Source organism: Methyloglobulus sp. (genome assembly GCF_964779595.1).
Genome location: NZ_CBAROL010000005.1, coordinates 1 through 99,116 on the forward strand (window position 1 = coordinate 1; position 99,116 = coordinate 99,116).

At 46.1% G+C, this 99,116-nt stretch carries 70 protein-coding genes; 50 read left to right on the plus strand and 20 right to left on the minus strand.

Going from position 1 to position 99,116, the window contains the following annotated elements; genetic code table 11:
- Positions 1–268: 268 nt before the first annotated feature.
- The 12 genes from AC1YY3_RS03425 to AC1YY3_RS03480 all read left to right on the plus strand — a co-directional run bounded on the left by AC1YY3_RS03425 (position 269) and on the right by AC1YY3_RS03480 (position 23,966).
- Positions 269–3,991 (plus strand): pyridine nucleotide-disulfide oxidoreductase, encoded by a 3,723-nt coding sequence (locus tag AC1YY3_RS03425; protein WP_481825157.1) that lies wholly within the window; start codon positions 269–271, stop codon positions 3,989–3,991.
- Positions 3,992–4,849: 858 nt separating this feature from the next.
- Positions 4,850–10,321 (plus strand): SdrD B-like domain-containing protein, encoded by a 5,472-nt coding sequence (locus AC1YY3_RS03430; RefSeq protein WP_482194318.1) that lies wholly within the window; start codon positions 4,850–4,852, stop codon positions 10,319–10,321.
- 96 nt (positions 10,322–10,417) lie between these two features.
- Entirely contained in the window at positions 10,418–11,734 is a 1,317-nt protein-coding gene (locus AC1YY3_RS03435; RefSeq protein ID WP_481824019.1) for a multicopper oxidase domain-containing protein, read from the plus strand.
- Positions 11,735–11,764: 30 nt separating this feature from the next.
- Positions 11,765–13,108, plus strand: coding sequence for a multicopper oxidase domain-containing protein (locus AC1YY3_RS03440; protein ID WP_481824018.1), 1,344 nt, complete (start codon positions 11,765–11,767; stop codon positions 13,106–13,108).
- A gap of 115 nt (positions 13,109–13,223) precedes the next feature.
- Positions 13,224–13,766, plus strand: coding sequence for a hypothetical protein (locus AC1YY3_RS03445; protein ID WP_481824017.1), 543 nt, complete (start codon positions 13,224–13,226; stop codon positions 13,764–13,766).
- A gap of 29 nt (positions 13,767–13,795) precedes the next feature.
- Entirely contained in the window at positions 13,796–15,856 is a 2,061-nt protein-coding gene (locus tag AC1YY3_RS03450) for a putative Ig domain-containing protein (protein ID WP_481824016.1), read from the plus strand.
- Between the two features lie 290 nt (positions 15,857–16,146).
- Entirely contained in the window at positions 16,147–19,398 is a 3,252-nt protein-coding gene (locus AC1YY3_RS03455) for an Ig-like domain-containing protein (protein WP_482194319.1), read from the plus strand.
- Positions 19,399–19,459: 61 nt separating this feature from the next.
- Positions 19,460–20,020: a hypothetical protein gene (locus AC1YY3_RS03460; protein WP_481824014.1), complete on the plus strand. Its 561-nt coding sequence runs from the start codon at positions 19,460–19,462 to the stop codon at positions 20,018–20,020.
- Between the two features lie 2 nt (positions 20,021–20,022).
- Positions 20,023–21,714, plus strand: coding sequence for a c-type cytochrome (locus tag AC1YY3_RS03465; RefSeq protein ID WP_481824013.1), 1,692 nt, complete (start codon positions 20,023–20,025; stop codon positions 21,712–21,714).
- A 110-nt stretch (positions 21,715–21,824) separates the two neighbouring features.
- The gene (locus tag AC1YY3_RS03470; protein ID WP_482194320.1) at positions 21,825–22,355 is read left to right on the plus strand and encodes an SCO family protein; all 531 of its coding nucleotides are present in this window, start codon (positions 21,825–21,827) and stop codon (positions 22,353–22,355) included.
- A 325-nt stretch (positions 22,356–22,680) separates the two neighbouring features.
- Positions 22,681–23,232: a peptide-methionine (R)-S-oxide reductase MsrB gene (msrB, locus tag AC1YY3_RS03475; protein ID WP_481824012.1), complete on the plus strand. Its 552-nt coding sequence runs from the start codon at positions 22,681–22,683 to the stop codon at positions 23,230–23,232.
- Between the two features lie 188 nt (positions 23,233–23,420).
- Positions 23,421–23,966, plus strand: a complete 546-nt coding sequence (locus tag AC1YY3_RS03480; protein WP_481824011.1) for a hypothetical protein — start codon at positions 23,421–23,423, stop codon at positions 23,964–23,966.
- 5 nt (positions 23,967–23,971) lie between these two features.
- Here the strand turns inward: AC1YY3_RS03480 and AC1YY3_RS03485 are convergent, their stop codons facing one another.
- The gene (locus tag AC1YY3_RS03485; RefSeq protein ID WP_481824010.1) at positions 23,972–24,931 is read right to left on the minus strand and encodes a GNAT family N-acetyltransferase; all 960 of its coding nucleotides are present in this window, start codon (positions 24,929–24,931) and stop codon (positions 23,972–23,974) included.
- A 308-nt stretch (positions 24,932–25,239) separates the two neighbouring features.
- Between AC1YY3_RS03485 and AC1YY3_RS03490 the strand changes: the two genes are divergently transcribed.
- Together AC1YY3_RS03490 and fdhF are read left to right on the plus strand one after the other, a co-directional pair.
- Entirely contained in the window at positions 25,240–26,934 is a 1,695-nt protein-coding gene (locus AC1YY3_RS03490) for an NAD(P)H-dependent oxidoreductase subunit E (protein ID WP_481824009.1), read from the plus strand.
- A gap of 30 nt (positions 26,935–26,964) precedes the next feature.
- A complete protein-coding gene (gene fdhF, locus AC1YY3_RS03495) occupies positions 26,965–29,739 on the plus strand; it encodes a formate dehydrogenase subunit alpha (RefSeq protein WP_481824008.1) in 2,775 nt (924 codons plus the stop codon).
- Positions 29,740–29,881: 142 nt separating this feature from the next.
- Here fdhF and def read toward each other — a convergent pair whose 3' ends face one another.
- Genes def through folP form a run of 5 tightly spaced genes read right to left on the minus strand, consistent with a single transcriptional unit; the run spans position 29,882 to position 34,941 of the window.
- Positions 29,882–30,412 (minus strand): peptide deformylase, encoded by a 531-nt coding sequence (gene def, locus AC1YY3_RS03500; RefSeq protein ID WP_481824007.1) that lies wholly within the window; start codon positions 30,410–30,412, stop codon positions 29,882–29,884.
- On the minus strand, positions 30,413–32,518 hold the full coding sequence (gene ppk1 / locus AC1YY3_RS03505) for a polyphosphate kinase 1 (protein ID WP_481824006.1): 2,106 nt from the start codon (positions 32,516–32,518) through the stop codon (positions 30,413–30,415).
- Between the two features lie 16 nt (positions 32,519–32,534).
- On the minus strand, positions 32,535–33,194 hold the full coding sequence (locus AC1YY3_RS03510) for a class I SAM-dependent methyltransferase (protein WP_481824005.1): 660 nt from the start codon (positions 33,192–33,194) through the stop codon (positions 32,535–32,537).
- Entirely contained in the window at positions 33,194–34,129 is a 936-nt protein-coding gene (locus AC1YY3_RS03515; RefSeq protein WP_481824004.1) for a 1-aminocyclopropane-1-carboxylate deaminase/D-cysteine desulfhydrase, read from the minus strand. Before AC1YY3_RS03515 ends, AC1YY3_RS03510 begins: the two co-directional genes overlap by 1 nt.
- Positions 34,108–34,941, minus strand: coding sequence for a dihydropteroate synthase (gene folP, locus AC1YY3_RS03520; protein WP_481824021.1), 834 nt, complete (start codon positions 34,939–34,941; stop codon positions 34,108–34,110). Before folP ends, AC1YY3_RS03515 begins: the two co-directional genes overlap by 22 nt.
- Positions 34,942–35,015: 74 nt before the next feature.
- Between folP and AC1YY3_RS03525 the strand changes: the two genes are divergently transcribed.
- From AC1YY3_RS03525 to AC1YY3_RS03570, 10 genes are all read left to right on the plus strand, one after another.
- Positions 35,016–35,552, plus strand: coding sequence for a flavoprotein (locus AC1YY3_RS03525; protein ID WP_481824003.1), 537 nt, complete (start codon positions 35,016–35,018; stop codon positions 35,550–35,552).
- Positions 35,549–36,937: a DUF6513 domain-containing protein gene (locus AC1YY3_RS03530; RefSeq protein ID WP_481824002.1), complete on the plus strand. Its 1,389-nt coding sequence runs from the start codon at positions 35,549–35,551 to the stop codon at positions 36,935–36,937. The genes AC1YY3_RS03525 and AC1YY3_RS03530 overlap by 4 nt, the downstream gene beginning before the upstream one ends.
- On the plus strand, positions 36,934–37,497 hold the full coding sequence (locus AC1YY3_RS03535; RefSeq protein ID WP_481824001.1) for a DUF447 domain-containing protein: 564 nt from the start codon (positions 36,934–36,936) through the stop codon (positions 37,495–37,497). The genes AC1YY3_RS03530 and AC1YY3_RS03535 overlap by 4 nt, the downstream gene beginning before the upstream one ends.
- Entirely contained in the window at positions 37,494–38,171 is a 678-nt protein-coding gene (locus tag AC1YY3_RS03540; RefSeq protein ID WP_481824000.1) for a (5-formylfuran-3-yl)methyl phosphate synthase, read from the plus strand. Before AC1YY3_RS03535 ends, AC1YY3_RS03540 begins: the two co-directional genes overlap by 4 nt.
- Before the next feature lie 2 nt (positions 38,172–38,173).
- Positions 38,174–40,747 carry a response regulator gene (locus AC1YY3_RS03545; RefSeq protein ID WP_481823999.1) on the plus strand — a complete coding sequence of 858 codons (2,574 nt, stop codon included), beginning with the start codon at positions 38,174–38,176 and terminating at the stop codon, positions 40,745–40,747.
- 966 nt (positions 40,748–41,713) lie between these two features.
- Entirely contained in the window at positions 41,714–44,215 is a 2,502-nt protein-coding gene (locus tag AC1YY3_RS03550) for a hypothetical protein (protein WP_481823998.1), read from the plus strand.
- 478 nt (positions 44,216–44,693) lie between these two features.
- On the plus strand, positions 44,694–45,434 hold the full coding sequence (locus tag AC1YY3_RS03555; RefSeq protein ID WP_481823997.1) for a hypothetical protein: 741 nt from the start codon (positions 44,694–44,696) through the stop codon (positions 45,432–45,434).
- An 11-nt stretch (positions 45,435–45,445) separates the two neighbouring features.
- Positions 45,446–48,754: an HYR domain-containing protein gene (locus tag AC1YY3_RS03560; protein ID WP_481823996.1), complete on the plus strand. Its 3,309-nt coding sequence runs from the start codon at positions 45,446–45,448 to the stop codon at positions 48,752–48,754.
- A gap of 801 nt (positions 48,755–49,555) precedes the next feature.
- Positions 49,556–52,180: a multicopper oxidase domain-containing protein gene (locus AC1YY3_RS03565; protein WP_482194321.1), complete on the plus strand. Its 2,625-nt coding sequence runs from the start codon at positions 49,556–49,558 to the stop codon at positions 52,178–52,180.
- Positions 52,181–52,266: 86 nt separating this feature from the next.
- Entirely contained in the window at positions 52,267–53,154 is an 888-nt protein-coding gene (locus AC1YY3_RS03570; protein WP_482194322.1) for an SCO family protein, read from the plus strand.
- Between the two features lie 69 nt (positions 53,155–53,223).
- Here AC1YY3_RS03570 and AC1YY3_RS03575 read toward each other — a convergent pair whose 3' ends face one another.
- The 5 genes from AC1YY3_RS03575 to epmB all read right to left on the minus strand — a co-directional run bounded on the left by AC1YY3_RS03575 (position 53,224) and on the right by epmB (position 62,789).
- Positions 53,224–55,968: a glycosyltransferase gene (locus AC1YY3_RS03575; protein WP_481823993.1), complete on the minus strand. Its 2,745-nt coding sequence runs from the start codon at positions 55,966–55,968 to the stop codon at positions 53,224–53,226.
- A gap of 42 nt (positions 55,969–56,010) precedes the next feature.
- Positions 56,011–57,444 (minus strand): dihydrolipoyl dehydrogenase, encoded by a 1,434-nt coding sequence (gene lpdA / locus AC1YY3_RS03580; RefSeq protein WP_481823992.1) that lies wholly within the window; start codon positions 57,442–57,444, stop codon positions 56,011–56,013.
- Positions 57,445–57,458: 14 nt separating this feature from the next.
- On the minus strand, positions 57,459–58,763 hold the full coding sequence (gene aceF, locus AC1YY3_RS03585) for a dihydrolipoyllysine-residue acetyltransferase (RefSeq protein ID WP_481823991.1): 1,305 nt from the start codon (positions 58,761–58,763) through the stop codon (positions 57,459–57,461).
- A 59-nt stretch (positions 58,764–58,822) separates the two neighbouring features.
- Entirely contained in the window at positions 58,823–61,501 is a 2,679-nt protein-coding gene (gene aceE, locus AC1YY3_RS03590) for a pyruvate dehydrogenase (acetyl-transferring), homodimeric type (RefSeq protein WP_481823990.1), read from the minus strand.
- A 277-nt stretch (positions 61,502–61,778) separates the two neighbouring features.
- Positions 61,779–62,789, minus strand: a complete 1,011-nt coding sequence (gene epmB, locus AC1YY3_RS03595) for an EF-P beta-lysylation protein EpmB (RefSeq protein WP_481823989.1) — start codon at positions 62,787–62,789, stop codon at positions 61,779–61,781.
- Between the two features lie 83 nt (positions 62,790–62,872).
- On the opposite strand from epmB, the gene efp reads away from it, so the two are divergent.
- From efp to rnhB, 7 genes are all read left to right on the plus strand, one after another.
- Positions 62,873–63,439 (plus strand): elongation factor P, encoded by a 567-nt coding sequence (gene efp, locus AC1YY3_RS03600; protein ID WP_349027713.1) that lies wholly within the window; start codon positions 62,873–62,875, stop codon positions 63,437–63,439.
- Positions 63,440–63,478: 39 nt separating this feature from the next.
- A complete protein-coding gene (gene epmA, locus AC1YY3_RS03605) occupies positions 63,479–64,453 on the plus strand; it encodes an EF-P lysine aminoacylase EpmA (RefSeq protein WP_481823988.1) in 975 nt (324 codons plus the stop codon).
- Between the two features lie 73 nt (positions 64,454–64,526).
- Positions 64,527–66,920 (plus strand): outer membrane protein assembly factor BamA, encoded by a 2,394-nt coding sequence (gene bamA, locus AC1YY3_RS03610; protein WP_481823786.1) that lies wholly within the window; start codon positions 64,527–64,529, stop codon positions 66,918–66,920.
- A 452-nt stretch (positions 66,921–67,372) separates the two neighbouring features.
- A complete protein-coding gene (locus AC1YY3_RS03615) occupies positions 67,373–67,873 on the plus strand; it encodes an OmpH/Skp family outer membrane protein (RefSeq protein WP_481823785.1) in 501 nt (166 codons plus the stop codon).
- 54 nt (positions 67,874–67,927) lie between these two features.
- Positions 67,928–68,368 (plus strand): 3-hydroxyacyl-ACP dehydratase FabZ, encoded by a 441-nt coding sequence (gene fabZ, locus AC1YY3_RS03620; RefSeq protein WP_481823784.1) that lies wholly within the window; start codon positions 67,928–67,930, stop codon positions 68,366–68,368.
- Positions 68,369–68,370: 2 nt separating this feature from the next.
- On the plus strand, positions 68,371–69,141 hold the full coding sequence (lpxA, locus tag AC1YY3_RS03625; RefSeq protein WP_481823789.1) for an acyl-ACP--UDP-N-acetylglucosamine O-acyltransferase: 771 nt from the start codon (positions 68,371–68,373) through the stop codon (positions 69,139–69,141).
- Positions 69,142–69,173: 32 nt separating this feature from the next.
- Positions 69,174–69,776 (plus strand): ribonuclease HII, encoded by a 603-nt coding sequence (gene rnhB / locus AC1YY3_RS03630; protein ID WP_481823783.1) that lies wholly within the window; start codon positions 69,174–69,176, stop codon positions 69,774–69,776.
- Between the two features lie 47 nt (positions 69,777–69,823).
- On the opposite strand, the gene phoR is transcribed toward rnhB, so the two are convergent.
- Positions 69,824–71,098 carry a phosphate regulon sensor histidine kinase PhoR gene (phoR, locus tag AC1YY3_RS03635; protein ID WP_482194323.1) on the minus strand — a complete coding sequence of 425 codons (1,275 nt, stop codon included), beginning with the start codon at positions 71,096–71,098 and terminating at the stop codon, positions 69,824–69,826.
- Between the two features lie 5 nt (positions 71,099–71,103).
- Positions 71,104–71,796 (minus strand): phosphate regulon transcriptional regulator PhoB, encoded by a 693-nt coding sequence (gene phoB / locus AC1YY3_RS03640; protein WP_481823781.1) that lies wholly within the window; start codon positions 71,794–71,796, stop codon positions 71,104–71,106.
- Between the two features lie 222 nt (positions 71,797–72,018).
- On the opposite strand from phoB, the gene mscL reads away from it, so the two are divergent.
- On the plus strand, positions 72,019–72,426 hold the full coding sequence (mscL, locus tag AC1YY3_RS03645) for a large-conductance mechanosensitive channel protein MscL (RefSeq protein WP_481823780.1): 408 nt from the start codon (positions 72,019–72,021) through the stop codon (positions 72,424–72,426).
- A gap of 102 nt (positions 72,427–72,528) precedes the next feature.
- On the opposite strand, the gene AC1YY3_RS03650 is transcribed toward mscL, so the two are convergent.
- From AC1YY3_RS03650 to AC1YY3_RS03660, 3 genes are all read right to left on the minus strand, one after another.
- On the minus strand, positions 72,529–73,530 hold the full coding sequence (locus AC1YY3_RS03650; protein WP_481823779.1) for an NAD(P)H-dependent glycerol-3-phosphate dehydrogenase: 1,002 nt from the start codon (positions 73,528–73,530) through the stop codon (positions 72,529–72,531).
- 17 nt (positions 73,531–73,547) lie between these two features.
- Positions 73,548–74,018, minus strand: coding sequence for a protein-export chaperone SecB (gene secB / locus AC1YY3_RS03655; protein ID WP_481823778.1), 471 nt, complete (start codon positions 74,016–74,018; stop codon positions 73,548–73,550).
- A gap of 61 nt (positions 74,019–74,079) precedes the next feature.
- On the minus strand, positions 74,080–74,541 hold the full coding sequence (locus AC1YY3_RS03660) for a rhodanese-like domain-containing protein (RefSeq protein ID WP_481823777.1): 462 nt from the start codon (positions 74,539–74,541) through the stop codon (positions 74,080–74,082).
- A gap of 270 nt (positions 74,542–74,811) precedes the next feature.
- Here AC1YY3_RS03660 and gpmI point away from each other — a divergent pair, with 270 nt between their 5' ends.
- From gpmI to AC1YY3_RS03675, 3 genes are all read left to right on the plus strand, one after another.
- Complete coding sequence (gene gpmI, locus AC1YY3_RS03665) at positions 74,812–76,353, plus strand: 2,3-bisphosphoglycerate-independent phosphoglycerate mutase (protein ID WP_481823776.1); 1,542 nt, start codon at positions 74,812–74,814, stop codon at positions 76,351–76,353.
- Positions 76,340–77,539, plus strand: coding sequence for a murein hydrolase activator EnvC family protein (locus AC1YY3_RS03670; RefSeq protein ID WP_481823775.1), 1,200 nt, complete (start codon positions 76,340–76,342; stop codon positions 77,537–77,539). Before gpmI ends, AC1YY3_RS03670 begins: the two co-directional genes overlap by 14 nt.
- Before the next feature lie 131 nt (positions 77,540–77,670).
- Entirely contained in the window at positions 77,671–78,987 is a 1,317-nt protein-coding gene (locus AC1YY3_RS03675) for a S41 family peptidase (RefSeq protein ID WP_481823774.1), read from the plus strand.
- 129 nt (positions 78,988–79,116) lie between these two features.
- Here AC1YY3_RS03675 and AC1YY3_RS03680 read toward each other — a convergent pair whose 3' ends face one another.
- Both AC1YY3_RS03680 and AC1YY3_RS03685 read right to left on the minus strand, forming a co-directional pair.
- Positions 79,117–79,569 carry a DUF934 domain-containing protein gene (locus tag AC1YY3_RS03680; protein ID WP_481823773.1) on the minus strand — a complete coding sequence of 151 codons (453 nt, stop codon included), beginning with the start codon at positions 79,567–79,569 and terminating at the stop codon, positions 79,117–79,119.
- Positions 79,556–81,208, minus strand: coding sequence for a nitrite/sulfite reductase (locus AC1YY3_RS03685; RefSeq protein ID WP_481823788.1), 1,653 nt, complete (start codon positions 81,206–81,208; stop codon positions 79,556–79,558). The genes AC1YY3_RS03680 and AC1YY3_RS03685 overlap by 14 nt, the downstream gene beginning before the upstream one ends.
- Positions 81,209–81,409: 201 nt before the next feature.
- Between AC1YY3_RS03685 and nhaD the strand changes: the two genes are divergently transcribed.
- Entirely contained in the window at positions 81,410–82,717 is a 1,308-nt protein-coding gene (gene nhaD / locus AC1YY3_RS03690) for a sodium:proton antiporter NhaD (RefSeq protein ID WP_481823787.1), read from the plus strand.
- A gap of 208 nt (positions 82,718–82,925) precedes the next feature.
- Positions 82,926–84,155: an AmpG family muropeptide MFS transporter gene (locus tag AC1YY3_RS03695; RefSeq protein WP_481823772.1), complete on the plus strand. Its 1,230-nt coding sequence runs from the start codon at positions 82,926–82,928 to the stop codon at positions 84,153–84,155.
- A gap of 26 nt (positions 84,156–84,181) precedes the next feature.
- Here the strand turns inward: AC1YY3_RS03695 and AC1YY3_RS03700 are convergent, their stop codons facing one another.
- The gene (locus tag AC1YY3_RS03700) at positions 84,182–84,949 is read right to left on the minus strand and encodes an exodeoxyribonuclease III (protein ID WP_481823771.1); all 768 of its coding nucleotides are present in this window, start codon (positions 84,947–84,949) and stop codon (positions 84,182–84,184) included.
- Positions 84,950–85,038: 89 nt separating this feature from the next.
- Here AC1YY3_RS03700 and rpmE point away from each other — a divergent pair, with 89 nt between their 5' ends.
- A complete protein-coding gene (gene rpmE, locus AC1YY3_RS03705) occupies positions 85,039–85,239 on the plus strand; it encodes a 50S ribosomal protein L31 (protein ID WP_481823770.1) in 201 nt (66 codons plus the stop codon).
- Between the two features lie 143 nt (positions 85,240–85,382).
- On the opposite strand, the gene AC1YY3_RS03710 is transcribed toward rpmE, so the two are convergent.
- Positions 85,383–87,680, minus strand: a complete 2,298-nt coding sequence (locus AC1YY3_RS03710; protein WP_481823769.1) for a penicillin-binding protein 1A — start codon at positions 87,678–87,680, stop codon at positions 85,383–85,385.
- A gap of 262 nt (positions 87,681–87,942) precedes the next feature.
- Between AC1YY3_RS03710 and AC1YY3_RS03715 the strand changes: the two genes are divergently transcribed.
- The 12 genes from AC1YY3_RS03715 to glk all read left to right on the plus strand — a co-directional run bounded on the left by AC1YY3_RS03715 (position 87,943) and on the right by glk (position 98,884).
- A complete protein-coding gene (locus tag AC1YY3_RS03715) occupies positions 87,943–89,004 on the plus strand; it encodes a pilus assembly protein PilM (protein ID WP_481823768.1) in 1,062 nt (353 codons plus the stop codon).
- Positions 89,004–89,579: a PilN domain-containing protein gene (locus AC1YY3_RS03720; protein ID WP_481823767.1), complete on the plus strand. Its 576-nt coding sequence runs from the start codon at positions 89,004–89,006 to the stop codon at positions 89,577–89,579. The genes AC1YY3_RS03715 and AC1YY3_RS03720 overlap by 1 nt, the downstream gene beginning before the upstream one ends.
- The gene (locus AC1YY3_RS03725) at positions 89,576–90,229 is read left to right on the plus strand and encodes a type IV pilus inner membrane component PilO (RefSeq protein ID WP_481823766.1); all 654 of its coding nucleotides are present in this window, start codon (positions 89,576–89,578) and stop codon (positions 90,227–90,229) included. The genes AC1YY3_RS03720 and AC1YY3_RS03725 overlap by 4 nt, the downstream gene beginning before the upstream one ends.
- Positions 90,230–90,790 (plus strand): pilus assembly protein PilP, encoded by a 561-nt coding sequence (locus AC1YY3_RS03730; protein ID WP_481823765.1) that lies wholly within the window; start codon positions 90,230–90,232, stop codon positions 90,788–90,790. It abuts the gene before it with no gap.
- A gap of 15 nt (positions 90,791–90,805) precedes the next feature.
- A complete protein-coding gene (locus AC1YY3_RS03735; protein WP_481823764.1) occupies positions 90,806–92,476 on the plus strand; it encodes a type IV pilus secretin family protein in 1,671 nt (556 codons plus the stop codon).
- Positions 92,466–93,131, plus strand: coding sequence for a type IV pilus secretin PilQ (locus tag AC1YY3_RS03740; RefSeq protein ID WP_481823763.1), 666 nt, complete (start codon positions 92,466–92,468; stop codon positions 93,129–93,131). The genes AC1YY3_RS03735 and AC1YY3_RS03740 overlap by 11 nt, the downstream gene beginning before the upstream one ends.
- Before the next feature lie 67 nt (positions 93,132–93,198).
- A complete protein-coding gene (gene aroK / locus AC1YY3_RS03745; protein WP_481823762.1) occupies positions 93,199–93,729 on the plus strand; it encodes a shikimate kinase AroK in 531 nt (176 codons plus the stop codon).
- Positions 93,730–93,732: 3 nt separating this feature from the next.
- Positions 93,733–94,812: a 3-dehydroquinate synthase gene (aroB, locus tag AC1YY3_RS03750; protein WP_481823761.1), complete on the plus strand. Its 1,080-nt coding sequence runs from the start codon at positions 93,733–93,735 to the stop codon at positions 94,810–94,812.
- 25 nt (positions 94,813–94,837) lie between these two features.
- The gene (locus AC1YY3_RS03755) at positions 94,838–96,331 is read left to right on the plus strand and encodes an AAA family ATPase (protein WP_482194324.1); all 1,494 of its coding nucleotides are present in this window, start codon (positions 94,838–94,840) and stop codon (positions 96,329–96,331) included.
- A gap of 2 nt (positions 96,332–96,333) precedes the next feature.
- Positions 96,334–97,401 carry a uroporphyrinogen decarboxylase gene (gene hemE, locus AC1YY3_RS03760; protein WP_481823759.1) on the plus strand — a complete coding sequence of 356 codons (1,068 nt, stop codon included), beginning with the start codon at positions 96,334–96,336 and terminating at the stop codon, positions 97,399–97,401.
- 32 nt (positions 97,402–97,433) lie between these two features.
- Positions 97,434–97,898 carry a DUF411 domain-containing protein gene (locus AC1YY3_RS03765; RefSeq protein WP_481823758.1) on the plus strand — a complete coding sequence of 155 codons (465 nt, stop codon included), beginning with the start codon at positions 97,434–97,436 and terminating at the stop codon, positions 97,896–97,898.
- Positions 97,898–98,884, plus strand: coding sequence for a glucokinase (gene glk / locus AC1YY3_RS03770; protein WP_481823757.1), 987 nt, complete (start codon positions 97,898–97,900; stop codon positions 98,882–98,884). Before AC1YY3_RS03765 ends, glk begins: the two co-directional genes overlap by 1 nt.
- Positions 98,885–99,116: the final 232 nt, after the last annotated feature.

A 99,116-nucleotide genomic window follows, 5' to 3' on the forward strand; every position in this document is an offset into this window, starting at 1 on the left:
CACGCATGTGCTGAACAAAGGCGGCAGGGGTGTGTCCAGTCCATTGGATCAATTTTGAGGGTCAATGTAGACTATTTGGCTAAATAATTAGATTCAAGATTTTCGTATAACAACTAACTTAGCTACCACTTTGATTAACATTGGCAAATAAAGCCGCGTTTACTTACAATATTCCGTTTAATCAATCTTTTCATCCGGTCTCAAGGGATTGGAATCATCTTGTCTTGCACTTAATCTGATTAGTGTTGGCATTGCGACTTTAGGAATTATGGAACAAAACAACCTCACGCTTGGTATCCCTGGTTTTAATTACCCCGATCTTTATGATTCTAACCGCCTTAAAGACTTGTTGGCTGTATTTGATGCGTCGGTAAAAAAGCATGATGCCGAACTGTTCGACAAATTCGCCGCTTATCGACAAAATCAAGGGGAAGGCCTTGCGCCTGAAGCAATATCCGATTTATTGGTTGGTATGGGGCCTTATGTTGGGCAGTTTGTGGCGACGTTGTTTAACGTGACCCAGCAGCATCAAGTGCAAGCTGAAAAAATCAAGGACGAGTTTGCGACTATTTTTGCTTATAAGAATGAAGTCGTTGGTAAGCTGAATCTGGCTTTTAAGGATCAAGATGTCAGTACTTGGGATAAGGTTGCCATCAATACACGTTTTGATTTGTTGGTTGCGGCGGCTTTTCCAGAAGCGAATAAGGACGACGATGCCGAACATCGCGTGGCACAAGTCGGCGCGGCGATTGGATTGCTTTCAGCGCATTATAAGCTGGTAGCTAAAGGCAAAGAGAGTGATTATGCGAATGCTGATGAGGCTGTTAAGGCGCTACATAACAAGCTCACCGCACATCAGCAAGCAGCTGCCGAATTCAAAGACATCATTGCCCTTGAAACACCTGCTGAATTTGCCCAAGGCTTAATGGAAGTAGTCCAACGCTGGAGCTTTGTCGCACAACAGGATCCAGCCATTGCGAATAATTGGTTGAGTTTTAAATTCCCAGAAAAACGCGATTTTAGCCACTTAGTCGAACATGACGTGGTTAACAAAGGTGAATTCACCGCCTGGATGGGCGAGCTGAAACATCGCCGCCGCCGCGATGGCTTTAAATTGACCGATCCGCGATATAACCAGCGCGAGGTGTTGTCGGAAGTCGATCATTGCATTTATTGCCATGAGCGCGATACCGATTCTTGCTCCAAGGGCATGATTAACAAGAAAACTAATCTTTTCAAAGTCGATCCGTTAGGTGTCACCACTACGGGTTGTCCGCTGGATGAGAAGATTTCCGAGATGCACTTGGTCAAGCGCAATGGTGACAACATCGGTGCGTTGGCAATTATCGTTATCGACAACCCGATGTGCCCGGGTACTGGGCATCGTATCTGTAATGATTGCATGAAGGGCTGCATCTACCAAAAAACCGATCCGGTCAACATTCCGCAAATCGAAACCAATGTGCTGACGGATGTATTGTTTATGCCTTATGGGTTCGAGATTTATAGCTTGTTGACGCGCTGGAATCCGTTAAACGTCAAACGCCCGTATATGTTGCCTTACAATGGCAAGAACGCGTTGGTGGTGGGCTTGGGGCCTGCGGGTTACACCATGAGCCATTATTTGCTGAATGAGGGTTTTGGTGTTGCCGGAATTGATGCCTTAAAACTTGAGCCGTTGCCTATCAATCTGACTGGCGATAGTAATACGTTGCCCCAGCCGATTGTTGATTTCAAGGAACTCTACGAGCAACTCGATGAACGTATCTTGGCTGGCTTTGGTGGCGTGGCAGAATACGGTATCACCGTGCGCTGGGACAAAAATTTCCTGAAAGTCATCTACCTGACCTTGCTCAGACGTCAAGCCTTTCGTGCTTACGGCGGTGTACGCTTTGGCGGCACGATCACCATTGATGATGCTTGGGAGATGGGTTTCCACCATATATGCCTCGCTTCCGGCGCAGGTAAACCAACGATTATCGGCCTGAAAAACAACTTGATACGCGGTATCCGTAAAGCCTCAGATTTTTTGATGGCATTGCAATTGACTGGCGCAGCGAAAGCGTCTTCTTTGGCTAACCTGCAAGTACGCCTACCTGCTGGTGTTATCGGTGGCGGTTTGACTGCTATAGATACCGCCACCGAACTGATGGCGTATTATCCTGTTCAGGTCGAAAAGATGCTTAACCGTTATGAAGCATTGGTCAAACTTTACGGTGAAAACACCGTTAGAGGTCGTTACGATAAAGAAGAGACGTTGATTCTCGATGAGTTTTTGCTGCATGGTAAGGCAATCAAAGCAGAACGCCAACGCGCTGAAGCAGCGGGAGAACTGCCGAACTTTCAGCCTTTGGTAGAAAAGTGGGGCGGAGTAACTCTGTTTTACCGCAAAGGCATGAAAGATGCCCCCGCTTACCGCCAAAACCATGAAGAAATTGCCGAAGCCCTGGAAGAAGGCATTGCGCTCGCCGAAGGCATGAGTCCGCTGACTGCTTTGCAAGATGAATACGGTCACCTTAATGCCGTCGAATTTGAAAAGCTGGTGCAGGAAGAAGGCCGTTGGAACAATTCTGGTCAAATCATAACCGTTCCGTTGCGCGGTCTTTATGTTGCGGCGGGTACGTCACCCAACACGATTTACCAAAGTGAATATCCTGATACTTTCGTTATGGATAAGCATTTCTTCCAACGCTTTGAACCAGAGTGGACGAACGATGAAATGACCTTAGTGCCGATGCACGATGAGGAAGCACCTAAGCTAGGCAAACCTGCGCCGCTGACTTCGTACCAAAAAGACGGCAAATTCATCAGCTTTTACGGCGACAATCACCCTGTGTACGCGGGAAATGTCGTGAAGGCGATGGCGAGTGCGAAAAATGGTTATCCGTATATCGTCAAGCTGTTTGAAAAAGAACTGGCATTGTTGAATCCGGCGCAACAAGCCGAACGTAATGCCGCGCTTACGAAGCTATTTGCCAGATTGGATGAGGCATTTACGGCAACTATCGTCGCAATTAACCGCTTAACGCCGACAATTATTGAAGTTATCGTGAAAGCGCCGATGGCGGCAGAAAAATTCTATCCTGGTCAATTTTACCGGGTGCAAAATTTTGAAGCCCATGCGCCCATCGTTGAAAACACCGTGTTAACCTCAGAAGGCTTGGCATTGACAGGCGCAGATGTTGATAAAGAAAAAGGGACGATCTCCCTGATTGCGCTGGAAATGGGTTCCTCATCACGGCTTTGCGCCAGTTGGAAAGTCGGCGATCCACTGGTCATCATGGGCGTGACCGGAACACCAACCGACATCCCGACCGGGCAAACCGTGCTGTTAATCGGCGGTGGTTTGGGTAATGCGGTGTTGTTTTCCATCGGCAAAGCCTTACGGGCGGCGGGCAATAAGGTAATTTACTTTGCGGGTTATAAATTTGGCCAGGATCGTTTCAAAATTGAAGATGTGGAAGAGGCGGCGGATCTTGTGATTTGGTCTGTCGATAAGGGTGAAAATGTGCAAGCCATTTCACCAAACCGTCCGCAGGATAAGACTTTTATTGGCAACATTCTGGAATGTATGGTGGCTTACGCCAAAGGCGAACTAGGCGAGCAGCCGATTTCCCTGGCGGATGTCGATCATCTGATCGTCATTGGCTCAGACCGCATGATGGCGGCGGTAAAAACTGCCCGTTATGATGTATTGAAACCGTACCTCAAAAAAGCCCACCACGCCATCGGCTCTATCAACTCGCCCATGCAGTGCATGATGAAAGGCATCTGCGCCCAATGTTTATGCAAGCATGTCGAGCCGGACACCGGTAAGGAATACTTTGTGTACTCATGTTACAACCAGGATCAGGATTTGGATCGCGTTGATTTTCCTCACTTGAATGCGCGGCTACGTCAGAACACCGTGCAGGAAAAGTTGTCGAATTTGTGGTTGGATTATTTGCTGTCAGTTGAAAACGGTAAGGATTCAAACCAAAGTGCTGGATAGGTTTTTGCGTATAATCCCCTCTCTTAACCTTCTCGGCAACTGCGGAAGTACAGGACGTACTGAATGCAGCAAACGCAGGAGCATTTGTCGTGAAGTACAGGACGTACTGAATGCAGCAAACGCAGGAGCAGTTTGTCGTCCTGCGTTGCTAAAGTGGTGAATATGGTTGTGCAGTAACACAACTTGTCCAGGGCTTCCCTAAAAACAGCAGTTGCTGCTTGTTATAGGCGGCTCATGTTTCACTTCTCCATTCCCCTCTTCCATTCTCCACTAAAAGGGATTTGCCTTTAGGCATTTTCAAAATATATCTACAAATCTTCACTGTCCTCATCGATATTCCTCACAAAACCCGCATCTGTTTTGCTCAATTTGAAGGTCATTTATTTGGCTGTGTAGGTATTTATACCTATAGATTCGTCCTCAATAATGTGCCAGGCAATTTCTAATCTGTCCACAAGGTTTAGACAAGCCGTTCAATATATAGCACAAGTCTTTAATATAAAGATAATTAATTCAGCTAGTTATTTATTTTTTCTAAGGCATTCTGTTAGATTTTAATAAAGCTCATTAGTGTATATTCCAAAAAATCACCCAATAGTTCATTTTGGTATGCGTATAGGTAATCATACGTATATAAAAATAAATGCTGTTCAAATAAAGTATTCACCCAAGGGTTATTCAGACTCTTAGGTCTTGTCAGGAAGCATTCATTCAATTCCAAAACAGGGCTACGGAAGAATTTGAACCATTGTAGTGAAGTGTAAAAAGCAACTTGGCTCGACATCGGATGTCAGGCAAACAGGGTTTTAAACAACACTATTGGTGGAAATATAAACAAAAGAATGGGGTGAAAAAACCATGAAAAAAATACAATATAAACCGAATCGGCTTAGAGACGGCATCAGGCTGGCTCTGGCCTTACCGTTGCTCGGTGCGTTGGCTTTGACAGAAGCGCAAGCAGCAATCAATTTAACGGTGGTTGACCACGCGGGGACAGCGGTTCCAGGATTCCGCTATCTGGTGGAAACCGATAGTACCCACACTACAACGCCGGGCGTACGCGATGTCAATGCTTTGTCGTTGAGCTTTAATAACAGTGATGCACCGGTATTGGCAGAAGGCCAAAGTGCCGCAGATACTGCATCAATTGTCAGTGATCGCCTTAATCCAGGCGACCGTGTGTTTGTTTCGGTATTGCCTTATGAAGGTCATTCCATCGGCGGTGCTATGGCAACGCTGGATGCAAATGGTGATGCCACCGTTGAAGTGACTACCGAAAACAATCCCATTCCGACGGCGCAAATGTCGGTTTACGTATTTCACGATAAATTTCCAATCAATAACGCGCCTGATGGCGTTAACGAACAAGGTAGCGCAACAAGTTGCAGTGGTGTCGAGCAATTCTGCCCAGAACAATTCACGGTTCAAATTCTCGATGGTGGCGGCGGATACGGTGTAGCCGGTCCAGGACCTTTACTTACCGATGCGTTTGGCAATCCGCTAGGCACTACCTACACTGGCTCAATCACCGTTGATGGCCCTGAAGTTGACACGCTTGGCAGTGGCATTATCCATCCAGACGCGAACGGCTTGGTGGTCGTCAAAAACCTGGTTCCCGGTAAATATGGCATCAACATCATCCCTCCAGCCGGACAAGGTTGGGTGCAAACTTCCACTATTGAAGGCACTAAAACGATTGATGCTTGGATACAAGCCGCTAACCCCGCTTTTATGACGGAATGGGGTCCTTCTTTTTACAATATCAACACGGGCTTTGTTAAAGAATTTACCGATAATACTGTGTTGGCCGGTGGGGCTACTATTGAAGGCACTATCGTTAACAGCCACTTGACTGCACCGCCTTTACTGGCAAATGCCATGGGCGCACCCTTCCCAAATTGCCGTATCGGGCTTAACACGATAGCGGGTGTCGGTGTTTATAGTGGACGTTGCGATTCTAACAGCCATTTCAGCATTCCGAATGTTCCTAATGGTAGCTATCAACTGGTTGCCTGGGATGACAACTTGGACATGATTATTTCTTTTTATAACGTTGATGTCGTGGGCGGCGTGGCCACGATTGCCTTGGCTGATGCTGCCGGCAATATTCCTGCGCCAGGCTGGTTCCATACCTCCAAACATACAATATTCAACGATACCAATGAAAATGGTTTCCAGGATCCAGGCGAAGCCGGACTGCCTAACAAGACAGTCAACCTGCGTTTTCGTGATGGCCGGGTTTACCAAACCTCTCCCACCGACAGTAGCGGCGAGGCAGATTTCAACGAAGTATTCCCATTTTTCCATTGGCTAGTTGCGGAAAGTGATTTTGCGCGCGACAAAGCAACGGGCGTAACCGTAGTGTCTGATGCGGGTGGCGAACTGCCTGCCGTTTCTACGGGCGGGTTTCCTGACTTTGGCGTGTTAACGCCGCAAGCGCAAATCTGTACGCCTGTTGATGCGCTGCTTACCAACTGTGCCTTGGGAGATGACCTCATCAACCCTAATACGGGCAACAACCTTTCCCGCACCGAAACTGGGCCGGTACTGCTCCAGGCATTTGATGGCTTTCTGGGACAAACCAATGCCTATCAATGGGGACGTAAACCCTATGTCGGTAACGAAAATGGCGGTATTATCGGTATCGTATTCTACTCCAGCACCCGTGCTGAAAGTGACCCAAGCTATGGGGTTGGTGACCCTTGGGAACCTGGCGTAGCCCGTGTTCAGGTGGCACTTTATGCTGATGGCGATAAAAACAACCTCCCAATCGCTGGTGGTTTTCCAGGTGCTGGCGGTGAAGATGTTGACTGGAATTCTAACAATGTAGCCGATGCCGCTGATGGCGTTATTGATGACCTTAACGGCAATAGCGTTATAGACCGCGCCGACGTGGACAACTATCCGTTCGGTTGGGCTGATGGCGGTACTATGGGGCCGGAAGACGTGGATGTTGCCAATGACGGTGCAGCTGGTGTCTTCAGTAAGGGTGATGCCATCAATATTGTACATACCGATGCTTGGGATGACAGTAAACCAACTGGCTGCCAAGGCCCCGTTTTCACTGTTGATCCATTAGACGGTAATGCACCCGTAGCAAAAGATTGTTACGACGGTTTGCGTAATTACAACCAATCTCGTCCAGGTGTTTTTGATGGCGGTTATGCTATAACTGAAGATGGTAATGGCAACCCCTTAAAACCAGCAAAGTATATTGTCGAGGCATCGCCGCCCAAAGGCTTTGAAATCGTCAAGGAAGAAGATGTTAACGTTACACTGGGTGATGGATTTGAACCTAGTCCAAATCTTTTACCGCCTGTCTGTGTGGGTGATGCACATACCGTTCCAGCTTTTTTGAGCTTACAAACTGATGCTAACGGTGCAGCCGTCGTGGCTAACCCAGAAGCAGCGCCCCATGCTGGAGAATCACGATCTCTGTGTGATCTAAAACAAGTCGATTTAAAAGCCAAAATAAACGCTGTTGCTGAATTCCATGTCTTTACCAAAGTGCCTCGGTCATCACGGGTAGCTGGTAATGTATTCAACGACGTGTTGGCAACTATTGACAACAACTCACCGAATGCCGGTGAAAAAGCCAATCCAGCGTGGATTCCGGTGTCTTTCCGTGACCATACAGGTAAAGAAGTCGTGCGGGTAAATACCGACGAATGGGGCGCGTTTAACGCACAATTGCCATCGACATGGACAGCTAACGCACCATTGCCTTCAGGCTTTTCACCAATGATGTTGAATGCCTGTGTCAATGATTCCGGTATTGTGCCTAATCCCAGTTATAGCCCTGGTACAGGTAATAACCTGCCGTTCTTGCAAGATCCTAACTACGATCCATCGCTTGCGACCGTATGTTGGACCTTCCAATACATGCCAGGCACTACCACCTATCTGGATACCCCAACCGTGTCTAAAGGTGCATTTGCAGCCACCCGGAATTTTCCGATTGACTGTGAACAACCCACAACGACTCCTGAGATAGCCAAGGCTGAGGGTGTTGATGGTGGGCCTTATGTACAAGTAGGTGCAGGAAGAACTGCGGCACAAAGAACCCTGACAGTAACGGCGGTAGGTACTGCTCCTGTTCCTAACCCACTTTATGATGGTGATGGTACCCCACCTAAATTTGTAAATAGAAATTACGGTTTAGGCGTTGTTTCAAGTGGTGCAAACGCTGCTCAAGTCAAATTGACTAACAGTGCTGGCGTTGCCACTACAATTAACTGTGCAACTTCACCTCTAGCACCAGGATCAACAAGTTTCAACTGTGCTTGGAGTTCGACTGCGAATACTGTGAGAGTTCAATTTGGTGCCAACTTTGCCGTAGGTGCTTATGACCTCATGCTGCACAGCCAAGGCGGTGCCGCCAATGGTAAGTGGTCACCATCCGGTGTCAAGGTAACGGTGGGCAATATCGCAACACCTGTTCCTGGCGGTGGTGCAATCCACCATGTCATCAATGGCGATAAGATTCAGCCTGTTATTGATGCGGCAGCAGCAAATGACCTGATCCTGGTTGGCCCTGGCATGTATAACGAACAGTTGATTATAGATAAACCGCTACGTTTACAAGGTTCTGGTGCGATGAGCACTATGGTTTTTGCCCAACGGACGGATGCCAATATGATCAATAACTGGCGTGTACGGATGCAAGATGCGATTGATAACGGCAGAGTTTCCATATTGCCACCATTAACTGGCAATGTTGCTACTGACTTCCTCAACGAAGAAATGGCCGGTATTTCTGTATTTGGCTTAGACACCACGCCAGCCAACGGTGGTTTTGGCAACACAGCCAATGCTCGCATTGATGGCTTTACCGTCACCGGTGCGGATAACGGCGGCGGTATCAATGTGCATGGTTATGCCGATTACTTGGAAATCTCCAACAATATCGTCAAAGCCAATTCAGGCAATGCGGCAGGTGGCATACAAATTGGGCGTAACGGTTTGCTTAATGGCAACGCCTACACAGATGCCAGCAATGACAACTTACGTATCCACAATAACCAAATCAGCCAAAACGGTGCTTTGGGGACAGGCACAATAGCGGCAGGCGGCGGTATTGGCCTTTATAACGGCACAGATGGCTATCAAGTGAAGGAAAACTTCATCTGCGGCAACTTTGCTCAAGGCGACGGTGCGGGTATCTCTCATGACGGTCGAAATCTGGGTACACCTCAGAATGCAACTAACGTGATCGAAAAGAACACGGTGGTATTCAACCAAAGCCTTTATTTCCTGGGTGCTTATGGCGGCGGTATCTCTGTGTCAGGTGCTGATGGCGTTGCTGGTGGATTGACACAAGGCTCAGGCCCTGTGGTCATCAATGCCAACCGTATTGAAAGCAACCAAGCCGGCAGCGGCGACGGTGGCGGTATCAGCTTGCGCTTCATTAACGGGCAAGATGTCAATGTTAACGTCAACAATGGCTACAAAGTCAGCCTGACTAACAATATCATCGCTAACAATATGGCAGCGTTGGCGGGTGGTGGTATTGCCATGCAGGATGCGGTGCAAGTCGGGATTGCTCACAACACTGTGGTCAATAACGATAGCACGTCTTCAGTGCCTGGTGCATTTGGTGCTGACTCCAACCTGAGCAACCAACAACCGGCAGGTATTGCGTCAAGATTGCATAGCCCAGGTTTGGATACCCTGGCTAGTGTGGCTACGACGTTCTCAAATCCGTTGACGCTGGTTAACAATATTGTCTGGCATAACCGTTCGTTCCAATGGACGGCTGACCAAGACGAGAATGGCATAGCTAACGATCCTGGTTTACTGCCCAATATCGGCGCGGGTGATCTGGCGTACTATGATGACTTTGGTGTGCTACCCGAAGGTTCCGGCAACCTAAGCCCAACCTGGAGCATTGTGTCAGACCCATTGATGGATGCCGGTTTGCAAAATACAGCAGCCGCAGATGGCAGCCTGTTTATCAGTGAAAACGTCAATGGACATCGTTCAGGCACACCAGGCACCAGCATTACTACTGCCTCGGTGTTTGATGAAGCAGGTGCGGCATCTATTACCGTGGACTTTGGCCCGCTGAAACTAGGCAATCGCGACTACCACTTGAAGGCGGGTGTGAATCCTGCAATCAATACCGGTAACCCGTTAAGCAATGTACCTGATGTCAGTATACCTGGCGGCGTAATCGATGTTCTAACTGCCGATTACGACGCACAAGGTCGTCCAGATGTTGGCACGTTAATCTGCGGTTTAATTCCCACATTATGCCCAGATAAGGGTGCGGACGAGCGGTATTTAACGGGTGCCACTGTAAATAAAGGTACTGTGCGGATATTGCCATAAAGACCTGACGGATAGAGGGAGCAGTAATGTTCCCTCTGTTCCAATTCAGCTAATAGAACCAAGTCATTAATCACTAAGAAAACAGAGGTTGCAATCATGAACAAAAGCAAACTACTTTTACTCAGTACGCCGCTCGCTTTGGCGATCAGCGGCATACTGAATCCTGCCCAGGCGGCAGTCAATATACAATGCCCAGGGGACAAAGATGCCTTAAACACGCCGTCCTCAATAGATGCCACACCAACTCTTGGCAACCCAGGTTATGATCCTAAGGTCAAATGTAAACACCTTGCCGCTGGCGATGGTTTTATCACTATGGCTGATAGCACGGTAACAACGCCAAACGAAATGTACATTTTAGGTTTCAGTGACCTTACCGGCGTACCACAAAACAAGGCAGCAAACCACGGGCTATTGGCGGCAACCAGCACTGCGCCAACCATTGAGTTAAACGAAGGTGATAAATTCTACCTGTCATTGACCAACGTCGGTATGCTGAAAAGGCCAGACTTGTTTGACCCACACTCGGTGCATTTTCACGGTTTCCCGAATGCTGCCAGTATTTTCGACGGTGAACCAGAAGCCTCCGCAACCATCGGTATGGGTTCAACCTTCACCTATTTCTACGACATCAAGGAACCTGGCACTTATATGTACCACTGCCACGTAGAAGCTTCTGAACACATGCAAATGGGTATGTTGGGCAATCTTTATGTGCATCCTGCCCAGGATGGAAGTTCCTACGATGATGATACCGATGTCGAGGTCAAAGACTACACTAAATTTGCCTACAATGATGTCGATGGCTCGACTGGCTATGATGTGGAATATCCGATCCAGATAGGGTCTTTTGATTCGGTCTTCCATGCTGAACATATTGCCGTACAGCCTTTGCCGTTCGCCGATATGAAGGATGATTATGCGGTACTTAATGGCCGTGGCTATCCTGATACGGCGAATGATACCACTCCACCTGCTGTGCCAAGTGAAGTGGCTGCGCTGCACAATACCAATGTTGACACGACCGATGATATAGCAACGACCCAGCCTTTAAGTTCCAAGATTACCGCTACTGTAGGGCAACGGGTTTTATTGCGTATATCTAATCTTAACGTAACCAGAAACTACACGCTAGCAGCTATGGGACTACCCATGAAAGTGGTGGGCAGAGATGCTCGCATCTTGCGTGCAATGGATGTAAACAATCCCTTGCAATCTCTCACCCAAACCGGAACTGATCTTTACTATGAGACCAATTCTGTCACCTTGGGTAGCGGTGAAACTGCCGATGTGTTGATTGACACTACGGACGTAGCACCAGGCAAATACTTTATCTATACAACCAACCTCAACTATCTCAGTAATGGCGCAGAAGATTTCGGCGGCATGATGACTGAATTTCAGGTTATCTAAACCAAGTTTGCGAGCTTTTAGGAGATTAGCATGAAAAATAGATTCAAATTAATAAAGGTCGGTCAACTTGCCGCACCTTTGGCACTGGCCTTGTCGGTCTTCGCCAGTCCATCATTGCAAGCAGGCGCGACGATACCCGGCATTAATGGGCCCAGTTTTAACCTGACAGCGGCGGAAGATTACCTTACCACGCCCGATGGTGGTAGTGTCTATGTCTGGGGCTATGGCGATGGCAATAATGCCGCTATGCAATACCCTGGGCCTACCTTAATTGTAAATCAAGGCGAACAGGTCACTGTTTCCTTGACAAACAACTTATGGAAGAACACCTCGATTGTTTTTCCTGGACAAGAAGGGGTAACGGCTAGCTGTAATATATCAAATTGCCAAGATGGTCTGTTGACCAAAGAAGCAGTGCCCCTCGGTACGGTGACATATACTTTCACTGCCAGCAAACCAGGGACTTACTTGTATCACAGCGGTACACGTCCTGACTTGCAAACCGAAATGGGTCTGGTTGGCGCACTGATCGTACGTCCAACAGGCTATAGTGCAAATGCGCCTAAAGCCTATAACCATGCAGGTTCTGCTTATGACCACGAATATCTGTCGCTGTTGACAGAAATGGACGTGCGTATCCACGAAGAGGTTGAAACCGGTGCTTATGATGCCGTCGATACCCGTGAATACAAGCCAGTCTGGTGGTTTATCAATGGACGTAACGGCGTAGATACGGTATCGGCTGATAATAATCCGCTACTGCCTAACCAACCTTACGGTTCTATCATTCGCACCACACCTGGCGAGAAGGTCTTGCTGAGATTGATCGGTGCAGGCCGCGACCCGCATCCTTACCATACCCACGGCAACCACTTCACCTTATTGGCGAAAGATGCTCGGATGTTTGAGAGCAACCCTGGTGTTTCTGGGCCGGATCGCACAACGCCAGGTTTCACCAACGAAACCTTTCCAGGTGAAACTTACGACCTGTTGTTTAGCTGGACAGGTGCTGGTTTAGGCTGGGATATGTATGGTTATACACAGACAACGCAGCCTACTTATTGCGATGCCAATGGTGCGACCGCGCTTTATCCATCAGATAAGATGACGCAATCGGCATCTGACCGCTGTAAAGCATTGCCAGTCGTTTTACCTGGCTTGCAGGAACTCACCTTTGGCCCTTTTTATAGCGGCAGCCCTTATTTAGGTAACGCAGGTCAATTACCCCCGGGTGAAGGTGGATTCAATGCCAACAACGGTTACTTCTTTATGTGGCATTCACACAGTGAACGCGAACTGGTCAACTTTAATATTTTCCCAGGCGGTATGCTCACTTTCCTGATTATTGAGCCACCCGGAACGGTTATCCCATAACGATTTAGAGAACGGTTTAGGAATCTAGCGCTGCCCGTAGCTTATTAATAGAGCGGCAAAAGAATCCGATTGACCAAACGATTAAATAACAGATTATTTGATGAGGTTATCACCTATGAAAACGAAGATAAAACGTAGTCTCTTGGCGGGTGCTGTGGCTTTGGCCTGCGGCAATGCGCTGGGAGCAGAATACTGGCTTTGCGCGGGTACTTTCGACAAGAATATGCCTGACGGCAGTGTCGTTAAGATGTGGGGTTATGCGGATGTAAGCAATACCACCACTTATCCTGCTAATGCCTGCCCAGCCAGCGGAGATGCAGCTTATACAGCACCTGGCCCGCAATTAAACGTAGCGGATGCCAGTTTGACAGTCCATCTCCAGAACACTTTGACTGAACCGACTTCTCTGGTGATCCCAGGGCAAACAGAAGCCGACATGGTTCCTGTTATGATCGGCAATCGAGTACGTTCTTTTACCCATGAAGTTGCACCTGCTTCGTCCGGTGATTACATCTGGAATAACTTGAGATCCGGTAGCTATGCCTATCAAACAGGAACCCATCCTGCTAAACAAGTGCAGATGGGCTTTATGGCGCGATGGTTAAGGATGAAGCCGCTAACACAGCCTATCCTGGTGTTAACTATGATACACAGGTAGTCGAATTTCTAAGTGAAATTGACCCTGTTATGCACGACCGAGTTGCTGGCAATACTTATGGCGCACCTTGTGCAACGCCAGCAGAACAAAAAGCGAATCCTTGTACTAGCACCATCGGTTACAACCCGAAATGGTTTTTGGTGAATGGCGAGGTTTTTGTCGATCCAACGCCTGCTGCCCAGCCAACGACGGTGTCTGCTGGCAGTCCAGGGGGAACTACCCTGATCCGTTTTATCAATATGGGTTTACGCAGCCATAGCATGATCCTTCAAGGCGCGAGCATGAAAGTGGTTGCTGAAGACGGTCATGTATTGCCTGCTCCGCACGATCAGTATTCCTTGATGATTCCCGCTGGCAAGACGCATGATGCCTTGTTTACCCCAGCGGCAGAAGGCGTTTATCCACTTTATGAGCGTATGCATAATCTCTCAACGAAGGACGGCACGGGCATTAAAGCAGGCGGCTTGATGAGCTTTCTCGAAGTAGGGGCTAGTACAGCCACTTTGACGGCAGTCAATGATGCGTTTTCCGGTAATGAGGATACGGTCATAGCGGGTAATGTATTGGGCAATGATACGTTTCCACCCAGCTCGATTGCGGTAGTTGACGCACCAGTAGGTTTCCCGCTAAATCCCGACGGTAGCTTTAGTTACACGCCAGCACAAGACTTCAATGGGCACATTAGCTTTACCTACCACGTTGATGATGGGGCAACTCCTCCTGATAATCTCTTGAGTAATGTTGCTACGGTAGACCTCAATATAGTTGCGGTCAACGATGCACCTGTCATCACTTCAACGGCTGTAACCACGGCTGATGAAGATGTAGCTTATACCGACACAGTGACGGCTACAGATGTGGATGCTGGTCAAACGTTAAGCTACTCGTTGGTCTCAGCTCCTGCTGGCATGATTATCAATGCCACTTCTGGTGCAATTAGTTGGGTGCCGACTAATGCTCAGGTTGGGGACAATAATGTGACTGTCAAGGCGACTGATTCATCGGGTGCAGCTAATAATTTTGCAAGCCAAAGCTTTATTGTCACACTAAGCAATGTTAATGATGCACCAACCTTGAATACAATCCCAACACAAAACGCAGTAGTGGGTACGCTTTTCAATCATGCCACAGTTGGTAACGATATTGATGCAGGTGACACACTCACTTACTCATTGTCAGGTAACCCTGTGTGGTTGAGTATTGACTCAAATACCGGTGTCCTGTCAGGAACACCAGACGCTACGGGTTCTTCTACAGTAACTGTCACAGTGACGGATGCGTTGGGCGTATTTGCAAGCCAACCCTTTACACTTAATGCTACTACGGTAGCTGCAACACCAGTGGTTTATTTCTCGACTTTTGGCAGCACCAACCCAACAGGCTTGGGTGGTACGGCTGATGATGCCGATATTTATTCCTGGAATGGAGTGGCGTTTACTAGGGTTGTTGATGCTACCACTAAAGGCGTACCTTCTGCCGCCAACGTGGATGAGTTGAAGATTGTGGATGCCACCCATTTCTACTTGTCATTCGTTACAGACACGAACTTGCCTGGTATTGGTACAGTCCAGGATGAGGACATCGTGTATAACAACAACGGTACTTGGTCGGTATTTTTCGATGGCACTGCTAAAGGCCTTACGAATACAAACCATGATGTCGATGCCTTCGATATCGCTGGCAACACGGTGTACTTTTCCACATCAGGTAGCACAAACACACCTGGCGCAAGCAATCCGCCTAGCGTGACTGGCACGGCTGACAATGCCGACATCTACTTATGGAATGGAACAGCGTTTAGCCGGGTGGTTGATCTCTCGACAATCGGTGTACCAGCAGCCAATACGTCTGCCTCCGCTTCCAACGTGGATGGCCTGAAGTTCGTGGACAGTGTTCACTTCTATGTGTCGTTCGCTGGTAACGTAACGCTGACTCAACAAGCGGGTGGAACATTAGCCGTGCAGGATGAAGACATTGTGTACTACAACAACGGTGTTTGGTCGGTCTATTTCGATGGAACAGCGGTGCCTAAAAGCCTAACTAACGGTAATCAAGATATCGATGGATTCGACATCAAGCCTTTACCTTAAGTAGTCAAATAGGGTGGGCAAACGGTGTCATCGTTTGCCCACAATTGGATAATACAAAGGTGGGCAGAAAAACGCTGCCCATCCCACCTTGCTCCAACTTAATGATCTCTCGTGTAGGTATTATTACGTATTGTTTAAACCTTGTAATTTGAATAACCTAGCTCTAATTATTTTGTGTTTAATTAATATTTAATTGTATCCGTCGGTTAATCCTGTCAGCGCATTTAGCTCATCAGATTACTGGCATTAATCCCCAGAATATGGGGTTTCTATTTAATGGATGTTGCGCTATGAAACAACTTATTGCTCGTTTTATTATTGGTACAGTATTGAGCCTTTCTTTTAACATTCCCCTGCAAGCCGGGGTTGTTGATTCCGAACTGGAAGCGCAATTAGAAACTATTGCCCCTAACCAGTTAGTCTCAGTCATTGTCACCCTGAAAACCCGCGCTAACACGAATGCCTTTAAACATAGGGACAAAGCGCAGCGCAGGGCAAAAATCGTTCAAGCAATGCACGACCATGCCAACCTGAAACAGCCTGCCTTATTGGCTTTTTTAAAAGCCAATGGCGCGACTGACATCAAACCGTTATGGATCATTAATAGCGTAGCGGCGAAAATACCAGCGAGCATGATCCGTAAACTGGCTAAACGGCCAGGTGTTGCCAGAGTGTATATGGATGCCACTTTGAGTGTGCCTGTTTCCGGCGCGACATCTTTAGCAATACCGGAATGGAACCTGTCTGCGGTTCATGCGCCAGAAGTTTGGGATCTGGGGCATACCGCTCAAAGCGTCGTCGTAGCCAATATGGATACTGGCGTAGACGTAGTGCATCCTGATCTTGCCACAAGATGGCGGGGAGGCACTAATAGCTGGTACGATCCGCACGGGCAACATACAACACCTACGGATTACGCAGGCGCGGTGAGTGGTCATGGCACCCAGACTATGGGGCTGATACTAGGCGGCGATACAGGCGGTACAACCATTGGTGTTGCACCTGGGGCAAAATGGATTGCCGCCAAGATTTTTAATAACCAGGGAACAGCCCTTGAGAGCCATTTCCACCAAAGTTTTCAGTGGCTGCTAGACCCGGACAATAATCCACTGACTGACGATGCACCCGACGTGGTCAACGGTTCTTTTCAAACCGCGCTATCCGGTATTTGCGATACTCGTTTTCAGGCGGATATACAGGCACTGAAAACGGCTGGGATTGCGGTGGTATTTGCCGCAGGCAATAGTGGTCCTGCAATATCATCAAGCAGCAGTCCTGCCAATAATCCAGGAAGCTTTGCAACCGGAGCGGTCGATTATTACTCCACCATTGCTACGTTTAGCGCACGAGGCCCAACACCGGCTGCGTGTAGTGCCGCACTTTTCCCAAATATTGTCGCGCCTGGGGTTGATGTCGTTACAGCAGACCTTACTTTTGCCGGACAGGCTTCTTATACAGTTGTTAGCGGTACTTCATTTGCTGCTCCCCATGTCACGGGTGGCATGGCGCTGTTGCTTGATTCTTTCCCCAATATTGATGTCACAGCCCTAGAGTCTGCCTTGACCGATTCAGCCACCGATTTGGGCGCGCCTGGGCCAGACAACGAATACGGGTACGGGATGCTTAATGTCTTGGGGGCATACAATCTCTTAGCCAATAGCGGACAAAATCCAGTGGGCGTGGATGATAGCTATATGCTTGATGAAGAAGCGACTTTAACGGCGGCAGCACCTGGTGTTCTTGGTAACGATACCGACCCGCAAAATAATCCACTATCAGTTATTCTTGATACGGATGTCAGCCACGGTTCGCTTGCCTTGAATACAAACGGCTCTTTTTCCTACACACCTACCAGCAACTATAACGGCACGGACAGCTTTACTTATAAGCTGAGTGATGGGTTACACGAAAGCGGTGTAGTAACTGTTGTTATGACTATCAACCCTATCAACGATGCGCCTGTAGCTCAGGCTGATACTGCTATAGCTAGCAGTGGCGGATCACTTACGATACCCGTGCTGGCGAATGATTCCGATCTGGAAAACTCACCGCTGACTCCGGTTATCGACACTAATCCAGTCAATGGCACAGTAACCGTCAATTCAGAAGGCGTTGTCGCCTATACCCATAACGGCAGCCAAACGTCGGTCGATAGTTTTACGTATCATGTCACCGATGGTGATTTGAGCAGCAACACAGTCACCGTAAATATCACCGTCAGTGCAACTAATGTTACGACCACCCCTGACAGCTACGGCATTGCCGAAGACAACCCGCTGACTGTTGCTGCCCCTGGTGTGTTGGGCAACGATAGTCCAAGCAATGGACTCACCGTGCAGCTGGTATCGGCCCCTGCCCACGCTGCTTCATTCATCATCAATCCCAACGGCAGTTTTAGCTATATACCCGTTTCTGATTTCAGCGGCTCTGACAGTTTTGTTTACAAAGCTTCAAATGTTAATACGCAGAGCAATAACACTCTGGTCACTATTGTCGTCAACCCAGTCAACGATCCACCGATTGCTGCCAATGATGGCGTATATACTATTATCTCTGGACAGGTATTGAATGTTTCAGCCGCTTCTGGTGTGCTTATTAATGATAGCGATACTGAAAGCAATACGCTATCTGCAATGCTTGTGTCATCGCCATCCGCAGGTGCGCTGATGCTTAATGCAGACGGGTCTTTTAGTTTCAATACCAATGGTGTGGTGGCAGGTACTTACACCTTCAATTATCTCGCCAATGATGGGATGACGGTCAATAACCAGAGCAATGTAGCAGCGGCAACCATCAATGTAATGCCGAACACTGCTCCAACAGCAAACAGCGATACCTTCCTTTACCGTCCTAATGTGGTACGTTCAGTTAATGTCGCGGGGTCTCTGGGTTTGGGTGTATTGATGAATGATACCGATGCGGAAAATAACGCCTTATCTGCACAGTACGTTGCAAACAGCCTGTCAGGTGGCGGTACGTTAAACTTGAATGCCAATGGTTCTTTTACGTATATTAAGGCTACGTCGGCAAACACCAGTTTTCGGTACCGCGCTAATGATGGAATTCTCCTGAGCCTTCCCACGACAGGTACGACTGTTAACCTGCGTACCGATGCGCCGCCTACAACTGTGGCTGATAACTGTGTGTACGACATCAGCGACAATGGGGCAACTGCGCCAGATAGATGTGCTGTCCTCACTAACAGGACGATAAGGATGGCGGTTACGCTTAATGACACCGATTCCAACAAAGTGACTAACATACCTACAGATGGTATAGGAAGTAATGTTGTCCCTAACTCAACAATTGTCGCATCGGTAGGAGCAGGCGTTAACGTACTCGCCAACACACAATGTGGTCAACCTGCACTTGGCACTGTCCCTGCCGCTAGAGGCACCATCACCAACAATTGCGATGGTACGGTAACGGTTACAGTGGCTAATGGCAATAATTTGAGCGGTATCGGGTACGGCTATCGCGTGAGTGACGATTTGGGTGCGCAATCAAGTCTTCGTGTGGTCACCCTGAGTGTGAAGCCTTAATCAAATGACCAAAGTACGCAAAATCATCTATGATTCTATATTCAATAATCAAGGAGTAACGATGTCTCACATTGCAGTTAAACATCCTCGTGCTGGACGCTTGATCTTGTGCGTAGGGATTCTAATTGTTTCAGGCTTGTCAGTAAGTTCATATCTTGCTGCTAATAAGGATATTCAAATAACAATGCCCACATTTAGCAATGAAGATAAAAATATTGACACCAAGCCACTGGCTGCAAGTGACGCTGCGGCAATTGAAGAACGCTGGGGTGTGAAGCTGCAAGGCATCCATATCACCGCTGCGGGACACATGCTGGATTTTCGTTTTCAGGTCACTGATACGGGTAAAGCCGCACCTTTGATAGACACCAAAAACAAACCGACTGTAACCATTGAAGCAAGTGGCATAAAACTTGAAGTACCCAATACGCCTCGCATTGGCTCGTTACGGCAAACTTCAAAACAGGTTAAGTTAGGCATGATTTTCACCATTTTATTTGCAAACCCAGGGAAAATGGTGGCAACAGGGCAAAAACTGGCTGTACGTATTGGTGATTTCTTCGTAGAACATATCACGGTCGGCGAGATCCTGAATATGCCAGCAAAGACCGGAAACAGTTGAGAATGCTTAGTTTCCTTCGTAAATCGGGCATTAATTGGGGCAAAGCCTGTCTGATCGCCGCTATCGGGCTTAATTGCTCTATAGCAGCAGCGGATCAATCGACTGAGATTGAAAATAAAAGTGCCAATGCCAAAATGCAGGACATCGGCAAGCAAATCTATCTTACCGGACATACAGCTTCAGGCGATCCCATTCAAGCTATTGTCGGCGGTGATGCACCCATCAGCGGAGACCAGTTCAGTTGCGTCAGTTGCCATCGCAGGAGTCGGCTAGGTTCTAGCGAAGGTGGAAAACAAGTGCCGTCGTTAACGGCAACCGCATTGTTCAAGCCAGCCGAGATGTCAACTACACGAGGGGTATTGCCAAAAGCGTTTAAGCATACGGGAAGCTCCCGAATTCCTTACACGGATGAGACCCTCGCTAAAGCGATCAGGGAAGGCGTTGATCCATCGGGACGCAAACTTGACCCACTCATGCCGCGTTATGCTTTGGATGCTGATACTATCGCTGCGCTGACCGCTTACCTAAAATCTGAACCCTCCTCAAATCCCAGCGTAGACGATGTTTCCCTGCACTTTGCCACAGTGGTCACCGAAGGGGTCGATCCGGCAAAACGTAAGACCATGCTGGACATCTTGACGGGCTATTTTCAGGACAAGAACGCCGACACGCGGCACAACACCAAACGGGCTAAATTCAGCGCTTATAAAATGTACCAGGTCTACCGCAAATGGGATTTGCATGTCTGGGAGTTAAAATGGGAAGAATCTACCTGGCCCGCACAATTGGAAAAATACTATAAGACCCAGCCCGTCTTGGCTATGGTCGGCGGACTCAGTGCCTCAAGCTGGCAGCCCATCCACCAATTTTGCGAACGGTTTGAAGTGGCTTGTCTTTTCCCTAATACGGATGTTCCCGTCATATCGGAAAGTGATTTTTATACCACTTATTTTTCCAAAGGCTTGACCTTGGAAGCTGAGGTTTTGGCAAATCACCTAAAAACCACACAAACCAAAGTAAAAAATGTTCCTATCATCCAGGTATTTAGGGAGAACGGGCAAGGTGTAATGGCAGCAAAAGCTTTACATGATGCGCTACAAAAAAGCGATGATATGCGCTTGCAGGATATTGTCGTACCAGGCTCCAAAGAACTTACACCTGCATTTTGGAATGATTTGTTCAAGAAACTTGATACTGGAATCTTAGTGTTATGGCTTAACAAAGAAGATTTTGAAACCTTGGGAGAAATTAAAGAACTTCCACCTGGAATCACCGCTGTTTATGGGTCAGCAAACCTTATGGGCGAAGTTGTGTCCAAGCTCACTGATGCCACAAAAGCAAAGTTATACTTGACATATCCTTGGGAATTGCCTGATGTCAGGGAAGCACAGCTTATGCGCGTCAAATCCTGGCTGAAAGCAAAACAAATTCCCTTTGAGGACGAACGTCTACAAGCCAATACATTTTTTTCCGCACAAGTATTAGCCGAAGTTATCATGCACCTGCTCGACAATTTTTCCTCGGCGTATATCATCGAACGGATTGAAGGCATGTTAGCCACGCTCTCCTCCAACAGTATTTACCCACATCTTAGCTTGGGGGCAGGGCAACGGTTTGCATCGAAAGGCAGTTATATTGTCAAAATATCTCCTGATGGGCATTTGTCGCCTGTGGATGGATGGATAGTTCCATAAGGTTTGTTATCCTTGTTTAACATAAAAAGGGGAGTTGATTGCCAATGTACATCGTTTATAGGGCTTACTTAAGTCCATTTACAATAACTGTCGTGTTATTAATGCTTGTGATGAGCGCGCCCATCAAAGCAAAATCCACGCCTCAACCGAGTTATTCCCGTTCCATTCACAGTTACAAGGTTCCGAATGCTGATGTAATTACACAAGACGGGCAAAAAACCCAGCTTTCAGCCGTCCTGGATCATGGTGGGCCAGTTATTGTGAATTTTATTTTCACGACCTGCAATGCCATCTGTCCAATCATGACGGCAATATTGTCCAAAGTCCACGCGACTATAGGCCCATCCTCACCAAACCTGCGGTTTGTATCGATCTCCATTGACCCCGAACACGATACCCCGGCAATGTTGGCTGAATACGCCAAAAAATTTAAAGCTGGATCAAATTGGCAATTCCTGACCGGGGAACTTGCCGAATTGCAACTTATTCAAAGAGCTTTTGATGCTTATCGTGGCGACAAAATGAACCACACCTCATTGACCCTAATGCGGGCCGCCAAATCAAGTTCTTGGGTACGAATTGAAGGAATCGCCAATGCCCACGATCTAATAGATGAATACAACTTGCTCAAGCCTGAATAAGCATAAGTTTTGTTTGGGCTATCGATTCTGGATAAAAACTGGACATGATGTTGACCGAAGCATTATCTGAGTAAATTTGATTTTGGTTTTGTTATAAGCGCTAATGTTACGCACGACCAATATCCACGAAAAGCACGAAAGACACGAAAAATCTTCAAAAGAGTTGTCGGTCTGTAGATCGTTACCAAATGAGGGATTCCCATAACGCTGCAAAATATTGAATTATTCCGTACTTTTCGTGGACGGTGCGTAACATCAGATAAGCGTTTAAACTAATCCCTGTGTTGTTGGTCTTTACTTTGACAAACAAATAAAGGTATAAGCGATGAAAATAATTTTTTCTTTAGTGCTGATAGCGGTATTCTTGTCGGGATTGAATAGCAATGCAGAACAGACATTGGGCGCGGACATGCACACAGAAAATCCACCGAACAAAAGTTATAGCAAACCTGCGGATGATGTCTTACAAAAAACGTTGACACCGCTGCAATATAAGGTGACACAAGAAGAAGGCACGGAACCTCCTTTCAAGAATACCTACTGGGACGAAAAAAGGGCAGGAATCTATGTTGATGTAGTCACTGGTGAACCGCTATTTTCATCCATAGATAAATTCGATTCCGGCACAGGTTGGCCGAGTTTTTCCAAACCTTTAATGGCAGAACATATCACCGAAAAGAATGATTTTTCGTTGTTTTCGCGGCGTACAGAAGTCCGTAGCCGTTATGGGGATTCGCATTTGGGACATGTGTTTGATGACGGCCCGAAACCGACAGGATTACGCTATTGCATGAATTCTGCGGCATTGCGGTTTATTCCCGTAGAAGACTTGGTGAAATCAGGTTATGGGAAGTTTTTGCCGCTTTTCAGTAAGTAGCCCGTATGAAGTGCAGTGTAATACGGGAAATCGGAGCCGCGAAATCCTGGATTCCGCAAGTTCCATCCAGACGACTCCTAACCATTGCTTGAGTCGGTTAGTGCAAAGGCGCACAATGATATTGCGATAATTGACACAATCAAGTAAAGAGATATACCAAAAGATTAGCTTGCAGCAGGAGATGGTTCATGAAGCGAGAACAACATTATTTGATGGGTAAATCTGATTGTACTGCCGCCGCTGTCGTCAAAGGCATAGACCGCGATGTGGAGTGGGGAGAAGATATTCTCATGTTGGGCTTGGGTATCGTCATGTTATCTTCCACATTCGCACCTGTCGCCCCGCCAACGGTTATTTTGCCGCTCGTTGCCCTTACGTTTGCCATTACTTCAAGCCTGGCTCGTATGAATTATCATAATATGGAGCGCAAATTGTTGGAATCATTGGAACTGTTGAATAGCTCCGAGCAGACCAAATTGAATCCTATTTGCAGGGTTTTTGTTGAGCAGCCCATGTGTGTGCTGTCCGAATCGTATAACCCGATAAAAAACTGGAGACGATTCGCTAAAAGCGCGATAGGTGGGGCGTTAATCAATCCGTTTTGGCTGCCTATTTTTTATACGATGGGTATACAGATCGTTGAAGAAAACAACCTTGTGGTGTTGAACAGGGCGGTTATTCGCGTTGAACAAAGGCTTTCGCCAATATCACGGGCTAATCAAGAAGAATCGTAAGTCTGCTACAAACCTAACGCCCTAAATTCAGCGCATGGTCGTGAGCGTTGCCAAACGCGCTCGAATTCTTCAGAGAGTTGACGGTTACGGGAAGGCATGATCAGACTCCAAACCCCTCGATAAAGGCTGCTTTGCTGGCGGAACAGATAACCTTCGCGGTCGTTAATCAAATAAGCCGATGGATATTGCAGGTCGTCAGGTTCTACAGGCGTACGCAGTGAAAATGCAGAAGGCAGCCGTTGCGCCAGGTCAATCAAAGGATGCGGCTGGCTGCGTGCCGACAACGTATCTTGCACAATAATCAATACATTACCGCCTTGACTATGGATAGCAAATTGCTTGAGGGCTTCGACAATCTCTGCCCGGCCATACAAAACGTGTTCCAGGTCTGGGCTGTAGATGCAGATTTGCCGCCGGGTCTTGCCAATTAATTGAAGGGTTGCGGACACAGCATCTTCCAAGCTCTGGAATTCAGTAATTTCAACTAAGGCATCACTTAGTTTCGGGGCAGGGCGGCTGGATATGGTTACGGGTTCTAACTGCAAGCGCATGATCTGATGAGGGATATTGGCTTCTATAAACGCATCGCCTTCTTTGGCAAAGCCAAATTTCTCGTAAAATCCCAACACATTGGTTTGGGCGTTGAGTTTCACCTCTGTCCAGCCTAATTTACGTGCCTTATCAATCAGGGCGAGCATTAATGCCTTGCCGACCTCTTGCCCCCTCCACGTTTGCAACACAGCCATTCGCCCAATTTTACCGTCGGGTGCAAGCCTGCCTGTGCCAATGGCTTGATGTTGGTTATCACGAGCGACGAAGTGGTGGCAGTCTGGATCAATCCCGTCAAATTCCACTTCTTCCGGTATGTTTTGCTCGTCAATAAACACGGCTATACGCACGGCGCGGAGATCGTCAAAATCGGCATGATAGTCAGCGGGTTCAACACGAAATTCAGAGATATTCATAACTTAATTTGATGGCTATTGGGCGTTTGTCAAAGCTTCATTGTTTCCTGGTGTCAAAAACTGTCAATCACTACTGATTACAATCAATAGAAATATAGACTGTTTATGTGGTTTTTATGAATTATTCTAAGCATGTTGAGCCATAAGCTGTTCTTGTGTTGCCTATAAGCCGTTATAATGACAGTTTGAAACGACTATTGTCATTGCTATAAAGTGTCCAAAGATTGCTCTTTATCTGATTCCTGTCGGTAAGGCGTGATGGATTGGCGGTATGTTGGTAAAAATCTACAACTTAGAGGAAGCGGCGCGTGGCAGTTATAAAGATCACCCCTGAACAGATTACCCTGAAAAAACGTAAGGGCCCAAAAGGCCATGCCATCGACTTGGGTTCTGTGCAGGAGGTTAGGACGCTGCTGGGTTCGGAATCTCGGCAAAAAGATTTGTTGATCGAGCATTTGCATAAAATTCAGGATAAGTACCTGCATCTTTCAACCAAACATCTGGTTGCGTTGGCCCATGAGATGAATCTAGCTACCGCAGAGGTATTTGAAGTTGCGTCGTTTTATCATCATTTTGATGTTGTCAAAGAAGGGCAGCAAGTGCCTCCTGCACTGACTGTCAGGGTGTGTGAGTCTTTAGCCTGTGAAATGTCAGGCGCTCATGATTTGATTCATGGCTTGGAAAACGACCTCGGTGATGGGGTCAGGGTACAAAAAGTGCCGTGCGTAGGGCGTTGCCAACATGCACCGGTTGCAGTTGTCGGGCAAAATCCTATCGACCATGCAACCGCAGAATCTGTCAAAACTGCCGTAAATAACAACGATACAGCAGCCAAGATCACGCAATACATCGACTTGACCCAGTATAAAGCTGACGGTGGTTATCAAACACTTAAAAGCCTGCTGGAAGGGCAGGTTGACTCCGAAAGCATCCTGCAAAAAATGGAAAGTTCCGGTTTGCGCGGCTTGGGTGGGGCGGGTTTTCCGGCAGGAAAAAAATGGCGTATCGTTAAAGGTTTTGCTGGCCCACGGCTGATGGCTGTCAACATAGACGAAGGTGAACCAGGTACATTTAAAGACCGGCATTATCTTGAACAAGATCCGCACCGTTTCCTCGAAGGCATGATAATCGCCGCATTAACGGTAGGTTGCGACGAAATTTATGTGTACCTGCGCGATGAATACGCAGGTTGCAGGGAAATCCTGACCAAAGAAATCGCCGCATTACAGGCCAATCCCCCTTCGTCCGAACATAAACTACAGCCGATACATCTACGTCGAGGTGCAGGCGCTTATATCTGCGGTGAGGAATCGGCAATGGTTGAGTCCATCGAAGGTAAGCGCGGTATGCCCCGTTTGAGACCGCCTTTCCTTGCCCAAGTTGGGCTGTTTGGCAGGCCAACGCTGGAACACAATATGGAAACCTGTTATTGGGTCAGGGATATTGTTGAAAAAGGCCCAGAATGGTTTGCATCACACGGCAGGAACGAACGTAAAGGTTTGCGGTCTTTTTCTGTATCCGGTCGCGTCAACAAGCCCGGCGTTCATCTGGCTCCGGCGGGTATCACGGTACGGGAACTGATCGCCGAATATTGCGGGGGTATGTTGGAAGGCCACGAGTTTTATGGCTATTTCCCAGGTGGTGCGTCTGGCGGGATTTTGCCAGCGTCTATGGGCGATATTCCCCTGGATTTCGATACCTTGAACAAATACGGTTGTTTCATCGGTTCTGCCGCCGTGGTTATTTTTTCCAAGCACGATAGTGCCAGACAACTGGCCTTGAATGCGATGAAGTTTTTTGAGGAAGAGTCCTGTGGACAATGCACTCCGTGTCGAGTAGGTACGGCGAAAGCGGCTGCTTTAATGGAACAGACCGTTTGGGATAAGGATTTGTTGGAGGAACTGTCATCCGTGATGGTCGATGCCTCAATCTGCGGATTAGGACAAGCTGCACCCAATCCATTACGCTGCGTAATCAAATACTTCCCCGACGAATTGCAATAAATCCTCAGCATTAAGTATAGAGAATAAGCTATGGCTGCTAACCCAGAATTCATCAACAAGCCCGAAATCAACTTTACGCTCGATGGCGAAAGTATGTCAGGGTATCAAGGCGAAACCATTTTGCAGATTGCCAAGCGTCACGGCAAGGAAATCCCTCATCTTTGTTATACGGAAAGTTTACGCCCAGACGGTAATTGCCGTGCCTGTGTGGTGGAGATCGACGGCGAACGGGTGCTTGCGCCTTCCTGTTGCCGCACCCCAACGGAAGGCATGAAGATCCAAGCACAAAGTGAACGGGCGTTACGGTCGCAAAAAATGGTGCTGGAATTGCTTAAGTCAGATATGCCTGAACAGGGAAAATCACCTTATAGGCTGGATTCTGAACTGGACTTGTGGGCTGATAAGTTGAACGTCGGTGTGCCGCGCTTTAAAAGCCGCGCCCAGCCTGTTGCCGACTTATCTCACCCTGCGATTGCAGTTAACCTCGATGCTTGCATCCAATGCACACGCTGCGTCAGGGCATGCCGCGAATCACAAATGAATGATGTCATCGGTTACGCAAACCGTGGCGCTCATTCCGAAATCGTCTTCGATATTGCCGACCCGATGGGCGCAAGCAGTTGCGTAGGTTGCGGCGAGTGCGTACAAGCCTGTCCGACGGGCGCACTCATGCCAGCCAATAACGTAGGTTTGCAAGTGCCTGACAAGACAGTCGATTCCACGTGTCCTTATTGCGGTGTAGGTTGCCTCATCAAGTACCATATCAAGGATAACAAAATACTCTACACCGAGGGCAGGGATGGGTTTACCAATCATCTGCGCCTTTGTGTAAAAGGTCGCTACGGGTTTAACTATATTGACAACCCATTACGTTTGACCAAGCCTTTAATCAGGCGTGAGGGCGTAGCTAAGACTACGGAATTACTTGATCCCAAAGATCTGGACAGCGTTTTCAGGGAAGCAAGCTGGGAAGAAGCCCTGGATTTTGCCGCTAATGGCTTGAAGAAAATCCGTGATGAAAAAGGCAAAAAAGCCTTGGCTGGATTGGGTTCGGCTAAAGGTAGCAATGAAGAAGCGTACCTGTTTCAAAAGCTGGTACGCACTGGATTTGGATCTAATAACGTCGATCATTGCACTCGGCTTTGTCACGCCTCATCCGTGGTCGCATTGCTGGAATGTATCGGTTCCGGCGCGGTATCCAATCCAGTTGCTGATGTTGCCAAGGCTGAAGTCATTATCATCATTGGCTCAAACCCTACGGTAAATCATCCTGTCGGCGCGACCTTCATGAAGAATGCCGCTGCAAAAGGCGCGAAGATCATCCTGATTGACCCTATTAGGACATCCATAGCCAAATACGCCACGCACGTTTTGCAGTTCCGTCCCGATACTGATGTCGCGTTGCTCAACAGCCTGATGCACGTCATTCTCGAGGAAGGGCTACAGAATGATGCATATATCGCCAAATATACCGAAGGTTTTGAGGCTATGCGTGGTCATCTCAAGCACTATTCGCCTGAACACGTTGCGCCGATTTGCGGCATAGATGCCAATACCCTACGTGAAGTAGCTAGGCTTTATGCCACCTCAAAAGGTTCCATGATCCTTTGGGGCATGGGCATATCCCAGCATATACATGGTACGGATAACGCCCGTTGCTTGATTGCCCTAGCCTTGATGACGGGGCAAATTGGTAGACCAGGTTCTGGCTTGCACCCATTGCGCGGACAAAACAATGTGCAGGGTGCGTCTGATGTGGGCTTGATTCCTATGGTTTATCCTGATTATGAGCCTGTTGATAATCCGGCTAATCAAGCTAAATTTGAGAAGTTGTGGGGCGTTAAGCTGGATCCAAAACGCGGTTTGACCACAGTGGAAATGATCCATGCAATCCTGCATGGGGAAGTCTTCGGCATGTATATTGAGGGTGAAAACCCCGCTATGTCTGATCCCAACCAAAACCATGTCCGTGAAGCCTTTGCTGCCCTGGAACATTTAGTGATTCAGGATATTTTTCTCACAGAAACGGCTGGTTTTGCTGATGTGATTTTACCTGCTTCAGCCTTCTACGAAAAAACAGGGACTTTTTCTAACACCGACAGACGGGTACAAATGGGGCGGCAAGCCGTTAATCCGCCGGGCCAGGCAAAGCAAGATCTTTGGATTATTCAGGAAATAGGCAAACGTCTGGGTTGCGATTGGAATTACAACGGGCCTGAAGATGTCTTCAATGAAATGAGACTGGCGATGACCAGTATTGCTGGGATGACTTGGGAACGTCTTGAAAATGAAGATTCCTTAACTTACCCGCTTGAAAACATCGGTGACCATGGTCAGCCGATTATCTTTACCGACGGCTTCCCAACGCCATCGGGCAGAGGTAAATTTGTTCCAGCCGAATATATTCATGCGGACGAATTACCGGATGATGAATATCCACTGGTGTTCATTACGGGTCGCCAGCTCGAACACTGGCATACTGGCAGCATGACGCGGCATTCTGCTACTTTGGATGCGATTGAACCTGATCCAGTGGTCAGTCTTAACCCAGAAGATCTGAAAAATCTGGGTGTTACAGCCGGAGACCTGATTACCATAGCGTCACGTCGAGGCAAGATTACCGCTTATGCACGATCAGATAATGCGATGCAAAAAGGCAATGTGTTCATGGCGTTCTGCTACAACGAAGCCAATGCTAACTTGCTGACCAACGATGCGTTAGATCCTTCTGCAAAAATACCGGAATTCAAATTTTGTGCGGTTAATGCAACGGCGGGTGGAACGTTGGCTAGGCGGGTTAGTTAATTTCTGTATTGATTGGGGCGCATAAGTAAAGCTTTGTGCGTCCTACCGAATCACTTAATGCGTGAATAATACCAATCCCAAAAAGTTATTATATGAATCCCCTCAACCTAGCCTTCTCCCTTTGGAGAAGGTAACAAGGACATTATTGGGATTGGAATAACTTAAAATATTCACTTTCCGAAATAATATCTGCGCTACTTTCCACTCTGTCCAGATAGACTTTGCCGTCAAGATGGTCGGCTTCGTGCTGAAAAACTCTGGCGACAAAACCTTCCAGTTTCTGCTCGATAGCACAACCTTGTTCATTGTTATATTGTACTTGAATAGCTTTATAACGCGGCACCAAGGCACGTATTCCTGGAATACTCAGACAACCTTCCCAGTCTTTTTCTTTCTCGTTAGATAAAGCCTCAAATACGGGGTTTATCATTATAGTTGGCGACATTAACGGCGCATTTGGATAGCGCGATGAAGGTCGTGAGGCGACGATGATAATCCGCTTAAGCTGGCTAATTTGCGGAGCAGCAAGACCGACACCTTCAGTTGCCGCTAATGCGGTCTGCATAGCATTAATGATTTGCCGGATGTCTGGGCTATCAACCTGATCGACAAGTTCCGCATGTTGCCTTAGTACCTTTGCTCCAAGTTGGGCGATTTCACAGGGATTAGCCATTTAATTTTGTAATTCCTCTAATAGTACAGTTTGTGCTTGTATAACAGGATCATTTTTTTTACGACGGATTTGCTCATAACTACCATCAGATTGTAGCAGCCAGGATTGGCTGTTATCGTTCAGATAAGCATCCAGATCATGCAGAATACGATTGTGTAAGCGTTTGCTTTCAATAGGAAAGCAGGCTTCTACGCGTTGGAACATGTTACGGTTCATCAAATCCCCGCTGGACGCATAAACTTCCCAGCTACCATTATTGGCAAAGGCATAAATCCGCGCATGTTCCAGAAAACGACCGATGATAGAACGCACTTCGATATGTTCTGAAACCCCTGGAATCCCTGGACGTAAGCAGCAAATACCTCGAACGATAAGTTTAATCTTAACTCCCGCCTGTGATGCGCGGTACAGTGCTTGAATGATTTGTTCTTCAACAACCGCGTTTACCTTGATGATGATTTTGGCAGTTTTGCCTTCCTGGGCATGCAGAATTTCACGGTCAATTTTTGCAATAATGCCATTGTGTAGCGTAAAAGGTGATTGCAGCAATTTATTGAGTTTGCTGACTTTTCCTAAACTGGTCAGTTGTGCAAATATTCTTCTGACATCTTCGCCTAAATCCTTGTCGCAGGAAAACAAACCGTAATCTGTGTACAATAACGCGGTCTTTGGATGGTAATTGCCGGTACCTAAATGCACATAATTACATAATTCTTTACCTTCCCGTTTCAACACCAGACACATTTTGGCATGGGTTTTATAGCCTACCACGCCATATACAACGTGGACGGCAGCTTCCTGTAATTTGGCTGCCAAGCTGATATTGTCCTTCTCGTCAAACCTTGCTCGTAGTTCGATGACAACTGTTACTTCCTTGCCTGCCCGTGCCGCTTTGATTAAGGCCGCGACGATGGGCGAATCTGCTCCAGTACGGTAAAGGGTTTGTTTGATTGCCAGCACATCAGGTGCAACGGCGGCTTGACGCAGGAATTCAACGACGGGTGTAAACGATTCAAATGGATGATGCAGCAATATATCATGACGCTTGATAGCCGCGAAAATGTCCTTATTTCGCGCCAATTGTGCAGGGACAACAGGCTTGAATGGGGAAAAAGCGAGGTCAGGGCGATTAACTAATACGATTATTTCCTGCAATCTGTTGAGATTGACCGGACCATCGACAAGAAATAGGCGATCTCGTGTCATTTCAAAGCGGTCTAGCAAAAAGCTGACGGTTTCATCAGGGCAGTTGGCATCAATTTCCAAACGCACTTCATCCCCGTAATTCCGCATCGCCAATTCGCCTTGTACGGCAAGCAGCAAGTCATCGATAGCATCATCATCGACAAAAAAGTCGCTGTTGCGCGTTACTCGGAATTGGTAACAACCCTTGACGGTCATGCCATTGAACAAATCACCCACAAACGCATGAATAATCGACGATAAAAATACAAAATCGCAAGATCCACTTTGGGTTACTTCTGCCGGAAACTGGATAATCCGTGGCAAGGATCTAGGTGCTTGCAAAATGGCGCGACCACTGTTGCGCCCAAAGGCATCCTTGCCAGTCAGGGAAATAATGAAGTTTAAACTTTTGTTTAATATACGTGGAAAAGGGTGGGCAGAATCGAGACCGACGGGGGATAAGATCGGTAATAATTGATCGTTAAAGTAGGTTTGTAGCCACTGTTGCTGCGCTTCCGTCCAGTCATTACGACGGATAAAATTGATATTTTCCTGCTGAAGTTTCGGGATCAATACGTCATTTAGTACGCGGTATTGTTCATAGACTAATTCATGAGCATTAACGGCAATGAGTGCCAGTTGCTCGTTGGGATTTAAGCCATCTTGACCGATTGCTTTTGGATCAATCACTGCCATCTGGATCACGCCAGCAACCCGAACCTCGTAGAATTCATCGAGATTGGAACATGAAATACACAGATAATTAAGCCGTTCCAGCAATGGCACGTTTTCATCTTTGGCTTGTGCCAACACCCGCTTATTGAACTCCAGCAGGCTGAGTTCGCGGTTAATATAGTATTCCGGCTTTTGTAAGTCGATAGCTTCCAACGGTTCTTTTAATGCTATGTGGAGGTTTGTCATAGGTAGTCCATTCGTGTCAGCTTGCTATTCCAGAAATAAAAACATGGCGGTCACTGATTTGTTCGACTGTTAGCGATAGTCTAGCTTGAATTATTTGCGCTTCAATTTCTACCATCGTAAACGCCGCCAATAAGGAGTTGTAAAAATCCTGTTGCAATATTTTGGGCTCGGTTGACGCATACATAGCTACCAGCGATTCAGCCATATATAGTCTACGGGGTCGCAATAAATCCATTATGGCTATACGTGTACCTGTGCTGGAATGTTGTTTTATGGTTTGCCAAAGCACTTGTGGGTTCGGCAAGTGGTGTAGCAGGCTGTTGCTGAAAATAATATCGTAATGCAACTCTGGCAGCTCAACATCGGGTAACTTTCCGTGAATGAAATGTAGACGTGCTTGCAAATCAGCAGAAATAGTGTTCAAAGCGTAATCTATCATGGGCTTAGAACCATCAACAGCATCAACTTTGCACAGCGGAAATGCCTTTGCAAAGCGGCGGCTAATATCGCCTGGGCCGCAGCCCAAATCCAGTGCTTTGCCGCTAAAGCTGGAGTCTTTCACCAGCGTTTTGATGCGCTGTACAAATTTTTTATGCGGCTGTTCAAAATCCGCTTTTGCATAAGCGAAAACTTGTTCCAGGTCTTCCATTAACTCAGGTTCTAGTACTCTTTCCATTAGGGGTAACCTCTTTTGCCATGTAAGCCACCAGTGTGTAAAGCAATAATACGCTCTCCGAGACCAAAATGCCCTTTAGCGATTAAATCGTAGATGCCGTACAGCATTTTTCCGGTATACACGGTTTCCAATGGGATTGATGTTATTTGCTCAAATTGGCTCATAAATAACGCTAATTCTGGCTTAAGTTTAGCAAATCCACCGAAATGGTAATCATGAAATATTTCCCAGTGATGAAATTCTCCAGATAGCAATGATTGCACATCTGATGTTAAAAAACTGGCCTTTTTTAAGGCGGCAAAACCCAATACGGATTGTTGCTTAGGAACGGCATTGATAAGACCGGCTAAAGTCGCGCCCGTTCCACATGCCACACTTAAGCTATCGTATTTAATATCGATTTCACTGACCAATTCTGCAATGCCTTTTAACGCGAGCTTATTTGCCCCGCCTTCTGGCAACCAGTATTGCTTGGGTTTGATGCCAGGCAAATCGTGCCAATGTTTATAGCTTCTGTATTGTCGATATTCTGAGCGTGAGATATATCTTAATTCCATGCCCCAGCTTTCCATATCCAGCAGGGTAGGGCTTAAAGGTTCGGGTCGCTCACCGCGAATAATGCCGATGGTTTTCAGTCCAAGCATTTTGCCTGTATACGCCAAAGCATGTAGGTGATTGGAGTAAGTGCCGCCCATGCTGATGAGGGTATCCGCACCTAGCGATAAGGCATGATCCAGATTATATTTGAGCTTGCGCCATTTGTTGCCGGATATGATGGGATGTAGGAGGTCATCGCGTTTTATCCATAGCTTGATCTGATGATTTTCGAGAAACGGATCATCAATTTTATTGAGGACTGATTTCCCGAAGGATTTTTCCAGCTTAATCAGTTCTGGATGAATAAGCTGAGGAGTTACTTGGTTTGTTGATAACATTGTTTAATCGCCCAAGCCACATCGGCCGCCTGCCTGTTCTCTTTAACATCATGCACTCGAAACACTGTCACCCCCGCCATTACACCCAGGGCAGTTGTTACGGCTGTGGCAGTGACCAGCTCCGAAGGTTCGGTGACATTGCAGATTGCTCCCATAAACCGCTTGCGGCTTGTACCTAAAAGCACCGGAAAACCTAATGCAACAAGCTTATCTAAATTAGCCAATAAATCGAGATTATCTTGTTTGCGTTTACCGAAGCCGATACCTGGATCAATCAGGATATTGTCTTCTTTTATGCCAGCCTGCAATGCTACAGCTATCCTTGATTTAAGAAAATCAATGGTTTCCGTAACGACATCTACGTAATAAGGGTCATCCTGCATTGTTTTCGGTGTGCCTAGCTTGTGCATAAGGATGATTGGTGCTGATCTTTTGGCAGCTAAGGCTAGAATATCCGGGTCATCTTGCCCCGCTGAAACATCGTTGATAAGGTTTGCGCCCGCATCTAATGCCGCTTCGGCAACCGTGCTTAAGGTGGTATCAATGCTAATCATAAATTCATTAGCAAACTGCTTGCGGATCTCTTGAATCACAGGAATGACGCGTTGAATCTGTTCATCCGAACTAACGGGATCAGAGCCAGGGCGTGTGGATTCACCGCCGATGTCGATAATATCAGCGCCTTCTGCCAGCATCTGCCCAACTTGCCGTACTGCCGCATCGACGTGGTTAAACTTGCCGCCATCGGAGAAGCTGTCGGGGGTCACGTTCAAAATGCCCATAATTAGCGGTTTTATGCTGTCGTTAAAGATCACTGTGTTCCTGTGTGCGTTGCCCATGCTACCTTAAGGTATAATGCAAAGTTTATCTCTAAGCTATTGTTGTCATGAATAAACCCCGTTTGGCCTGGGCGATTACCGGATCAGGTCATTATATAGAAGAATGCCTGGAATTTTTGCTGACCTTGGAAGATGTGGATGTCTATATCAGTCCGGCAGGTGAAGAAGTGCTGAAAATGTATGGCATTAGCCTGGATGATGTGCGGGCAAAGCATCCGGTTTTTCGTGACAAAACCGCCTCGTCGCCGCCCGTCGGCCTGTTTTATAAAGGCCATTACCATACGTTCGTGATGGCACCTGCCACGTCGAATACGATTGCCAAGTGCGTGTTAGGCATTGCCGATAATCTGGTGACCAACCTCTATTCCCAAGCCGGGAAGTGCAAAGTGCCGTGTATTGTCTATCCCTGCGACATTGCCCCAGAGATGGAAACGACCGCACCCGGCGGCAAAGTGATGGTTTATCCGCGCAAAATCGACCTGGAAGGCACTGACAAAATCCGCACTTTTGAATATACAACCGTTGTCGAAAGTGTTGAGGAATTGATCGTTACCGTTAATCAGCGGCTAGCGTCTTTGTCATGAGCGAGCATTTACTTTTTCTCACCGGAAAGTTGGCGGAAAAGCAACTGCGCGGCATCCTGGAAAAAATGCAGCCGGAATTCACCTACACCGTGCATCAGCTTGGGGTAAAGGTTGCCGCCTTGATGACGACCGATATGATACTGCGGCGGTTAAAAGACACTTTTGGTGCCAACCGCATCATTATCCCAGGCCGTTGCCGGGGTGATGTTGAGTCTTTGGCTAAAGAACTTGAGATCACTGTTGAAAGGGGGCCAGAAGAACTCAAGGATTTGCCGATGTATTTCGGCAAAGAGGCGCATAAATATGATTTAAGCCGCTACAGCGTCAAAATTTTTGCCGAAATTGTCGATGCGCCTAATATCACTGTCGAAGAAATCGTTAATCGCGCCCACTATTATAAAAACAATGGCGCAGACGTTATCGACATCGGTTGCTTACCCAGCACGGATTTTCCGCACATGGAAGAAGCAATTCAGGCACTAAAACAGCAAGGTTTCACCGTCAGTATTGATTCCTTAAACAACGAAGACCTGCTTCGTGGCGGCAAGGCAGGCGCGGATTATTTGCTCAGTCTGCATGAAAACACGCTTTGGATTGCCGATGAAGTTGCTGCAACGCCTATCTTGATTCCAGAAACGCATGAAGATTTGGCTTCATTAGATAGGGCGATTGCCCTCATGCAAGCCAAAAACCGCCCGTTTATCGTCGATCCCATCCTCGATCCTATCCATTTCGGCTTTACCCAATCAATCGTGCGCTATTACGAAGTCAGGAAAAATCATCCCGACATCGAAATCATGATGGGCGTGGGCAATATCACCGAATTGACCCATGCTGACACGGCGGGGATGAATGCCCTGCTGCTGGGAATTTGCTCGGAACTCAACATCAACCAAATTCTTGCCACCGAAGTTAGCCGACATGCCTGCCGTTCAGTTAAAGAAGCGGATAAGGCTCGGCGCATTATGTTTGCTGCAAAAGAACAGGACACATTACCTAAGCATATTGATTCAGGTTTGATGGCTTTGCATGAGACCTCGCCTTTCCCTTATTCACAAGATGAGATCAAGGAACTGGCAAGCCAGATCACCGATCCAAGCTACCGCATCCAAACCAGTGCAGAAGGTGTGCATATTTTTAATCGTGACGGTTTGTATACCGCGACCGACCCTTTTGATCTTTATCCCAAGCTAGCGGTAAAAGATGATGTAGGTCATGCGTTTTATTTAGGCGTGGAATTGGCTAGGGCTGAAATTGCCTGGCAATTAGGTAAGCGGTTCAACCAAGACCAGCCGCTGGATTGGGGTTGTGCAACTGATGTTGCAGAGCAAGCCATTGATCTTCATAGTTTTAAATCCGCCGGAACTACCCTAGCAAAAAAATGATACAAGAAACGATAGTCACTACCCAGAATAGTGAAGGCATTACACACATCGCCCCGATGGGCATCCATGTGGAAGGCGATAGCTTTATTATCCTGCCATTTCGTCCATCGACTACGCTGAACAATTTTTTAGAAACGAAAGTTGGCGTAATCAACTATTGCGATGATGTGCGCGTATTTGCAGGATGCTTGACCGGACGTAAAGATTGGTCGCTAAAACCAGCACAAGAGATCTCAGGTAAAGTATTGGAATGTGCATTAGCGCATTCGGAAATAATGGTTGAAAGGATTGCGGATAATGCCACCCGACCTAAATTATTTTGCAAAACCTTACACACCGCAAATCACCAGCCTTTTAGGGGGTTCAATCGCGCCCAGTTTGCAGTATTGGAAGCGGCGATTTTAATCAGCCGACTGGATATATTGCCGTTGCAAAAAATAGAATCAGAAATTGAATACTTACGCATCGGCCTGGAAAAAACCGCAGGAGAACGTGAGTTGGAAGCCTGGGGATGGATAATGGCAGTCGTTGATAATCATAAAATGAATGTCAACACATGACCGGAATGCTCGCCAGCGTTAACAGTGTGGAAGAAGCTAGACTGGTTTTGGCTGAAAATGTCGATATTATCGACTTGAAGAATCCTGCATTGGGTTCTTTGGGTGGATTGGAGATTGAGCTGGTTAGGAAAATCGTCACCATTATCAATGGTGCATGTCCCGTCAGCGCAACAATCGGCGATTTGCCCATGCAGCCGGAGCTGATTTTTAATGCCGTAAAAGCGATGGCCGAAACGGGCGTTAATTACATCAAAATCGGATTTTTCCCAGACGAAAACCAAGATCAGGTGATTGAAAAATTAGCCCAATTGGCTTCAAACATTAACCTGATCGCCGTCTTATTCGCAGATACTAATCCCGATTTCAGCTTAATAGATAGGCTTATAGTGGCAGGATTCAAAGGAATCATGCTGGATACTCAAGATAAAACCAGAGGTTCATTGACCGAAGCGATGTCTAAAACCCAGATTGAACGTTTTGTAAACCACGTAAAATCCACAAGCGCAATCTGTGGACTTGCCGGTTCATTGACGTTAGACGACATCCCTATGTTGCTAGCTTATCAGCCCGACTACCTGGGTTTCAGGGGCGCATTGTGTGATAAGCACCAAAGGGCTGGACGGTTAAATGTGCAGTCCGTCCAAGCCATCAAACAAGCTATCTTGCTTTCGTAAAGATGCCAAGCCGCTCCTTACTTAGTCAATTTGGAAAAACCCTCGCCCATATTGTGTTGGTAGCGATTGCGGTTTTTAGTTTTGGCTTATTGGGTTTGCTGCTCAGAATACCTAACGATCCGATAGGAATCCTTATGCCAGCAACAGGCGTAGGATTGGCGGCGACTTTGCTGCTTGGTAAGCGAATCTTACTGGGAGTTGCCATTGGCAGTTTCGGTGTCAATGCCTGGGCTTTTGATGTTAATCCGGAATTTTTACCCGTCTATTTTACTGGCGCGATAGGCGCAGCCTTATCGGCTCTTATTGGAGCCAGCTTAATTCGCAGAATAAATGGCTTTCCAAGTCCGCTCGTGCAAGGTAGATGCATTATCCAATTTATGTTGCTGGGTGGGCCGATAGGCTGTCTGTTATCAGCGACTATCAGCATTATCGTAATTCGCAGTTTGGGTATTATTACCTTGGCGGATGTGCCGCTGGCTTGGCTAAATTGGTGGGTGGGTGACATCTTAGGCGTGTTAATTTTCACGCCGCTGATCCTGATATTTTTTTCCAATTCGCAAGACATTTGGTATCGTCGTCGAGCAACAGTTGGTTTGCCGATTATGCTGACATTCGCTTTAGTGTGTATCCTATTTTTTTATCTGGGTAATGTTGATCGCCAGCAACACATTAAGCAATTACAAGATAAAACCATTACTTTATCTCAAGCATTAAAAAACAGAATCCAATTGGATTTGAATTCATTACATGCGCTTAAGGGTTTTTTGTTAGCGTCACCATTAATAAAACCTCAAGAAGTGTTGCTTTTAACTAATCAATTGCTCTTTGCTTATAAAGAAATAAAATTAATTAGTTGGATTAATGTTGAGGAGAAAACAGGGGGAACTAGGCAATTTATTTCGGCGTTTAACGATAGCCAACACAATAAATCGGAGACTTTGCGATTGTTGCCTTCTGAACTCAGAAAGAAAATACTGAGGAGTTCTCTCTATACCGAGACAGAATTCCTGGTGTCAGAAAAAAACGGGTTTAAATTGGTCGTTCCTGTCGTCAAAGGGATTAACCAGAGCAAGAAGACCTTAGGCATAATTGTAGCTGCTATTTCTATGCAGGATTTGATTGATCATGCACTAGATGGGCTTAATACCGCCAATTGTTCAATGACCATCATTGCAAACGATCAGGCAGCTTCCGATGCAAAAATCATTTACACCAATATTGGCAGCTCTGATTATGAACCGTATCAAACAAACCCCATCCATGTAGCAGACCAAACTTGGCTATTGAGCTTTTACCATAATTGGGGCAGAGAAAAAACCGCATCACATAAGTCTATTGAATGGATTACGTTATGTGGGTTTTGGTTTGCCGGCATACTCGGCATTGTCCTCTTGCATCTGACTGGACGCTATTTTGATACTGAAGCCATAATTGAAGAACGCACTAAAATACTAACACAAACAAAAATCTCCGCTGAACAAGCCAATGAAACCAAGAATCAATTCCTGGCTAAGATCAGTCATGAGCTAAGGACACCACTAAACGGTATTTCTGGCTTTACTCAGCTACTGGAAAAGAAGCCATCGCTAACCGCTGAAGATAAAAAACAGGTTGCGATTATCAAGCAATGCAGTGATAACCTGCTAAAGCTTATTAACGAAATTCTCGATATTTCGGCGATAGAATCCCAACAAGTTAGCGTAGAAGTCAGTAACTTTAACTTTGCACAATTGTTTACCGATTGCATTCAAATTTGTAAATTCAAGGCGGATGAAAAAGGTCTCAAGCTCATTACAAAAAACACCTGTATGGTGCAGCATTTTCTTGGCGACGAAAAGCGTATCCGGCAGATACTGGTTAATTTAATTGATAACGCTATTAAATATACCAACAGCGGTAGCGTAGAGGTGGCTGCATTTTATGATGACGACACGCTTAAAATGACTATTACCGATACTGGTTGTGGAATTGCCGAAAACGATTTGGAGCGTATTTTTACACCATTCGTGCAGATCAGCGTCAACAACTTTACCCGTGAGGGGATAGGCTTAGGTCTGTCCATTACCAAAGAACTGGTGAATTTGATGGCTGGCGAATTGACCGTTAACAGTCAACTGGGCATTGGCAGTGTTTTTTCAGTTGCTCTGCCCTTGCCGCTTAGTGCAAAAAAACAAACGAAAACCATGCCTTATTCGAGCAATGCCGATGCCGAATTTAATGAAGTCAATGTCTTGGTTGTCGATGATAGCGAAATCAATCTGCTGTTTTTGGTCAGTATGTTGGAGCAAATAGGTTGCAAAGTACACTCTGCAATGGACGGGCAAGAAGCCTTGGCATTAATTCAGAGAAATCATTACCATCTAGCTTTGATAGACATCAACATGCCAGTCATGAATGGCTTAGAATTGGTAAAAGAGATTCGTAAACTGCGCTTAAAATTTAAGGTGGTCGCCGTCAGTGCCTACGCAGATAACGAGAAAATAAACGAAGCCCTTAATGCGGGATTTGACACCTACCTAACCAAACCCATCGAAGAATATCAGTTAGTAGAATTGATACAAACAAGCTTAAAGTAAATTTTTAACTCCCCACCTTTTGTGTTCTAGTAGTCGTCTCTTGGGATAAGGGATAGGAGCGTCGTTGCTTGGAAGCACTGAAAAATCACTTAAATTAGGTGTATTTGTCACAGCCGTTTTCCACTGTGCCATAACCTACTCCAAGGATCTCCAAAGCCAATCTACATAAATCAACTCCTTCAAGAAGCTAGACCTTAGTTTCACCTACAGTATTTACCTGAGACAGTTTCAGGTGTTTACCTGAGGCATTTTCAGGTGTTTACCGTAGATTAATTACTTGTAATTTCGGATAACCTAATCACAAGACAAATGTAAGGGGCGTTTGTGAGATTTTGCAACGGTTTATAGTTGCTTATGCAAGGTTTTAAGCTTCAGTCTATAGGTAATCATACGCATATACCCAGATTTTAAACTGAGTAGAGTAGCACGCGGCGACCATGCCTATAAAAAGCAAACAATTGCGGCTGCTCGCTGTATTTGGGTGCGTTGCTTTAACGCTGTAGTCGGAAAGTGTAGCGTATTTTAGATTTTTTGCCTCAGCACGGAAAGTAATACCGATTTTTCTGACACTGAACAGGTTGCCTCACCTCTGTGAGGATAACAACTCTTTCGTTACGTGAAAAATCAAAACTTGTATTCACTAAACACAGTTTAATTATCAAAGGAAATTAGTGAAAAGTCAAGAAATAAATAATCAGTGATTAATTTAATTTTTGACCAACGACCAATATGGATAAGGTGGGTCACTTTTTAAGATAGGGATTTTGGGGATGAAGCGGAAAAACCGCTCGAAAGGATGGGAGTGATAAGCCACTTCTGAATTTGTTGCAGTGAAAATAGTTTTACCAACTTTTACTAAAGGAGAATCTTAGTGAAAAAAACTTTAACAAGGAGTTTACGGGATTGGCTTGTGCCAGCGACGTTGCCACCTTTGCACAACTTAACAACACAAAAATGGAGTCTGACATGAAGATAAACGAACAAACCCTAAAGACTGGCAAAGGCAAGCTGCGTAATGTAATACGTACCGCTTTGGTCGGTACAATTTTAGTAAGCGGCATGGCAAACGCCGTGCTTCGTGACCACGGTCCTGTTAGCAGTACCGACTTCTTCCCAGATTGGTACCGCGAAACTGCGGACGCTGGCGGCATGGCGCTCGCCCAGTGTATCTTTCCTGATGATGGTGGCAACGGTCCATTGTGCTTAACCAGTACCGCTGATGCCACGCCTGGTCGTTTTGCAGGCAATATTGGTCCAGAAGCGTTCTACGCTGCTGCTGACATAGAGGTTCCAATTAACGGTGGTAGTATGTCTTGGATAGGTCATTTGGAAATGGCTTATCTGACTGCCGATGGTGAGCCGCCAGCCGTACATCTTGCGAACGATCCGCAAGAAGTCGTGTTTTCTCGTGAACGTATCCGTATAGACTTGCAAACACAGGGTGGTGCCTGTACAGGTACGTACACCATTCGTACGCCATTTTCTGTCCGCGACTATGAGATGGAAGAAGGTGCTCGTGCTTTGTTCTTCACAGACGATAAGACTGCCATCCCTGGTGATTTTACCGCTGCCTTGGCAGGTCACACCGGACCCTTCCTGAAATGGAATGTAGGTCAGGATGGTCTGTCACCAGTGAGTGTTACCAACCCAGCCGTAACCATTAACCCTGTCGGTGGTGGTGCGCCGCGCAAATACATTGGCGATCCCAACACGCCTCACTTATTCACTGGCAGCACCATTCCCGCAGGCCCAGGGCATGAAGAATTGGGTTTCAATAATTATGTGGAAATTACACCGCCTCTTGGCTGCGACCTGATAGGGGACGGTAGCATTGGTACTCCGGTTTTTGAAGAGTTGGCCGCAATTTCAGGTCGTATCTGGGATCTTCCCATTCAAGATCCGGTTGCTGTTACCAAGGCTACTTATGTCCGTAACAATGCTACAGCTGCGGTAGACGTTTGGGCTGAAGCTAATAAAGCACAAAACATGGTTCTGACCGCCTCTTCGGATGCATCTCAGCACCTTCCTAGTGTCACTATGCAGGAAGAAGAAATTGGTGGCAACCCTACCGGTCGTTATCATGCTCACCTAGAGTTCGATCCGTTGCAAACGATTCCCGCTTCGGTGACAGTCACCAACTTGACCAGTAATCCTGCTTCACGCGCATCTTCTGGTATTGTTGATGCTGTGGTCATTACCAAGTCAACTTTCAACCCAGTAACGAAGACGCTTTGTATCGCCGCCCACTCCGGTGACGAGAATGGCGCGACGTTGCCATTGAATCTGCAAGCCCCAAGTTACGGCGCATTTAGCGCACCGACTGAGAATTGCCCTGGTATGGTCAGCAATGACATGGTATTGGAGAAGGATCTGACCACGTTTGGTGGAGACTTCCGCATTCCGCCTGAAGGAATTCTCGTACAGTCTAACTCGGGCGGCAGTGAAACCAGTCATCCGATCAGTCTCACCGGTAACAGCGACGCAGCTTTGCTTGTGGGTGCTGTCAGTGATGATTTTGACAATGTTCCTGGTACAGGTGCAACCCTCTTAGATCTAGTCTCAGCAAGTTATGGCGCAGACCCAGACCTGGAAAAGACGACTGCAAGCATCGATACTACTCCTGCGAACTTCCGTATCGTAGTAATCAGTCAGCCAGAAGTCGGTACGATTACTGCACCGGCAGCAGGTGGCATTGTGACTTTCACTGCTGTAGAAGGTATGGAAGCGATCAGCCAGAACTTCTATTACGCTATCCAAAACACCACCGACAACACAGTGACTAATGTTGCTAGAGTGGATTTGAGCGTAGATAAGGTCATTCCGCCGCCAGTTGGTGTAGCGGATAACTTTGTAGTCTTCCGCACCGGCGGTGCCCGTACCGTGAATGTATTGAGGAACGATGTGACGGGTTTGAGCAACACCGCGATAGATCCTGCATCAGTTCTGCTAGTGGCAGGTGCTGGTCAAACCTTATCGGGTGATGCCAAGAGCCTTACCACAGTGCGTGGAACAGTAAGCGTAAATGCCAACGGCACTCTCGTTTACACACCGGTGGGTCAGACTATAACTGTTAACAACGTTGTAGAAAGCTTCAGTTACACGGTAGCTAATACAGCGAATTCACGTTCTGTGCCTATCCAAACCAACATTGTTTTCCGTACTGCATTAGAAACACCCACCTTTAATAGGGTTCGTTTCCAAGGCGGCGTATGGTCGATCCGTTTCACAACCACCTATGCAGGTATCAATGTTGGCGCTCCGGTAGGAACGACAGCACCAAGCGGCACTTGCAGGCTGACCAGAAACAATAACGTGAATGGTGAGTTTGGACAGATAGGTGTCACCACTAACTGGACTCAGGCGGCAGGTTTTATCGTCATCGGTAACCCAGGTCCAGCGGCTACAGGTAACTGGCAGGTTACTTGTACCACCAGTAACGGTAACTCGTTCGTTAGTGGACCAGTATAAAGCTGAGTAAAATCCCATACCGAATCACTTTTAGCGGGTCGGTATGAGAGAGAGAAATAAAGGACACGGCGATCACCCCAGGGTGTTCGCCGTGAGTCCCAAAGAACGCAGGAGTTGAGGTCATATATGTACGGTAATGGTTTCAACTCATTTTAGTAAGTGGATGAATCACAAAAGTCAGGGTTCATCACTTTAGTTTTTGAAAATGACAGTCGGAGTAAGGAAAGTTTGCCATGCAAGATGATTTGAGAGCCGTATGACAGAGTCAAGGCTAACAATTCAAGGCTAACAAAAGGTAAAGTATTTTTACAGATTTGAACTTTTGCATTGTTTTATGGGATTCACCATTGGCGTGTCGATTACAACAAATGGTGAAATGGTTCGAACACCCTAATGATTATGGCTTGTCATTAATAGTATTAACTGACTGCTAAATTATATTTATGCAGTTTTTCTGAACTTTAACTAAGGATTAACAATGTATTTAAAGGTAATCACAATAAATATTGCGCTAGTGCTGTGTACGGCTATGGCTCTGCCAGCCGCAGCTGCACCGCGACTGATCGGTGCTGATGCCATCAGGCCGCAAAGTACGACTTTCTCGTTGTTCTTTGTCGATCTGGTCAAAGTGGGTATGACCAGCACAACTGCCCAAGCTACCCTAAATGCGCGTTTGGCTGCCGCCGGCGAGGGCCTTACTTCCTGTTTACTGACGGGAGATGTCAACGCAAACAACATCAACTGTGGCAACGGGTTGATGCGTTTGGGACCTGACTTCTTCTCCACGACTATCGGTAACAACCATGTAGCACCAACAATCAACTGGCTACCTGAAGATAATGTTTCTAATTTGGACAAGACCACCATCGAATACGCGGTCAACGGGCGGTCTACTCTTGTAAATACGCCAATGGATGCTTCTAGGCCATTCAAAATCAGATTTAACAAACGCATCGCCCAGTTTGGCTTTGTGGTTGACCCCTTCCTGTTTCTCGACCCAACTGCCCCCCTAGATGAGGGGCGGATGTTGGACGGGTTACAGTTCATTGTTAACGGACAGGCTACACCTGTTAGAGATTTCACTAATGAACAGCGTGGTAATGTGCACTTTACCGGCGTGGAAGATCCTCATGGCTTTACCGAAGTTACCGTTATCGGCACCGGACTTGGAACCATCAAGTTGGATCGATACACCATCGTTCCTTTAAACAATTTCTGAGAGTACGGACCATGAAGAACTTACGAAATATTATTAAAGCTCTGTTAGCGGCTCCGCTTGCCATAGGCTTGCCAATTGGAACAGCCCATGCCGTGCCGCAATACACCTTGACCGATTTAGGCACCCTCGGTGGTTCCTACAGCAACGGCGCAGCATTGAACGAGGCAGGACAGGTAGTTGGTTATTCCCATCTGCCATCTAATTCTGCTCTACACCCATTCCTTTGGCAGGATGGTATCGGTTTGGAAGATCTTAACACCCTCGGCGGCACTTATGCTTTAGCCGCTGGCATTAATAACGTAGGAAAAGTCGTTGGCAATTCCAGTATCGTCAGTGACGTTGACACCCACGGCTTTGTCTGGACACTTGGGGCGCTTGGCTTGATGCAGGGTCTACCGACCTTGGGCGGAGAGTTCAGCCGTGCCACAGCCATAAACGATAACGACTTGATAACCGGTTCCGCCAGCATCGCTGGCAATGTCGCCGAGCGAGGTGTTGTCTGGTTTAATTCTGTTGCCTCGCCTACTGACCTTGGTACGCTTGGTGGTAGTAATAGCCAGGGTAACGACATCAATTTTATCGGTCAGGTTGTCGGTTATGCCGAAGATGCTAATCGTGTCACCCACGCTACTCTTTGGACACCGCCTTATAACAACCCAGCTCAGGACTTGGGAACCTTGGGTGGCACTTATAGTGAGGCGATGGCTATTAATGCCCAAGGTCAAGTCACTGGGATTTCCAGTAATACTGGCGATACAGTGTTCCAAGGTTTTATCTGGCAGGCTGGACAAGGCATGGTAAATCTTGGCGCTTTGACAACCACTAGCAGCCATACTGCCGGTATCGACATTAATGCAAATGGCGATGTAGTCGGTTATTCCACCACGGCGGGCGGCGCAGCAAAACGCGCTATCGTCCGTAAGGCTGGAGCCACCGCATTAGCCGATCTCAACGGGTTGATTTTGCCCAACACTGGCTGGGTGTTGTCCGAAGCCAATGCTATCAACGATGGTGGCCAGATTGTCGGTATTGGCACTTTGACAAAAGTTGACACGGTTAACAATCTCAATAAGGTAGAACCCCACGCTTTCCTGTTGACACCAGACAGGGAGAAGCCGACTGTAACTTGCCCCACAACGGTCACTACGACTGGTACTCAGCCTGCTAGTATCGGTACAGCGGCCGCCCAGGATAATCTGGACACAGCGCCCGTTATCACAAACAATCGACCAGTGACATTCCCTAATGGCGACACTACCGTAGTTTGGACAGCAACCGATGCCAACGGCAACGCGGCGACCTGCTCGCAAATAGTGACAGTTGGCGGAGACAGAACGGCACCAATAGTCAGCGTCGCGGTAAGCCCAGCGACACCGAATGCATCCGGTTGGTATTTGGTATCGCCAAGCATAACCTGGACGGTAACGGATGCCGAATCGGCTATTTCGTCAAGAGCAGGCTGTACCAATGTACCCGCAGTGGCTAATACGTCACCTGCCGGGCAACCGCCACTTTCATGTACCGCGACGAGTGCAGGCGGAACGTCTCTACCCGTGACCACGGCAATCATTAAAGTCGATACCGTTGCGCCCGTTCTTGCGGATGTGCCAGCCGCGTTCACGCAACAAGCAAGCAGCCCGACTGGTGCAGTGGTCAATTATACAAACCCGACGGCTACCGATACTTTTTCTGGTGTTAGTGCAACGGGCGTAAGTTGTCTACCAGCGTCTGGTGTGGCTTTCCCTATGGGATCTACTACAGTCAACTGTTCGGTTAGTGATGTTGCAGGCAATAGCAGCAGCACCAGCTTTGTAGTGACCGTGGCAGACCAAACGCCGCCCGTGGTCGTCTTCAACACTGTGCCAGCAGCACCTGCTGCATCGGGTTGGTTTTTAGCGCCTGTAGCTACATCTTGGTCAGTCACTGATGCCGAGTCAGCTGTTACCAGTCCAGCTTGTACACCAGCAACAAGATCAACCTCGACGGCATCAGCAGGTGTAAACATGACCTGTAGTGCAACTAGTGCAGGTGGTTCAACCGGAACGATAACTCGGACTGTAAAGGTAGATATTGGTTTGCCTACTTTCACTGCACCTGCCAACATCACACGTAACCCAACTGGATCAAATGGTGCTGTGGTGACCTATGCTACGCCGACCGCGACTGATCCGACCCCAGGGTCTGGCCTGAATGGTGGGGTAAGTTGTACACCAGCATCGGGTTCAACCTTCCCTATGGGTACTACAGTGGTTACTTGTTCAGCAAGGGATGTGGCGGGCAATACGGCCAACCGTACTTTTAACGTAACTGTTGCAGACAATACCGCTCCGCTAGTCAGCTTTGTTGTTGCCCCTGCGGTTGATGGTTTGGCTGGCTGGTATAAGACATCGCCTAGTGTAACGTGGACAGTGACTGATCCTCATACACCAATTACGGCTAGAGTTGGTTGTGTTGATCAAGCTGCGGTAGGAAATACAGTAGGTCAATCGTTCTCATGTAATGCAACCAGTGGTGGTGGCACATCGGCGACAGTGGCTACTCCCACATTAAGGGTAGACACAATTGCACCTACCTTTACGGGTACACCAGCATCGTTTACAAGAGCAGCGACCAGTGCGGCGGGAGCAGTAGTTACTTATACTGCGCCAACTGCAACTGATACTTTCTCTGGGGTCAGTGCCGCAGGTGTAAGTTGTTTGCCAGCTTCTGGCGCTACGATGCCACTTGGTGCAAACGCGGTAACTTGTAGTGCAAGTGACGTTGCGGGAAATGCTAATTCCGTTAGCTTCGTTGTTACCGTAGTGGAAGCGACGGATCAAGTTCCCCCAGTTTTCACAAACTGCCCAGCAACCGTGACTTTAACACAAGGCGAAGCGTTGCCGCTGTTGGTTGCGACTGACAACGTGTCTACGCCTGTCGTTACCCGTACACCAGCCGGTGATCTTTCGCTCGGACTGACAACGGTAACCTGGACAGCCACGGATGCAGCAGGGTTGAGTGCAAACTGCGTACAGCAAGTGACGGTCAATGCGGTTGTTTCTGAAACGATAACTGTCAATACGCCTCAATGCAAAAGGAGAAATAACGGTGGTGAATGGTCGGTTCGCGGTACAAACTCAACAACCAACAGCATTCAATTGTATACCTCAGCGACAGTGCCTTCTGACTCGAACACATTATTGAATTTGGGTACGCCACGTACTGTAAACAACGGTAGTTGGTCATATTCAACCCAAAATGGATTGGCCTGCACGACACGGATTAGCTTACGCTCCTCAGCGGGTACAGTTCAGGAGAATATAAGCGTAAGAATTCGGTAGTCCGAAGTCGTATCTCAATGTCGTTAAGTTAGGTCGTCATACCGGCTGATGGGTTAGGGGAGGGGATGCCATTATCCTCTCCGCACTTCCTCCATTCATAGAGGTTGCTGGTATTCAGTAACAGAGATGGTACGTAGAGACGCAAAAATTTGCGTCTCTACTTTAACCAACCTTGAATTCTGGACTTGGGTACTAGCACTGCCGAAACGATGAGTTTTAATCTATAGATTCGACCTTGTGATGTTTTAATTACTGTTCGTCTTGAGCCTGTCGGAAGGTGTGTGAGCTTCGAATCGCTCAGCACGAACGGTTCAAACATTAAAAGACCGAATCAATAATGGTCTTGGGTTGTATTTAGGGAGTTTCATTAGGAAGTCACTAAAAATAGCTATTCCCTCTGGAAGAAGGCGGATTTTGAATTTTTAGAGATTTCTTACTGCAACAGGTAGTTGCACGAAAACGGTCTGCTCTGGTAGCAAAAATCCTAATGCAGGCTTAATAGTAAATGTTGGGAGGAAAATCAGCTCTGCAAGGATTTGATATTTCCCAGCAAGTTGTAAGCTATCGGTACGGTGTTCTGCTAGTCGATTAATTGACAAGTGCCGATGACTTTTTAGAACTAGGCTCACCAATGCTAAGGCAAGGCGACTTCTTGGTGAAAGTTTAAAAATAACAATAGGAGTTTCGGCTTGTTTTGGGAAAGCTTCATACCTAACTAATCTAAGCTGAATTGATATGAAACATTTGCATTTGACGACAAGTTTGTGCAAATCCTCATACCGTCAATAAGAGGAATTTACCATGAAAAAAACGAACAATCTCAGCGTGAAGGAAAACGTTGATAAACAATACACGGATAAGGGCGAAATACTTTCTTCCAAAACCAATAAACCTATCGGTTTGGCTGTGGCTATAGCGGCGTTGTCTGGCTGTTTAGCGTTTACGCTGCCTGTCCATGCGGAATTCAACATCCCAACCGAAAATGGTCTTAATCCCGTACCTGTACCCAGCCCGCTGTGTATTGGTGATAAGTGCGCTTATGAATTTGAAGACAAGTTATTGTTGTTTGAAGAATTTGGGCTTGAGAATATATCTAGCTCTGACACGTCTTCATCATCCATACCGCTGACGTTTCCCGTGCCTGCGGATTGTGATGGGATTCCAAATGGTGATGACCTTGATGATTTTCTGAGGGAAGATCTTCATTCAATTCCCACTCGAAAATCGGACGAGACAGATGCACATGAACTAATTACAGCAACTAATCCTTGGGAAGCTAAAGTAAAGGATTGTCTTGGTTTACCGACAGATATGGCAATGCCCGCTGATGGTCGCCCGACTGGTGAATGGTTTGCCCATCAACGTTGGGATGAGTTTCCTGCACAAGCTTACTTTCAATCTGCCCAGACGGGTGCTCGCGTCAATGGTGGTCTGCGTGACAAGAAACAGCTTCATGAATACAAGGTGGGGGAATTTCGCGCCCCTGATCCTGATCATGGTGATCCGGGTGGACTGTACTATGTCGATGCTGATGGCGATGGAAAGCCGGGTAATGAAGGTTTATCAATAAAGCTAAACCATAATTTACCTACCCAAGATCCTCAGCATGTGTGGACGTTTGATGGTACTTTACCGCCAAAATTACTGATGGCACGTTATGGCGAAGCCATTTTGTTCCGTCACTACGATGCACTGCCTATCGATCCCGGCGCAAATGGTGGTTTTGGTAAGAATACCATCAGTACTCACGAACATAACGGTCATAATCCGGCTGAAAGTGACGGCTTTATGCACGCCTACTTTTATCCGGGGCAGTTTTATGATTACCATTGGCCGATGGTTCTGGCCGGACATGACAGCATCAATACCGGAGCAACTGATCTCAAAACGGGTGCGCCTGATGGTAACGGAGGCATAACGCGAGTTCAAGGCGACTGGCATGAAACCATGAGTACCCATTGGTTTCATGACCACATGCTGGATTACACCGCGCAGAATGTATACAAAGGCAATGCTGCGATGATGAATTACTACAGTGCCATTGATCGCGGACGGGAGCCTGTCGATTTGACAGAGGCCAGTACAGGTATTTCAGGAAGTTCAGGAAGGTTGAACCCTGGCTACGGCTGTCATTATATGAACGCCAACAATGCCAACTTATGCTTACCGAGTGGTTCTGGTCTGGATTGGGGCAACCGCGATTATGACATGAATCTGGTGGTTGCCGACAAGGCCTGGGATAGTGAAGGCCAGCTTAAATTCAATATCTTCAACACCGATGGTTATCTGGGTGACCGTATTGCCGTCAACTGGGGCTACAAACCTTATGTCGATGTTCGGGCACGCCGCTACCGTTTTCGTGTTCTGAATGGTAGTGTCTCGCGTTACTATAAGATAGCTGTTGTGGATCAAGCCGGAAAAGTAGTGCCTTCCTATATGATTGCGAATGACGGCAATATTATGCAACACGCTATTCCATTCCCTAATGCCCAGTCAACTCAGGCTTGGCCTGAACAAGGCATTGCCGAACGCTATGACATGATTATCGACTTTAAAGGCATGGCAGGCAAAAAATTGTACCTGGTTAATTTACTGGAGCATAAGGATGGTAAAGGGCCTAACAAAGTCATTCCATTGGCTGATGTGCTGAGTGGAAAATATAGGGCGGATGGCAAAAATGGCGATCCAGGCGTGGGTAAGTTCCTGGAGTTTAGGGTAAAAGGATGTAACGGGACCACTACTTGCTCAGATTTCAGTATGAATCCTGCGGAATATCAAGAAAAGGTCACTGATCCAGTTACTAAGAAAGTTGTCCCCGGGAAACAGATGATTCCATTGAATAAACCGACGACTCAGGAACTGAAAGCTGCTGTGCATAGAAGCTTCGTTTTTGGTAGATCCAATGCTACAGACCTAGTGCCTTGGACGATAAAAACCGATGGTGGTGCTGGCTTACCTGCTGATCCAACGCGGGTTTCAGCGGCACCACAGCTTCCATCAACCCCAAACGGACTAGGCAAAGTTGAGATATGGCATCTCAGTGGTGGTCTAGGTTGGAGTCATCCAGTGCATGTTCACTTTGAAGAAGGGCAAATTCTTAAACGTGGAGGTATAGCGCCGCCGATCTGGGAAAAATATGCGCGTAAAGATGTCTATCGGATAGGTACTCTGCCAGACAGTACATCCAATGTCGATATTGCTATTCGCTTCAGAGAGTTTGGTGGCACTTATGTGGAACATTGCCACAATACTCAACATGAAGATAAGGCGATGTTGTTGCGTTGGGATTTAGAACACCCCGGTCAAACACTAGCCATACCGACACCAGAGCCGGACTGGGATGGGGTTCGATACGATCCCAGTATATATTTGCCGACCGCTAAAACCGGTGATGTGGCCGCTAAGCAAGCTTTCGTCCTGCCATAGAACACCAAATGACAAGGTTGATGAAAACGCATAGTGTCGTAGGTAGTTTGAGAAGCCTGTGTTTCTACGCAGTATTCATAAGTGCTATGTTGGCTTTTGGGGGTAGCCCTGTCTGGGCTGCCCCCAAGGGTTCACCTTGGGGAAAAAACTATTTCCCTAATATCGAATTGGTTGACCAAGATGGTAAGACCGTTCATTTCTACGATGACCTTATCAAAGATAAGGTCGTTGCCATTAATTTCATCTATACCCACTGTGGCGATAGTTGTCCAGCAGAAACGGCGAATTTGCGCCAAGTATATAAATTATTGGCTGACCGTATGGGGAAAGATATTTTCTTTTACTCGATAAGTATTGATCCTAAACACGATACCCCAAAAGTTCTCAAGGAGTATGCAGAAAGATTCAAAGTTGGATCTGGCTGGCGTTTTTTGACAGGGCGCGAAACTGATACCACGCTGCTGCGTAAATCCTTAGGTCTCTTCAGGGACGGTGTTGAAGCCAGCAAGCTCGGCGAACATAACACCAGTTTTATGGTAGGCAATGAAAGCACTGGGCAATGGATAAAACGCTCTTCTTTTGATGAACCCAAAGTTTTGGCTTCCTTACTGGGTCGGTCTTTGGGTCACGCGAAGTCTGGTCGCAAGGCAAATCTTGCAAGTTATGCGAGTGCAGAAAAATTACCTAAAATGGGACGGGGCGAAGACATTTTCCGTTCCCGTTGTGATTCCTGTCATAGCTTGGGCAATGAGGATGGCTTAGGGCCAGGGCTGCAAGGCGTTACGCAACGCCGAGATAAGGCGTGGCTAGCTCGGTGGATAAAAACACCGGATAAGCTATTAGCAGAAAAAGACCCCATTGCGACCGATTTCTACAACCGCTACAACAAAATACTGATGCCTAATTTAAGGCTCAGTGATTCCGATGTGGAAGCACTGATTAATTATATGGAAGCGACTAGCAAAAACCCATAAGTTCTCATTGCTACCTTCTCCAAAGGGCGAAAGCTAAGATGAGGGGATTCCTATAACAACTTATAACATCTAAGCGTCGTCTAACTCTTCCATTTCGATAGCGGCTTTATTCCAGCGATAATTGGGCGCAATGCTGATCAGAAGGGTCAATAACGTAGCTATATAAGGCACTGATTGAACAGCTAATACGGCTATCCAAAGGTGGCCGCTGAGATTATCGAAGTGTTCTGCGTTACTCATAAATAATATTGAGGCGACCAAGAGACTAAGTAACAACAATTCTTCCCTTATTGTCATCAAACCGGTAAACAAGGGGCCTTGTTTTTCATACTTGGGCGTGCGCATGAATGGTTTGCCATTGATAAATAAGCCCTGTATCGTGCCTTTTGCAACGGTATGGGTTAATGATAAGCCAGTCAATGACGCACCGATGGATTGCCAAACAGAACAAGGAACTCGTACTTGATAAAGCCACAAGCTACGGATTATTTTAAAGCTGAACAAACCGATGGTTGGTAATAGAAAAGCTGTGATTGGCAGTTCTATATTGGGTCTATTGCCTTCTATTTTGAAGTCATGAATAAACAGGCGGTCTAAGAAAATTAACACCTGATCTAGTACATTTGCGCCGCCTGAACTTTGTAAATTTTCAATCAAAATATCAAGTAAAGGGCTAAGTTTGATGCCATACCAGATCATCCCTGTTAGCGCTAGACTGGCAGTGGTGAATAACAATGCCAACGCATCGGAAAACCAGGGTAGCCATCCGGCTACGAAGTAATAGCGTTGGGCAGAGGTTAAGGGGGATTTTTTTGACGGGATAAAACTACGCCAATGTGCTTTGATGATCTGCATCGCGCCATACACCCAACGGTAGCGTTGGGTCATGTAACCGGACATAGTGTCTGGCATTAGTCCCTTGCCGAAGGAGTCTTTACAATAGACCGAATCATAGCCCGCTTCGTACAATCTAAGCCCCAGTTCGCTGTCTTCACAGATGCACCACTGCGCCCAGTTACCCACTTCGAGTAAGGCCGATTTTCTGACCATCGTCATCGTGCCGTGCTGGATAATGGCGTTGTATTCGTTACGTTGCACCATGCCAATATTGAAGAAACCGGCGTACTCCCAATAACAGAATGACTTGAAGGCACTGATGTGCAGGTCACGGTAATCTTGAGGGGATTGCACAAAGCCGACATTTTCATTATCGAAATAAGGCACCATGCGTTTCAGCCAATCCGGCGAGAGGATGTAATCACTGTCGATAACAGCGATAATTTCCGCGTCACTGGCAGTTTGTTCCAGGGCATGGTTAATTGCTCCAGCTTTAAAGCCGGGCCAGTTTTCCAGATGAAAAAATCGGAATTTTGAACCCAAGCGTTTGCAATCTGCTTCTACAGGTTGCCAAACAGCAGGGTCTTTGGTGTTGTTGTCCATGACCAGGACTTCAAGATTGGGATAATCCACTTTAGCCAAGGCTTCTAGCGTTTTCCGCACCATTTTTGGCGGTTCGTTGTGGATGGGGAGATGCAACGATACCTTAGGATACTTAAAATCAGAGGCTGGTTCTAAAGGTTGGAATGTACGTGCCGTTTTTCGATGCCAGACGATTTCTGCAATTTCCAGGCTTTCGATGAGTAAAATAATGAGCGCCATGATTTGCATCAATACTATCAGCACCCAAAAGGCAATAGACATGCTGGTTTGATACTGTTGCGCGCCGATTGAAACCGTCCAGAAAATAAAAGATGCCGCAAGGTTAGCAACCACACCGAAAAACAATATGCCGGGTAGCTTCATGGTATTACGCGTGTATAAAAATACGCCCATAATAAGGACACTGAAAATAGCTGCCCCTGTCGCCCAGTGTTCCCAAGTTGGCAGAGTCATGACATCGCCATCCATCGGAAATTTGAGTTGCCTATCGGCATTGAAAAGCCCCCAATAAGCACCAGCCGTACCTTCATTGGTACGTTTCCAAGGCTGATCGAAAGCTTCAATTACATAATAAGCCAGTTTTTCTTTGGCAGCGCGGTTAAGAAACTCGCGCAGGAATTTGGCTTGATTGTTTTTGGATGCCGTCGCGTGGATGTAGGGTTGCCCATCTGAAGGCCAGCCTACTTCGGTAATTACGATAGGCTTATTGGGGAATGCGACTTGCAAATCATGGTAACGGTCAAAGACATAATCGACGGCTTCATCAACAGAAATACCTTCCCAATAAGGTAGAAAATGTGCACCGATATAATCGACTTCCTTAGCGAGATCGGGGTTTGCTAACCATCTATCCCAAGTTTCCGAGGTGCTAACAGGTCGCCATGTACGTTTCTTAACTTCGCGGATGTATTCGACTAATTGTTCTTTAGGAATATCGTTACGGAGCAATACTTCATTGCCCACCATCAATCTTACAATTCTATTGTTGTCTTCTCGACTTAGCTGAATAAGAGTTTCAATTTCCTGGCGGTTTTTTTCCTTATCGACACCTATCCATGCTCCTAGGGTTACGTTGAGATTATGCTTAACCGCCAGCTCAGGAACTTTATGTAGACCTTGTAGTACGCTATAGGTACGGATGGCGTGAAATTTGCCTTCCAATAAGGTCAAATCTTTATCTATGTCTTCTTCATGGTAGATGAGGGTTTTTTTGGTCTCAAGGGTTTCATCTTTTTTGGTAGGATCAAAAGTGACACCCATTGTGGTGCTGGTCCACGGTTCTAGTTGGAGCGGGTTGTTGATGTAACTCCAGATATTGAAATTAATGGCGACCAACAGTGCAAGAGAAAGTATTATGGCTAACGTTCTTGTCATCGTTTTACTCGGTGGTGTTCGCGTATTTCAAAATTGTTTATATTATTGTTTTTTAATGTAAATATCGGTAATCGTGCCGGTTATCATTTCTGCTGCAAAACCTAGGGTTTCCGATAAGGTTGGATGCGGATGGATAGTTAAGCCAATATCTTCTGCATCAGCACCCATTTCAAGTGCTAATACTGCTTCGGCAATCAATTCACCTGCATTAGTACCAACGATGCCAGCACCTAACACACGACCTGTACCTTTTTCGCAGATAAGTTTGGTAATGCCTTCTTTTCGACCAATACTTAAGGAGCGGCCACTGGCAGCCCAAGGGAAGGCGGCTTTGTCGTACTCTATGCCCTGTTGTTTGGCTTGGTTTTCGGTCAAGCCCATCCAGGCGATTTCGGGATCAGTGTAGGCGACGTTGGGGATGGTCAAGGCATCGAATGCCGCTTTATGCCCAGCGGCAACTTCGGCGGCGACTTTGCCTTCATGTGCGGCTTTGTGGGCGAGCATGGGATTGCCGACTATATCGCCGATGGCAAAGATATGGCTGACATTGGTGCGCTGTTGCTTATCGACGGCGATAAAACCCTGCTCGTCAACTTTGATGCCAGCCTGTTCAGCGGCGATGATTTTGCCATTGGGTTTTCTGCCGACGGCAACTAAAACCGAATCGAACAATTCGGATTCTGGGGCATCTTTTCCCTCGAAAGACACTTTTAGACCTTTGCTTTGCGCTTGGATGGAGGTGACTTTCGACTCTAACCAGATGTTTTTATATTGTTTTTTGATGCGGCGAAACAAGGGTGTAACCAAATCCTTATCACAGCCAGGAATGATTTGATCCATCAACTCGACAACACTGATTTCCGAACCCAAGGCATGATAAACCGTTGCCATTTCGAGACCGATAATGCCGCCGCCAACAATCAGCAGTTTTTTGGGGATTTGCTTTAGCTCTAGCGCATCGGTTGAATCCATTAATCGTGCATCGTCATAAGGAAATGACGGGATTTTAGTCGGATGCGAACCTGCGGCGATAATTGCTTGGTCGAATTGTACTGTGGTTATCGCACCTTGTTCGTTTTCAACACTGATGGTGTTGGCTGAGGTAAACTTGCCAAAGCCTTGTACTAAGGTGATTTTTCGTTGCTTAACCAGTCCAGCCAAACCATCGTTCAGGGTTTTGGTGACGCTGGCTTTCCAAGCGCGGACTTTGTCGAGATCAATCTTCGGCTTGCCAAAGCTAATGCCATTTTGCTGAAATTCCTCGGCCTCGTGGATAACCAATGCCATGTGCAACAAAGCTTTTGAGGGAATACAGCCGACATTCAAGCAAACACCGCCCAATACGGGATAGCGTTCAATCAATACGACTTGCTTGCCTAAGTCGGCAGCGCGGAAGGCGGCGGTATAGCCGCCAGGGCCGCCGCCCAGCACAACGATTTCTGTTTTTAGTTCATTACTTCCTGGATTGCTTGTCATTGATTGTTCTCCTGTCAAAGTAATAAACGTCTGATGTCACTTAAATTTTGTTTGATGAATGCCATAAATCGTGCGCCTTCTGCGCCGTCGATTACTCGATGATCGTAAGTCAAATCCAGCGGCAACATCAATCTTGGGATAAATTCCTTACCATTCCAAACGGGCTGCATTTTGGCGCGGGTAACGCCCAAGATGGCGACTTCCGGTGCATTGACGATGGGTGTAAATGCAGTGCCACCTATTCCGCCTAAGCTGGAGATGGTTAAACATCCGCCTTGCATGTCGGCTGGCATAAGCTTACCTAATCTTGCCTTATCGCTTTTTTCTGCCAATTCAGTAGCCAATTGATTGATGCTTTTGCTATCAACATTCCGTAGGACTGGCACTACCAAACCATTGGGCGTATCTACGGCAATGCCAATGTTGATGTACTTTTTGAGTATCAAATTCTCGCCATCAGCAGACAGAGAGGCATTAAAGCTGGGGAACTGCTTCATGGCAGCAACTAAAGCTTTCATGATAAACATCAAGGCGGTGATTTTTACCTCAACCTTGGTTTTTTCGGCATTCAATGCTACGCGGAAGGCTTCCATTTCAGTGATGTCGGCTTCTTCATGGTAAGTTACCATAGGAAGATTAAGCCAGACTCGGCTAAGGTTTTGTCCTGTCAAGCGTTTGATTTTGCTTAGTTTTTGTGTTTCTGTCTCGCCAAATTGCGAGAAATCGACAGCGGGAATAGACGGAATGCCTGCGCCGCCTTGCGGTATGCCTTCGCTAATGATGCGTTTTACATAGCTTTGGACATCCTGCTTTAAAATGCGTCCTTTACGACCATTACCTGCGCTTATTTGGGTGATGTCTACGCCTAATTCCCGTGCAAACAGTCGTACGGAAGGTGAAGCGTGTGCGCTTATTGCACTGCCTTGGTCAGTGATGGGAGCTAACGCAGGTGTAGCGGTAGCGGGTTTGATAGGTTCTGGTGTTATAACTGGTGCGGGTTGTTCTTGTGCTTTAGGTGCTGACACTTCCGGTTTCTGGTCTGGTTGTTCAGGTTTTGCTGGAGTTGTTGTTTCTGCACCCTCCATCAATACCGTTGCAACTAACGAACCTTCGGCAACTTTATCGCCGGGTTTGATATGCACTTGTTGTACGGTTCCACCCGCACTGGCAGGAAGATCCATGCTGGCTTTATCGGTTTCAAGTGTTGCAATGATTTGGTCTAATGCTACCGTATCGCCTGGCTTAATCAGCACTTCAACCACGTCAATACTGGCAACGCCACCCACATCAGGGACTTTTATTTCAATTACATCAGCCATTTTTATTGTTATCCAGTTTGTGTTTATCCCGAAGTAGGTCAGCCAATTAAGTTAACCGATTACGTTAACCAAGGTGCAGTTATATCAGTGGCTATGCCATACTTGGCAATGGCTTCGGCAACTTTGGCTTTATCCAGTTTGCCCAGGTCAGCCAAGCTTTTCAATGCTGCAACGGTAACGTGAAAACGGTCAACCTCGAAGAATTTGCGGAGATTGCTGCGCGTATCGGAGCGACCAAAGCCGTCAGTACCCAGCACGACATAAGGTGCGGCTATATAAGCACGGATTTGCTCGGCAAAGGCGCGGGTATAATCGCTGGCAGCGATGACCGGACCATCGGCTTTATCCAAGCACTTAGCGACATGCGATATTTTAGGCGATTCCAATGGATGTAAGCGATTCCAGCGATCATAGTGCTGACCTTCTCGTGCTAGTTCGGTAAAGCTTGGGCAGCTCCAAAGATCAGATTCTACACCCCAGTCATTACGCAGCATTTCAGCAGCGAATTCAACTTCGCGGAAGATAACGCCAGAACCTAACAATTGCACTCGCGGCTTTCTGTTGTTTTCACCGCGTTTAAAGCAATACATGCCTTTAAGTATATCGGCTTCTGCGCCTTCAGGCAGGGCAGGATGGCTGTAATTCTCATTCATCACCGTGATGTAATAAAACACATCCTCTTGCTCGACATACATGCGCCGCATACCGTCCTGGATAATCACGACTAACTCATAAGCGAAAGTAGGGTCGTAAGAGACGCAGTTAGGGACAGTTGCCGATATCAAATGGCTATGACCGTCTTCATGTTGAAGGCCTTCGCCATTCAGTGTCGTCCTGCCAGCCGTGCCGCCCATCAGGAAGCCACGGGTGCGCTGGTCAGCCGCCGCCCAGATCAAATCACCAACCCGTTGGAAACCAAACATGGAATAGTAGATAAAAAACGGGATCATTGGCACATTGTTGGTGGAATATGACGTACCCGCTGCGATCCAATCGCACAAGCCACCGGCTTCGTTAATGCCTTCTTGCAAAACCTGACCGTTTTTGTCTTCTTTGTAAGACATCAATTGTCCAGCATCTTGGGGGGTATATAACTGACCAACTTGCGACCAAATGCCGAGTTGCTTAAACATACCTTCCATACCGAAAGTCCTGGATTCATCAGGGACAATCGGTACGATGCGCTTGCCGATATTTTTGTCTTTCGCCAGGATATTTAACATCCGCACAAACGCCATAGTGGTCGAAATTTCACGACCTTCGCCACTGGCTTCCAGCAAAGGCTTGAATTCGCTGAGTGGCGGAATTTCTAGCGCGTAAGATTTTGTGCGCCGTGACGGCAGATGTCCACCGAGTTCGCTCCGGCGCTGCTGCATGTAGGTCAGTTCTTTTGAACCTTCGGGGAAGGTCAAATAAGGCAGGTCGTGTAATTGCTCGTCAGCGACGGGCAGTTCGTAGCGATCTCTAAAATGCTTTAGGGAATCATCGCTCATCTTCTTTTGCTGATGCGAGGTATATAAGGCTTCACCTGATGCGCCCATGCCGTAACCTTTGATGGTCTTAGCCAGAATAACGGTAGGCTGACCTTTACAGTTTGCCGCCGCATGGAATGCCGCATAAACTTTGGCGGAATCATGTCCGCCACGATCAAGTTCCCAAATATCACGGTCTGACCAGTCGGAAACCATCGCTTTTAACTCAGGTGTATTGAAAAAATGTTCCCGCACATACGCGCCATCTTTGGATTTGAAGGTTTGGAAATCACCATCCACACACGCCATCATCCTAGCAGCTAACAAGCCATCTTTGTCACGCGCCAGCAGCGCATCCCAACGTTGTCCCCAAACCAGTTTAATAACATTCCAACCCGCACCACGGAATTCACTTTCCAGTTCCTGGATGATTTTGCCATTGCCGCGTACTGGTCCATCCAAACGCTGTAGATTGCAATTGATGACGAAAATCAGGTTATCCAGTTTTTCCCGTCCTGCCATGCCGATAGCACCAAGTGATTCCGGTTCGTCAGTTTCGCCATCACCCAGAAACGCCCAAACCTTGCGGTCTGAACTCTCGGCAAAGCCACGGCCTTGCATATAGCGCATGAAACGGGCTTGGTAAATCGCCATGATTGGGCCTAAGCCCATAGAAACGGTAGGAAATTGCCAGAATTCACGCATTAACCACGGATGCGGATAAGAAGATAAGCCATTACCACCGACTTCTTGCCGGAAATTGTTTAATTGGTCTTCGGTCAGTCGCCCCAGCAAAAAAGCCCGTGAATAATCACCTGGTGCAGAGTGTCCTTGGGTAAATATCAAATCCCCTGCGAATTGCTCGGTAGCAGCACGCCAAAAATGGTTGTAACCCACGTCGTATAAGCTTGCCGCCGAAGCAAAACTGGCAATATGTCCACCGACGTTGGTGTCTTTATTGGCACGTAACACCATCATCATCGCATTCCAGCGCACATAGGACCGAATGCGCTGCTCGATGGCAAAATCGCCCGGAAATTGTGCTTGTTGGGCGACAGGGATGGTATTGATATAAGCCGTATTGGCACTAAAAGGTATGTCAAAACCAAAACGGCGCGTTACTGCAACCAGTCGTTCAATTAGAAAGTGGGCGCGTTCGCTGCCTTCAATCTCCAGGACAGATTGTAGCGCTTCAATCCATTCCTTAGTTTCTGCCGGATCGACATCTTCCTGACCAGTAATATCTGACACTAAACTGTTGCTCATGTGTGTTCCTGTTGGGGCGGGGCGTGCATAGCTCATAGTAATGTTGGGCGATATGCAGTTGCTAGGGGTTTAAAAACTGACGGGTTTTGTGTAGGAGCCAAAGCTAGGTGATCCTGAATGCGTTGATTATCCGTAATATTATATACAAAAACTGGATTAGGGAATGTACCCATTTCGGTAAATAGGGTGTTAACTGATCCTATCGAGGTAGCCGAAGAATAGAAAAAGTTAGCATTATCAGATAAATAGATGAAATGTTGCGAGATAAGCACGGATTTTATAAGACGTATTGTTTTGCTTTATATCCAGCCTGTTCTTTTACTAATTTGGGTGCTAGATAGCCTGGCAGGGTGTTTTGCACTTGTTCGATCAATAGCTTGGCTTCATACTCGGAAACCTCAAAATGCCCAGTGCCGGTGGCTTTATCTAATAAATGCAGATAGTAGGGGATGATGCCATTAGCAAAAAGTTGCTCGCTTAGTCCACATAAGGTTGTCGCGTTGTCATTAACGCCTTTTAGTAGAACAGATTGATTAAATAAGGTAACGCCTTTATTTTTTAATAAATTGAAGGCAGTTACAACCCGTGCATTGATCTCATTAGAATGATTGGCATGAACAACAAAAATCATTTGTTTGCTACTGTTCGTCAAGGTTTTGACCAACTCATCCGTCACTCGTGCGGGCAAAACGATAGGTAAGCGGCTGTGGATTCTGATGCGCTTTATATGATCTATTGCGTCCAATTGCTTAATAAGTTGCTCTAACCGCGCATCGCTTAACAGCAAGGGGTCGCCACCACTTAAGATAACTTCGGTAATCGACGGCTCGGATTTTATGTAGTCGATTGCACCGCTTTCCTGCTGCTTGCTGAGTTGCAACTCGTTATAGGGGAAATTACGGCGGAAGCAATATCGACAATTTATCGCGCAACTGCCTGTATTAATTAACAAAACACGTCCGTGGTATTTATGTAAGATGCCAGGTTGCACGACGGCTTGAATATCGCCAACCGGATCGTTGCTAAATCCTGGGTAATCAACGATTTCATCATTAATAGGCAACACTTGCCGTAATAAGGGATCGGTTGGATTGCCTTTTTCCATGCTGGCGGCAAAGCTCAACGGAACACGCATCGCAAAACGTTTACTGGCGGTTTGTGAAATGGGCAAATCGATAGGGTTTAGTTCCAGATATTCGCATAAATCTTCAATGGTGGTGAAGGCTTCGGAAAGTTGTTGTTGCCAATTTTTGGCGAAATGCTGCGCGTCTGAAGGGCTAACTGGCATCTGTATGTATTTAGGTTTCTGTCGAGGTCAGCGTCTATTATATAATGCCGCAATTTAGTTTATTGATTCGATTCGAGGATAGAATGGCTGTTTATAGTACGAGTGAGTTTAAAGCCGGATTAAAGGTCATGTTGGACAATGATCCGTGTGCAATTATTGAGAATGAGTTCGTCAAACCGGGCAAAGGACAGGCGTTCAGTCGGGTCAAAATCAGAAATCTCAAAACCGGACGCGTGATCGAACGCACTTTTAAATCGGGTGAATCGCTAGAAGGCGCTGATGTTATGGATGTCGATATGCAATACCTATACGGCGATGGCGAATATCGGCATTTTATGAAGCCCGATACCTTTGAGCAGTACCAAGCGGATGAGAAAATTGTCGGCGACGCGGCAAAGTGGCTTAAAGACCAGGATTCCTGCACTGTTACGCTCTGGAATGATGCACCGCTGGCGGTTACTCCCGCCAATTTTGTTGAATTGACAATTGTTGAAACTGATCCCGGTGTGCGTGGAGATACGTCTGGCGGCGGCGGCAAACCAGCCAAGCTGGATACTGGAGCAGTGGTGCGGGTGCCTTTGTTTGTGCAGATTGGTGAAGTGATTAAGGTTGATACGCGTACCGGTGAATATATTTCGCGGGTTAAATAAAAACGTTATCAGTAAGGTTTGATGTTGGAAGAGTCGGGGATGGATTGGCATCCGTCCTGCTCACCAGAATTACTGCACTTACGGGCACACTTGTTCCAGAAAATACGGCAATTTTTTGCTGATAGAACCGTGCTAGAGGTGGAAACCCCACTAATATGTAAAGCTATAGGCTCTGACCCCAATCTGGATTTTTTCACCACAAACTATCAACTGCCACCCACGCAACGAACGCTGTTTTTGCAGACTTCACCCGAATTTGCGATGAAACGTTTGCTTGCCGCAGATAGTGGGTCTATTTACCAGATCTGTAAGGCATTTAGGAATGGCGAATCAGGACGCTTTCATAATCCTGAGTTTACTTTGCTGGAGTGGTATCGCGTCGGCTTTGACCTGTCGCAATTGATGGACGAGGTGGATGAGTTGCTAGCTTTACTGTTTGAAGGCAGCGTAAAGCTGCAAGCAACACAAAGAGTCAGCTATCAAAGTCTTTTTCAGCAAAATACGGGCTTAAATGCGTTGGTGTTTTCTTACCAAGATTACGCCGATTATGCCCACAGCAGCGGTCTTATTGATGCAATAGCAATCTGTAAACACGACCATTTACTTTGGTTGGATTTTATTTTCAGCCATCAAATTCAGCCGCATTTGGGGCAAAATGCGTTGTGTATGGTGCATGGCTATCCTGCTTGTATGTCTTCATTGGCAAGGAACAATCAAGATAATCCCGCAATTGCTGACCGTGTTGAGCTATTTATCAACGGCGTTGAGTTGGGAAATGGCTATTATGAACTCAGTGATGCAAAAGAACAGGAGCGGCGTTTTGATAACGAGATTGCTGTCAGGCAGGACAATAAACGTCCAAATGCAGTCAAAGATGAACGCCTATTGGCAGCATTGGAAGTCGGTTTGCCGAACTGTTCAGGGATAGCCATAGGATTAGATAGATTATTGATGTTATTATCGAATAGCGCAACAATCGACGAAGTTTTGGCTTTTTCCATAAGCAGGGCTTAAGCTGATTGAATATTTACTGTATTATAATCACTTGGTTTTGGTAGTAGGCACAATGACGTTTCTTTAGGTTTAAATGAAATTACACATACTTACCCGTTTTTTACTGATTTGCCTGCTACTCGTTTCCCAGTCGGTTAAAAGCGAAGAAGAATTCATCGTTAGCGACATTCAAGTCAAGGGATTGCAACGCATTTCTGAAGGAACAGTATTTAACTATCTTCCCATTAATGTTGGCGAGCGGTTTTCTCTGAGCAATGTCGGTTCAGCTATTAAGGCGTTATTCAAAACCGGATTCTTTAAAGATGTCACCTTGGAACGGGAAGGCTCAACGTTGATTGTTAACGTGGTAGAGCGTCCATCCATCGCAAAAATCATCTTTGAAGGCAATAAGGACATCAATAAAGAGGACTTGACGAAAGCGTTAGATAAGATCGGTTTGTCTGAAGGCAAGATATTTGACAAACAAGTGTTGGACAAAGTCGAGCTGGAATTAAAACGCCAGTATCTCAGTCACGGTAAATACAGCTTAAAAATCAAGACTGAAGTCGCCAATTTGACCCGTAACCGAGTCGGCATCCGTATCAATATTTCCGAAGGTCGAGTGACCAAAATCAAGGAAATCAATATTGTCGGCAATAAAACCTTCGATGATGCCACGTTGGTGAAGAAGCTGGAATTAAGCACGACAAACTTACTGTCTTTTTATACTAAAAACGACCAATATTCTAAGCAAAAACTACAGGCCGATCTTGAAACCTTACGGTCTTATTATCTGGATAGGGGCTATATCAACTTTGCTATTGAATCCACCCAGGTTGCTATTACACCGGACAAAAAAGACATCTATGTGACCATCAATGTCAAAGAAGGTGCTATTTATACCCTAGACAAGGTCAAATTGACCGGAAATTTGGTGGTAAAACCCGATGAGCTTATCAAGTTGATGACAGTCGGACCCGGCGAAATCTTCTCCAGAAAAAATGCCACAGAAACCTCCAAGGCTATACAGGATCGTTTAGGCGACGACGGCTATGCTTTCGCCAATGTCAATATGGTGCCGGAAATTCACGAAGCAAACAAAACCGTGGACATGGCTTTTTTTGTCGATCCCGGTAAAAGGGCTTATGTGCGACGGATCAATTACAGCGGCAACACCAAAACTCGCGACGAAGTATTGCGCCGCGAAATGCGCCAGATGGAATCCAGTTGGGCATCCAGCTCAAAGATTGAACGCTCAAAAACACGGTTAGAACGGCTGGGTTACTTTGAAACGGTTAATGTCGAAACGCCGCCCGTTCCTGGCACGGCTGACCAGTTGGATGTTAATTACAAGGTCGTCGAGAAGTCTTCCGGTAATTTATCGGCTGGCGTAGGTTTCTCTCAGGTACAAGGCATCGTAATCAATGCAAACTTATCTCAAGATAATGTGTTCGGCTCCGGCAAGCGGGTTAACCTCGCCTTTAATAACAGTGATTTTTTGACCAGCTATCAATTCGGATTTTATAACCCTTATTTCACGACCGATGGTGTTAGTTTGGGCTATAACCTGGGTTATACAGACCGAAATGCGGGTGCGATTAATATTGCCAATTATTCAACGACTACCGCTAATGCGGGTATGGATTTTGGCATTCCATTGAACGAATTCGACCAGTTGCGGTTTGGTATTGATTTAAAACATACCAAACTCAAAACGACAGACAATTCATCAGACGAAATTCAGAATTTCGTGTCGGGAAAAGTATTTGGTGGTCGACTTACAGGGCTTGTGCCAGGGGTAGACGACGGAAATGGTGATAATTATCTGACGTTAGCACCCTCACTAGGTTGGACACACGATACGTTAAATAGGGCAATTTTCCCGAATAAAGGGGGGCAGCAACGCTTATCTGCTTTAGCTACCTTACCGGGAGTCAGTGATCTGGATTACTATAAAGTCAGCTATAAGCACCAGGAATATTTCCCGCTGTCTTCAGACTTTACCTTCAGGTTGCAAGCTGATATTGCTTACGGCGACGGCTATGGTGATACTGACGAATTACCATTTTTTGAAAATTACTATGGTGGTGGCACAGGATCAGTACGTGGTTTTAAAAACAATACGCTAGGTCCCAGAGATCACTTAACCACAAAAAATCCTGCTATACCTGCGACCTATACCAACACGCTTAATCGACCCTTTGGTGGTTCCACCAAGATGGTTGGTAGTGCAGAATTGTTTTTTCCGGTACCTTTTTTACAGGATGTAAAGTCGGTTCGTTTGGGGGCATTTTTTGATGCTGGACGAATTCAAAATGGTTTTGGCTTTAACAGAATGAAATATGCGGCAGGCGTATCGGGAGAATGGTTGTCACCCTTTGGTGCCTTATCTGTTAGTGCTGCAGTACCCTTAAATGCAGATAAAAGCGACAAAGACCAACCAGACCAAACAGAGTTTTTTCAATTCAACTTTGGTCAAAATTTTTAATTTTGCATTATCTAACAAGCTACAATTTTGTTACGTATCCTAGAATTCAATCGCTTAAGTGGATAATAAGGCAGCCAATGCAGATATTGGGTTGTGGATTAGTTTTTGGTTTAGTCATTTTATCCCCTATAATTTAACCCAAGCATAATGAGGCTATGCAAAAATAAACGCTTTAACGGTATTGGTCAGCAGAATCATTGCCTGAGTTGACTTTTTTGCCTTGATTAATAGGGCGAATACTTAAGGTTGGCTGTGTGAGTAAATAACAAACAAAGCCTTTGAAATTTATTAGAGATAAATTAGATAGGGAACAGCGATTTTCTATTTGATAATACGTCATGCGCTTATTGCGTTTGATTCTAACGGTATTTTAAATGCCACCCACTATTGCTAGTCTTGCCATAGCTATGCTTTAGAACGAATTTTTTAACTGTACGGAGATCGATACAACGATGAAAACGAAAATAGCATTATTTATAGGGTTACTACTGGTTGCCAATGTCAGCTTTGCCGACTTAAAAATTGGCATTGTGAATATTCCTGCCGTTCTTGAAAAAGCGCCGCAAGCTGAAAAAGCCAAAAAACGCCTGGAACAAGAATTTAAACCCCGTGATAATCAGTTGGTTAGCCAACAAAAAGAAATTCAGACAATGCAAGAGAAGTTTAAGAAAGATGCTTCTGTCATGGGTGAGTCACAGCGTAACAGAATGGAAACTGAAATTCAGAACAAAATGCGAGATGCTAAACGCTCGCAGCAAGAATTCAGTGAAGACTTCAATGCTCGCCGTAATGACGAATTAGGCAAGTTACAAAAACGCATCGTTGAGTCAATCCGTACCATTGCTAAAGATCAAGAATTTGACTTGATTTTGACTGACGGCGTGATCTATTCCAGCCCACAAATGGACATAACCAGTCAGTTACAACAAAAACTTTCAACAATGCCTGAATAATTCATAATAGCGCATTAGCTTGTAATCCCGTCTTATTGTGAAGCCCTAAAAACTATGTCTATTACCCTTGATATTCTAGAGATCCAAGCTTTTTTGCCACATCGATACCCCTTTTTATTGATTGACAGGGTGCTTGAGTGTGAACCCGGTGTCAGGTTATTAGGGCTGAAAAATGTGACCTATAATGAACCCTATTTTCAAGGTCATTTCCCCCAGAAACCTATATTTCCTGGGGTATTGATTCTGGAAGCACTGGCGCAAGCAACGGGCTTATTGGCTTCGGAATCGTCGGATGAATTAGGCGGGATGATCTATTACTTGGTTGGTATCGATAAAGCAAAATTTAAACGACCAGTTGTACCAGGCGATCAGTTAATGCTGGAAGCCTTGTTCGTCAGGAGCAAACGCAATATTTGGGCATTCGAATGCCGCGCTGAGGTGGACGGTGATTTTGTCGCCAGTGCTGAAATCCGTTGTGCGGCCGTAGTGCCTTGAGCTTGATACATCCAACAGCGATTATCGATAGTGGTGCTGAATTAGAAAGCAATATATCTATAGGTCCGTACAGCGTTGTCGGTGCCGAAGTCAAGATCGGTTCTGGTACAGTAATCGGCTCTCATGTTGTCATAAAAGGGCCAACCGTAATTGGTAAAGAAAATCGCATTTATCAGTTCTGTTCCATTGGTGAAGACCCGCAAGACAAAAAGTATGCTGCCGAAATAACTAGGCTTGAAATCGGCGACCGTAACACGATTCGTGAATTTTCCTCCCTGCATCGAGGTACCAAGCAAGACCAAAGTGTTACCAAGATAGGTAGTGACAACCTGTTCATGGCCTACACTCACGTCGCGCATGATTGTGTGATTGGCAATCATGTCATCATGGCAAATGGTGCGTCCCTGGCAGGCCACGTACAACTTCATAGCCATGCCATTCTTGGCGGTTTTACTTTGGTGCATCAGTTTACCAAGATCGGCCAATACAGCTTTGCGGCTATGGGTAGTGCCATCACCCAGGACATTCCGCCTTTCGTTATGGTCGGCGGCAAACCCACCAAACCGCACGGAATCAATTCGGTCGGCATGGAGCGCAATGGTATTGCGGCCGAAGATATTCGTTTAATTCGGAAGGCTTACAAAATGATTTACAAAATGAACTTGCGCCTTGAAGATGCCATCGACCAAATGGAAGATTTAGCAGGAGACAGCAAAGAACTATCAGCGATGGTCAATTTCCTGCGTAGTGTCAGTCGAGGCATATTGCGCTAAAGCCATCAAAACTTTAGCTTTTGCTGTCGGTAATGACTAATGATTCTTTGATTGATGCACAATGGTCAGGCATTGTCGCTGGTGTCGATGAAGCAGGTCGTGGTCCACTTGCAGGACCTGTTGTCGCTGCGGCGGTAATTCTCGACCCTAACAACCCAATCGAAGGCTTGGCAGACTCCAAAAAACTCTCAGAAGCTCAACGAAACCGCCTTGCGGTACTTATCAAGCAGTACGCTTTAAGCTATTCGATAGCGCAAGCTAGCGTTGTCGAAATCGATGATTTGAACATCCTACAAGCCACGCTGTTGGCAATGCAACGGGCGGTAAATGGCTTATCTTTGTTGCCGGAGCTAGTTCTGGTCGATGGTAATAGACTACCCAATCTAACCATCCCAGCTCAAGCTATTGTCAAAGGCGATAGCAAAATAAAAGCTATCAGCGCTGCGTCCATCTTAGCCAAAGTCACTCGTGATAATATGATGGCTGAGTACCACAAACAATACCCTGACTATGCTTTCCACATTCACAAAGGTTATGGTACTAAACAGCATATCGCCGAAATTGAAAAGTTTGGTTGTTTAGACATCCACAGACGGACGTTTAATCCTGTGAAAACGCTTTTGACGGCAAAATAGAAGTAGGCTTAATGAGGTAGTTGGGCTTATTACGTTGATACCCATCATCAGCACAGCCTTTCCACTGGAAAATGACAGCTAAACGTACTGCCTTTGTAGAGTTCGCTGGTAATGACAAGCCGTGCATCATGCCGCAGCAGTACGTGTTTGACGATGGCAAGCCCTAATCCGGTGCCAGCTACTTTATTGATGCGCCGCACATCAATGCGGTAAAACCGTTCGGTAATCCTTGGGATTTCCGATTCGGCTATGCCCTCACCCATGTCTATTATGTCCAGTACCAGATTTGCTGGGGTTTGATGCCAGCACACTTGAACCTTGGATTCTTTTGGCGAATATTTCAGTGCGTTGCCCAGCAGGTTGGAAAACGCGCTACGAAGTTCCTGTTCATCACCGACAATGTGGGCATTGGTTTCCAGTGTTAGTTCGATGCGTCCCGCACTGTGAAGAAGGTTCTCGCTTTCTTTGCATATCTTGATTAAGAGAGCGGGTAAATCAACACAATGGGTTTTTTTGGGTTGTGTCTCTAAGTTAGATAACAGGAGCAAGTCATCAACCAGATATTGCATCCGTTCAGTTTGCTCTTGCATTTGCTGAAACGAATGGCTCAGTAATGGCGATAGAGGTTCATCCAATTCTTGTAATGTTTCCAAATAGCCTTTTAATACCGTTAAAGGCGTTCGTAATTCGTGTGAAACATTGGCGACAAAATCTTTCCGCATCTGCTCCATTTTCCGCAGTTGCGTGACATCCTGTGCTAACAGCAGACGCAGCCCCGCACCATAGCTGACCACTCGCACTGCCAGGATGATGTGGCTGTTGGTGGGAGAGGGCATAATGATAGTTTCATTGAAGTTACCGGACTTAAGGTAACGGACAAAAATGGGGAAACGGATAAGGTTGGGAATCCGCTGCCCTCGATCTGACGGTTGCAAACCCAGTACGTTTTTTGCGGCGGTGTTGGCCCATTCGATTTCATCTTCCTCGCCTAACACAACGGCGGCATCAGGCAGCGCATCGGTTGATTTTCTGAACTGGTCGATGATTTTGCCTAGCTTCTTTTTGCGTTTTTTTTCGCTCTTTTTTATTTGGTAAACGTGGTAATAAATATCTTCCCAAATTCCTTTTGCTTTGGGGTATTTTCCCCGTCCGCCCTTGCTAATCCAGCGTTCAAAGCGGTTAATCTGGATAACTTGCCAAACTAACATTCCAATTATCAGTAAGAATAATAGCGGTATAAATAATCCAATTATGCTACCAATTAGAGCTACGCCCATTAACAGCAGGAGCGTCCAGCCAAGTTCTTTTTTCCAAGCTGCCATTTAGGTTAGTCTAGCAATGAAAACCGATAGCCAAAACCGCGCACGGTTTGCACCATGTCTTCTTTGCCATAATCACCAAGAATTTTACGCAATCGGCGGATATGGACATCGACGGTACGTTCATCAATATACACGCTGCGGCCCCATACCTGGTCGAGCAATTGGGTGCGGCTAAACACCTTATCGGGATGGGTCATGAAAAACTGCATTAAGCGGAATTCGGTGGGGCTGACATCTAACTGTTTTTCACCAATGCTTAAGCGGTGTTGCTCGGTGTCAAGCGTGAGTTCGCCCATGGTGATTTGTGATATGCCGTGTAATTTGCCGGTTCTGCGTAATACGGCGCGTATCCTTGCCACCAATTCTTTCGTCGAAAAAGGTTTGGTCAGGTAATCATCCGCACCGATCTCCAAGCCTCTGACCTTATCTTCTTCTTCGCCTCTGGCGGTCAGTAGGATGATAGGTATTTCACGAAAGCTAGGGTCTTTTTTTAAACGCCTAGCCCATTCCACACCGCTAATACCAGGCAACATCCAATCCAGCAAGATCAGATCAGGGAAGCTGTCTGCCAAGATTTTTTGGGCGGAATCGACTTCTGCCGCTGCTGTGGGCATAAAACCCGCTTGCTCAAGGACAATCGTCAACATCCCTCGAATAGCGGCTTCATCTTCAACAATCAGGATATTTATTTTCGACATAGTTAATGCTTGAGTTTAGACGCAGTATTTTAGCCGTTTGAGTATGACGAAATTATGACAACTCGTAAAATGAAACCTTAAGTACCAAAAAACTATACTTTTCAACACATTCATTCGATAATTAACTGTCGGCGCAAGGTAGGCGAAGGATCATTCAAGTCAACAAAGTGCTGTTTTAAAGCAATAGTAAACCTTTTATCATGAGAATGATGGAAATTAAGTATGAGTATGATGCAAGAGTTCAAAGAATTTGCCATGAAGGGCAATGTGGTCGATTTGGCGGTCGGTGTTATCATCGGTGGCGCGTTCGGTAAAATCGTTTCGTCTTTTGTCGGAGATGTCGTTATGCCGCTAATCGGATTATTGGTAGGCGGCGTGGATTTTACCAAGCTTGGAATAGTGTTGAAGGAAGCTGTCGATGAAAAGACCCCAGCAGTAATGCTTAACTATGGCAGCTTTGTTCAAACCATTTTTGACTTTACGATAGTTGCTTTTGCCATCTTTATGGCTATTAAGATGATGAACAAAATGAAAAAAGCAGAGGTTGCGACTCCAGAAGCACCACCTGTACCTACTAAGGAAGAATTGTTACTGACTGAAATCAGAGATATTTTAAAGTCAAAAAACTAGACTTTCGCTGTCGTTTTTCTGCGAATGAATGATGAAAACTCCAGTCTGACATCAAAAAGCTGGAGTTTTCCTTGTAACGTTAGTTCTACAAATTTGTAGCCGTTAAGATTCAGCTTTCTGATGGCGAGCAAGCAGGTTTTGCACTGCACTGAGTGGGTTCAGGTTTTCATATAGAACCTTATAGGTTTGCTCGGTAATTGGCATGTCTATATTATGCCGTTTGGCGAGCAATAAGGTATCTTTAGCCGCTAATATGCCTTCAATTTCTTGCCCTATCTCATTGGCGATGGATCGTCTAGTTCTACCCTGTCCTAATGCTAGACCAAAACGACGGTTTCTGGACTGATTATCGGTGCAAGTCAATACGAGATCGCCCAAGCCAGCCAAGCCAATAAATGTTTCTTGCTTTCCACCCAGTTTAATTCCCAAGCGCATGATCTCGTTAAGACCGCGCGTAATCAATGCCGCGCGGGTATTTGCACCAAAGCCCAAGCCATCAGCGATGCCTGCTGCAATCGCCAGCACGTTTTTGACTGCGCCGCCGACTTCAACACCAATAATATCGGAGCTGGTATATGCTCGAAAACGGTCGCTGTGCATGATGTCTGCCAGTTGATCTGCAAATTCGGCTTGCTTTGAGGCAATAGTAATGGCGGTAGGAAGGTTTGCGGCGACCTCACGGGCAAAAGTGGGGCCGGATAGGATAGCGGCTGGTGTGTTTGGTGAGAAGACATCAGCCACAATTTGATGCAGTAAGGTGCCATCCTCTGGGTTAAAGCCTTTGGTCGCCCAGGCTATTTTTAAATCGTTAACAGAGGCATGGGGCTTGAGATTAATCAAGGTGCTTTTGAAAGCGTGGCTGGGTACCGATAATAAGATAAGGTCGCTGAATTCTGCGGCTTGCTTTAGGTCAGAGGTTACGGTTATTTTTTCTGGAAAGGCTGTATCAGGCAAATATCGCTGATTTTTTCTTTCCTTGGCGAGAGCCGCGATATGTTCTGGGTTGTGTCCCCACAATAAAACTTGGCAACCGTTTCTGGCAGCCAGTATAGCAAGTGCAGTACCCCAAGAACCTGCGCCGAGCAGAGTTATTTTTTGGCTCAAACTTATTGACCAAGCAGTTAGTTGATGGTGTTTGATCCAGCCGTTTGTTGTTGTGCTTGTTGCAGATGTTGACCATACAGCGCATCAAAATTGACGGGTGCGAGCAGCAACTGGGGAAAACCACCTTTTGCGACCAGGTCAGAAACGACTTCCCGTGCATAAGGAAACAGAATATTAGGACAAAAGCTACCCAACATAGGCCCCATTTCTTGCTCAGTGAAGTTATCCAATGTAAAGATGCCAGCTTGGTTGACTTCAACCAGATAAGCCGTGGTGTCTACGCTTTTGACGGTAATCGTTACAGTTAAGGTGACTTCAAAGACGGTTTCTTCCAGTTTGTCTACGTGTGTGCCTAAGTTGAAATCTACTACAGGTTCCCATTTTTCGCGGAAAATTTTTGGGGCGTTGGGCGTTTCAAAAGACAAATCTTTGGTATAAACCTTTTGGATGGAAAATTGCTTTTCTGGGGTACTGTTTTCTTCGGCCATGAGTGATGTCTGAATAGTAAGTTTGAGAGATTAAGCTTGTTTACAAAATCAAGCACCAGGCTTATTTTTTGCGGTTAACTTTAATGGGTAATTTATAATCTTCCTGCCAAGATTGCATTCCGCCAGTGATGACAAACACATCCTTATGTCCCGCTTTGGTGATTATTTTCCCAGTCGTGGCTGAACGTGTTCCGTCCTGGCAAACAATTAGGACTTGGTTGTTTTTATAAGCATCAAAGCTGGATATTTGTTCTTTTATTTTACTCAGCGGCAGGTTTATCGCGCTGTCTATATGACCTTTATTGAACTCATCGAGTTCGCGCACGTCAATAACCACAGTATTGCCATTGTTCATTTTGGTTACGGCTAACAATGGCGACACAAAGCCAAATTTTTTAAGTGCCGAGTCGAATAATTCTTGGATTAACAAATACGTTACAACCACCAACGCCAGCGCCAAAATATAGTGGTTTAAAATAAATTCGATGAAGCGTTCTGGGGTAAATGTTTCTGAAAAAGGCATGATAGTAGTGAAGGGTTTTTGCTTTGATTGAGTTAATTAATATGAGATCTGTTTGGGGTATTTTTACACAACTTTGCTATCGCTTATTTAGTATAATGCCTCATGTTTGTCCGTGTTCATCACGGCAAAGCCAATCGTAATCCCGATAAATGCCGCAAATGATACCTTATTTTGGTGTGTTTCGGGTAATGTTTGTGGCATGTCCACAAAAGATTGTTAGTCCCATAGGCTATGGGTTGTGTGTAAAAGTTTCTGGAGATAAAAAGTAAGATGTCGAGTCGCCCTAAACCTGTTGTATTGCTGATCCTGGATGGATTTGGATATTCCACGGAACAAGAAAATAATGCCATTGCGATGGCAAATACCCCCTGTTGGGACAGTTTGCAAAAAGATTACCCCATGACTTTGCTGGACTGCGCTGGGGAAGTGGTCGGTTTGCCGGATGGGCAAATGGGCAATTCGGAAGTCGGACATATTCATATCGGCACAGGTCGTTACGTACCGCAGGATTTCTCCAAGGTCAACGATGCGATTAAAGACGGCAGTTTTTTCACTAATTCGGTGTTATGCCAAGTAGTCGATGCCGCCAAAGAAAAAGGCAAAGCCCTGCATATCATGGGTCTATTGTCTCCAGGTGGAGTGCATAGCCATGAAGACCAGATTGTGGCGATGATCAAATTAGCTGCTAAACGCGGGCTACGTAACATCTATCTACACGCATTTCTGGATGGCAGGGATGTGCCGCCCCAAAGCGCCGCTGCTTCCATCGAATTAATGGAAACAACATTTAAGGCATTGGGCGTGGGCAGGATTGCATCTATCGTAGGTCGTTTTTATGCGATGGACAGGGATAAGCGCTGGGATAGGGTCAAACAAGGCTATGATTTGATCGTCAAAGGTGAGGGCAGTTATCGCGTGGACTCCGCACTTGAAGGATTAAAATCATCCTACGACCGAGGTGAAAACGATGAGTTTGTCCTGCCTACGGTGGTTTTGGATGCTGAAGGCAAGGCTGCCACGCTTGATCCCGAAGATTCCGTGGTATTCATGAATTTTCGTGCCGATAGGGCGCGGGAAATATCCCAAGCCATCACCGATACTGATTTCAAAGGATTTGACCGTGGGCATGCGCCGCACAAAGGTGTTTACGCAACCTTAACCGAATATCATGAAGATTTTGATTATCCCGTCGCATTCCCATCGGTGGATATTAAAAATAGCCTGGGCGAATATTTATCGAATTTGGGCATGACCCAGTTGCGTCTCGCAGAAACTGAAAAATACGCCCACGTCACGTTCTTCTTCAATGGTGGCGTTGATGCCAGCTTTCCTGGTGAAGACAGGATGCTAATCCCTTCGCCCAATGTCAGAACGTATGATTTGCAACCGGAAATGAGCCTGTCGGAACTGACTGACCGTTTTGTCGAAGCCATCGCAGGTGGCAAATACGATGTCATTATTTGCAATTATGCCAATGGCGACATGGTAGGCCATACCGGAATCATCCCCGCCGCCATCAAGGCGGTAGAAGCGATAGACAATTCCTTGCAGCGCGTCGTTGCTGCACTAAAAAGTGTCGGCGGTAAAATGCTGGTAACAGCCGATCACGGCAATATAGAGCAAATGGTTGATGATGACGGCCTAGTCCAAACTGCCCACAGCACCAACCCAGTACCGCTGATTTATGTGTGCGGAGAAGGAAAGTTGGCTTCTGGCGGCAGTTTGAAAGATTTAGCTCCCACTCTGTTGGCTATTTTAGGAGTAGAAAAACCTGTGGAAATGAACGGCAGATCACTTATTGAAACTACCTGATGTTGGCATGTGGAAATATCTAGTTCTTTATTTTCTGCTAGGCTTGTCAGCGGGATTGGCTTGTGCAGAAGAGCTAAGTGATGAGCAAATACAAAGCGAGACAGGCTCGGATGTAGCTACCGAACATGATACACAGCTAGTAGAGCAGCAAAAAGACCAGTTGCTTGGATTATTAGCCCAGGTTGATGAACGATATGGCGATGTTGCGGCTTCGTTGAAGTCAATTAAAGAGCAGATTGAGTTGACCGGTATCAGTCTGGATAAGATTCGTAAGCAAATAAATTCATACCAAGGTCAAATCATACAATTGGATAAAGAAGTCGCCGGGCAGGTAAGGGCGGCATATGCGATAGGGCAGCAATCAAAATTAAAATTGATGCTTAATCAACAAGATCCGGCATTATCCAGTCGAATGATGGTATATTATGAATATTTGAATAAGGCGCGTTTAGAAAAGCTTGCTAATATCCAGCAAACCATTAGATATTTGGATCAGTTGGACAAAGAAAAACAAGCTGAAACCGAAAAACTAGAACAAAATCTGGGGCAAAAAAAATCAGAGCAAGCGGCATTGGATGAAGTAAAAAAACAGAGAAACGAGCTGGTTGCACAGCTAAATGATGATTTTTATTCCAAAGAAGACCAATTAAGCCTTCTAAAAGAAAGTGAAAATAAACTGATTAACCTTATCAGAACCTTGGAAAACGAGCCTGATATGGCTAATCAGGAGGCAGAAACCTCAAGACCTGATACGAACAGTCCAGGAAATACCGCGAGTTTTCCTAAATTGACCGGCGATTTTTCCGCCTTAAAGGGTGAATTACCCTTACCTGTAAAAGGTAAATTGGCGAGCATGATCGGCAGTTCTTCCTCGGAAGATAGGTGGAAAGGCGTTTTAATCAATGCTAAGGAAGGCACTGATATACATGCGGTAACCAAAGGAAAAATTGCTTACGCAGGTGCTTTGAAGAGCTATGGACTGTTGATTATCGTGGAGCATGACAAGGAATTCATGACGCTGTACGCGTTTAATCAAAGCCTTTATAAACACAAAGATGATTGGGTTGAAGCAGGTGATGTGATTGCGTCAGTAGGACAAAGTGGTGGTCGTACGCAGCCCGGACTGTATTTTGAAATACGCCGGAACGGCAAGGCAATTGATCCGCTGCTTTGGTGTCGTAATTAGAGGCTGATGTTGTGAAGTTGAATAAGCGGTGATTTTTTTGTTTTGGTTTTGACGGTTAACTACTGGCAGCTAGACGTTCAAGATTGTCCCCAAAAATTAAAGATATTGTAGTTGTTGGAGTGTAAAGGCACATGCTAAAAAAGAAGAGTCTATTTATTTTGTCCTTAGGGATTATGTTGGGTGTTTTCATGGGCATCTGCGGTAGCGTATTTGCTGAAAAGGACAAAAATGATGTCGCGCTAGAAAACGAAGCGTTGCCTTTTGAAGATTTACGGACATTTACGGAAATCTTTGGCCGTATCAAGCGCGATTATGTCGAACCCGTCTCGGATAAAAAATTATTGGAAGATGCCATAAGGGGTATGCTAGCAGGTCTTGATCCCCATTCCGCCTATTTGGTTTCTGAGGAATACCAGGAGCTTAAGGAGGGTACGACTGGGCAGTTTGGCGGCTTAGGTATTGAAGTCACTATGGAAAATGGCTTCATCAAAGTCGTATCGCCAATTGATGACACGCCTGCCCAAAAAGCCGGTATAAAAACTGGCGACCTCATCGTCAGACTGGATGATGAGCCGGTAAAAGGCATGTCATTAGCCGATGCCGTCAAGAAAATGCGCGGCGAGCCAGGCAGTAAAATCGTGCTTACTGTCGTACGCGAGGGTGCAGAAGCACCCCTTAAACTTACCTTGGTACGCGCAGTCATTAAAGTACAAAGCGTGAAAAGCCGACTATTAGAGAAGAATTATGGTTATTTACGGGTCAGTAGTTTCCAATCTGGTACAGGAGAAAGCCTTAAAGAAGCCTTAGCCAATATGAAGAAAGAAAACGGTGGCAATCTTAAAGGTTTGGTACTGGATTTAAGAAATAACCCAGGCGGTGTGTTGAATGCAGCGGTTGATGTCAGTGATGCGTTCCTAAAATCAGGGCTTATCGTTTATACCGAAGGGCGTATAGAAAATTCTGAAATGCGCTTTAATGCCGCGCCAGATGATCTAATTGATGGTGCGCCTATGGTAGTATTGATTAACGCCGGATCGGCATCGGCTTCCGAAATTGTAGCAGGTGCGTTGCAAGACCAAAAACGTGCCGTGATTATGGGTGAAAAATCCTTTGGTAAAGGCTCAGTACAAACCATATTGCCAACCAGCAATGGTGCGGCAGTCAAGTTGACCACAGCCCGTTACTACACGCCATCTGGCAGGTCAATCCAGGCCGAAGGTATAGAACCAGATATAGCTCTGGCAAATGTCAAGCTTGAGTCCTTGGATAAAAGCGAGTTCGATCCGGTAAAAGAAGCCGACCTTTCGCATCACCTACAGAACGGTAAAGCAAAAGAACTGGCGAAAGAAGCCGAAGCAGAAAAAGCTAAGGAAGCAGGAGAATATAAAGATTATCCGCTCTATCAGGCACTTACCTTATTGAAAGGCATTAGTATTGTGAACAAGTAATACTGGTCTTTTTGGGGTATTGGTAACAATAAACCCGACCCCAGTTAGCCTTTATGGGTTGGCGGGGGTCGGGTTTTTTTATTGGTTTAATTCCACATGCGGGATGAGGATGTTGAGCAGACCGGAGGATTAATTAGCCGACGGCTGATAGCTAACCGAAAAATCCTTCAATCCAGCAAGCGTTGAGGTTAAGTGTGCGGTATTTTCTGGATAAAATGAATTCACGCCTACGCGGGATAAGTAAAACACTTGGTCTGGCAAAAAATGTCCGGTTGCTCTGATTTCGCCCGTGTAGTTATAGCGATTCCTCAGTAACCAAGCATGGGAAAACAAGCGTCCATCGGCGAGTTCTGGAAAATACAGTTCGACGAGCGCCAAATCAGGTAAATACGCAACTATGCCGTCAACTGGATCGGACGGTACTATGCGAGCACCTAACTTTCCTGTGCGATTGAATAGTGCTTTGCCTTTTTGCTGTAGCCGACTCAAGGAAATTATAACGTCGCCGTTGCCGAGATCAGCATCGTCAGGTTTGTATTCCCAAGCGTCGTTGCTTAACTGGTTATCTTTAATGATTTGCATAGACCTGTTCTTTAAATGGGTCGATCCCTACTCGTTTTACCATGTCCAGAAAGGATTCTTCCTCCAGACGTTGCTTGACATAAACATCAAGGATCGTGGTGATGGCTTTGGTGACTTCGTTTTTGGCAACGGCTGGACCTAAGCGTTCGCCGATGGCAGCTTCATTATCTGATGAACCGCCCAAGGTCAGTTGATACCATTCCGTGCCTTTTTTATCGACCCCCAAGATACCGATATGCCCGACGCTTTGGTGGGCGCAACCGTTCATACAGCCGGACATGTTGATTTTAAGTTCGCCAATGTCGTGGATGTAATCCATGTCGTCCAAGGCTTCGTTGATTTCTTTGGCGACACCGATAGAACCAGCATTGGCGAGCGAGCAAAAATCCAGACCAGGGCAGCAAATCATGTCGGTGACTGTGCCGATGTTGGGGGTGGCGAGTTTCAGTTGATCCAGTTGTTGCCAGAGTTCAAATAAATCCGCTTGTTTGACATCGGCAAATACGAGGTTTTGTCGGTGGGTAACCCGAATTTGACCGAAACTGTAGCAATCCGCTAAATCTGCCACGACATCAAGTTGGCTATCCGTCATATCGCCGGGTGCCACATCGGGGGCTTTCAGTGACAAAAATACAGCACGATAGCCAGCTATCTTATGGTCGGCAGTATTGTGCTTGTACCAGGTAGCAAATGCAGAATTAGTGTTTAGATTTGTAGCAAAGCTTGTATCTGACTTGGCATCTTTATCATACGAAGGCGGGGTGAAATGGGCTTTTATTTCATTAATCCGCTCATCTGTTAGTATCATCGTGTCTTTGGTATGTTGCCATTCTTCCTCGACTTGACGGCTAAATTCCGCCATTCCGGTTTCTTTGACCAAAATTTTGATACGCGCCTTGTATTTGTTATCCCTGCGTCCGTACAAGTTGTAGATTCGTAAGATAGCTTCCAGATACGAGAGCAGATATTTCTTTTCCAGAAACGGCTTGATAACTTGCCCGATAACGGGCGTACGACCCAAGCCACCGCCAACCAGAATCCTAAAACCCAGTTCGCCCGCATCATTCTTGACGATATGTACGCCGATGTCGTGCAGTTGGGTGGCGGCACGGTCATTCAGGGAGCCGCTCACAGCAATCTTAAATTTACGCGGCAGGTAATCAAATTCTGGATGTAATGTCGTCCACTGCCGAATGATTTCGCAATACGGACGTGGGTCTTCGATTTCGTCCACACATACGCCAGCCAGATGATCCGACGTGGTGTTCCGCATACAATTGCCGCTGGTCTGGATAGCGTGCATTTGTACTGTGGCAAGGTCTGCCAAGATGTCGGGTACTTCCTCCAGTTTGGGCCAGTTGAACTGGATGTTTTGCCGAGTGGTAAAATGGCAATAACCCCTGTCATACTTTCTGGCGATATGCGCCAACATCCTGAATTGCTTGGTGTTTAGCAAGCCGTAAGGGCCTGCAATCCGCAGCATGGGAGCATGGATTTGGATGTAGAGTCCGTTGCGTAAGCGCAAGGGCCTAAACTGGTCTTCGCTTAATTCGCCTTTCAAAAACCGTTCGGTTTGTCGCCGGAATTGCGCGACGCGCTCGTCTACAAGTTTTTGGTCGATTTCGTTGTACTGGTACATAGTGGGCTTTAGTATCGCCATTGGTCGTTCATTAAGACTTTCAATCATATACTGTGCGTCTTAAAATGACAAAATTTATTGGTTAGTGATACCATTATCGGTTTAAATTTTTCATTTTTTATAATTACAAACTAAAGGTAGGGGACTGTGCTGCGATTTTTATTCGTCTTGTTATTCATGTTGTTGTTGCCGGAACTGGCAATGGCGGCAGATTTTGACACCCTGGGCTTAACGGGAACACAACGGGGCATTTATACGGTGTTGATTTTTATCATCGCCTACGGCTTTGTGATGACCGAAGAGTTCACCCATTTAAGTAAATCTAAGCCAGTCATTCTAGCGGCTGGCATTATATGGGCGCATGCTGCGATCCTTTCCAAAGAAGCGGGTGTTTCTGCGGAGGATATGCACAAGGCATTCGAATATAACCTGAAAGAATATGCCGAATTGATGTTGTTCTTGCTGGTGGCGATGACTTACATCAATTCCATGTCTGAACGGAATGTGTTTGAAGCTTTGCGTTCTTGGTTGGTCAGAAAGCAATTCGGTTATCGGAAACTATTTTTAATCACGGGTATCACCACTTTCTTTCTTTCGTCTGTTGCTGACAATCTGACGGCTGCATTGCTTATTGGCGCGGTAGTTTCTGCGGTGGGCAAAGGCAATGAAAAATTCATCAGCATGGGATTTGTTAATCTTGTTATTGCCGCAAATGCAGGCGGTGCTTTTTGTCCATTCGGTGACATTACAACCTTGATGGTTTGGCAAGCAGAATACGCCGAATTCTTTGATTTCTTCAAGCTATTTATACCATCATTAGTGAATTACGCTATTCCTGCTGGGGTGATGTACTTTGCTCTCCCTGACGAGCAACCAGAAGTCAAGAACGAAGTGGCGGTGCAGTTAAAACCAGGTGCGTTGGTCATCTGTTTCATGTTTTTAGCAACGATTGCGTCAGCGGTCAGCTTTAAGCAAGTCCTACATTTGCCGCCTTTTATGGGCATGATGGTGGGCTTGTCGGTATTGATGTTGTACGGCTATTACCTGAAAGTTAAAGTCACCGTTGAAGGCGACAACGCCTTCAATATTTTCGATAAAGTCCGTCATGCAGAATGGGATACCTTGTTGTTTTTCTTTGGTGTGGTGTTTGCTGTTGGCGGTTTGGGTTACATCGGTTACCTGGAATTACTGTCTGGCGCGATGTACGGCACGTTAGGGCCAACAACGGCGAATATTATGGTTGGTTTGATCTCTGCGGTTGTCGATAATATTCCGGTGATGTTTGCGGTATTGAACATGAACCTGGATATGGATTTGTACCAATGGTTGCTGGTGACGCTGACCGCTGGAGTTGGTGGATCGTTATTGTCTGTCGGATCAGCTGCGGGTGTTGCCTTAATGGGGCAATCCGACCACAAATATACGTTTTTCAGTCACTTGAAATGGACTCCAGCAATCGCTGCGGGTTATGCGGGCAGTATTTTTGCACATTATCTGATTAATGGTTGATTGACTGCTTTGTACAACACAGTCGATAGGGCTGTTTTCAATACAGGTCGAGACCAAGTTTGATTGGTCTCGACCTTAGCAAAATCCAGGGAAACATTGATTCACTCAATGTTTCCCCCACGTTTTATCCATACCAAATAAGCTTAAGTTTTTTGTGTTGCTGCTCATCATTTGGCGTTGCCCAGCTTCTTTTTTCTAGTGACAGTCGATGACTAATAAAACGAATATCAGCGAAGCTCTTTTTAATCGGCGAATGCTGATCTGCATTTTCACGGGATTCAGTTCTGGTTTGCCGCTATTTATCCTGATAAGCCTAGTGCCTGCCTGGTTACGTACCGAAGGCGTGGATTTAAAGTCCATTGGTCTGTTCGCGCTGATCCAATTGCCGTTCACCTGGAAATTCCTGTGGTCGCCGCTATTTGATCGCTACATTCCCCCCTTGGGGCGGCGGCGTGGCTGGTTAATCATGACCCAACTCGCGTTATTGCTGGTTATACCAGCTTATGGCTATTTGAATCCCAAGCTGGATTTATGGGCGATTGCTTATCTGTCGGTTATCGTCGCGTTCTTTAGCGCGTCGCAGGATATTGTGCTGGATGCGTATCGCCGCGAGTTATTGCTAGAAGAGGAACTCGGTCTAGGCAATGCCATCCATGTCAATGCTTACAAGATTGCGGGTTTGGTGCCTGGGGCATTGTCCTTGGTGTTGGCTGACCATTTGCCGTGGAGCAGCGTTTATCTGATCACCGGCTTATTTATGCTGCCAGGGGTTGTTATGACATTGTTGATCAGCGAGCCGGAGCTAAAAGGCGCGCCTAAAACCCTTAGAGACGCTGTGGTAGAGCCGTTTGAAGAATTCCGTAGCCGTGGCATAAAACCCGCGTTGTTAATATTGGCGTTCATCTTTTTTTACAAACTGGGCGACAGCATGGCAACGGCTTTGGCAACGCCGTTTTATCTCGACATGGGTTTCAGCAAAACCGAGATCGGCCTGATCGCCAAAAATGCGGGCTTGTGGCCTAGTGTTATCGGCGGCTTGTTGGGCGGTATTTGGATGATTCGCTTAGGTATCAACCGTGCTTTATGGATATTTGGTGCAGTGCAAATGCTCGCTATATTAGGGTTTGCCTGGCTTGCGATGGTCGGGCATAGCCCACTCTGGCTAGCAGTGGTGATTGGTGTAGAAGCCTTGGGCGTAGGCTTAGGCACATCCGCTTTCGTCGCCTTCATTGCCCGTGCGACGCATCCGTTGTATACCGCCACCCAATTTGCCTTATTCACCAGTCTTGCGGCCGTGCCGCGCACTTTTGCCAATGCCGCCACTGGCTATATGGTGGAATGGGTCGGCTGGAAGTCATTCTTTTTGATTTGTTTTTTTATTGCCATTCCAGGGATGTTATTGTTGTTTAAGGTTGCGCCGTGGCATGAGAAAGAATAAAGCTATCTAAGTAAGGCATGGGCTTACTACAAATCATAATCAACAATAAGCGGCGCATGATCGGAAAACCGTTCTTCCTTGTAGATACGGGTCGCTTTAATCTTGCCTTTAAGTGCAGCACTGACGATTTGGTAATCAATCCGCCAGCCGACGTTTTTTGCCCAGGCTTGCCCTCGGTTTGACCACCAAGTGTATTGGTCACCTTCCTTATTGATTTCCCTGAATGCGTCCAACCAAAGGCTGGACGTTAATAGGGCTTCTATCCAGGCACGTTCTTCTGGCAGGAAGCCGGAGTTTTTTAAGTTGCCGCGCCAGTTTTTTAGGTCGATTTCTTTATGGGCAATATTCCAGTCGCCGCAGATTATGTAGTTGCGACCACTTGCGGCACAGGCTTCAAGATAAGGCATGAAGCGATCCATAAAGCTGAATTTAATGGCTTGCCGTTCTTCGCCGGATGAACCGGAGTGTAGATAGAGGGAGATGACGCTTAGATTATCGAATCGGGCTTCTATAAAGCGACCTTCTGCGTCAATATCTGACCAGCCGATGCCTTTAATGACTTCCAAAGGTTGTTTTTTGCTATAAATAGCGACACCGCTATAGCCTTTCTTTTCCGCATCATGATAAAAACAGTGATAGCCTTGTGGACAAAAAACATCTGAATCAAGCTGATGCAATTGCGCCTTGGTTTCTTGCAGGCATACGATGTCAGGCTGTTGGGCTTGCATCCACGGGAAAAAATTTTTGCGTTCTGCTGAACGAATACCGTTTACATTTAAGGTAATGATACGCATGGGATAATTTTGAGGTTGCGGTTTAATGATGAAAAACGTATTATATCGGGTTAAATTACAAGCAAGTTACTTTACCAGCGGATTAAGCTATGAAACCAGAAACACATCCTGAATATAAACAAATCACTGTGACCTGCGGTTGCGGCAACACTTTTACAACCGGCTCGGTGCTAACAAAGGATTTGCAAATAGAAGTTTGTTCTTCCTGCCATCCTTTTTATACCGGTAAACAACGCGTTGTCGATACCGCTGGTCGTGTCGATAAATTCCGTAAAAAATACGGAAAATAAGGTTTTCAGAAGTTACTTTTTGGAGGTGCTTATTCGGGGAAGCTCTGAATAAGTTCTTCTACAGGTTCGGACGATTCGTGAGGTTTTTCTTACCATGAACGTAACTAAGCAGTCATTAGCATCTACTTAGGTGATAAGTAGCACTAAAACAGTGCTTCCACGGGTTTTTCCTTAATCAAACGTTTGGTTGCTTCTGTAACAGCTTTTTTGGTGGCAGGAATTGCGGCTAGTTTCTTAAGTACAACGCCCTTTTGGATATATTCCGCACCTTTTTTGAAAACGTCATTGGGTGGTGCAAAGGTTGCAACTGGCGTGTTTTTTAGAGCAGTTCGCATATACTCTATCCACATCGGCAATGCTGCCGCTCCCCCTGTTTCATAATGTCCTAGCGGTTTAAAATTGTCGAACCCGACCCAGGTAGAGGCTACGTGCGCGGGTGTAAAGCCGTTGAACCAGGCATCGCGTTGGTCGTTTGTGGTACCTGTTTTCCCTGCCAAATCACTACGTCCCAGAACTCTGGCATCTGTTGCTGTTCCGAGTTTTATCACATCCCGCATTAACGAATTCATGATGAAATTAACCCCAGGTGAGATTATTCTAGGCGCTTGATTTTGTTCTGTTTGAGCGGTATTTTTGCACGAGGAACAGGCGGTTTTGGGGTTTGCCTGAAAAATTATTTTACCCTCGCGGGACTCAATCTGTTCAATAAAATAGGGGTCTACTAGAAAGCCGCCGTTGGCAAATACTGCATACATCCTAGCCATTTGCAGAGGTGATGCGTAGCCGCTGCCTAATGCGAGTGATAAGCCGGGCGGTAGTTGCTCCTTCGTAAAGCCAAAGCGTAAGCCAGTTGCAATCCCTTTGGCTATGCCCATTTCCTTCAATAGCTGAATTGCAACCATATTTCTCGAAAAGGTCAGACCTTTTCTAAGGCTGGTAGGGCCGTAGAATTTTTTGGTGGAGTTTTCGGGCTTCCATATTCTGCCTAGGCTAGGGTCGTATATTGCCAGGGGTGCGTCATTTATCATGCTGGCTGCGGTGTAGCCTTCCTCGAGCGCCGTTGTGTAAATAATGGGTTTAAAGCCGGAGCCGGGTTGTCTTTTGGCTTGAGTTGCACGGTTGAATTTGTTCTTATTATATTCAAAGCCTCCAACCAATGCCAAAACTGCACCATCAGCAGGATTTAGCGAGACAAAAGCCCCTTCAACTTCAGGGACTTGTGTCAACATCCAGTTGCCTTTTTTCGATAGCCTCACTCGTATAGGCGCGTTAACACTTAGCTGCTTTTTGGCTTTAACGATTGCCCATTTGCTATTCTTCCACGGAATATCGATGGCTTTACCATTATAGAGCGTTGCTTCGATGCCATTATTACTGGTGGATGTGATTGTAGCAGCCAGGGTATCGCCAATCACAGGGCTGGTACGAATAGGCGTTTCTTTGCCCTCATCGGTGGCAGGCTTTTTGGTGCGATAGCCGTGGCGTTCGTCATAAGAATGTAATGAATTCCACAACGCTTGTTCTGCTGCTTTTTGCAGTGAAGAATCAATGGTAGTATGGATTTTTAGTCCTAATGTATAAGCTTCTTCGCCATATTTTTCATAAGCGTACTGCCTGACCATTTCTGCAATGTGAGGAACTGATACATCGGATGAATGATATTGCAGTTTCGCCGTTGAAGCCTCCTCGCTGGCGGCTTCAAAGTCGGCTTGGGAAATATAATTAAGCTCTAACATCCGTTGTAGAACGTAATTACGCCGTTCAATGGCGCGATCTTCGTTAGTAATTGGATTGTAAGCAGAGGGTGCTTTAGGTAAGCCAGCAATCATGGCTTGTTCTGCCAGTGTTAAATCCTTTAGCGATTTGCCGTAGTAAGTCTGTGCTGCTGCTGCGATGCCATAAGCGCTATGACCCATGTAAATTTGATTCAAATACAGCTCAAGAATCTTGTTTTTTGGATATTCTCTTTCAATTTTTAAGGCAAGTATGATTTCTTTCAGCTTGCGAGTGTAGGTTTTTTCATTGGAAAGCAAGAAATTACGCGTTACCTGCATGGTAATGGTGCTGCCCCCCTGCTTTTTCTTTCCGGTTACTAACAGTTGTATGCCTGCCCTAATCAAGCCTTTGTAGTCAACACCAGAATGTTCAAAAAAGCCGTCATCTTCGGAAGCAACAAACGCATTGATAAGCTGTTTGGGAACGTTTTCGATTTTGACGGGAATGCGCTTGTTACCACCAAATTGGGCAATTAAAACCTTATCTTTGCTATAAATGCTTAAGGGCATTTCGTAGCGTACATCGTGCAAAGTCTTAATGTCTGGCAGATTTGCAGACAAGCGTTGGTACATGAAGTAGCCTGTACCGACCAAGCCAGTTACGAGTAGCACAAAAAAAATAGCGAACCATTTCAGTATGCTGCCGTTTTGCGATTTTATTGACACAAGTAATCGGGATGAGTTTTTATGTGGGCTGCCAAGGCAATGCCTTTTTAAGGGGGTCAATAGCTTCTTTTGTTACCAGAGTGCGTCTAAAAATCAGCTTGCGAGTATATAGCAACACAGAAAACAAATAAATTGAATATTTTTTAGGATGAAATTAGAAAAGACTACTATACTTCTGCGAGTGATAATTTAGCTTGCTTGATGGTGTTCGGGACATCAAGATTGTAATATCAGGATAATTTTAACGAAATAAGGGCGTTTCATGGGCTGGTTTAATCAGAAACAGAATGCGGTACTCGGTCTGGATATTAGCACTGCCGCTGTCAAGTTACTGGAATTAAGCAAAGTAGGTACCCGTTACCGCGTTGAGAGTTACGCAGTGGTTCCCTTAACGCAAGAGGCATTTGTCGATAAGAATATCGCTAATACCGACATCATTGCTGAAGCAATATCGGTCGCCACCAAACAGTCTGGCACAAAGCTACGCGAAGCCTGTGTTGCGGTTTCGGGGTCAGCCGTTATGTCGAAGGTTATAACCATCCCTGCTAATATGGGTGACAGCGAAATTGAAGATCAAGTCTTGGATGAAGCATCGCAATATGTGCCTTATGCGCTCGATGAGGTAAATCTGGATTTTGAAGTTCAGAGGGTAAATGAAGCCAACCCGCTGTTGCTTGACGTGTTGCTCGTCGCATCGAGAAAAGAAAATGTTAATGACCGTGTTGAGGCTTTAACCAAAGCAGGCTTGAAAACTAGAATTGTAGATGTTGAAGCATTCGCCATAGAAAATGCCTTTACTTTGCTGGCTGACCAATTAGAAGGCTTTGGTGAGGGCAAGACCTATGCCATTGCCGATGTGGGTGCAACTATGGCGACTTTGAACATTGTCCATGATGGTCGTACCGTTTACACCAGAGAACAGGGTTTCGGCGGGAAACAGCTTACCGAGGAAATTCAACGGCGTTATGGCTTTTCTTATGAAGAAGCAGGATTAGCAAAAAAACGCGGTGGTTTGCCTGAGAGCTACATTGTCGATGTGTTAGAGCCATTCAAGAAAGCAATGGCGCAGCAAATTTCCAGATCCATGCAGTTTTTTATATCATCCAGTGCCAATCGGAGTGTTGATGGCATTGTTCTCGCCGGTGGCTGTGCTTCTATTCCGGGGATTGATAGCATAGTCGAGCAAACCTTAGGGATTACTGTCTACACCGCAAATCCATTTATCAGTATGGCACTTTCCAATAAAGTGAAACCACAAGCCTTGAGTGCCGATGCGCCCGCGTTAATGTTGGCATGTGGATTGGCACTAAGGAGTTTCGATTAATGGCAAAAATCAATCTACTCCCTTGGCGCGAAGAACAGCGCCAACTAAAGAAAAAGGAATTTATATCCTATATTGCCTTAGCTGCACTGGCTACCGTCATTGTTATGGGGTTGGTTCACCTTTACATTTCTGGGATGAAGGATTATCAAGAGCAAAGAAATAAGGTACTGGAAGAAGAAGTCGCATTACTGGACAAAAAAATTGTCGAAGTTAAAACCATTGGGGAAAAGAAAAGCAAATTGTTGGCTAAAATTGATCTCGTGCAACGGTTACAAGAAAGTCGGCCTGAAATTGTGCATTTATTCGATGAAATTCCCAGAACTACCCCAGACGGCGTTTTTCTAACCAAGTTTTCTCAAATGGGTTCAGAACTTACCTTTGAAGGTAAAACCCAGTCAAATGCCCGCGTTTCTGCGTTTATGCGTGCTGTCGAGGCATCCGCCTGGTTGCAAACGCCCAAACTTGATGTGATCAAATCGCCAGATAAAACCAATGTTGAGCAAAATAGCGATTTCATCATGCGTGCAAAACTGGGTAAAAAAATGACCGAAGCTGAGAAAGAGGTAAAACGATGAACCTGTCGGAAATTAATTGGGATATTAATACAGCAGGGTCATGGCCAGCACCGGTAAAAGTGGTCGTTGTTGCGATTATTTGCGCGTTTTTGGCGGCAGCTTGGGTTTATCTGGATACTTTTGGTCAATTAGAAGAGCTTGCAGCGGCTGAAAAGAAAGAACTCGACTTAAAAACGGATTTTGAAGGCAAGCAACGAAAATCAGTCAATCTCCAAGATTACCGCGATCAATTGGCGCAGATTGAAACGTCGTTAGCTATAATGATTAAACAGATGCCTACCCAAGAGGAAGTGGCTAGTTTGCTGGTTGATATTTCTCAAACCGGCTTGGCAAGCGGCTTAGAATTCAGATTGTTCCAGCCCGGTGTGCCGATTGCCAAGGATTTTTACTCAGAGTTGCCCATCAATATCCAAGTGATCGGCAAGTATGAAGAGCTTAGTTTGTTTGTCAGTGGATTAGCGGCATTACCTAGAATCGTTACTGTACACGATGTAAAAATGACACCAGTGGTTAAGGTGGCGGCTGTCGCAGGCAGTGCTAATAATACGGCAGACGATGCGATGGTAATGGACGCAATAGTCAAAACCTATAATGAACAGCAAGTCGCAGAAGCACAATCTCCCGGAAACAAAAGAAGGGGGAGCAAGTAAATGGAAGACAAAAAGTCACTTTTGATAAGTCGTAGCCGATTGAATTTGCTGTTGTTACCCTTGTTTTTAGCAGTATTACTGGGTGGTTGCGGTGATAATAATTTCTCAGATTTACAGCAATATATCGTGGATGTGAAAGCCAAGCCCAAGGGTACCATCGAACCATTACCGGAAGTTAAACCGGTTGAGTCCTTTGTGTTTAAGCCGGAAGGTTTGCGTGATCCTTTTAAATCCATAAGTGAATCAGAAGAAGCCGAAGATACCAGCGTTGCAACAGGAGATGGCATAAAGCCAGATATCTCACGACGCAAAGAAGAGTTGGAAGCTTTCCCGCTAGAAGATCTGAGAATGGTAGGTACAGTAACCATGAAAGCCAGCTTATGGGGCTTGGTGAAAGCCAGCGATAAAACCATTTACCGCGTACAAGTTGGAAATTATATGGGCAAGAATTACGGAAAAATCATCCGCATACTGACCGATAAGATTGAATTAATGGAAATTGTTCCTGATAAGCCGGGTGCTTGGCGCGAACAACAAACTTCATTAGCTTTAACAGAGTGATTTTGAGGTCAATAAATGAATAATAAACAAGGTGATATCATGTGTAACAAAATGGCGCGGTCACGGATTACGCACATTAGTTTGAGCTTATTTTTATTACTATTCCAAATTACATTTGTTAAAGCTGCGGGGCTCACTATAACTGGCGTTGATGTGGCTGCCTTGGCAGGCGATAAAATCCAAATACAGATGGAAATGAGTGGTCCTGCTATTGCGCCTAAAGTATTCCAAACTGACAATCCTGCACGGATTGCCTTGGATTTTCCGGGTGTAGCAAACGGACTTGATAAAAAAATGTATCCGGTAAATCAAGGTGCGGTGAGCAGTATCTATGTTGCAGAAGCGGCGGATAGAGTGCGTGTGGTGGTAAATCTTGTTGAACCATCCGCTTTTGATACCAAAGTTGAAGGCAATAAAGTGTTGTTGTCTTTAAATAATGCGCGAGCAGCAACAGCCATGCCTGTTAAAGCGGCAACGATGCCGTACATCAGGAAATCCACGCCGTCCTCAGTAGCCGCCGGTTTGATGCCTGAGCAAGGTATTAGAGGTATCGATTTTAAGCGGGGTGACAATGGCGAGGGACGCATCTTGGTTTCACTGGCAAACCCCGATACTATCGTCAATACCAAGGAAGAAGGCGGCAATGTCGTGTTAAGTTTTATAAACACTCGATTGCCTGAAAATTTATCCAAACGGCTGGATGTTTCCGAATTCGCAACGCCAGTCAAAACCATTTCGGCGACCTCGACAAGTCGTGAAACAACCATTATCGCGGGGATGCAAAACAGTCTTTACGATTATTCCTTGTTTCAGTCGGAAGGTTTATTGACGGTTGAGTTTCGACCTTTGACTAATGAAGAGAAAGAAGTTCTCGACAGCAAACGGGAGAAATACCGAGGCGACAGATTATCCTTAAACTTCCAAGACATTGATATACGTAGCGTAATTGCCATTTTGGCGGAATTCACTGGTCAGAATGTGGTGGCTGGTGACGATGTAACCGGAACAATTACCTTGAAGATGGATGACGTGCCTTGGGATGAAGCCTTAGACTTCATCATGATGACCAAAGGCCTAGAAAAATTTGAATCTGGTAATGTCATTTTGATTGCGCCAGTCGGCAGGATTAAAGAATATAAAGAAAAACAACAAGCCACTGAGCAAGTTGTTGAACAGCTGGAACCTCTGGTTACCGAGTACATTAAGATCAATTATGCTAGAGCGGAAAATTTCAGGAATTTGCTGAATGGGTTAGATACCGGTGCTTTTGGTGCTTGTGGTGCGAGTAATTCATCAGGCTCAAGTTCTGGTGGATCTTCCTCTTCGGGTTCGCAAGGTTTTCAGAGTGGCGGTCAAGGGCAGGGGCAACAGCAGTCTCAAGGGCAAACCCAATCAGGTCAAGGCGCGAGTGGTACTACCCAAAATGACCAATTCAGGGTTCTATCTGGGCGGGGTTCTGCAGTTGTCGATGCAAGGACGAATACCCTAATCGTACGTGAGACGGCAAAACGCTTGGAAGAAGCCAAAAAACTGATCCGTAAGCTTGATGTTCCCGTTCGGCAAGTGATGATAGAGGTAAGAATTGCCCAGGCATCCAATAACTTTGCGAAAGCGTTAGGTGTTAAGTTTGGTGTTGGTAAGCAGGCTGCTGTAGGTTCACGTAAATCATTTGCTATTGGGGGGTAGTGGAACTCAAGGAAACAGTAATGCTCAAGCAGATGCAAACGGCAATATTGGAACACTAAACAGCTCACTCGTTGATCTCGGTCTTGCTGGCATAGGTCGGACACCTTATGGGGCATTAGGTATGACCTTGGCAAGAGCAGCCGATTATGTACTGAATCTGGAATTGCAAGCCTTGCAAGATCAAGGCCAGGGCGAATTGCTTTCTAACCCGAGGGTAATGACCTCTGATCGTTGCCAAGCGACTATCAAGCAGGGTGAAGAAATACCTTATGTCAGTACCGGTATCCAAGGTACGACGACCATATTCAAGGATGCCGTGTTGTCATTGGATGTGACACCGCAAATCACGCCCAGCGGCAGTATCGTAATGGCATTAAAAGTCACCAAAGATGCCAGGGGACAGGAAACTCCAGGCGGCTTTGGCATTAACAAGCAAGAGCTGGAAACCAATGTCCATGTTATGGACGGCGAAACAGTCGTTTTAGGTGGTGCCTTTCAGGAAACCATTGATAATCAAACGAATAAAGTGCCATTTTTTGGTGATTTGCCTGGCGTTGGGTTCTTGTTTAAAAGAAATAGTAAATTGGATAACAAAACTGAATTGTTGATTTTTGTCACGCCAAAAATTGTCAAAGATAACGTGGCGACAAACTGACCGCTTCAACTTAGGGCAAAAAGGGGGCATAATGCCCCCTTTTTAATGCGTTGAAATACAGCACTGGATGACATTGGAGAACATTTATTTAATAGGCCTTATGGGGGCTGGTAAGACCACCATAGGCAGGCAATTGGCAAAATCCCTGTCGATGCCGTTTTATGACAGTGACAAGGCTGTTGAAGAAAGTACTGGGGTTGATATTCCAACCATCTTCGAATTTGAAGGCGAGGAGGGCTTTAGGGATCGTGAGCAGAAAATGATCCAGAAACTGACCCAGATAAAAGGCATCGTGCTTGCCACTGGCGGCGGTGCTATCTTGCGTGAAGAAAACCGTAAGGTACTCAAAGACAATGGCTATGTTGTTTATTTGCAATGCTCTGTGGAAAGAATTTTAGAACGTACCCGCCGTGATACTCAACGCCCATTATTAAAGACGGATAATCCCAAAGAACGCTTACAACTGCTATTTGAACAACGTCAGCCTTTGTACTTAGCTTGTTCTGATTTCAAGATAGATACCGGCATTCATAAAAGTAAAACGGTCGTTAACCGCATTCTTGAAGAATACAACGCGGTCAATCATCCCAACCAATAAGGCATGAACACACTACAAGTAGAGCTAGGTGATCGTCGCTACCCTATATACATAGGTTGTGGCTTGTTAGATCAAACGGAGCTTTATATTAAGCACATTAAAGCCAAGCAGGTCATGGTGGTGACCAACGAAAAAGTCGCGGCTTTATATTTGGGTACGGTTTTAGAGCAGCTTAAGGCTTACGAAGTCGCTCAAGTAATCCTGCCAGATGGTGAGCAACACAAATCCCTTGATGTACTTACTCAAATATTTGATACCTTATTGGCAAACAAATTTGGTCGTAGTGCGACGGTAATCGCCTTGGGTGGTGGTGTTATTGGCGATATGGGCGGTTTTGCGGCAGCTTGTTACCAGCGTGGCATTCCCTTCATCCAAATTCCGACGACATTGCTGGCGCAAGTCGATTCGTCCGTAGGTGGGAAAACGGGGGTCAATCATCCCCTGGGCAAGAATATGATTGGCGCATTTTACCAGCCGCAATGTGTTATCGCTGATACTGATGTCCTGGATTCCCTTGATGATCGCCAATTGTCCGCAGGTCTTGCCGAAGTGATTAAATATGGCCTGATTAGGGATGCTGAGTTTTTTGGTTGGCTGGAAGACAATATGGATGCTTTATTGGCAAGGGATAAGCAAGCCTTGGCTTTCGCTATAGAGCGTTCTTGCATCAATAAGGCCGAGGTCGTTGCCGAAGATGAGACTGAATCAGGTGTTCGGGCAACGTTGAATTTAGGCCATACCTTTGGTCATGCTATCGAAACAGGGTTGGGTTATGGCGAATACTTGCACGGCGAAGCGGTTGCCATTGGTACGTGTCAGGCAGCGGATCTTTCCAGACGCAAAGGTTGGTTAAATGATAGCGATGTCGAAAGGATTATTGTTCTTTTCAAAAGAGCCAAGCTTCCAGTTTATCCGCCCAATGCACTAAGTCCTGAGCAATTCATAAAATTTATGTCAGTAGACAAGAAAAATGTCGATGGTGACATCAGGCTAATTTTGCTAAAAGCCATAGGGCTAGCGACCTTACCCGTGGGCGTTGATGAAAAGTTGTTACACACAACATTAGCATCCTATAGAAGTTGATTACCAATATCCCGTGAAAACGCCATTGAACACTCAAAAAAAGCATTCCGTTTTAGCGTATCCCTTGATAAGCAGAGAACGCACCGAAAAGCTTGATCTGTTACATCATCTCGTTGCTAACTTGGCTCATGCGATTGTTGTTTGCGGCCCAGAAGGTATCGGTAAAACCCTGTTGCTTAAGGGTTTTCAGGAAACCACAATAGAATCCTGGATATTTTGTTGGGTGCAGGCTGACAGCCAAGTCACGCTTGAAAAAATTCAGACATTGATAGGCGAAAAAATATCGCAGAATATGCCTGATCTTAAGCCCCAGCCGTTACCTAACATCTTTGACAGAATGGCTGGCTGGAATATGCGCGTTGTGCTGGTGGTTGATGATGCAGGCAATCTGGCTCCAGGTTTGATTGAAAAAATCCTTTCATTTACCGACGGAAAGCCTATTTTACGGGTTATTTTTGCCCTGACACACAGCGAACTCTATTTAAAAAACGGCACTGACCCTGCTATCGAAGATTGCTATCAAATAGAAATTCCGCCGCTATCAGAAAAACAATGTGGTGAATATTTGGAGTATTTATCGACATTGCACAGACCAAGGATTCAGTTCAGCGCCATCAATGAAAGCATGGTGGCAACACTTTATCGTGAAACTCATGGCATACCGGGTAATATACTTGCCCAGTTGCCCAAAGACGATAGCCACAATAAAGTCGACTATTCCAAGGCCATCCTCATTTATGCCGTTATCGGCTTGATTTTTGTTGCGTTAGGTGTGCAGTGGTGGAGTTCCAGACCGAAAATAGTTGCTGCAAAGGTAGCGATTGCTGAAACTAAGCAGCAAAATAGTGAGGAAATTCAGCAAGCATTGACGACATCGACACAAGCAGCTCAAGTTAATCAAGCTCAAGCTGAGAATCAATCGTCAGAAACGTCCATGCCGCCACCAGCGCAGCAATCAACCGAAACATCAAATGCCAGCATTTCGGGGGAAACCAGAAATGATGTCATCAATGATTCGCACAGTCATGCGATGATTGAAGAGGGCTTAAAGCGTGATGAATCCCATTTACAGCAAGCACCTATTGCTGCTCAAGTGAAAGAAAATCCTAGTCAGCCAGCAAATACTCCGCAAGCAACCGAGCCAGTCACGGCAACAGATCAAGCACCCATAGCCATACCTATGCCTTTGCCTTTGGATGAAGGTGGACAATGGTTAATGGAGCAGCCTGTTGAAAATATCACCTTACAACTGATGGTATTGTCAAACGAGCAAACCCTTATCGAAGTGATGCAAAGACATCAGGAATTAGGGCAGAACTTAAAGTATCTTAAGACGAAAACTAAGAAGGGTAGAGACCGGTTTATTTTGCTTTATGGCTCGTTTATCAGCTCTGAACAAGCAAATGTAGAAAGTAAAAACTTGCCTAAAGAATTACAAAAAACTTGGTCACGCAAGATAAGTGCAGTTCAAGGGGAAATGAACGCTACAACGCAAATTCAAACTGATACGGTCGAATAGAAATGACAACGCTAAAAAATAATACGTTCATCCGTGCGCTGTTGAAGCAACCGGTAGAATACACGCCAATCTGGATGATGCGCCAGGCTGGAAGATATTTGCCAGAATACAGGGCAATCAGAGAGCAGGCCGGAAGTTTTCTTAAGCTGTGTACGAATCCAGAATTGGCCTGCGAAGTCACCCTGCAACCCTTGCGTCGCTTTGATTTTGATGCCGCAATACTGTTTTCCGATATTTTGACTATTCCCGACGCGATGGGTTTAGGGCTTTATTTCACCGAAGGTGAAGGACCAAAATTCAAGAATCCGGTAAGGACGGTTGCCGACATCAACAAACTTCCTATTCCAGACCCTGAGATTGAATTACGTTACGTAGTCGATGCTGTTCGCCTAATTAGAAAAGAATTACAGGGTAGCGTACCGTTGATCGGATTCTCTGGTAGCCCGTGGACATTGGCAACCTACATGATTGAAGGCGGCGGCAGCAAAAGCTTCCAAAAAGCCAAGGGTTTAATGTACGAGCAGCCTAAGCACATGCACATCATGTTGGATAAGCTGGCGCAATCGGTGGCGGTGTATTTGAACGCGCAAATTGCGGCTGGCGCACAAGCCGTCATGCTGTTTGATACTTGGGGCGGTATGTTAACGTCCGAAGATTATGCGGAATTTTCCTTATATTACGCAAAACAAGTGCGATCCCTGTTGAATACAGGTACGGGCGAACATAAAATCCCCACCATCCTGTTCACAAAAGGCGGTGGACAATGGCTGGAGACCATGATTGATGCAGGTTATGATGCACTAGGTCTGGATTGGCAAACGGATATTCAATTAGCCCGTGCCAGAGTGGGCGATAAAGTTGCCCTGCAAGGCAATATGGATCCGGTGACGTTGTATGCACAACCCGATTATATTGTTGAGAAGGTAAAAACTATCTTGGAAAAATATGGTCAAGGTTCAGGGCATGTGTTCAATCTGGGGCACGGCATCTTGCCGGACATCAATCCCGACCATGTGAAAGCGATGGTGGATGCTGTCCACCAACACAGTCCGGCGTATCATCGGTTCTGATAAGGTGAAATAAGAATAGAGGAGTGTTGATTATGAAAAAAGTGAAACATTTTCTAGCCATTGCATTACTGTTTAGTGCTGGTTTAGCTTGGGCTGAAGCTGCACAAGCTGAGGAAAAGATAGACATCGTGGTGAACAGAAGCCCAACCTGCAGCTGCTGCGGAAAGTGGGTGGAACATCTGAAACAAAACAATTTCAACGTGAAAGATGTTGTTTCAGACGATGTTCAGGCCATAAAAAATAAATACGGTGTCACCCAAGAACTAGCCTCATGCCATACCGCACTCGTTAACGGCTATGTCATTGAAGGGCATGTACCCGCGAACGACATCAGGACACTTTTGAAAAACAAACCTGACGTTGTCGGCATAACCGTTCCAGGTATGCCGAATGGTACGCCAGGTATGGAAATGGGCGGCAAAAAAGATGCCTATCAAGTGATTAGTTTCGATAAAAAAAATCAGCACCAAGTATTTAACAACTATAAGGCTGAGTAATGCTTCTTGTGGGTGATGTTGGTGGCACCAAAACCATTCTTGCGTTGTTCACGTCATCTGGCAGCGGCTGGGTTTGCGCGAAAAAAACACTGTATGCCAGTGCCGACTATAAAACTTTTACCGAGTTGCTAGCATCCTTTTTATTGGATGTTGATGCAGCAATATCTTCAGTCTGTATCGGTGTTGCAGGACCCATCGTTGATGGTGATTGTGTGGCGACAAATTTGCCCTGGATACTAAGTCGAGACCAAATAAGTCGATCTGTACATGCCCCTAATGTTTGGCTATTAAATGATTTAGAAGCAACAGCATGGGGCTTGTTAGCATTGTCCGAAGCCGATTTTGTAGAACTGAACCCAAATGCCGTGCAATCACAAGCGGGAAATATTGCGGTAATTGCAGCCGGTACAGGTCTAGGCGAAGCCCTGATGATATGGGATGGCACGGCTCATCGAGTGATTGCCACCGAAGGCGGACATGCTGATTTTGCGGCAACCGATCAACAGCAAATAGGCTTATTAAACTACCTGATGCAAAAGTATGATGGGCACGTCAGCTATGAAAGATTGCTATCGGGGCATGGCTTAATCAACATTTACGATTACTTAAAACAGATACAGTTTGCTCCCGTCAATGTAAGCACGGAAAATCAAATGCTAACAAATGATCCGGCAGCAGTCATCGGTATGGCTGGCGTTGAAGGCAATGATAAACTTTGTGTCGAAGCAGTAAACCTATTTTGCAGAATATACGGGGCAGAATCGGGCAATCTTGCCCTAAAATGCTTACCTAATGCAGGTGTTTATTTAGCAGGAGGCATTGCCGGAAAAATTTTGCCGGTATTAAAAAATGGCGAATTCACGAAGGGCTTTCTTAATAAGGGACGTATCAAGGTCGTTTTGGAGAATATCCCCGTAAAGACCTGCATAAATCCAGATGTAGCTTTGGTGGGTGCATTGAGGTTTATTGAACAAATGGTTGGCTGAGGGTTTTGATAAACAAATCGAGATAAATGCGGTATGAAGAAATAGCGCAACAAACGGAGATGTGATTATTGACAACATTCCAGAATGTATTTGTACAAAAGATTTCAGGTATTTCAATCCAAAGTTTATTTGGATAACGCATGAAATCCCAAATTATGTTTCTGGGTGTTTCCAAGTTTTTAAAATATTAAGCCGATGTAGCTCAGTTGGTAGAGCAACTGATTCGTAATCA

Excerpts from the sequence above, each read along its gene's own strand:
- AC1YY3_RS03425 (WP_481825157.1), top strand. The coding sequence starts at position 269 with ATGGAACAAAACAACCTCACGCTTGGTATCCCTGGTTTTAATTACCCC.
- AC1YY3_RS03430 (WP_482194318.1), top strand. The coding sequence starts at position 4,850 with ATGAAAAAAATACAATATAAACCGAATCGGCTTAGAGACGGCATCAGG.
- AC1YY3_RS03435 (WP_481824019.1), top strand. The coding sequence starts at position 10,418 with ATGAACAAAAGCAAACTACTTTTACTCAGTACGCCGCTCGCTTTGGCG.
- AC1YY3_RS03440 (WP_481824018.1), top strand. The coding sequence starts at position 11,765 with ATGAAAAATAGATTCAAATTAATAAAGGTCGGTCAACTTGCCGCACCT.
- AC1YY3_RS03445 (WP_481824017.1), top strand. The coding sequence starts at position 13,224 with ATGAAAACGAAGATAAAACGTAGTCTCTTGGCGGGTGCTGTGGCTTTG.
- AC1YY3_RS03450 (WP_481824016.1), top strand. The coding sequence starts at position 13,796 with ATGCACGACCGAGTTGCTGGCAATACTTATGGCGCACCTTGTGCAACG.
- AC1YY3_RS03455 (WP_482194319.1), top strand. The coding sequence starts at position 16,147 with ATGAAACAACTTATTGCTCGTTTTATTATTGGTACAGTATTGAGCCTT.
- AC1YY3_RS03460 (WP_481824014.1), top strand. The coding sequence starts at position 19,460 with ATGTCTCACATTGCAGTTAAACATCCTCGTGCTGGACGCTTGATCTTG.
- AC1YY3_RS03465 (WP_481824013.1), top strand. The coding sequence starts at position 20,023 with ATGCTTAGTTTCCTTCGTAAATCGGGCATTAATTGGGGCAAAGCCTGT.
- AC1YY3_RS03470 (WP_482194320.1), top strand. The coding sequence starts at position 21,825 with ATGAGCGCGCCCATCAAAGCAAAATCCACGCCTCAACCGAGTTATTCC.
- msrB (WP_481824012.1), top strand. The coding sequence starts at position 22,681 with ATGAAAATAATTTTTTCTTTAGTGCTGATAGCGGTATTCTTGTCGGGA.
- AC1YY3_RS03480 (WP_481824011.1), top strand. The coding sequence starts at position 23,421 with ATGAAGCGAGAACAACATTATTTGATGGGTAAATCTGATTGTACTGCC.
- AC1YY3_RS03485 (WP_481824010.1), bottom strand. The coding sequence starts at position 24,931 with ATGAATATCTCTGAATTTCGTGTTGAACCCGCTGACTATCATGCCGAT.
- fdhF (WP_481824008.1), top strand. The coding sequence starts at position 26,965 with ATGGCTGCTAACCCAGAATTCATCAACAAGCCCGAAATCAACTTTACG.
- def (WP_481824007.1), bottom strand. The coding sequence starts at position 30,412 with ATGGCTAATCCCTGTGAAATCGCCCAACTTGGAGCAAAGGTACTAAGG.
- ppk1 (WP_481824006.1), bottom strand. The coding sequence starts at position 32,518 with ATGACAAACCTCCACATAGCATTAAAAGAACCGTTGGAAGCTATCGAC.
- AC1YY3_RS03510 (WP_481824005.1), bottom strand. The coding sequence starts at position 33,194 with ATGGAAAGAGTACTAGAACCTGAGTTAATGGAAGACCTGGAACAAGTT.
- AC1YY3_RS03515 (WP_481824004.1), bottom strand. The coding sequence starts at position 34,129 with ATGTTATCAACAAACCAAGTAACTCCTCAGCTTATTCATCCAGAACTG.
- AC1YY3_RS03525 (WP_481824003.1), top strand. The coding sequence starts at position 35,016 with ATGAATAAACCCCGTTTGGCCTGGGCGATTACCGGATCAGGTCATTAT.
- AC1YY3_RS03530 (WP_481824002.1), top strand. The coding sequence starts at position 35,549 with ATGAGCGAGCATTTACTTTTTCTCACCGGAAAGTTGGCGGAAAAGCAA.
- AC1YY3_RS03535 (WP_481824001.1), top strand. The coding sequence starts at position 36,934 with ATGATACAAGAAACGATAGTCACTACCCAGAATAGTGAAGGCATTACA.
- AC1YY3_RS03540 (WP_481824000.1), top strand. The coding sequence starts at position 37,494 with ATGACCGGAATGCTCGCCAGCGTTAACAGTGTGGAAGAAGCTAGACTG.
- AC1YY3_RS03545 (WP_481823999.1), top strand. The coding sequence starts at position 38,174 with ATGCCAAGCCGCTCCTTACTTAGTCAATTTGGAAAAACCCTCGCCCAT.
- AC1YY3_RS03550 (WP_481823998.1), top strand. The coding sequence starts at position 41,714 with ATGAAGATAAACGAACAAACCCTAAAGACTGGCAAAGGCAAGCTGCGT.
- AC1YY3_RS03555 (WP_481823997.1), top strand. The coding sequence starts at position 44,694 with ATGTATTTAAAGGTAATCACAATAAATATTGCGCTAGTGCTGTGTACG.
- AC1YY3_RS03560 (WP_481823996.1), top strand. The coding sequence starts at position 45,446 with ATGAAGAACTTACGAAATATTATTAAAGCTCTGTTAGCGGCTCCGCTT.
- AC1YY3_RS03565 (WP_482194321.1), top strand. The coding sequence starts at position 49,556 with ATGAAAAAAACGAACAATCTCAGCGTGAAGGAAAACGTTGATAAACAA.
- AC1YY3_RS03570 (WP_482194322.1), top strand. The coding sequence starts at position 52,267 with ATGTTGGCTTTTGGGGGTAGCCCTGTCTGGGCTGCCCCCAAGGGTTCA.
- AC1YY3_RS03575 (WP_481823993.1), bottom strand. The coding sequence starts at position 55,968 with ATGACAAGAACGTTAGCCATAATACTTTCTCTTGCACTGTTGGTCGCC.
- lpdA (WP_481823992.1), bottom strand. The coding sequence starts at position 57,444 with ATGACAAGCAATCCAGGAAGTAATGAACTAAAAACAGAAATCGTTGTG.
- aceF (WP_481823991.1), bottom strand. The coding sequence starts at position 58,763 with ATGGCTGATGTAATTGAAATAAAAGTCCCTGATGTGGGTGGCGTTGCC.
- aceE (WP_481823990.1), bottom strand. The coding sequence starts at position 61,501 with ATGAGCAACAGTTTAGTGTCAGATATTACTGGTCAGGAAGATGTCGAT.
- epmB (WP_481823989.1), bottom strand. The coding sequence starts at position 62,789 with ATGCCAGTTAGCCCTTCAGACGCGCAGCATTTCGCCAAAAATTGGCAA.
- efp (WP_349027713.1), top strand. The coding sequence starts at position 62,873 with ATGGCTGTTTATAGTACGAGTGAGTTTAAAGCCGGATTAAAGGTCATG.
- epmA (WP_481823988.1), top strand. The coding sequence starts at position 63,479 with ATGGATTGGCATCCGTCCTGCTCACCAGAATTACTGCACTTACGGGCA.
- bamA (WP_481823786.1), top strand. The coding sequence starts at position 64,527 with ATGAAATTACACATACTTACCCGTTTTTTACTGATTTGCCTGCTACTC.
- AC1YY3_RS03615 (WP_481823785.1), top strand. The coding sequence starts at position 67,373 with ATGAAAACGAAAATAGCATTATTTATAGGGTTACTACTGGTTGCCAAT.
- fabZ (WP_481823784.1), top strand. The coding sequence starts at position 67,928 with ATGTCTATTACCCTTGATATTCTAGAGATCCAAGCTTTTTTGCCACAT.
- rnhB (WP_481823783.1), top strand. The coding sequence starts at position 69,174 with ATGACTAATGATTCTTTGATTGATGCACAATGGTCAGGCATTGTCGCT.
- phoR (WP_482194323.1), bottom strand. The coding sequence starts at position 71,098 with ATGGCAGCTTGGAAAAAAGAACTTGGCTGGACGCTCCTGCTGTTAATG.
- phoB (WP_481823781.1), bottom strand. The coding sequence starts at position 71,796 with ATGTCGAAAATAAATATCCTGATTGTTGAAGATGAAGCCGCTATTCGA.
- mscL (WP_481823780.1), top strand. The coding sequence starts at position 72,019 with ATGAGTATGATGCAAGAGTTCAAAGAATTTGCCATGAAGGGCAATGTG.
- secB (WP_481823778.1), bottom strand. The coding sequence starts at position 74,018 with ATGGCCGAAGAAAACAGTACCCCAGAAAAGCAATTTTCCATCCAAAAG.
- AC1YY3_RS03660 (WP_481823777.1), bottom strand. The coding sequence starts at position 74,541 with ATGCCTTTTTCAGAAACATTTACCCCAGAACGCTTCATCGAATTTATT.
- gpmI (WP_481823776.1), top strand. The coding sequence starts at position 74,812 with ATGTCGAGTCGCCCTAAACCTGTTGTATTGCTGATCCTGGATGGATTT.
- AC1YY3_RS03675 (WP_481823774.1), top strand. The coding sequence starts at position 77,671 with ATGCTAAAAAAGAAGAGTCTATTTATTTTGTCCTTAGGGATTATGTTG.
- AC1YY3_RS03680 (WP_481823773.1), bottom strand. The coding sequence starts at position 79,569 with ATGCAAATCATTAAAGATAACCAGTTAAGCAACGACGCTTGGGAATAC.
- AC1YY3_RS03685 (WP_481823788.1), bottom strand. The coding sequence starts at position 81,208 with ATGTACCAGTACAACGAAATCGACCAAAAACTTGTAGACGAGCGCGTC.
- nhaD (WP_481823787.1), top strand. The coding sequence starts at position 81,410 with ATGGCGGCAGATTTTGACACCCTGGGCTTAACGGGAACACAACGGGGC.
- AC1YY3_RS03695 (WP_481823772.1), top strand. The coding sequence starts at position 82,926 with ATGACTAATAAAACGAATATCAGCGAAGCTCTTTTTAATCGGCGAATG.
- AC1YY3_RS03700 (WP_481823771.1), bottom strand. The coding sequence starts at position 84,949 with ATGCGTATCATTACCTTAAATGTAAACGGTATTCGTTCAGCAGAACGC.
- rpmE (WP_481823770.1), top strand. The coding sequence starts at position 85,039 with ATGAAACCAGAAACACATCCTGAATATAAACAAATCACTGTGACCTGC.
- AC1YY3_RS03715 (WP_481823768.1), top strand. The coding sequence starts at position 87,943 with ATGGGCTGGTTTAATCAGAAACAGAATGCGGTACTCGGTCTGGATATT.
- AC1YY3_RS03720 (WP_481823767.1), top strand. The coding sequence starts at position 89,004 with ATGGCAAAAATCAATCTACTCCCTTGGCGCGAAGAACAGCGCCAACTA.
- AC1YY3_RS03725 (WP_481823766.1), top strand. The coding sequence starts at position 89,576 with ATGAACCTGTCGGAAATTAATTGGGATATTAATACAGCAGGGTCATGG.
- AC1YY3_RS03730 (WP_481823765.1), top strand. The coding sequence starts at position 90,230 with ATGGAAGACAAAAAGTCACTTTTGATAAGTCGTAGCCGATTGAATTTG.
- AC1YY3_RS03735 (WP_481823764.1), top strand. The coding sequence starts at position 90,806 with ATGAATAATAAACAAGGTGATATCATGTGTAACAAAATGGCGCGGTCA.
- aroK (WP_481823762.1), top strand. The coding sequence starts at position 93,199 with ATGACATTGGAGAACATTTATTTAATAGGCCTTATGGGGGCTGGTAAG.
- aroB (WP_481823761.1), top strand. The coding sequence starts at position 93,733 with ATGAACACACTACAAGTAGAGCTAGGTGATCGTCGCTACCCTATATAC.
- hemE (WP_481823759.1), top strand. The coding sequence starts at position 96,334 with ATGACAACGCTAAAAAATAATACGTTCATCCGTGCGCTGTTGAAGCAA.
- AC1YY3_RS03765 (WP_481823758.1), top strand. The coding sequence starts at position 97,434 with ATGAAAAAAGTGAAACATTTTCTAGCCATTGCATTACTGTTTAGTGCT.
- glk (WP_481823757.1), top strand. The coding sequence starts at position 97,898 with ATGCTTCTTGTGGGTGATGTTGGTGGCACCAAAACCATTCTTGCGTTG.